117 protein-coding genes (2 of these 117 cut by a window edge) are annotated in these 112,143 nt (G+C 65.6%); 76 read left to right on the plus strand and 41 right to left on the minus strand.

The features are described 5' to 3' along the window. The 3 genes from A3E1_RS0133265 to A3E1_RS0133275 form a co-directional block, all read right to left on the minus strand. Nucleotides 1-819, minus strand: the 5' portion of a protein-coding gene (locus A3E1_RS0133265; protein WP_020525155.1) for a hypothetical protein. Its footprint begins 222 nt before the window's first position; only the first 819 of its 1,041 coding nucleotides appear in the window; it begins with the start codon at nucleotides 817-819; its stop codon lies beyond the left edge, outside the window. Nucleotides 820-1,070: 251 nt separating this feature from the next. Next, nucleotides 1,071-2,369, minus strand: coding sequence for a hypothetical protein (locus A3E1_RS43395; RefSeq protein ID WP_020525156.1), 1,299 nt, complete (start codon nucleotides 2,367-2,369; stop codon nucleotides 1,071-1,073). Between the two features lie 144 nt (nucleotides 2,370-2,513). After that, nucleotides 2,514-2,750, minus strand: a complete 237-nt coding sequence (locus A3E1_RS0133275) for a hypothetical protein (protein WP_026209077.1) — start codon at nucleotides 2,748-2,750, stop codon at nucleotides 2,514-2,516. Nucleotides 2,751-3,131: 381 nt separating this feature from the next. Between A3E1_RS0133275 and A3E1_RS45370 the strand changes: the two genes are divergently transcribed. From A3E1_RS45370 to A3E1_RS43415, 10 genes are all read left to right on the plus strand, one after another. Next, complete coding sequence (locus tag A3E1_RS45370) at nucleotides 3,132-4,265, plus strand: DNA-processing protein DprA (protein ID WP_020525158.1); 1,134 nt, start codon at nucleotides 3,132-3,134, stop codon at nucleotides 4,263-4,265. Nucleotides 4,266-4,342: 77 nt separating this feature from the next. Then, nucleotides 4,343-5,440: a GGDEF domain-containing protein gene (locus A3E1_RS45375; RefSeq protein WP_245571525.1), complete on the plus strand. Its 1,098-nt coding sequence runs from the start codon at nucleotides 4,343-4,345 to the stop codon at nucleotides 5,438-5,440. Beyond that, nucleotides 5,437-6,153, plus strand: coding sequence for a GP88 family protein (locus tag A3E1_RS0133290; protein WP_020525160.1), 717 nt, complete (start codon nucleotides 5,437-5,439; stop codon nucleotides 6,151-6,153). The genes A3E1_RS45375 and A3E1_RS0133290 overlap by 4 nt, the downstream gene beginning before the upstream one ends. A 1,275-nt stretch (nucleotides 6,154-7,428) precedes the next feature. After that, entirely contained in the window at nucleotides 7,429-7,743 is a 315-nt protein-coding gene (locus tag A3E1_RS0133295; protein WP_020525161.1) for a hypothetical protein, read from the plus strand. Nucleotides 7,744-7,997: 254 nt separating this feature from the next. Beyond that, complete coding sequence (locus tag A3E1_RS0133300; RefSeq protein WP_020525162.1) at nucleotides 7,998-8,393, plus strand: hypothetical protein; 396 nt, start codon at nucleotides 7,998-8,000, stop codon at nucleotides 8,391-8,393. A 128-nt stretch (nucleotides 8,394-8,521) separates the two neighbouring features. Then, nucleotides 8,522-10,021 carry a hypothetical protein gene (locus A3E1_RS45380; protein ID WP_020525163.1) on the plus strand — a complete coding sequence of 500 codons (1,500 nt, stop codon included), beginning with the start codon at nucleotides 8,522-8,524 and terminating at the stop codon, nucleotides 10,019-10,021. A gap of 253 nt (nucleotides 10,022-10,274) precedes the next feature. Next, nucleotides 10,275-11,204, plus strand: coding sequence for a DUF4192 family protein (locus tag A3E1_RS0133310; RefSeq protein WP_020525164.1), 930 nt, complete (start codon nucleotides 10,275-10,277; stop codon nucleotides 11,202-11,204). Further along, on the plus strand, nucleotides 11,201-12,349 hold the full coding sequence (locus tag A3E1_RS0133315; RefSeq protein WP_026209079.1) for a hypothetical protein: 1,149 nt from the start codon (nucleotides 11,201-11,203) through the stop codon (nucleotides 12,347-12,349). The genes A3E1_RS0133310 and A3E1_RS0133315 overlap by 4 nt, the downstream gene beginning before the upstream one ends. After that, nucleotides 12,346-12,576 carry a hypothetical protein gene (locus tag A3E1_RS47525; RefSeq protein ID WP_020525165.1) on the plus strand — a complete coding sequence of 77 codons (231 nt, stop codon included), beginning with the start codon at nucleotides 12,346-12,348 and terminating at the stop codon, nucleotides 12,574-12,576. Before A3E1_RS0133315 ends, A3E1_RS47525 begins: the two co-directional genes overlap by 4 nt. A 128-nt stretch (nucleotides 12,577-12,704) precedes the next feature. Beyond that, nucleotides 12,705-13,922: an SAM-dependent methyltransferase gene (locus A3E1_RS43415; RefSeq protein WP_020525166.1), complete on the plus strand. Its 1,218-nt coding sequence runs from the start codon at nucleotides 12,705-12,707 to the stop codon at nucleotides 13,920-13,922. On the opposite strand, the gene A3E1_RS0133330 is transcribed toward A3E1_RS43415, so the two are convergent. Both A3E1_RS0133330 and A3E1_RS0133335 read right to left on the minus strand, forming a co-directional pair. Further along, nucleotides 13,915-14,112 (minus strand): hypothetical protein, encoded by a 198-nt coding sequence (locus A3E1_RS0133330; protein WP_020525167.1) that lies wholly within the window; start codon nucleotides 14,110-14,112, stop codon nucleotides 13,915-13,917. The genes A3E1_RS43415 and A3E1_RS0133330 overlap by 8 nt on opposite strands. 101 nt (nucleotides 14,113-14,213) lie before the next feature. Continuing rightward, nucleotides 14,214-14,474, minus strand: coding sequence for a hypothetical protein (locus A3E1_RS0133335; RefSeq protein WP_020525168.1), 261 nt, complete (start codon nucleotides 14,472-14,474; stop codon nucleotides 14,214-14,216). A 486-nt stretch (nucleotides 14,475-14,960) separates the two neighbouring features. Between A3E1_RS0133335 and A3E1_RS48660 the strand changes: the two genes are divergently transcribed. Then, a complete protein-coding gene (locus tag A3E1_RS48660) occupies nucleotides 14,961-15,911 on the plus strand; it encodes a hypothetical protein (RefSeq protein ID WP_020525169.1) in 951 nt (316 codons plus the stop codon). 203 nt (nucleotides 15,912-16,114) lie between these two features. Here the strand turns inward: A3E1_RS48660 and A3E1_RS0133345 are convergent, their stop codons facing one another. Next, nucleotides 16,115-16,882 carry a hypothetical protein gene (locus A3E1_RS0133345; RefSeq protein WP_157631896.1) on the minus strand — a complete coding sequence of 256 codons (768 nt, stop codon included), beginning with the start codon at nucleotides 16,880-16,882 and terminating at the stop codon, nucleotides 16,115-16,117. A 325-nt stretch (nucleotides 16,883-17,207) separates the two neighbouring features. On the opposite strand from A3E1_RS0133345, the gene A3E1_RS0133350 reads away from it, so the two are divergent. Next, entirely contained in the window at nucleotides 17,208-17,756 is a 549-nt protein-coding gene (locus A3E1_RS0133350) for a hypothetical protein (protein WP_020525171.1), read from the plus strand. Between the two features lie 12 nt (nucleotides 17,757-17,768). Here A3E1_RS0133350 and A3E1_RS0133355 read toward each other — a convergent pair whose 3' ends face one another. Continuing rightward, a complete protein-coding gene (locus A3E1_RS0133355) occupies nucleotides 17,769-18,188 on the minus strand; it encodes a VOC family protein (RefSeq protein ID WP_020525172.1) in 420 nt (139 codons plus the stop codon). Between the two features lie 39 nt (nucleotides 18,189-18,227). Between A3E1_RS0133355 and A3E1_RS0133360 the strand changes: the two genes are divergently transcribed. From A3E1_RS0133360 to A3E1_RS0133375, 4 genes are all read left to right on the plus strand, one after another. Continuing rightward, the gene (locus A3E1_RS0133360; RefSeq protein ID WP_020525173.1) at nucleotides 18,228-18,470 is read left to right on the plus strand and encodes a hypothetical protein; all 243 of its coding nucleotides are present in this window, start codon (nucleotides 18,228-18,230) and stop codon (nucleotides 18,468-18,470) included. A gap of 96 nt (nucleotides 18,471-18,566) precedes the next feature. Further along, the gene (locus A3E1_RS43425; protein WP_063825182.1) at nucleotides 18,567-19,268 is read left to right on the plus strand and encodes a hypothetical protein; all 702 of its coding nucleotides are present in this window, start codon (nucleotides 18,567-18,569) and stop codon (nucleotides 19,266-19,268) included. Next, on the plus strand, nucleotides 19,265-20,800 hold the full coding sequence (locus tag A3E1_RS0133370) for a DNA polymerase Y family protein (RefSeq protein ID WP_020525175.1): 1,536 nt from the start codon (nucleotides 19,265-19,267) through the stop codon (nucleotides 20,798-20,800). Before A3E1_RS43425 ends, A3E1_RS0133370 begins: the two co-directional genes overlap by 4 nt. A gap of 23 nt (nucleotides 20,801-20,823) precedes the next feature. After that, nucleotides 20,824-24,114 (plus strand): error-prone DNA polymerase, encoded by a 3,291-nt coding sequence (locus tag A3E1_RS0133375; RefSeq protein WP_020525176.1) that lies wholly within the window; start codon nucleotides 20,824-20,826, stop codon nucleotides 24,112-24,114. A 197-nt stretch (nucleotides 24,115-24,311) separates the two neighbouring features. Here the strand turns inward: A3E1_RS0133375 and A3E1_RS0133380 are convergent, their stop codons facing one another. Together A3E1_RS0133380 and A3E1_RS0133385 are read right to left on the minus strand one after the other, a co-directional pair. Then, nucleotides 24,312-25,049: an SOS response-associated peptidase gene (locus tag A3E1_RS0133380; protein ID WP_020525177.1), complete on the minus strand. Its 738-nt coding sequence runs from the start codon at nucleotides 25,047-25,049 to the stop codon at nucleotides 24,312-24,314. A 54-nt stretch (nucleotides 25,050-25,103) separates the two neighbouring features. Further along, nucleotides 25,104-27,944: a hypothetical protein gene (locus tag A3E1_RS0133385; RefSeq protein WP_157631897.1), complete on the minus strand. Its 2,841-nt coding sequence runs from the start codon at nucleotides 27,942-27,944 to the stop codon at nucleotides 25,104-25,106. A 731-nt stretch (nucleotides 27,945-28,675) separates the two neighbouring features. On the opposite strand from A3E1_RS0133385, the gene A3E1_RS47530 reads away from it, so the two are divergent. The 19 genes from A3E1_RS47530 (at nucleotide 28,676) to A3E1_RS43440 (ending at nucleotide 42,728) form a co-directional block, all read left to right on the plus strand. Next, nucleotides 28,676-30,238: a ParB/RepB/Spo0J family partition protein gene (locus A3E1_RS47530; RefSeq protein WP_169454485.1), complete on the plus strand. Its 1,563-nt coding sequence runs from the start codon at nucleotides 28,676-28,678 to the stop codon at nucleotides 30,236-30,238. A 94-nt stretch (nucleotides 30,239-30,332) separates the two neighbouring features. Continuing rightward, a complete protein-coding gene (locus tag A3E1_RS43430) occupies nucleotides 30,333-31,997 on the plus strand; it encodes a DNA cytosine methyltransferase (RefSeq protein WP_020525181.1) in 1,665 nt (554 codons plus the stop codon). Between the two features lies 1 nt (nucleotide 31,998). Then, entirely contained in the window at nucleotides 31,999-32,415 is a 417-nt protein-coding gene (locus A3E1_RS0133405) for a hypothetical protein (protein WP_020525182.1), read from the plus strand. A gap of 7 nt (nucleotides 32,416-32,422) precedes the next feature. After that, nucleotides 32,423-32,608, plus strand: a complete 186-nt coding sequence (locus tag A3E1_RS0133410) for a hypothetical protein (RefSeq protein ID WP_020525183.1) — start codon at nucleotides 32,423-32,425, stop codon at nucleotides 32,606-32,608. 83 nt (nucleotides 32,609-32,691) lie between these two features. Beyond that, nucleotides 32,692-33,135 carry a DUF3085 domain-containing protein gene (locus A3E1_RS0133415; protein WP_020525184.1) on the plus strand — a complete coding sequence of 148 codons (444 nt, stop codon included), beginning with the start codon at nucleotides 32,692-32,694 and terminating at the stop codon, nucleotides 33,133-33,135. Then, on the plus strand, nucleotides 33,132-34,091 hold the full coding sequence (locus A3E1_RS0133420) for a hypothetical protein (protein ID WP_020525185.1): 960 nt from the start codon (nucleotides 33,132-33,134) through the stop codon (nucleotides 34,089-34,091). Before A3E1_RS0133415 ends, A3E1_RS0133420 begins: the two co-directional genes overlap by 4 nt. Next, the gene (locus A3E1_RS0133425; RefSeq protein ID WP_020525186.1) at nucleotides 34,088-34,846 is read left to right on the plus strand and encodes a hypothetical protein; all 759 of its coding nucleotides are present in this window, start codon (nucleotides 34,088-34,090) and stop codon (nucleotides 34,844-34,846) included. The genes A3E1_RS0133420 and A3E1_RS0133425 overlap by 4 nt, the downstream gene beginning before the upstream one ends. Nucleotides 34,847-34,886: 40 nt before the next feature. After that, nucleotides 34,887-35,381: a hypothetical protein gene (locus A3E1_RS0133430; RefSeq protein ID WP_020525187.1), complete on the plus strand. Its 495-nt coding sequence runs from the start codon at nucleotides 34,887-34,889 to the stop codon at nucleotides 35,379-35,381. A gap of 85 nt (nucleotides 35,382-35,466) precedes the next feature. Next, the gene (locus A3E1_RS0133435; RefSeq protein ID WP_020525188.1) at nucleotides 35,467-36,972 is read left to right on the plus strand and encodes a DUF3560 domain-containing protein; all 1,506 of its coding nucleotides are present in this window, start codon (nucleotides 35,467-35,469) and stop codon (nucleotides 36,970-36,972) included. A gap of 92 nt (nucleotides 36,973-37,064) precedes the next feature. Next, nucleotides 37,065-37,943 (plus strand): bifunctional DNA primase/polymerase, encoded by an 879-nt coding sequence (locus tag A3E1_RS0133440; protein ID WP_245571523.1) that lies wholly within the window; start codon nucleotides 37,065-37,067, stop codon nucleotides 37,941-37,943. Nucleotides 37,944-38,055: 112 nt separating this feature from the next. Next, on the plus strand, nucleotides 38,056-38,628 hold the full coding sequence (locus A3E1_RS0133445; protein WP_020525190.1) for a hypothetical protein: 573 nt from the start codon (nucleotides 38,056-38,058) through the stop codon (nucleotides 38,626-38,628). After that, entirely contained in the window at nucleotides 38,625-39,149 is a 525-nt protein-coding gene (locus tag A3E1_RS46740; protein WP_157631899.1) for a hypothetical protein, read from the plus strand. The genes A3E1_RS0133445 and A3E1_RS46740 overlap by 4 nt, the downstream gene beginning before the upstream one ends. A gap of 516 nt (nucleotides 39,150-39,665) precedes the next feature. Beyond that, nucleotides 39,666-40,100: a single-stranded DNA-binding protein gene (locus tag A3E1_RS43435; protein WP_020525192.1), complete on the plus strand. Its 435-nt coding sequence runs from the start codon at nucleotides 39,666-39,668 to the stop codon at nucleotides 40,098-40,100. Nucleotides 40,101-40,183: 83 nt separating this feature from the next. Then, on the plus strand, nucleotides 40,184-40,672 hold the full coding sequence (locus A3E1_RS0133460; RefSeq protein WP_020525193.1) for a single-stranded DNA-binding protein: 489 nt from the start codon (nucleotides 40,184-40,186) through the stop codon (nucleotides 40,670-40,672). A gap of 80 nt (nucleotides 40,673-40,752) precedes the next feature. Beyond that, complete coding sequence (locus A3E1_RS0133465; protein ID WP_020525194.1) at nucleotides 40,753-41,277, plus strand: hypothetical protein; 525 nt, start codon at nucleotides 40,753-40,755, stop codon at nucleotides 41,275-41,277. After that, on the plus strand, nucleotides 41,274-41,471 hold the full coding sequence (locus A3E1_RS0133470; protein ID WP_020525195.1) for a hypothetical protein: 198 nt from the start codon (nucleotides 41,274-41,276) through the stop codon (nucleotides 41,469-41,471). Before A3E1_RS0133465 ends, A3E1_RS0133470 begins: the two co-directional genes overlap by 4 nt. Then, nucleotides 41,468-41,686 (plus strand): hypothetical protein, encoded by a 219-nt coding sequence (locus A3E1_RS0133475; RefSeq protein ID WP_020525196.1) that lies wholly within the window; start codon nucleotides 41,468-41,470, stop codon nucleotides 41,684-41,686. Before A3E1_RS0133470 ends, A3E1_RS0133475 begins: the two co-directional genes overlap by 4 nt. Before the next feature lie 493 nt (nucleotides 41,687-42,179). After that, nucleotides 42,180-42,341, plus strand: a complete 162-nt coding sequence (locus A3E1_RS47535) for a hypothetical protein (protein ID WP_020525197.1) — start codon at nucleotides 42,180-42,182, stop codon at nucleotides 42,339-42,341. Nucleotides 42,342-42,449: 108 nt separating this feature from the next. After that, the gene (locus A3E1_RS43440) at nucleotides 42,450-42,728 is read left to right on the plus strand and encodes a DUF5983 family protein (protein WP_040392553.1); all 279 of its coding nucleotides are present in this window, start codon (nucleotides 42,450-42,452) and stop codon (nucleotides 42,726-42,728) included. Nucleotides 42,729-42,812: 84 nt separating this feature from the next. Here A3E1_RS43440 and A3E1_RS0133490 read toward each other — a convergent pair whose 3' ends face one another. Further along, complete coding sequence (locus A3E1_RS0133490) at nucleotides 42,813-43,178, minus strand: hypothetical protein (RefSeq protein WP_157631900.1); 366 nt, start codon at nucleotides 43,176-43,178, stop codon at nucleotides 42,813-42,815. A gap of 316 nt (nucleotides 43,179-43,494) precedes the next feature. Here A3E1_RS0133490 and mobF point away from each other — a divergent pair, with 316 nt between their 5' ends. The 3 genes from mobF to A3E1_RS43455 all read left to right on the plus strand — a co-directional run bounded on the left by mobF (nucleotide 43,495) and on the right by A3E1_RS43455 (nucleotide 49,003). Continuing rightward, nucleotides 43,495-48,009, plus strand: coding sequence for a MobF family relaxase (mobF, locus tag A3E1_RS48880; RefSeq protein WP_169454487.1), 4,515 nt, complete (start codon nucleotides 43,495-43,497; stop codon nucleotides 48,007-48,009). A 107-nt stretch (nucleotides 48,010-48,116) separates the two neighbouring features. Further along, nucleotides 48,117-48,470, plus strand: a complete 354-nt coding sequence (locus A3E1_RS43450) for a DUF7007 domain-containing protein (RefSeq protein WP_020525201.1) — start codon at nucleotides 48,117-48,119, stop codon at nucleotides 48,468-48,470. Continuing rightward, nucleotides 48,467-49,003 (plus strand): hypothetical protein, encoded by a 537-nt coding sequence (locus A3E1_RS43455; RefSeq protein WP_211216043.1) that lies wholly within the window; start codon nucleotides 48,467-48,469, stop codon nucleotides 49,001-49,003. The genes A3E1_RS43450 and A3E1_RS43455 overlap by 4 nt, the downstream gene beginning before the upstream one ends. A 190-nt stretch (nucleotides 49,004-49,193) precedes the next feature. Here A3E1_RS43455 and A3E1_RS43460 read toward each other — a convergent pair whose 3' ends face one another. The 5 genes from A3E1_RS43460 to A3E1_RS43465 form a co-directional block, all read right to left on the minus strand. After that, nucleotides 49,194-49,484 (minus strand): trypco2 family protein, encoded by a 291-nt coding sequence (locus A3E1_RS43460; protein WP_020525202.1) that lies wholly within the window; start codon nucleotides 49,482-49,484, stop codon nucleotides 49,194-49,196. Continuing rightward, the gene (locus A3E1_RS0133520) at nucleotides 49,481-51,970 is read right to left on the minus strand and encodes a S1 family peptidase (protein WP_157631901.1); all 2,490 of its coding nucleotides are present in this window, start codon (nucleotides 51,968-51,970) and stop codon (nucleotides 49,481-49,483) included. The genes A3E1_RS43460 and A3E1_RS0133520 overlap by 4 nt, the downstream gene beginning before the upstream one ends. A gap of 123 nt (nucleotides 51,971-52,093) precedes the next feature. After that, on the minus strand, nucleotides 52,094-52,678 hold the full coding sequence (locus tag A3E1_RS0133525; RefSeq protein ID WP_020525204.1) for an AAA family ATPase: 585 nt from the start codon (nucleotides 52,676-52,678) through the stop codon (nucleotides 52,094-52,096). A 354-nt stretch (nucleotides 52,679-53,032) separates the two neighbouring features. Then, entirely contained in the window at nucleotides 53,033-54,031 is a 999-nt protein-coding gene (locus A3E1_RS0133535) for a hypothetical protein (RefSeq protein ID WP_026209083.1), read from the minus strand. Between the two features lie 347 nt (nucleotides 54,032-54,378). Beyond that, nucleotides 54,379-55,071, minus strand: coding sequence for a DUF5919 domain-containing protein (locus A3E1_RS43465; protein WP_020525207.1), 693 nt, complete (start codon nucleotides 55,069-55,071; stop codon nucleotides 54,379-54,381). A gap of 497 nt (nucleotides 55,072-55,568) precedes the next feature. On the opposite strand from A3E1_RS43465, the gene A3E1_RS45385 reads away from it, so the two are divergent. Both A3E1_RS45385 and A3E1_RS46525 read left to right on the plus strand, forming a co-directional pair. Next, entirely contained in the window at nucleotides 55,569-56,375 is an 807-nt protein-coding gene (locus A3E1_RS45385) for a helix-turn-helix domain-containing protein (protein ID WP_020525208.1), read from the plus strand. A 3-nt stretch (nucleotides 56,376-56,378) separates the two neighbouring features. Then, nucleotides 56,379-56,711 (plus strand): PPC domain-containing DNA-binding protein, encoded by a 333-nt coding sequence (locus A3E1_RS46525; RefSeq protein ID WP_020525209.1) that lies wholly within the window; start codon nucleotides 56,379-56,381, stop codon nucleotides 56,709-56,711. A 25-nt stretch (nucleotides 56,712-56,736) separates the two neighbouring features. Here the strand turns inward: A3E1_RS46525 and A3E1_RS0133555 are convergent, their stop codons facing one another. Then, complete coding sequence (locus tag A3E1_RS0133555; protein WP_040392666.1) at nucleotides 56,737-57,276, minus strand: HD domain-containing protein; 540 nt, start codon at nucleotides 57,274-57,276, stop codon at nucleotides 56,737-56,739. A 98-nt stretch (nucleotides 57,277-57,374) separates the two neighbouring features. After that, nucleotides 57,375-57,845, minus strand: a complete 471-nt coding sequence (locus A3E1_RS46530; RefSeq protein ID WP_040392555.1) for an NUDIX hydrolase — start codon at nucleotides 57,843-57,845, stop codon at nucleotides 57,375-57,377. A 242-nt stretch (nucleotides 57,846-58,087) separates the two neighbouring features. Between A3E1_RS46530 and A3E1_RS43480 the strand changes: the two genes are divergently transcribed. Beyond that, nucleotides 58,088-58,780, plus strand: a complete 693-nt coding sequence (locus A3E1_RS43480) for an HAD family hydrolase (protein ID WP_020525213.1) — start codon at nucleotides 58,088-58,090, stop codon at nucleotides 58,778-58,780. Here the strand turns inward: A3E1_RS43480 and A3E1_RS0133575 are convergent. Then, the gene (locus A3E1_RS0133575; protein WP_020525214.1) at nucleotides 58,777-59,526 is read right to left on the minus strand and encodes a helix-turn-helix domain-containing protein; all 750 of its coding nucleotides are present in this window, start codon (nucleotides 59,524-59,526) and stop codon (nucleotides 58,777-58,779) included. The genes A3E1_RS43480 and A3E1_RS0133575 overlap by 4 nt on opposite strands. 196 nt (nucleotides 59,527-59,722) lie before the next feature. Between A3E1_RS0133575 and A3E1_RS0133580 the strand changes: the two genes are divergently transcribed. From A3E1_RS0133580 to A3E1_RS0133630, 11 genes are read left to right on the plus strand one after another with little or no spacing between them, the layout of a single operon-like run. Beyond that, nucleotides 59,723-60,874, plus strand: a complete 1,152-nt coding sequence (locus A3E1_RS0133580) for a UDP-galactopyranose mutase (RefSeq protein WP_020525215.1) — start codon at nucleotides 59,723-59,725, stop codon at nucleotides 60,872-60,874. Further along, a complete protein-coding gene (locus tag A3E1_RS0133585) occupies nucleotides 60,871-61,824 on the plus strand; it encodes a hypothetical protein (protein ID WP_020525216.1) in 954 nt (317 codons plus the stop codon). The genes A3E1_RS0133580 and A3E1_RS0133585 overlap by 4 nt, the downstream gene beginning before the upstream one ends. Next, on the plus strand, nucleotides 61,821-62,924 hold the full coding sequence (locus A3E1_RS0133590; protein WP_020525217.1) for a DegT/DnrJ/EryC1/StrS family aminotransferase: 1,104 nt from the start codon (nucleotides 61,821-61,823) through the stop codon (nucleotides 62,922-62,924). The genes A3E1_RS0133585 and A3E1_RS0133590 overlap by 4 nt, the downstream gene beginning before the upstream one ends. After that, complete coding sequence (locus A3E1_RS43485; RefSeq protein WP_020525218.1) at nucleotides 62,921-63,949, plus strand: hypothetical protein; 1,029 nt, start codon at nucleotides 62,921-62,923, stop codon at nucleotides 63,947-63,949. Before A3E1_RS0133590 ends, A3E1_RS43485 begins: the two co-directional genes overlap by 4 nt. Then, nucleotides 63,946-65,223, plus strand: coding sequence for a nitroreductase family deazaflavin-dependent oxidoreductase (locus A3E1_RS0133600; protein WP_020525219.1), 1,278 nt, complete (start codon nucleotides 63,946-63,948; stop codon nucleotides 65,221-65,223). Before A3E1_RS43485 ends, A3E1_RS0133600 begins: the two co-directional genes overlap by 4 nt. A 9-nt stretch (nucleotides 65,224-65,232) precedes the next feature. Beyond that, a complete protein-coding gene (locus tag A3E1_RS0133605; RefSeq protein WP_020525220.1) occupies nucleotides 65,233-66,372 on the plus strand; it encodes a glycosyltransferase in 1,140 nt (379 codons plus the stop codon). Next, the gene (locus A3E1_RS0133610) at nucleotides 66,369-67,181 is read left to right on the plus strand and encodes an HAD family hydrolase (protein ID WP_020525221.1); all 813 of its coding nucleotides are present in this window, start codon (nucleotides 66,369-66,371) and stop codon (nucleotides 67,179-67,181) included. Before A3E1_RS0133605 ends, A3E1_RS0133610 begins: the two co-directional genes overlap by 4 nt. Further along, nucleotides 67,178-68,164, plus strand: a complete 987-nt coding sequence (locus tag A3E1_RS0133615) for a DegT/DnrJ/EryC1/StrS family aminotransferase (RefSeq protein ID WP_020525222.1) — start codon at nucleotides 67,178-67,180, stop codon at nucleotides 68,162-68,164. The genes A3E1_RS0133610 and A3E1_RS0133615 overlap by 4 nt, the downstream gene beginning before the upstream one ends. 1 nt (nucleotide 68,165) lies before the next feature. Further along, nucleotides 68,166-69,206, plus strand: coding sequence for a GNAT family N-acetyltransferase (locus A3E1_RS43490; RefSeq protein ID WP_051105225.1), 1,041 nt, complete (start codon nucleotides 68,166-68,168; stop codon nucleotides 69,204-69,206). A 22-nt stretch (nucleotides 69,207-69,228) separates the two neighbouring features. Next, nucleotides 69,229-69,981 carry a phytanoyl-CoA dioxygenase family protein gene (locus A3E1_RS0133625; protein ID WP_157631904.1) on the plus strand — a complete coding sequence of 251 codons (753 nt, stop codon included), beginning with the start codon at nucleotides 69,229-69,231 and terminating at the stop codon, nucleotides 69,979-69,981. Next, nucleotides 69,978-70,820, plus strand: coding sequence for an aldo/keto reductase (locus A3E1_RS0133630; RefSeq protein WP_020525225.1), 843 nt, complete (start codon nucleotides 69,978-69,980; stop codon nucleotides 70,818-70,820). Before A3E1_RS0133625 ends, A3E1_RS0133630 begins: the two co-directional genes overlap by 4 nt. A 57-nt stretch (nucleotides 70,821-70,877) precedes the next feature. Here A3E1_RS0133630 and leuS read toward each other — a convergent pair whose 3' ends face one another. Next, complete coding sequence (gene leuS / locus A3E1_RS0133635) at nucleotides 70,878-73,355, minus strand: leucine--tRNA ligase (RefSeq protein ID WP_020525226.1); 2,478 nt, start codon at nucleotides 73,353-73,355, stop codon at nucleotides 70,878-70,880. Between the two features lie 430 nt (nucleotides 73,356-73,785). Between leuS and A3E1_RS0133640 the strand changes: the two genes are divergently transcribed. After that, entirely contained in the window at nucleotides 73,786-74,217 is a 432-nt protein-coding gene (locus tag A3E1_RS0133640; protein WP_020525227.1) for an HIT family protein, read from the plus strand. A 270-nt stretch (nucleotides 74,218-74,487) separates the two neighbouring features. Here A3E1_RS0133640 and A3E1_RS0133645 read toward each other — a convergent pair whose 3' ends face one another. From A3E1_RS0133645 to A3E1_RS0133685, 9 genes are all read right to left on the minus strand, one after another. After that, nucleotides 74,488-74,751: a hypothetical protein gene (locus A3E1_RS0133645; protein ID WP_020525228.1), complete on the minus strand. Its 264-nt coding sequence runs from the start codon at nucleotides 74,749-74,751 to the stop codon at nucleotides 74,488-74,490. A 14-nt stretch (nucleotides 74,752-74,765) separates the two neighbouring features. After that, nucleotides 74,766-75,752, minus strand: coding sequence for a DnaB-like helicase N-terminal domain-containing protein (locus A3E1_RS0133650; protein WP_020525229.1), 987 nt, complete (start codon nucleotides 75,750-75,752; stop codon nucleotides 74,766-74,768). A gap of 12 nt (nucleotides 75,753-75,764) precedes the next feature. Beyond that, entirely contained in the window at nucleotides 75,765-76,466 is a 702-nt protein-coding gene (locus A3E1_RS45395; RefSeq protein ID WP_020525230.1) for a hypothetical protein, read from the minus strand. Then, entirely contained in the window at nucleotides 76,463-78,235 is a 1,773-nt protein-coding gene (locus A3E1_RS43500) for a type IV secretory system conjugative DNA transfer family protein (RefSeq protein ID WP_020525231.1), read from the minus strand. The genes A3E1_RS45395 and A3E1_RS43500 overlap by 4 nt, the downstream gene beginning before the upstream one ends. A gap of 44 nt (nucleotides 78,236-78,279) precedes the next feature. Further along, nucleotides 78,280-79,848 (minus strand): VirB4 family type IV secretion system protein, encoded by a 1,569-nt coding sequence (locus tag A3E1_RS0133665; RefSeq protein WP_020525232.1) that lies wholly within the window; start codon nucleotides 79,846-79,848, stop codon nucleotides 78,280-78,282. Between the two features lie 70 nt (nucleotides 79,849-79,918). After that, nucleotides 79,919-81,454, minus strand: a complete 1,536-nt coding sequence (locus tag A3E1_RS0133670) for an SCO6880 family protein (RefSeq protein ID WP_020525233.1) — start codon at nucleotides 81,452-81,454, stop codon at nucleotides 79,919-79,921. Continuing rightward, a complete protein-coding gene (locus A3E1_RS0133675) occupies nucleotides 81,451-82,965 on the minus strand; it encodes a hypothetical protein (RefSeq protein ID WP_020525234.1) in 1,515 nt (504 codons plus the stop codon). Before A3E1_RS0133675 ends, A3E1_RS0133670 begins: the two co-directional genes overlap by 4 nt. Next, a complete protein-coding gene (locus A3E1_RS0133680) occupies nucleotides 82,965-83,678 on the minus strand; it encodes a hypothetical protein (protein ID WP_020525235.1) in 714 nt (237 codons plus the stop codon). Before A3E1_RS0133680 ends, A3E1_RS0133675 begins: the two co-directional genes overlap by 1 nt. A 10-nt stretch (nucleotides 83,679-83,688) precedes the next feature. After that, complete coding sequence (locus A3E1_RS0133685; RefSeq protein ID WP_020525236.1) at nucleotides 83,689-84,006, minus strand: hypothetical protein; 318 nt, start codon at nucleotides 84,004-84,006, stop codon at nucleotides 83,689-83,691. Between the two features lie 253 nt (nucleotides 84,007-84,259). Between A3E1_RS0133685 and A3E1_RS43505 the strand changes: the two genes are divergently transcribed. The 3 genes from A3E1_RS43505 to A3E1_RS43510 all read left to right on the plus strand — a co-directional run bounded on the left by A3E1_RS43505 (nucleotide 84,260) and on the right by A3E1_RS43510 (nucleotide 86,602). Beyond that, nucleotides 84,260-84,754 carry a hypothetical protein gene (locus A3E1_RS43505; RefSeq protein ID WP_020525237.1) on the plus strand — a complete coding sequence of 165 codons (495 nt, stop codon included), beginning with the start codon at nucleotides 84,260-84,262 and terminating at the stop codon, nucleotides 84,752-84,754. A 78-nt stretch (nucleotides 84,755-84,832) separates the two neighbouring features. Continuing rightward, nucleotides 84,833-85,213: a hypothetical protein gene (locus A3E1_RS0133695; RefSeq protein ID WP_020525238.1), complete on the plus strand. Its 381-nt coding sequence runs from the start codon at nucleotides 84,833-84,835 to the stop codon at nucleotides 85,211-85,213. Nucleotides 85,214-85,516: 303 nt separating this feature from the next. After that, nucleotides 85,517-86,602 (plus strand): M23 family metallopeptidase, encoded by a 1,086-nt coding sequence (locus A3E1_RS43510; RefSeq protein ID WP_020525239.1) that lies wholly within the window; start codon nucleotides 85,517-85,519, stop codon nucleotides 86,600-86,602. Between the two features lie 89 nt (nucleotides 86,603-86,691). On the opposite strand, the gene A3E1_RS0133705 is transcribed toward A3E1_RS43510, so the two are convergent. Further along, nucleotides 86,692-87,063 carry an STAS domain-containing protein gene (locus A3E1_RS0133705; RefSeq protein WP_157631905.1) on the minus strand — a complete coding sequence of 124 codons (372 nt, stop codon included), beginning with the start codon at nucleotides 87,061-87,063 and terminating at the stop codon, nucleotides 86,692-86,694. A gap of 416 nt (nucleotides 87,064-87,479) precedes the next feature. Further along, the gene (locus tag A3E1_RS0133710) at nucleotides 87,480-87,995 is read right to left on the minus strand and encodes an AAA family ATPase (RefSeq protein ID WP_020525241.1); all 516 of its coding nucleotides are present in this window, start codon (nucleotides 87,993-87,995) and stop codon (nucleotides 87,480-87,482) included. A gap of 113 nt (nucleotides 87,996-88,108) precedes the next feature. Here A3E1_RS0133710 and A3E1_RS43515 point away from each other — a divergent pair, with 113 nt between their 5' ends. From A3E1_RS43515 to srmL, 5 genes are all read left to right on the plus strand, one after another. After that, on the plus strand, nucleotides 88,109-88,669 hold the full coding sequence (locus A3E1_RS43515; protein WP_020525242.1) for a GrpB family protein: 561 nt from the start codon (nucleotides 88,109-88,111) through the stop codon (nucleotides 88,667-88,669). Between the two features lie 93 nt (nucleotides 88,670-88,762). Continuing rightward, nucleotides 88,763-90,409 carry a glutamate--tRNA ligase gene (locus tag A3E1_RS0133720; RefSeq protein ID WP_020525243.1) on the plus strand — a complete coding sequence of 549 codons (1,647 nt, stop codon included), beginning with the start codon at nucleotides 88,763-88,765 and terminating at the stop codon, nucleotides 90,407-90,409. Between the two features lie 85 nt (nucleotides 90,410-90,494). Further along, nucleotides 90,495-91,286, plus strand: a complete 792-nt coding sequence (locus A3E1_RS0133725) for a class I SAM-dependent methyltransferase (RefSeq protein ID WP_026209087.1) — start codon at nucleotides 90,495-90,497, stop codon at nucleotides 91,284-91,286. A 135-nt stretch (nucleotides 91,287-91,421) separates the two neighbouring features. Further along, the gene (gene ligD, locus A3E1_RS0133730) at nucleotides 91,422-92,372 is read left to right on the plus strand and encodes a non-homologous end-joining DNA ligase (RefSeq protein WP_020525245.1); all 951 of its coding nucleotides are present in this window, start codon (nucleotides 91,422-91,424) and stop codon (nucleotides 92,370-92,372) included. Between the two features lie 219 nt (nucleotides 92,373-92,591). Beyond that, nucleotides 92,592-93,713, plus strand: coding sequence for a PheS-related mystery ligase SrmL (gene srmL, locus A3E1_RS0133735; RefSeq protein ID WP_020525246.1), 1,122 nt, complete (start codon nucleotides 92,592-92,594; stop codon nucleotides 93,711-93,713). An 87-nt stretch (nucleotides 93,714-93,800) separates the two neighbouring features. Here the strand turns inward: srmL and A3E1_RS0133740 are convergent, their stop codons facing one another. Together A3E1_RS0133740 and A3E1_RS0133745 are read right to left on the minus strand one after the other, a co-directional pair. After that, on the minus strand, nucleotides 93,801-94,913 hold the full coding sequence (locus A3E1_RS0133740; RefSeq protein WP_020525247.1) for a hypothetical protein: 1,113 nt from the start codon (nucleotides 94,911-94,913) through the stop codon (nucleotides 93,801-93,803). 98 nt (nucleotides 94,914-95,011) lie between these two features. Next, entirely contained in the window at nucleotides 95,012-96,106 is a 1,095-nt protein-coding gene (locus A3E1_RS0133745) for a DUF4917 family protein (RefSeq protein ID WP_020525248.1), read from the minus strand. Nucleotides 96,107-96,772: 666 nt separating this feature from the next. Here A3E1_RS0133745 and A3E1_RS0133750 point away from each other — a divergent pair. The 9 genes from A3E1_RS0133750 (at nucleotide 96,773) to A3E1_RS0133790 (ending at nucleotide 103,055) form a co-directional block, all read left to right on the plus strand. Continuing rightward, complete coding sequence (locus tag A3E1_RS0133750; protein ID WP_020525249.1) at nucleotides 96,773-97,105, plus strand: ArsR/SmtB family transcription factor; 333 nt, start codon at nucleotides 96,773-96,775, stop codon at nucleotides 97,103-97,105. An 8-nt stretch (nucleotides 97,106-97,113) separates the two neighbouring features. Then, complete coding sequence (locus A3E1_RS0133755; RefSeq protein WP_040392690.1) at nucleotides 97,114-97,590, plus strand: GNAT family N-acetyltransferase; 477 nt, start codon at nucleotides 97,114-97,116, stop codon at nucleotides 97,588-97,590. A 112-nt stretch (nucleotides 97,591-97,702) separates the two neighbouring features. Beyond that, nucleotides 97,703-99,106, plus strand: a complete 1,404-nt coding sequence (locus tag A3E1_RS0133760) for an NAD(P)-binding domain-containing protein (protein ID WP_020525251.1) — start codon at nucleotides 97,703-97,705, stop codon at nucleotides 99,104-99,106. A 2-nt stretch (nucleotides 99,107-99,108) separates the two neighbouring features. Continuing rightward, nucleotides 99,109-100,332 (plus strand): MFS transporter, encoded by a 1,224-nt coding sequence (locus A3E1_RS0133765; RefSeq protein WP_020525252.1) that lies wholly within the window; start codon nucleotides 99,109-99,111, stop codon nucleotides 100,330-100,332. Continuing rightward, a complete protein-coding gene (locus tag A3E1_RS0133770) occupies nucleotides 100,329-101,465 on the plus strand; it encodes an ArsO family NAD(P)H-dependent flavin-containing monooxygenase (RefSeq protein WP_020525253.1) in 1,137 nt (378 codons plus the stop codon). Before A3E1_RS0133765 ends, A3E1_RS0133770 begins: the two co-directional genes overlap by 4 nt. After that, nucleotides 101,462-101,818, plus strand: a complete 357-nt coding sequence (locus tag A3E1_RS0133775; protein ID WP_020525254.1) for a hypothetical protein — start codon at nucleotides 101,462-101,464, stop codon at nucleotides 101,816-101,818. Before A3E1_RS0133770 ends, A3E1_RS0133775 begins: the two co-directional genes overlap by 4 nt. Before the next feature lie 56 nt (nucleotides 101,819-101,874). Beyond that, nucleotides 101,875-102,309, plus strand: a complete 435-nt coding sequence (locus A3E1_RS0133780; protein WP_020525255.1) for a MerR family transcriptional regulator — start codon at nucleotides 101,875-101,877, stop codon at nucleotides 102,307-102,309. Then, complete coding sequence (locus tag A3E1_RS43520) at nucleotides 102,306-102,632, plus strand: hypothetical protein (RefSeq protein WP_020525256.1); 327 nt, start codon at nucleotides 102,306-102,308, stop codon at nucleotides 102,630-102,632. The genes A3E1_RS0133780 and A3E1_RS43520 overlap by 4 nt, the downstream gene beginning before the upstream one ends. A 90-nt stretch (nucleotides 102,633-102,722) precedes the next feature. Next, nucleotides 102,723-103,055: a YnfA family protein gene (locus tag A3E1_RS0133790; RefSeq protein WP_020525257.1), complete on the plus strand. Its 333-nt coding sequence runs from the start codon at nucleotides 102,723-102,725 to the stop codon at nucleotides 103,053-103,055. Here the strand turns inward: A3E1_RS0133790 and A3E1_RS0133795 are convergent. Genes A3E1_RS0133795 through A3E1_RS47540 form a run of 4 tightly spaced genes read right to left on the minus strand, consistent with a single transcriptional unit; the run spans nucleotide 103,052 to nucleotide 105,891 of the window. Next, nucleotides 103,052-104,218: a cysteine desulfurase-like protein gene (locus A3E1_RS0133795; RefSeq protein ID WP_020525258.1), complete on the minus strand. Its 1,167-nt coding sequence runs from the start codon at nucleotides 104,216-104,218 to the stop codon at nucleotides 103,052-103,054. The genes A3E1_RS0133790 and A3E1_RS0133795 overlap by 4 nt on opposite strands. 39 nt (nucleotides 104,219-104,257) lie before the next feature. Then, on the minus strand, nucleotides 104,258-105,475 hold the full coding sequence (locus A3E1_RS0133800) for a M28 family metallopeptidase (RefSeq protein ID WP_020525259.1): 1,218 nt from the start codon (nucleotides 105,473-105,475) through the stop codon (nucleotides 104,258-104,260). Beyond that, a complete protein-coding gene (locus A3E1_RS0133805) occupies nucleotides 105,472-105,705 on the minus strand; it encodes a hypothetical protein (RefSeq protein WP_020525260.1) in 234 nt (77 codons plus the stop codon). Before A3E1_RS0133805 ends, A3E1_RS0133800 begins: the two co-directional genes overlap by 4 nt. Nucleotides 105,706-105,738: 33 nt before the next feature. After that, nucleotides 105,739-105,891: a hypothetical protein gene (locus A3E1_RS47540; RefSeq protein ID WP_157631906.1), complete on the minus strand. Its 153-nt coding sequence runs from the start codon at nucleotides 105,889-105,891 to the stop codon at nucleotides 105,739-105,741. Between the two features lie 86 nt (nucleotides 105,892-105,977). Here A3E1_RS47540 and A3E1_RS0133815 point away from each other — a divergent pair, with 86 nt between their 5' ends. The 4 genes from A3E1_RS0133815 to A3E1_RS0133830 all read left to right on the plus strand — a co-directional run bounded on the left by A3E1_RS0133815 (nucleotide 105,978) and on the right by A3E1_RS0133830 (nucleotide 107,879). Further along, nucleotides 105,978-106,343, plus strand: coding sequence for an ArsR/SmtB family transcription factor (locus A3E1_RS0133815; protein ID WP_020525262.1), 366 nt, complete (start codon nucleotides 105,978-105,980; stop codon nucleotides 106,341-106,343). Nucleotides 106,344-106,429: 86 nt separating this feature from the next. After that, entirely contained in the window at nucleotides 106,430-106,738 is a 309-nt protein-coding gene (locus A3E1_RS0133820) for an ArsR/SmtB family transcription factor (RefSeq protein WP_020525263.1), read from the plus strand. Then, nucleotides 106,735-107,466 carry an aquaporin gene (locus A3E1_RS43525; protein ID WP_020525264.1) on the plus strand — a complete coding sequence of 244 codons (732 nt, stop codon included), beginning with the start codon at nucleotides 106,735-106,737 and terminating at the stop codon, nucleotides 107,464-107,466. Before A3E1_RS0133820 ends, A3E1_RS43525 begins: the two co-directional genes overlap by 4 nt. A gap of 2 nt (nucleotides 107,467-107,468) precedes the next feature. Next, nucleotides 107,469-107,879: an arsenate reductase ArsC gene (locus A3E1_RS0133830; protein ID WP_020525265.1), complete on the plus strand. Its 411-nt coding sequence runs from the start codon at nucleotides 107,469-107,471 to the stop codon at nucleotides 107,877-107,879. Here the strand turns inward: A3E1_RS0133830 and A3E1_RS0133835 are convergent. Further along, nucleotides 107,876-108,184, minus strand: a complete 309-nt coding sequence (locus A3E1_RS0133835) for an ArsR/SmtB family transcription factor (RefSeq protein ID WP_040392557.1) — start codon at nucleotides 108,182-108,184, stop codon at nucleotides 107,876-107,878. The genes A3E1_RS0133830 and A3E1_RS0133835 overlap by 4 nt on opposite strands. Nucleotides 108,185-108,256: 72 nt before the next feature. Here A3E1_RS0133835 and A3E1_RS0133840 point away from each other — a divergent pair, with 72 nt between their 5' ends. Continuing rightward, nucleotides 108,257-109,312 (plus strand): flavin-containing monooxygenase, encoded by a 1,056-nt coding sequence (locus tag A3E1_RS0133840; RefSeq protein WP_020525267.1) that lies wholly within the window; start codon nucleotides 108,257-108,259, stop codon nucleotides 109,310-109,312. A 30-nt stretch (nucleotides 109,313-109,342) separates the two neighbouring features. Here the strand turns inward: A3E1_RS0133840 and merB are convergent, their stop codons facing one another. Beyond that, entirely contained in the window at nucleotides 109,343-110,314 is a 972-nt protein-coding gene (gene merB / locus A3E1_RS45400) for an organomercurial lyase (RefSeq protein WP_157631907.1), read from the minus strand. Between the two features lie 39 nt (nucleotides 110,315-110,353). Here merB and A3E1_RS0133850 point away from each other — a divergent pair, with 39 nt between their 5' ends. Next, nucleotides 110,354-110,746: an ArsR/SmtB family transcription factor gene (locus A3E1_RS0133850; protein ID WP_020525269.1), complete on the plus strand. Its 393-nt coding sequence runs from the start codon at nucleotides 110,354-110,356 to the stop codon at nucleotides 110,744-110,746. Here A3E1_RS0133850 and A3E1_RS43535 read toward each other — a convergent pair. The 3 genes from A3E1_RS43535 to A3E1_RS0133865 form a co-directional block, all read right to left on the minus strand. Further along, complete coding sequence (locus A3E1_RS43535; protein WP_211216044.1) at nucleotides 110,743-111,216, minus strand: YdeI/OmpD-associated family protein; 474 nt, start codon at nucleotides 111,214-111,216, stop codon at nucleotides 110,743-110,745. The two genes, A3E1_RS0133850 and A3E1_RS43535, sit on opposite strands and share 4 nt — an antisense overlap. A 71-nt stretch (nucleotides 111,217-111,287) precedes the next feature. Beyond that, complete coding sequence (locus tag A3E1_RS0133860; protein ID WP_020525271.1) at nucleotides 111,288-111,935, minus strand: arsenate reductase ArsC; 648 nt, start codon at nucleotides 111,933-111,935, stop codon at nucleotides 111,288-111,290. A gap of 20 nt (nucleotides 111,936-111,955) precedes the next feature. Next, on the minus strand, nucleotides 111,956-112,143 hold the end of the coding sequence (locus A3E1_RS0133865) for an arsenate reductase/protein-tyrosine-phosphatase family protein (protein ID WP_020525272.1). 487 nt of this gene lie beyond the right edge of the window; the window shows 188 of its 675 coding nt (coding positions 488-675); its start codon lies off the right edge, out of view — the gene reads right to left on this strand; its stop codon occupies nucleotides 111,956-111,958.

The following is a 112,143-nucleotide window of genomic DNA, read 5'->3' on the forward strand; positions in this document are numbered from 1 at the left end:
GTTGTTCACCAGCAGATAGGCCGTCTCATCACGGGGCGGCCCGTCAGGCCATTCGATGCTCAGATGATTGCCGCTGGCCCACCACTTGCTCCACAGCGCACCGCCGAAAGCATTGTGGCGGCGCAGGATCCCGCTAGTCAGCGCGACCGGGCCGTGGGTCCTGGTCCACTGCCCCAGGTCTTTCCTCTCCTCCCAGGTGAGCGCTTCGCTCCTGTTCCATGTCCAGCGTGGCGGCTCGTCGAATACCGATTGGGCGAAGGCCACCGCTGCCTTCCATGTCTTGGCCTTCACCCCGCTCAGGAACACCCGCGCCTGCGGCTGATCGGCCAGGTAGAGCTCCACGCATCGCCGGTATTGGCGATACCGCAATCCCACCGCGCCCCACACCTCGTCCTCGACCGCTCTCGGCAGCAGATCCACCAGGAGGGCAGGCAACGCGTCGGGACACAGCTGAAGCGTGAGCGTGCCGTGAGGGCTAGGTGTGGCCGAATGGAAGACACGCGCCGAACAGGTGAACCCACAGCCGGGACGTAGTTGCAGGTAGTCGACGGCTTTTCTGGATGCCCAGGCAATCTCAGTCTCAAGTTCCTGCTGCGACTGCGATGCGGCCTGGCCGAGAAAGTGTGACGCCAGATCGATGACCTGCTCGGCGTCGGCACGATAATCAGCGTCGTGCAGTGCCGCCTCCAGCACGCGACGGTGATGCCTGGTCAGGCCCGCGAGCGTCGGGCGTAGTTGTTCGATGGCAAGAGATCGAGCTTCGCCGGTCACTTGAATGCGGCGATCCACCAGCTGCTCTTCAAGGGCCTTGTTCGGCATGACGTCTCCTTGTCCCTGCCGCGCCGGCTCGGCGGGTTCAAGTACGTCAGGCTCATCGCCAGTGGTCAGCTGAATGCGATCTGCGCAGCTGGATACCTCGATCCCGCAGCGGTCCCCGTCTTCAGCCGGCGATGACGGTTTCCTGCCTCACGCCTGCGCGGCGCCGAGAATGACTCTAACCGATGCGTCAACCGATGCGCATGAGACGGCAACGTCGCCGTCGCGCATCAACCGGTCTTAGATCGCCCGACCTACAGCTCGCTGATCTCCTTCGATCGTGGATTCGCCCAGGGGGTGCTGATCGACGGGGGAAGGTCCGCGGCGGCTGGTCCGATGCTTCCAAGTACATCGGCCAGTGCACCAGTGCGCAGGTTTTCGACGAGGCAGGCTACACAGATGTCGTCAGCGTCGCTGCATCCTCTGCCCGTCACCAAGTTACGGGCGTGGTTCCAGGCCGCGTCGGCATGGTCGCATCGCATCGCCCGCCACGTGCCCGCTTGCATTTCGGCTGGCAGCGCCGCTGCGACCGATGGCCTCATCGGGAGGAACAACCGTCCGTTGTCCTCCTGGACGACGAACACCCGGTCAAGGTAGTCGCACTCGTCGGGCTGCGGGTCGTGTTCAGCCACCCATCGCGCCGCTTCGCTGACCGGTCCCGGCCCCCACAGCAGATCCGCCGGGAAGCGGGTCGCCTCATACCAGGAGTCGTATTCGCGTAGCCCCGGGTCGGCGCGCAACTCCTCCGGGCGGAAGTAGGCGCGCAGCACCACACAGGTCCATCCCGGCACGTCCGCCTCGTGGTTCAAATCCCGCGCCAGGCCGGTGTCCTGTGCCTTGCCGTCGTCGTCCCAGACCGTGGCGATCACCTCGCGGCGCAGGGGCGCCGGATAGAGCCGGCCACCCGGCGTGGCGACGCCCCACAGCTGGTTGATGATTTCGGCGACATCGCTAAGGGTCCGCACCGCCTCCACCGGCCCATGAAGGTGATACCCGTTGGCATGCGCGACGAAGTTTCGCAGCGCCGTGAGGGCCTTCTCCTGGCCCCGGTTGCGGTGTCCTCGTAGCAAGCCCACGCCACGCGCCCATCCATAGAGCCCGTTGAGCATGCCGTTGAACGCGATCCCCCGCCCCGGGCTCAACCGCAGCTTCCACTTGGCGTGCTTTCTGATCAGCTTGATGACATCTTCGTAGTCGGTCACGCTGAACGAATGCTCGGCGCCGACGAGGTCGATCAGAATCAGCGTCCCGTGATGCCATTCAAGGAACCGGTCGCGCAGCGCCTGTTCGATCACCAACAACGCATGGTCGCCGACCAGCGTGAAGATCTCGTAGCACATGATCCCGTGTGCGAACACGGCCCGCAGGTGCTCGAAGCTCTGCCTGGTCCCGTCGGCCACCGCCGCGGCAAGCTCAAGACCCGCAACGCATTCCTGCTGAAACTGCGCGGCGCCCTCCGGTGTCATCTGCACGCCGATGCCGAGTCCGTGCGGGGTGAACCGCAGTGTGCGCGCGTCAGGCTCCTGAAGCTCGGCGAGGGTTTTGATCTCCACAGCTGCGCCTTCCTGAATCGGACGAACCGCTCAGGATAAGGCAAGGTCTGCTATTCCCCGGCATGAATAAACCCGAACGGCCACGGGGGAAGCCGTTCGGGTTGCCTGGAAGCATAGACCTCCAGGTGCTATTACCGAAAGTGGTTACACGCCTACAGGTTGCTCGGCGTTGATGACGACGCCCAGGAGGCTGAGGATGGTCGGAACGGCCACGCGGTAGGAACGGCCGGAACGGATGACCCTGGCCGGGAACGAACCATCGGCGGCCATCTCGTATGCCTTGGTACGCCCGATTCCAATGATCGACGCGGCGGTTTCCAGGTCGGTGGTCAGGCCGAGGTCGCGGACGTCGTCGACGGTCCATTTCCGCTGGCGAGTCACGGGCTTCTCCTCGGGTCGGCCTTGCTGTGCCCGATCACTGTGCACAATCCGCCTGACCTGCGTCAACAGGCTGCGAGGTGGGGGAATCCAGATCAAAACAACGATGATCAACTCATGCTGGCCGTCCCGCATTGCGGGAAGCGATTCTCGTGATATAGCCCGCCGACGGGCGCTGTCCAGGGTGGGCCGAGGCACGGTGCCAGGCGGTCTGTGCCGCCGCAAGCCCCCGCGACATACGCCTACGCGGGTGCCCGGGTTCTGGCTGGCAGAGGTAGGGGCTTGCGGCGGCTGAGCCCGCCTGGCCCTGAGTGCTCGTCCCACCCGGCCACGCGCCCCGCGTAGGTGGCCAGGTCTTCTTTCGAGCCCTTGCGGAGGCCCTTCATGTCTTCTGACGATCTTGATCCTGACTTGCGTGCGGTGCGCGCCGCGTTGTCGCAGCTGGTCGGCTACACGCTGCCTGACGGTTTGGCTGCTGTGGCCGAGGCGAACGGCATCGCGAGCGGAGGCTGGGTGTTTCCGGCGAGCCCGGTGAATCTGGCGTTGCCGGAACTGTCTGATCCGCTGGAGCTGGTGCCGCGCGGCGTGGAGCTGATCGAACAGGCTGCGGACCTGGGTGTGCGGATTCTGGTGCCCGGTGATGCGGGCTGGCCGGTCGGTACGGCGGCTGACGACCTTCCCTGCTTGTGGGTCAACGGCGACCCTGACGTCGCAGGCGTGCTGCGCCGGGCGGTCACCGTCACCGGGGCCAGGGACAGCACCTCGTATGGCGAGCACATGGCCGGGGAATTGGCGTTTCCGTTGGCGTCGCTGGGCTGGACGGTCGTGGCTGCTGCCGGATTTGGCATCGATCAGCATGCTGCGGCCAAGGCAAGAGCAGCCGGTGGCCGGACTGTGCTGGTGTCGGCGGGAAGCGTGCTGCCCGACGATCATGTGCTGTCGCTGCGCTCGTTTGTTGCTGACGCTGCGGCGCATGGCTGTGTGGTCAGCGCGTTCCCGCCGGGTATTCGCGCCACACGCGCCCGGTGGGCGGTGCAGCAGCGGCTGTTGGCGACGGTGTCGGCGGGCACGGTCGTGGTGCAGGCGTCCGGGCACAGCCGTGCGCTGGAGGTGGCCCGGCTAGCTGCTGCCGCTGGCCGGGCGGTGTGTGCGGTGCCCGGCCCGGTCACATCCGAGCAGTCCGTGGGCTGCCATCGCCTCATCGAGGACGGCACCGCGATGCTGGTGTCCACGGGCAGCGACGCGGCCAGGGCCATCGCTGGGAATGCGACCCGTCACGCCCCGGACCGCACCGATCTGTTCGAGGTGTCAGGTCGGGCCGGCTGGGACGACGGGGTGTGGCGTACGCGTGAACTGCCGCCATTCTTGATTCCTGCGGCCTCGGCGCAGCAGGCGGCCGACATCGCGTTCGGCATCGCCTTCACTGCCCGGCCGAACGCCTCCGGAGCGACCTTGGACGCGGCCGTCCGAAGCCCCGACGGCACCTACCAGACGCTGCACATTTCCGTGACCAGCTGAATCCCTTCCGTCCTCGCCCCTTTCCCTTGGCCTGCCTGCTGGCGGGCCTTTCGTCGTTTTTGGAGCTTGTCGTGGTCATGTCATTGGTTGTCATCGCGGTATGCGCTGTGGTGGAGGGAATTTCCCTGGCAGCGACCGGCATTGCTCTGTGGCGGTTGTCGCGCCGCGTCCATGCCATGCGTGCCGCGTCCAGGCTCGATCCGCTCACCAAAATCCTGGGCCGCGACGGTCTGCTCGACCGGATCGCCGATCTGAACGCCGCAGGCCAGGCGCCGGGTGTGCTGCTGCTCGACCTGGGCCGGTTCAAGTCCGTCAACGACGCGTGGGGTCATGATGCTGGTGATGACCTGCTCATCGCCGTCGCCCACCGGCTAAACGCCGTTGCGGCACGATTGGGCGGCCACGCCGGGCGGCTCGGCGGAGACGAATACATAGTCCTCCTTCCCGGAGAGCCGTCGGATGCGACGCTTGCGGAGGCATGCGAGCAGATTCAGCAGGCATTGGCCCGGCCGTTCCGGCTGGAAAGCGTCGCCGTCGCGGTTAGGGTCAGCGTCACCGTCGGCGCAGCGGCGGCTCAGGCGAAACCGTTGCCGGGTAAGCCTTTCCGGGCCGCCGACATCGCGCTCTATCACGCCCGGCATCACCGGCAGCCGGTGGCGATCTACCAGCCCGGGATGGTGCACCCTAACGCCCAGCAGCGCCACGGCGAACGGCTGCGCGACCTGCGTCAGGCCCCGCCCGTCGCCGTGTTCGACTCCAGCCTCTTCACCCGCGTGGCGGCAAGCGAGGTGTCCAGCGACACGGCACACCCGGACGACAGCGCAGAGCTGGCCGAGCTCATTGACCTGATCGACCCACGCGGACGCAAATTCGGCACCGATATACAAGACCTCGCCCGCCGCTGCGTCGACCACGGCATCCTGCAGCTGGCTGACGCGATCAAAGACATCCACGTCGAGCCCACCGTGCTCGGCGACACGCGTGACGGCGGTTTCCGCGTCCTGACCGTTCTCGCCGCTGGCCCGGTGCTCGCCTCCCCGCAGATACAGCCACGGCCGTTCACCGATTTCGCTGAGCCGGCCGATGTCGCCATCGCGGTGATGACCGCGATCGCCGACACGATCACCAGCTGCTGGGATCTCTACCGCGCCGCGATGACAGGCGCAGTGCGATGAACGCCTTCTCACCATCGCCGAGGCCGAAACGGTTGCTGTCCAACAGCAACCGCAACCTCGCCCGTGACCGGATCTGGTCGTGGACCATCCCCGCTCTGGCCGCTCGCCTGCCCAGCGGCGCTACGCTGCGCACCTGCCCGGCGGCCGGGGTATGCGCCCAAGCGTGTTACGCCAGAGCCGGGACCTACCGGTTCGCCAACGTGCGGGCCGCGCATCTGCGCAACCTGCTCTACGTCCTCGAGGACCCGCAAGGGTGGGAGCAGGCGATGCTCGCCGAGCTTGCGGCGCCTCGGTTCGTCGGCGGATACGTTCGTATCCACGACGCCGGTGACTTCTTCTCCGATTCCTACACCTTGGCGTGGCTGCGCATCATCCGCGCTCGCCCTCACACCTGGTTCTACGCCTACACCAAGGAAGTCGACCGCCACGACCGGCTCATCGCATCCGACCCGCCGCCGAACTCGCGTTGGGTGATGTCGCTGGGCGGCAGACAGGACCACCTCGTAGACCCGCGCCGGCATCGCATCGCCGACGTGTTCCCCACCGAGCAGGCCATCGCCGCCGCCGGATTCCATACCCAGGCCGACTCCGACCTGCTCGCCCCATTTGGCCCCACCCCAGTCGGCATGGCCGCCAACAACATCGCGCAGTTCCAGCGCCGTCAAGGCGACCGCACCTTCGGCCAGTGGCAGCGCGAAACCGACCGCCGCTGACACCGCCAACTCCGGCTTTGGCAGAAGGTTCGCCATTCCCCACAACAACAACATCGTCCTGAAATCCGGGAATGGTTGTGAAGAACCGGTCGGCGGCTGACCGATCGCCCAAGGCCGCTAGGTCTGTTTCGCACCTTGTCGTACCGCATCGATACGCTCTGTCGCTGTTGGACAGACGCAGTTTGCGAAAGGTGCGAAGCGATGAGCCGACGTGGCGTGTTCGAACCCGCCAAAATCGCCGAAGCAATCGGCAACATGCGCAAGGCGGGGCTGGAGCCGCTGGATCCGTACCCCGGCGCCATGAAGGCTTGGCGATCACGGTGTACCGGGTGTGGGGTCGAGGTGACGCCGAAATACAACAATGTCCAACAACGCGGAACTGGCTGCCGTCCCTGCGGAATCAAGAAGCGTGCGAACGCTCGTTTGACCCCGCAGGAGGACGCTGTGGCAATCTTGGTCAGTGCGGGCCTGACTCCGTTGGAACCCTTCATACATTCCCACCGCCCCTGGCGTTCCAAATGTGACGCCTGTGGCGATCAAATTGCGCCGACGCTGGCAAGCGTCAAGATGCGTGGCCGGAGCTGCACTAGGTGCGGCCGGAAACGCGGCGGACTGATCCGCCGTGTCCCAGAGGCGACAGCAGTCAGGTCTATGAACGAGGCAGGGCTTGAACCGCTCGAGCCATATTCAGGGCTGCATTCGCCTTGGCGATCGCGCTGCCTTACCTGCCACCACATTGGACATCCCGCTCTCGCTGGCGTACGAAGCGGGCAAGGTGGCTGTGTTCCCTGTGGTATCGCACGTCGAACCGCCGCCCTGCGCACGCCCGCCGATGAGGCCGTCGCAGTGATGCGAGCAGCCAAACTTGAGCCGCTGGAACCCTATCCAGGCTCGAACTGCGTCCCTTGGTGTTGCCGCTGCATCGTCTGCGACGAGGTCGGTTTCCCCGTCTACAAAACCATCCGCAAGGGGCAAGGCGGATGCATCCCCTGCGGCCACACACGCACGGGCCTGGCTCGTCGCGTCTCCAACGAGGAGGCTACGGCCTATATGCTTGCTGCGAGCCTTCAACCGCTCGAACCGTACCCGGGCTCCATCCACGCCCCCTGGCGCTGCCAGTGTCTAAATTGCACGATTGAAGTAGCACCATCGCTGGGCAACATCAGGCGCGGCAGCAGATGCCGCGCATGTGCCAAGTACGGCTTCGATCCTTCCGCCCCGGCGGCTGTCTATCTTGTGATTTCGTTGGCACTCCATGCCGCGAAGATCGGCGTAATGAACCGAACATCACCGCGCCTCGACGAACATCGCCGTGCTGGCTGGTATCCCTACGAGCTCGATGGGCGGCCGTTCGTGTGGCCCGTAGAAGTCGGACGAACCGCGGAGCGCATCGAGGATGCCGTCCTTGCGTATTGGCGGGTCGGCCTCGGCGCAGGACCTGCCGTCTCCTCGGAGCTCATGCCGCAGGGTGGTTTCACCGAAACAGTGTCACTATCACTGATCGACCCGTACGAGACTGCCATGCGTGTCGTGATACTAAGCGACGCCCTTGCCCCACAACCCATTTCGGATTCCCTGACGAGCGATTGAAGTGTGACACTCGGCTTCGGCAGCGCTCGCCATCAGCGCGGCGGCCCTCACCGCGGGCAATTCGGGAGCTGCCGACGATATGTCCCTTGGCCTGGCGGCCAGGTTCTTGGCCGCTGCCCCCACTGCCGTCGACTGCGTTTAAGCAATCGGATGCCAGTGTCAGCTCTCCGGTGAGGTCGCGGGCTTGCCCCGTCTTCACCTGACCCCGATTGGGCCTTTACTATCCCGTCTACCCCTGAAAGGAACCGCCTGCCATGACCAGCATCCCGCCCCGACGCCGCCTGCCGGTGTGGCTGTCGGCCGTCCTTGCCTTCTTCGCCGCGATCTGGTTGGTAGGCGCGTTGCTGGTTGCCTTCACCGGCGCCCAACCGGCAGCCGAAGTGCGCTGGACCCTGCTGGCCAGCGAGTCGTCCGCTGCCATTCTGCTGGCGGTAACCGCGTGGTGGGGCACCCGTCCCCGGCCGGCCCTGCCGACCAGCGGGCGGACACAGGCTGCAGCCATCGGTGCGGGAGTCGTCGTCACCGGGCTGGCTGTGTTTGCTGCCGCCGAGGGTAAGGCGCACGGCATCAATTTCGGCACGCAGATCCTGTTCGCCACCGCGGTGGCGATCGCGTTCTACACCGTCGTGCGTTCCCGTCCCACCTCATAGCCCGTCTCCGCCGCCTCGCGCGGCGGGAGGTTTCAGGCCCGTTCCGGCTTCGGCTGGAGCGGGTCTTTTGCGTTGCCCGCCAACACCTTTCACCCGCCATGCCTTGCCGCACCTTCCCAGGGGGAACCATGTCCATGCTCCGCGACGTCGCCAACGACTACGCAATGTTCGATCTTCACGATGTGCTCGCTCACGTCGAACACGCGCTCACCGCCGCCGGCCCTGGTGATCAGGCAATTGTTCTGCTGCCTGGCCAGCCGATGACTCTGGCCTGTGCGGGCAGCGCCACCACCGCTCCGCCTGCCGTTGCCGGGTTCAGTCCCGACGCCGACCGGGCACTGAACCTGCCCGAACCCGTCCGGCTTTCACTTCGCGATGGTGCTGACCCGCTGGACAGCCTGCTGGCGAGGCTCTACCGCGGTCTGGCTGACGGGCATCACTGGCTGGTGCTGCACGACTGTTGGGACGACGAGGACGACCATCTCTACAGCGACACCGTGCACAGCTTGCCCGCCTATCTGCAGCCTGCCCAGCCACGCCGGATCCCCGCGACCGTCAACATTGACGAGCTCGGCCCCTTTCCTGCCACCGTGGTCAAAGGGTTCACCTGGAACGGGTCCGCGTTGCCTGACTTCGACCTGGACACCGTCCGCCAGATAGCCTTCCACCTGGACAGTTCGGATGCGGACGACGACTGCCGAACCGAGATCACCATCGCTGACAACGGCGAGGTCACGCTGGTGCAGTCCGCAGGCACCGAGGACGAGGACCGGACCGTCTATGCCGGTGCTGGCGGCCGTTATCCGATCGGGTCGTGGTCGTGGTGCTGGTCTGTGGCCAGTACACCCACGCTGCCTGCCCTGCCTCGGCCCGATGCGCAGCTGTGGTTCCCGTGGCGTGACGTCAAAGCCCACACCGAGCACGCCTGTCGCGGCTTCGGTCACCAGCCGGTGCACTATCCGGACGGTGGCAGCTCAGGTGGCGAGGGCCTTGTTCTAACCCTCGGACCCGGCGGCGCGACGCTTCGGTCCAACCGCCCTGCGGATGCCTTGCACCCGGTCCCGCAGCCGATCCGTGATCGGCGCCTCGGCCACGATCTGAAAACGCCGGCGGCTGCGCCGATCGAGGTGTTCTTGTGCTTGTCGCGGCATTACGAGTTGCGGGCGCAGGAGTTCGACCGGTGCGCGGGCTGGCTTGTCGTCAACGTGTGGACGAGCTTGCCCAGCATGGGCGAGGTGCCGCTGGCGGTGACCTATCAGAGCCACTCGGTTCCCGAGATCGACTCTTCCGCCTACACCTGGCAGCCTGCGCTGCTGGAATGCCCGCAGTTTCCCGGCCGGGTCTATCCCGGCCAGATCGCCGTGGGTGTCACGACCGCCACCGGTGCGGTGCTGGCGCGGTTCGCATCTGACACCGTCGCCACGATCGCTTCCGACACCGCCTGCTCGGCCGGGACACACGGTGCGGTGTGGGTGACCTGCAGCGGCAGCTACGTCGAATTGCAAACCTGCCTGGGCGACACCGCGCCCGACGACATGCTGCAGATGGGCTGGGCGCAGCAGGACGGCGACGGCATGTTCCTGCTCGGCGCCCACCAACTCGATTGGCAACCAGCGGCTTCTCGCTGACCTGTGGCGGGGCGCGCTGTTCGCCCCGCTGTTCTACCGGCTCGCCCTGGCCGGGCAAGCGTCGCCGTCCGCTATGCCGTGACTGTCCGCGCTGTGCAAGCCGTCTGCACGGTGGTGCCCGTATCCGGCGTCGCTTGCCCGGCGAGCGGGACGAGCCGGTGCGGCGGCGGGGCCAGCGCGCCCCGCGCAGGGTCGCGGCATTGGCCGTGTTGGCCCTTTTCCTCGCACCCCTCCACCTGATCGGAGCCTCTCCATGTCTGTCCCTTCGATTACCTTGCGCACCGGCCCGGATCTGCTGGCTGTCGTCCCTTATCTGATCGGTGAGCCGCCCGCCGATGTGGTGGCGTTCGTGTTCCTCACCGAGGACCCGCAGCAGGTTGGCTGCGCCACCTACCCGCTCACCGATGCTCTCGATCCTGCCGAGGTGCTGCCGCACGTGCAGGGGACCCTCGCGCGGCTGGGGGCGCGTGCGGTGGCTGTCGCCGCCTACGGCCCACGCACCACCCGTCCCGCACTGGCGCGGCTCATCTCCGCTTTACGACCGGTGGTTCCGGTCGCGGCGGCGTTCCTCGCTGACAGCGGGCGCTGCTACTGCCTGACCTGCGACACCTGCTCACAGGCGATCGAGGGTGTGCCATTCGACCCGGCCGCGACTTCTGCGGCGGCTGAGGCCACCTTCGCCGGGCTGGCCGCACCGGCTCCGCGTCCTGATCTGGCGGCGCCGGATCCGCGTCTGCAGGCGCAGACCGCTGCGCTGCTGACCGGGATGCCGGTGCCAGCGCGGCCTGGTCACGAATACCGGCAGCTGATCGATGCCCTGGCCGACGGCGTGCCGGTCACCCCGGCCCGTGCGGCGTTGCTGGCGGTGCTGCTCACCGATCATGACGTGCGCGATGTGGCGTTGCGGGAGGTGCTGCGCTGGCCGTCGCCGGTGGGCATGTGGCTGGATGTCGTGCGCTGCCTTCCTGATGCCTACCTGGCCACCAGCGGCAATCTTGCCGGGATCGCCGCGTGGAAGGCCGACAAGCCTCGCTTGGCCTGCGCGCTGTTCGACCGGGTGCTTGCCGTGCACCCGGCCGACACGCTATCGCGCAGCATGTCGCAGGTGATGGGCCTGGGCATCTCGTTTCGCGACGCCTACCAGGCCCTGATGGAGGCTCAGCGACGGGACGACCAGCGATGAGCACGGTCCTACTGATCACCGACGACGAGAAGATCCACGCCGAGGTGCAACGCTGCGCCCGCGAGTCGGGCGTGCACATCGTCGTACACGACAGCGTCCGGGCGGCGCTGCCCTCGTGGAAGGGCACGGACATGGTGCTGCTCGGCGGGGACCAGGCCCGCGCCGCAACGGCGTATCTGCCGTTGCCGGACCCGAAACCCCGCGACATCATCACCGTCGACGGCGACAACTGCGATCCGTGGGAGTTCGCCGCCGACCTCGGTGCCGACTACGTGGTCGTGCTGCCCATCGCACGGCAGTGGCTCGTCGGCCAGCTCGACAACCTGCCCGACCATCCCGTGACGGCAATGAAGAAGGCAGGGTTCCATGTCGGTTACGCCGACCCAGCTGAGGTCGCCCGGTTCGACAGCCTGGCCGGGTGGGAGGTGCGCCAGTACTTCTACGGCGACGCGCAATGTCCCTATGTCGCACTCGACGAGATCGCCCGGGACGTGTGCAAGCACGGCCAGTCCTCCACCGTCGTGCGCAGCAACTACCGCACCCTGAAAGCGGCCTACCCCGGCACGTTTTCCGACGTGCGTTACAGCAATGTCGACGCGCTCGGCGCGTTCGTCGCCGACCTCAGCCCGGAGCTGGTCGACACGCTGATCGGGCTGCGGGAGCAATATCCGCTGTTCGACGACTCCGACCACAGCGAGCTGGAAGAGGAGGACATCCTCGAGTCGTGGTCGTGGGTTAAAGATCAGCTGTGGGACCGGATCAGCGAACGGGTGAAAGACGTGTGGATCGCCATGCCCGACGTTCAGGCCGCAGAACTGTGGTGGGAGGTCGTGGACGGGCTGGGTTACCGGCCTGAGCACGACGGCCGCGACGTCCAGTGGGATCTCGACCTGCTTGCCGGACCCTATGCGGCCCGGCTGATGAGCGAGTTCCGGCGCACCTTCCGGCCCCATCCAGCCTTCACGATGCTGGCCCGGGACACCCGTGGCGACCGGCGGCCCGCGCCGGGATTCGCCATCGTGGCCGAGGGTTTCCCGTTCCTGCTCGCGCAGGCGTGGTCGCGGTTTTCCGCCCGCACGCAGATGTGGGCGCACCAACGGGACTGGCTCGCCACCATCGCCCAGGCCAGGACGGTCTCGTCATGAGCGGGCCGAGCCGGGAAGTTGTTGCCGGGCATCGCTTTGACGCCCTGTCACAGGTGATCGACCTGAGCGTGTTCGAGATCTGCGCACCGGCCGACATGGCCAAGGTGGACGACGAATTGCGTTGTGCCGCATGCGATGTCGCCCTGTGCGACGTCGAGCACGAGGACAGCCTCTCGCTGCTGGTCAACGTCGCGATCGCTCACCTGGCGTGCTGCGTCCTTCGCTAGCCGTCCTCAGCTTCACCGTTTCGCCCGGCCGTGCCGGGCCTTTTTGTTGTCCCCCTTCATTTTCGGGCCGCTCCACCCCTTGCCGGGTGGAGCGGCCTGTTTCGTTTCCGGCACAGGAGCACCGAATCATGACCACCTGGACCACTGCGCCGATCAGTGCGCGCACTCGCGACATCCTCACCGACGCCGACATCGACGGCCTGCTGCTCTACCTGCCAGAGCAGCTCAGCCGGGCCGAGTATGAACCGGTCAAGCAAATCCTCACCGCCCTGGAGGGGGTCTGGTCGTCCGGCCGTGAGGCGTTCGTGTTCCCTCCCGCCACCGACATCGCCTCCGGTATCCACGCCATCCTGGCCAGCGGACGGCTGCCGCTGGCGCCTAAGACAAGTGGGGGTTTCGTGCGCACTCCACCGGATCTGGCAGACGACTTGTGCGGCTACCCACATACCGACCTGGAATCCCTGCCCACAGGGTCCCGGGTTCTCGAGCCGTCCGCCGGCGACGGCAGCCTGGCCGCGGCGATCCTGCGCACCAACCCGCAGGTCACCGTCACAGCCGTCGAACCCAACCAGCGCCGCGCGACCGCCTGCGCCACCCTCGGCGACCCCGTCACCGTGCACACCGTCGACTTCGAAACCTTTGCCGCTCAGGCAATCCGGGCTGGCGACCGCTACGACGCGATCATCATGAACCCGCCGTTCGCCGTGCCCAAGAACAAGACACTGTGGATCGACCACTTGCGCCTGGCCTGGCATCTGCTCGCACCAGGCGCCACGCTGGTCTGCGTCGCTCCCGAAGGGCTCGCCTACCGCTCCGATTCCCAGCACGCCGACATCCGTGCCTTCGTCGACCACCACGGCAGCCGCGCACGGCTGCCCGGCCGCGATCCGTTCGCCCCCAGCGGAGTACTCGGGCCGGCCTGGATGATCCGCATGACCAAACCGTTCGCCCCGGGCGGCCTGGACTTCCTGATAACCCGCCCGGATACCGAGCCAGTCCGGGTGACCGAACCCCAGCTGACCGCGCAAGCCGTCACGGCAGCACCCGTGCAGGTGTGGTGGGACGCGTGGCGCAGCCAGGACCGCATCCTTCGCTACCGCGCCCGCTGTATCCGCTGCGGCTGGCTCTTGTGGGGTTTCGACGACGGCGACAACGACCCGCGGGGCGTGCTGGGCAATTTCACCGCCGGTTCCAGCCTCGACCCCGACGAATACGGCATGACCGGACCGGCTGTCGGGCTGTGCTTCGGCTGCGGCAACGACGCCGACCACTACAACGCCGGTGTGGCCAAAGCACACAGCATGTGGTCACCAGCACCCGAGCGCACACCGGCGCCGGTCAGCTAGGCGTCTCCAATGCTCGGTGGACCGCCGCCCACAGCTGCCGCGGAACCGGATACAGCCAGCACGAACGCACCTCGCCGATCGCGGCCAGCGCACGTTCCAGGTCGTCTGGCGACAGGATCATCGTGTCGCCGCCGATGGTCAGTCCCGCCAGCGCCACCTCGTCAAGCCGGGTGATGAGAACCGCCGTCACACCATCATCGTGCCCGCTGGCACATCGTTGTGGTGCAACGAGTTTCAGGCCTGTGGATAACTATCGTTACGGAACGGCTCTGCCCTGGCAGTGCTACCGATTCACGCTGCCACCGACGCGTATGCGCGATCGGGGGTGAAGCTGACCGGGATCGCGATCCAGCCCAGCGTCATCTGCCGCGCCACCGCCAAGGCATCGTCCTCATGGTCAAAGGCGACCGCGCGGTCGCCGCTCTGCACGAACCAGTCGCCGTCGGGCAGGCGGCCAAGACGCAGATAAACGCAGTGGCCGGGTTTGACGTTGCCGTTCCACCAGACACGGTCGACATGCGCCTGGTGGTCGATCAGCAACAGCTCGCGCACACCGGCACCCTACAGCACAGGTGTTCGAAGACAGGCGTGTACACGCCGCGCCGGGCACCCTTGCGCTCGTACGCGTGTTCGGTAAGGTCAGCAGCGTGGGCCCACTTCTGCCGTCAGAGCGTTGCGCCAGCCGGTTCATCTATCTACGGGAGCTACCGGCATTCGCCCCACGCCCATCCCGGCAGGCCGCAGCCGCAGCGGCTGGGAAGCGCGAGCAATGGGTCTACTGGTGGCGGACCAGCCGGTCAGACTGACCCGCCTACGCAGCCCGGCAGGCCCGCTGTTCAGTGTCATGCGGCGCTCGGGACGAACCCCCTCCGGTATTCAAGCAGGGCCACCTACGCGTATGGATCCCGACGACACTCGAGGTCGGCCTCTTGAACCCTTTGGCGAGGCGTCCCCCGCTTGATGATGTTTGCAAACCCATGATCATCGCTGCAGTTCCGTGAGACTCTAGAGTCGGCGTTCTCCTTTTGGGAGCAGGGTATGAGTAGCGAGTCCTTGCCCGATGACGACATCTCCGGTGAGGAAGTCGAACAGTCGGAACCCTCAGCCTTCGTTCCTGTCAATGCGCAGTTGTATCCGCTGGTGAAGATCTCTGAGCAAGCCTCGGCGCTCGGGGTACATCTGAGCAAAAAGTTCATGAAGCAATTTGGGTCAACCTCCCCGTTTGACAGCGAACGCATCGCCAGATCTCTTGGGATACCGAAGATGCCCAAGGACCTGATGCCCAAGCTATTCCCTGCACTCGGTGAGACGTTGAAGGCGCTGGAGCCCTACCTGGCACAGCTCCGGGAAAAGCTTCCCCCCAACTGGCCGCGGGGCATCGATTTTGACAAAGCCGCCTGGGTGATTCAGGAGGAAGGCATCCCGCTCGTGTGGGTACCGCGAGTGGAGATAGTGGACTACTTGCTTGACGCGCCCGATAGGTCAGCTCGACTGGACATCCTTCTTGAGCACAAGGGAGAGATAGTAGACGATTGCCTCACCGTCCTAAATGGCCTAGCAGGCGACCTGACGAGCGGCCAGGTCCCCCTGGCAGCAAAGGCCGTCACGGCTTTCGCGGCAGGACACGTTGAAGCTGCTCAGGTTCTCGCCGTCGTCGTTACTGAAACCGCTGTTACCAAAGTGTTTCCGGATCACAGCTATAAGCGGGTCCGAAAGACGGTCAAGTTCGAGAAGGAACAGATGACGATCGGCGCGCTACGAATGGCAGCCGCGCTCGCCGCCATTGCCCCGTTTTACACCAGCTGGTACCCCCGCTCTAAAACCCCACCACCGGAGGAACTGAGTCGCCATGTAACGGTTCATTTCGCCGACCAAGAGCACTACACCCTACAGAATGCAGTAGTAGCGGTACTTCTCGTCACTTCGATCTTGAGGGCAATGGAAGACTCGGAAGCAATCGCTGCGCTAGCGGCTGACGACGAAAATTGACCCTGCAGCGGATTCCTCACCGGACGCTAAAAGCCACCGGGCAGGCGGCTGCCCTCGTTGCCGGCCAGAATGCACCGTCCGGACCGGAAGGTGCACCGTTGTTTCATTGCGCAGCCGCAAATCCCGAAGGCAACCACAGACTGTGACCTCGCCGCTGGATGACGAGATCTCGAAAACAAGCTGCCATGTAAGCCAGCACACGGTCAGAGTTGTCCATTTGAGAGGATCTTCGCCAGCAATGAGGCCACCAGCTCCGCTGCCCGGCCGGCGACCTTTTCCATGTCGCTAGGTGTCTCACCGTAATGGACGAGTTTGCTGCCCACTGTGTAGAGCGCCGACGCTTCCTTCGCCTCTTTATCGCCGAGGTGGCGCCGGACGACAGCCTTGATGCCCTGTCCAATCGAGATCGACGTCAGGTGGTCAAGCTGGCTGAGCAGAGAGACCCTATCCTCTAGTTCGCTGGCTTTTACCTGGTCACGCCATTGCGCGATGAGTTCGAGAGCTTCGGGTGATCTACTGTCTTGGTCTTTGAGCACCTCAAGTGCCCCGATAAGTGTGATGAAGCGGGCTTGCGGTGTCGCCTCGTAGTAACTGTCCACAAACAGCATGCCTGCCAGCTCAACCTTTGAATCGTGAGCTGCTTGCTGGGGCACCGGGTGTGTGAGTCCAAGCTGCAAGCCTTCAAAGAACCTTGGCAGAGCTATGTCTTCCTGGAACTGGATTTGCCCAAAGACCAGACGTATCCCCGCCAGGCTGCGTCCCTTGGGAAAGACAATGGCCTGACCAGGATTATTCGGCACTGGGGTCGTGTCGTCGAGCACGTCAAGTTCGCGGCTAATGCGAACACCGCCACCTAGGTAAAGGCTTGCGGCAAGAGCACCAGTCCGTAGCGCAGCAAACCGCTCGTGAGCCTCAGCCACGCTCGGCAGATCCTCAATGAGGAACATATGGTGCCCGGATTGGGGTGGCACTAACCGAACTGTGATGTCGCCAATCGATCGAGTGATCGCGTCTTGCACAGGGATCGGGACGGCAATCCTAAATGGAACCTTGAGAGACCATAGTTGATCGCTATCGGGCATTTATGACTCCTCAGCAGAGAAAGCAGTGGCGTACGTCCATGTGCCTGCTTCACCCGCTGGAATGATACGGATCGCTGGCAGCGAGAGCTAAGTAGTTTCGGCCTGTAAGGGGCCTAGCCCTTCGGCACCGTGATGGGTTGGCTGGACGTGCGCTTTCAATCGAATTACATGGATTAGCTGTACGAACCGCTGAGCTCAGGAACACGATTAGTTCATGGTGGCGGCGCTTGCTCTTTGCGGGCTCGCTGGATTCGGGGCCGCGCGGTGCCGAGGCTCGGGCGGCGTAGATTTCGGGTCAGTTCCCGACTGGATCGCCGCAATCGGTACCGTACTTAGTTTTCTGGCTGTTGGCGTCGGCTTGCTGTACGAGATGCATAAGCGCCGTGCCGATGCTGTGTCTGAGGAGGCCAATCAAGCCCGCCTTGTCACAGTGATATCCGGAACATTGACCGAGCAGGAGTTCGCCAAGGACAGCGCAGGATGTTCGATTACGGTCAAGAACTATAGCGCTGCACCGATATTTGAGGTACGTGCGGGGATGATCGAGCCGGGCGCAGACGGCCGGCACACAGTGCAGATGCCCGGACAGATGAAGTTCAGGCAGCAGAGTCACACGCTCGGTCCGGGCGCCGAGTTGGCCGGCAGCTTCCTTATCGTCGCGCGCCAAACCTACCCCGAGGCGATTACGTGGCTTGAGTTCCTCGACGCGATTGGCCGACGCTGGCGACGGGTTAACAACGGACCGCCGACCAAGGTTGTTTAGAACGCCGATGTGTCAGCGGTCAATGCCGTCAGCGGCGATGTTGACCAGCCACGAGGTCCCGAACCGGTCGACGCACATCCCGAACTCGTCGCCCCACGGCTGCGTGGCCAGCTCGACCGTCACGGTCCCTCCGTCCGACAGCGCCTGCCAGTAGCCGCGCAGTTCCTCGGCGTCGTCCCCGCCGAGGCTGACCGCGAGGTTGTTCCCGGGCCGCAACGTCTCGCCCGGCAGCATGTCGGCGGCCATCAGCGTGAGGCCAGACGCTGCTTCCAGCTGGCCGTGCATGACCTGGTCGCCCATGCCGTGGTCGTCGGTGCCGAAGTCGCCGAAGTGGTTGATCGTGAGATCGCCGCCGAACACGTCCTGGTAGAACGCCAGGGCGGCCGAGGCGTCACCCGCGAAGCTGAGGTAGGGGTTCAGTCGAGTGGTCATGGACCGACGATAGAGGGCTCATCCCACTCGAGGGTGTAGTTGCGGTCTGAACCCGCCGGACTTGAGGAGGCGAGCTACCTCGGCATCTCCCTAGCCGAACTGACCCACTGCGAACGCGCCCTGGCCAGCCAACTCGCTCCCAGCCTCGCCGCCTTGAAATTCGACAAGGCCATCCAATCCCTCGCCAAGGCACTCCACAACACAGACAACCTCGTCGACCATGATCGGAAAAGACGCCTGAAACCCACCCTCGCCGGCATCGGTGTCAACAAACCCTGGTAAGTGCCAACTATCGCTGGGAGTCTCACAGAATGAGCGCCGTGACGTTTCTCGAACACCTGTTCCTCTCATGGGAACAAGTGTTCTATCGTGTGGCTCATGGGAGCAGTGGCTGAGCTGGGAAAATGGGGCGTTAGCCCTGCCAGTTCACTAACTGCGCCAACCGAAGGGCTGGGTACGGATCGGGCAATTCCCGTCCTTGCTGAGTTACGTGATCTGCTGCCCTACCGGGGGCTCGCCCGCGGATCCACGATCTCCGTGGCGGGGATCGGGGCGACCTCTTTGATGTTTGCTTTGCTCGCCGAGGCGACCACCCGCGGATCGTGGGCGGCGCTGGTCGCGCTTCCGGGGCTGGGGCTGGCCGCGGCCAAAGCGACCGGGGTGGCGCTTGAGCGCATCGCCGTCGTGCCCAATCCGGGACCGGACACGCTGTCGGTGGCCGCCACCCTGCTTGACGGCTTTGACCTCGTGGTCGTCGGGGTACACGGTGGCATCACCGCCTCGGCGGCGTCGCAGATGTCCGCGCGTGCGCGCAAGGCCGGCAGCGTGCTGGTGACCCTCGGGGAGTGGCCCGGGGCGAACATGACGGTCGCGTGCCGGGACGCACGCTGGCTGAGCCGGGGAAGGTTGCGCTGCCGCGAGCTCACGGTACGGCTGACCGGCCGTGGCGGTGCGGCACGGCCGAATGAGAAGCGCATTTGGCTTCCCGACGACCCTACGTTTCGTGCCGCCCATGCCCAGCGCGAGCAGGCCCGGCGGGAGACAGCTGGGCCTGTCCGTCGGCTGCGGGCGCTGCCATGACCGGTGCCGGGGTCAGGGCGATGGTGGTGTGGGCCCCGGACTGGCCCGTCATCGCCGCGGAGAAGGCGGGGCTCGTGCCTGCAGGTGCGGCGGTGGCTGTCATGCATGCCAACCGTGTTGTCGCCTGCTCCGCCGCCGCGCGCCGGGCGGGGGTGCGCCGGTCGATGCGCAAGCGGGACTCCCAGCGGTTGTGCCCTGACTTGCTTCTCGTCGAGCACGACCCGAATCGTGACGCGATCGAGTTCGAGCCCGTGGTCGCGGCGATCGAGGGCATCGGCGCTGGCGTGGCGGTCGTGCGTCCCGGAGTGTGTGCGCTGGCAGCCAAGGGGCCGGGGCGGTATTTCGGCGGGGAGGAGAAAGCCGCCGAGCTGATGGTCGATGCCGTTGCGGGCGAATGCGATGTCGAAGTCGAGGTGGGGATCGCCGAGGGCGTGTTCGCAGGCCTGCTCGCGGCGCGGGCGGGCCGCCTGGTGGAGCCCGGCGGGACGGCGGCGTTTCTTGCGCCCGTTGCGGTGCATGCGCTGGAGCGTCCCAAGCTCGTGGATCTGTTACGCCGCTTGGGGATTCATACTCTCGGCGCGTTCGCCGCACTGCCGGCCTCCGATGTTCTGGCGCGGTTCGGCCTGGACGCGTGGATCGCGCACCGGCTGGCGGCGGGGCAGGACGACGAGCCCCTCTACATTCGCCAGCCACCGCCCGATCTGGTGGTGGAGCACCGGTTTGATGATCCGATTGACCGGGTCGATACCGGGGCGTTCGCCGCCCGGATGCTCGCCGAGCAGCTCCACGAGCGCCTCGCCGGGTATGGCCTGGTGGCCACAAGGTTGTCGATTGAGGCCACGACCGCTGACGGGCAGCAGCTGTGGCGCATGTGGCGCCATGACGGAGTCCTTACCGCCCAGGCGATTGCCGACCGCACCCGGTGGCAGCTCGACGGGTGGATCACGCGCCGCAAACTCACCAGCGGTATCACCGTTCTGCGGTTGATCCCCGAAGGGGTGCTGCACCAGGTCGGCCTGCAACCGGGGTTGTGGGGCGAAGCCGGGTCGGAACGCGATCAGGCGCATCGGGCGATGCACCGCGTCCAGGGTCAGCTGGGCCCGGACAGTGTTCTTGTCGCTGTGGACAGCGGCGGGCGTCACCCTGCCGAACGGGTCACGCTCGTGCCGTTCGGCGATGAGCGTGCCGCGGCGCTGGAGCCAAACGCTCCGTGGCCGGGTGGGCTTACCGGGCCGCTGCCATCGCGCTTCGTCGTTCCGGCACAGGCGATCCAGGTGCTCGACGCCGCCGGGGAGATGGTGACCGTGACAGCCCGCCTGGAGCTGTCCGCCGTCCCGGCGAAGGTGCATCTAGGTTCCGGGCGTGCGCAGACGGTCATAGAAGCGCACGGGCCGTGGCCGGCCGATGAGCGCTGGTGGGACCACAAGACCGCCCGACGCCTGGTGTGGGTCCAGCTCGTGCTCGAGGACACACGCGCCGTCCTGGCCGAGTTGTCCGGCGGGCAGTGGATTCTGGCGGGCTGGTTCGATTGACCGGCTGGAACAGTCAGGGCGCGATGCCGTGGCAGGAGCTGCACCGTCACCTTCAAGCCGTCGCCGATCCGCTTGCTGCCGCAGGCGATCTGCCCGTCTCCCGCAAGCGTGAACGCCCGCCGCCCGTCGAGGTCGAACGCGGACACAGCACCGTTCCCTATGCCGAGCTGCACTGTCACAGCAACTTCAGCTTCCTCGACGGCGCATCCGAACCCGAAGAGCTGGTCGCCGAAGCGGTCCGGCTAGGACTGACCGGTCTGGCGGTCACCGATCACGACGGCTTCTACGGTGTGGTCCGCTTCGCTAACGCCGCCGCTGAGGCGGGCCTGCCGACAGTCTTCGGCGCCGAGCTCTCCCTCGGCCTGCCCGGCCCGCAGAACGGCATCCCCGACCCGGCAGGGAACCATCTGCTCGTGCTCGCCCGTGGTCAGAGCGGCTATCACAAGCTCGCCGGCGTGATCGGCGACGCTCAGCTTGAGGGCAAGGAGAAGGGGCGGCCGGTGTACGACCTGGGCCAGGCCGCGGCACGCCTCAAAGATCACGTGCTGGTGCTGACCGGATGCCGTAAAGGCGCTGTGCCAGCCGCGATCGAGCGCGGTGACCTTGACCTGGCCGCGTGTGAGCTCGACCGGCTCACCGCGTTGTTCGGCAAGGGCAATGTCGCCGTCGAGCTGACCTGCCACGGCGCGCCCACCGACCTCGACCGCATCGACGCCCTCGCGGACCTTGCTGGCCGGTTCGGGTTACCGCTCGTGGCCACCAACAACGTCCACTACCACCAACCCGCGCGCCGCAAGCTGGCCACCATCATGGCAGCGGTGCGGGCACGCACATCGCTGGACGGAATCGACCCGTGGCTGCCCGCCGCGGCCACCGCTCATCTGCGCTCCGGCGACGAGATGGCGCGGCTGCTGCACTGGTATCCGCAATCGGTGCCGTACGCCGCCACCTTGGCCGCCGAGCTGGCGTTCAACCTGCGCCACATCGCCCCAGATCTGCCGCCTTTCCCTGTCCCGGCCGGTCATGACGAGGCCAGCTGGCTGCGTCATCAGGTGATGCTCGGCGCCGCCGAACGCTACGGCCCGCCGCAGGCCCATCCGGAGGCGTATGCGCAGATTGAGCACGAGCTGGAACTCATTACCAGGCTTAACTTTCCAGGCTACTTTCTGGTGGTCTGGGATCTGGTCCGGTTCTGCCGCGAGAGCGGGATCCTTTGTCAGGGCAGAGGATCGGCGGCGAACTCGGCGGTCTGTTACGCCCTGTACATCACCAACGTCGACGCCGTGCAGCATCGCCTTCTCTTCGAACGATTCCTTGCCCCGGAACGCGACGGCCCGCCCGACATCGACATCGACATCGAGTCCGACCGCCGCGAAGAAGTCATCCAGTACGTGTACCGCACGCACGGACGGCGGCATACGGCCCAGGTCGCCAACGTCATAAGCTACCGGCCCAAGAGCGCCGTTCGCGATGTCGCGAAAGCGTTCGGGCACAGCCCCGGCCAGCAGGATGCCTGGAGTAAGCAGATCGAACGCTGGTCGGAGATCAAAGCGTCCGATGTAGACGGCATTCCCGGGCATGTCATCGACTTCGCCAACGAGATTATGCGCGCCCCCCGGCATCTGGGTATCCACTCTGGTGGCATGGTGATCTGCGATCGGCCGGTGACCGAGGTCGTCCCGGTCGAATGGGCCCGGATGGAGAACCGGTCGGTCCTGCAGTGGGACAAGGATTCCTGCGCTGACGCCGGCCTCGTCAAGTTTGATCTCCTCGGGCTGGGGATGCTCAGTGCGCTGCGCTACTGCTACGAATTCCTCGGCCAGCAGCTCGATCTCGGCCGGATGCGCACCGACGATCCCGAGGTCTACGAGATGCTGTGCCAGGCCGACACCGTCGGGGTGTTCCAGGTCGAGTCCCGGGCGCAGATGGCCACCTTGCCGCGCCTGCGCCCGCGTGAGTTCTACGACATCGTGGTCGAGGTGGCGCTGATCCGCCCGGGGCCGATTCAAGGCGGCGCGGTCCACCCGTATATCAACCGCCGCAACGGGAAAGAAGATGTCACCTACGCACATCCGTTGATGCGCAACGCTTTGGAGAAGACCCTCGGCGTCGTCCTGTTCCAGGAACAGGTCATGCAGCTGGCCATCGACGTCGCCGGGTTCACCGCCGAGGAGTCCGACAAACTCCGCCGAGCTATGGGCTCTAAGCGCTCCGAGGAGAAGATGCTCAAGCTCAAAGCAACCTTCGACGAAGGTTGCGCGAGAAATGATGTGCCCCAGCACATCGCCGACGATCTGTTCTTGAAGATGGCCGCGTTCGCCAGTTACGGCTTCCCCGAAAGCCACGCGATGTCGTTCGCCTACCTCGTGTACGCCAGCGCCTGGCTCAAACGCTATTACCCCGGCCCGTTCTGCGCCGCGCTACTCAAGGCCTACCCTCTGGGTTTCTACAGCCCGCAATCCGTCGTCGACGACGCCCGCCGCCACGGTGTCGAGGTCCGCCGCCCGGACATCAACCTGTCGCAAGCCAAGGCCTGCATCGAATCCACCTCCACCACACGCTGGGGAAGCTATGCGGGCCAGGCGCCGTCACGCTGGGGGTTGGACGGGCCGGCGGTGCGCCTGGGACTGGATCAGGTGCGCAGCATCTCCGAAGATCTCGCCGAACTAATCGTGACCGAACGGGATAAGAACGGCGACTATCTCGACATGCCCGACCTCGCCCGCCGTTGTCAGCTCAAAACGATCCATCTTGAGGCGCTGGCGACCTCCGATGCGTTCGCGTGCTTCGGATTAGACCGGCGCCAAGCATTATGGCAAGCCGGCGCCGCCGCACAGGAGAAAGCTGACCGGCTCCCTGGCACCATCGCCGGAGTCCACGCCCCGACATTGCCGGGCATGGATGACCGCGACCGGCTCGTCGCCGACGTGTGGGCCACCGGCCTATCCCCGGACAACCATCCCATCGGCCTGGTCCGCGAGAACCTTGACGCTCAACAGGTTTTGCCCGTCATTCAGCTAAAGAACGTTCCGGACAAGACCAGAGTTTCCGTAGGCGGCCTCGTCACCCACCGGCAGCGCCCAGGTACCGCCCGCGGTGTGACCTTCATGAGCCTGGAAGACGAAACCGGGATCTGCAATGTCGTGGTGTCCCAAGGAGTCTGGGCTCGATTCCGCCACATCGCCAGACGCAGTCCCGCACTGATCGTCCGGGGCCGCCTCGAAGTCGCCAACAACGTCCGGAACCTCATCGCCGACAAGATCACGGCGCTACCTATCAGCGCACAGCCGGGCGCCTCTCGAGACTTCCGTTGACCTCGACCGGTTAGCTAACGTCTGTTGACACCGGTTCCACTTGCGGTGCTCAACCCGCATAACCCGAAACCTGACAAGATCGATCTCCGGGATGTCGGAGTGCGGTTCGCCGCGGCGGACGCGCTCCACCCGGGCCAGACAGAACCCCTAGTCGACTCCGATGCCCCGCCAAACGACCGACGCCCCTTGCGCTGCGTTCAGTCCAAGGGTCGGATGAGTTCGGGCCCATTGCTGCGGGCATGGTTGACTGCGCGGGAAACCGCGTAGATGTCCAGGGTTCCGGGTTCGGGTGGGCCCATCAGAATGCGGGCGGCATTCGGGTCGAGAAGGCGAGGGTCGAGCCATTCGTCCCACTGCTCTGGCAGGACGATCATGGGCATGCGGTCGTGAACCCGGCCGACGTCATCGGTGGCGTCGGTGGTGATGATGATGATGACGAAGCTGTGCAGCCACGCGTCCGGGTCGTCTTTGGGCTTGTCGGGGTCGTGCCAGCGTTCCCACACCCCCGCTGCCGCCAGTATGCCGCCGTCTTTCGGTCGCAGAAAGTAGGGCTGCTTGACCGGCTTGGGCCCGCCCTGGTCTTCCTCGACCCATTCGTAGAACCCATCGAGCGGGATCAGACAGCGGCGTGCGGCGAACGGGCGCCTGTATGAGGGCTTGTCGCTGATGGTCTCGGCACGGGCATTGACCATCTTCGCGCCGATCTTCAGATCCTTGGCCCACGGCGGGATCAAACCCCAGCGCAGCATCTCCAGCCGCCGCACCATCTGCGCGGCCGGGTCGTCTTTGGCAAGGGTGGACAAGATCGCGGGGGCGGTCTTGGTGGGTGCCACGTTGTAGTCCTCGCGCACCCCGTCAGCGGCATAGTCGGCCGAGACGTGGAAGGTCTCCGCCAGCTGCAGCTTGGTCTTGGTCGAGGCGTAGCGTCCGCACATAAACTGCACTGTGCCATTGGGCTCCGACAAACTTCACCGGCTTGCCCGATCCGGTTAGGGAAGGCTCCCGTCATCGGGCCACTGGGCGGTGACCCCTGTGCGGCGTACATGGTCGGCTTCCCGCTGGGTCAGCGTCCCCCTTTCCAGGAGCAGGTCGAGCAGCTTGTCCAGTGCACCGCATGCCCCGGCGTTCACCTCGACGCGCAGCTCATCGACTCGCTGGTGCTGGAAGAGGAGTTCTACCAGGCGCGAGACGGATGGGCCGTCCCCGTACATGGTGTGAGGGCGAAGCACCTCCACCGCCTCATCGAGGCGATCTTCGGCGAGCAGCAGATCTGCCAGCTGCATGGCGGCGAGGTCGGCACCGTCGCCTCGCCGCGAGCGCAGCCAAGCCATCGCCTCATCCAGGCGGCCCTGCCGCGCGAGGTGCTGTGCCCACGTGCCGGAGGCGTGCCACGGGTCCTCGGCGGCGAGGGCGCGCAGATCGTCTTCTCGTCCCGCGTCGCTGAGAAGTTCAGCCATCCGCGCCCCGCCAAGCATGTCGCCCATTTGCGCTCTGGCCTGGGCGTACTCGATCGCGGCATCGGTCTCGCCGTCGGCGGTCATGATGTCGAGGAGCTTGAGGGTCGCGAACCAGTTGCCATCCACGCTTAGCCGGTGCAGTTCCTCAACAGCGCCGCTCGCGGCGGCAAGTTCGGCCAGGCGCACGTTGGAGCCGGGCTCTCCGGTCGCTGCGATCTCGCGCAGGCGGTCCAGTCGTCCGCAGGCCACCAGCGCGTCGAGCAGGTAGTCGTCGGTGAGGGCCACGTGCGCGTCGTCGTGGGCCTGCAGGACATCGAGCGCAAGCTGCTGGTTTCCGGCGTCGAGCAGGCCGCCAGCGATCCGGGCCGCGGTGTGCCCTCCGCGTAGGGGCTCCATCACGATCGCGTGGTCCGCGTACTCATCCCCGGCCGCTGCCCGTTTGCGCAGCTCGGCCTGGGTGGTTCCGTATCGGATCTGGAGGTCCACGAGCTGATGGCCGGCCAGCTGGTCTCCGTCCTGCTCGGCCGCCGAGAGCAGGGCGCACGCCTCAGCCAGGCTGCCTAGGCCCGCCAGGATGTCAGCCGCCCTGCCCCGGGCGATGCGATCTCCGCTGTTGGCCCGGCTGAGGAGCTGCTCGACGTGCCGTGCGTCTGCATGCTCGTCGACCAGCCATGCCTCAGCGAGCAGATCGCCGCGAGCCGCCGCTTCCTGAATGTCGCCTTCTGCGGTTTCTCCCGTGATGCCGATCCAGCGGCAGGCGGCGACAAGGTCCCCACCGTCGGCCAGCGCACGCAGCTCGGCGATGTCCCCGATACGGACATGCAGGTCGGTGACCGTCGCCGCGATGTGAGGCTGCCCGGTGAACGGGCCGAGAACGGCGATCGCCTCGCTCGGATTCCGCTGCGCGATCAATGCGGCCAGCCACCGGGCAGATTCAGCCCAGCCCAGGGCCGCGAGCTTGGCGAGGAACCGCTCGACGTATTCATATCGGCTGCGGTTGCCCGCCAGGTAGGCCAATCGGCGAAGGTCACCGGGGTCGGTGGCGTGTTCCGCGAGCGCATCCCAGGCCGTGTGTGGCAGTGCTGCTGCTCGCCGGGTGCGGTATGCGCGGTCCAGGAGGAAGTCGGCAGGCTCGAAGCCGTCCGTACGGCCCATCTCGCCACCGACCGGGATCAGGGCGGAGGCGGCTTCGCGTTGCCTGGCCACCGCGTAGGACACGCCACCGTCCAGCCAGTCCTGCGGAGCCTCGGCCCGCTCGCGGGCAGTGAGGTATCCGGGCACGGCCATCTGAAGATGCGCCTTCGAGATGGCCGTGGTCATCCCGACGCGCCACGCGTCCAGGACCGCGGTGATCACCGCGGCGCCGTACGGATCGTGCGGAGTCTCCCATCGGCGAACGAGATCCGGGGCCGCTGCCAGGATCTGTGTGAAGCCCTGATCTTCTTCAAGCGCCATTTCCAGCCGTGGATCCAGGCTGGCCAGGGTGCGGGCCGTCGCCCGCTCCCCGGTGCTGAACTCGCCCGGAACCACGAACTGCAAGCCCAGGCGCAGCAGTTCGCCGGCGTCGTCGGGATCTGCGGCGACGGCGGAGATCTGACCTGCTGGTGAGCAGATGGAATCAAGATGACGGGGCCAGATCGTGCCGACGACGACGCATCCCGACCGGATGAGGCGCCGGACGGTGGCCGCGCGCAGCGAGTTGTCTCCTCTCAGATAGCTCACGAGGTTGTCGAGCCAGACAACCGTGCACGCGGAGCCTGATGCAACGTCGCGGTCGATGGGGTCGCCGGGAGCTGGGTGATAAAGCCACCATTCGGGCAGCTGGGCTTTGAGGGCCTCCAGCAGCGAGCGTGTTTTGCCCGCGCAGGAGGGGCCGACCATGATCACCAGGCCGCCGTTCTCGCTGGCGCGGTCAATGGCTTGGCGAAGGTCCGGGTCGAAGTCCCGCCCTGCGTAGGAGGTCAGGAACGGGTCCTGGCCACGCAGGCGGATAGCGGCATGAACGCCGAGGGTCGACGGGTCAGCGTCGAGCACGCGTACTGCCGAGGACGGCCGGCGCAGGTCTGCTGTCCTGGCGCGTGCGAGCGCAGCAAACCATGCGGCCTGATCGGCCAGCGCGACACCGCAGACGGAAAGGAACACACCGAGGGTCACGTGCTGCGGCAGCGCGGTCTTGGTCAGGCTCTCGAAGTCGCTCACGGTGGATCTGGGCAACCGCCACGTCGGATTCAGCTTTCGCGCCGCCTTGTCGAGCTGGTCGAGTCCCAGCCCGTTGCGGCTTTGGCGTAGAGCCCGCAGGGCTCTCGCAAGATCGTCGCGAGTCTGGACAGTCTCCGGGCCGATGGGACCGGGCTCGGTGGATCTGGCCGGCATCATCCCCCCTTTCCCGGATCCCGCGCTCCGGCCAGCGCGGCGCAGAGATGGCTAACAGGATAAGTCCCGATCTGTCCGGTACGCATATCTGCAGCTCGCGGGCCGCTCCAGCACCTCTTGGCCCTCCGGGATCCTCCGACGCCCTAGCCGGAGGCCCTGAGCAGGCGGTCCTATGGGCTGGTCATCGGGTGCTCCGGCCGGACCCCACACCTTTATCCCCCAGGAGGGGTCGTGTTCGACAGCATCAAGCAGCTCATCGCGATGGCCGGACACTTGTCCGAGGTGATCAGCGCCGTCATCACGGTGATGATCTTCGTCGACGCCTACAAGCGTCCCCGTCTCTAGCCACTCAGGTTCCGACAGCTGGTGGAGGCGGCGTGGGGAACCGTCTTCACCAACACTGCGTGCTGCGACAGGGGTTTGGGCGATCTCGCTCCGCTTTACCAGCGTGTGTTGCCGAGCGGGTCGTCTGCTGCCCCGTGATCCTGGCCGCCCGCGGCTGGCCCCGCAAGCACGCCACCCCGACACCACCACCAGACGGCGCAGGGCTACCACTGGGGTGGATGCTTGCAGGTCTGCGCCGATCGGCCGGCCGGGCGGATCGGGTCAGCAACCGCCCCGCTCTGGCAGCACACGCCACGGGTAGTGGGCGGCGTCCTCCTTTCTTCGGAAGGAACAGACCCATGTCCGTGACTTTGCTTCCGGCCAACCCGAATGAGCTGCTGCGCTCGATGCGCCGCGCCGCCTATCTCAATCCCGCCGAACTCCAGGACAACCCGCGCAACCTGCGCACCAGCCTGGACGATCTCGAAGACCTCAAAGCGTCGATCCAGGTGCTGGGGATCCTGTGCCCGCTAGTCGTGATCCCCGTGGACCCGGACGACGCCGACACCCCATACATGATCATTATTGGCCATCGGCGTAAGTACGCCGCCCTCGAACTCGAACACACCGAAGTGCCGTGCTGGATCGCCCAGGATGAGGGTGAAGCGCTCAAGGTCGCCGCGCAGCTGGCCGAGAACGGGCACCGGGTGGGGTTGTCCGCGACCGAGGAGGCCGAAGGTTTCCACCAGCTGATGCTGATGGACTGGTCGGTGGAGAAGATCTCTGCGGTGCGTCACCTCCCCGTGGCCGAGGTCAAGAAGACACTCAAACTACGGGAGCTGCCCGAGCAGGCCCGTCAGGCGACCGACGCAGGGCAGATCTCGCTGGACGACGCGGCACGCATGGCCGAGTTTGCCGACGAGCCGGCCGCGCTCGCCCGCATTCTCAAGGCTTCCAACACCTGGGGTGTGCAGCACGCGATCTCCAACGAGCGAGCGAAGAAGGCCTACACCGAGGCCAAGGAGCGGCTGAAAGCGCAGCTGGTCCTGGACGGGGTCAAGGTGACCTCGAAGCCGAAAGGGTTTCCGGCAGGGCCTGAGAAGCCGGTCAAGGTGCTGGTCGACGCCGCTGGTGTCGCGGCGGATCCCGAGGTGGTCAAGGCATTGCCGGGTTTTGCGGCGTTCGTCGACAAGGAAGGCATCGCCGGCGCGCAAGCGGTGATCTATTGCAGTGACCCGGAAAAGTACGGCTATACAGTCGCGAATCCCACCCACTACGGCGGCCGCGTCTCGATCGAGGAGCAAGCGCAGCGCGCGGCGGCTGCTGAGGCGAAGGCCCGCCGGCTGGAGGGCCTGGCGCTTGCCGAGCCGGTGCGCCACGAGTTCTACAAGAGCACGTTTGGGTCGGCAAAGGCGGCCAAGCGGCTGTTCGTGGAGGCGTTGCGCAGCACCGTGATCGATGAGGATCTGGCGCTGTACAGCGAATGGGAAGACCTCTACGCCGCTTTGGGCGGCGTGGATGACGACACCGTTCTAGCCGAAGCTGGTGAGGATCGGCTGCGCCGGTGCCTGGTTGCCGGGTGGATCACCCGTCATGAGCAGAACCTGCGCCTGGCCACCCACGACAGCACCTGGCGCATGAATGATGCTGCGGCGGCCTCGTGGCTGGACCGGTTGATCGCCGAGGGCTACACCTTGTCCGACGCCGAAGCCGAGCTGCATCAAGACATGCACGGCCACGACATGGCCGACGATCAGACGCTGGCCGGTAATCCTGCTCCGCTGTCCGGGGCTCCGTTCGCTGTCACCGACTCCATACACGGCGATGGTGATGCAGATGGCCAGCAGGACACCGAAGCGTCACCGTCCGATCAGGATGAAACCGGTGATCTGGACTCAGGCGCCGGTGGTCTCTCCGATGTGGATGAGGCGTTGCGGGAGCTCGCCGTGCAGGAGTCCGTGACCGTCTGACCTTCTCTTTCCTGTTTGTTACTGGGCGGTGGCCCGGGATTCGCATGCGTGCGGGTCCTGGGCTGCCGCCCTTTGCGTGTTCGGAGAACAGCACATGAGCTTGACGTTGACTGATCTTTTCTGCGGGGCTGGTGGCTCCTCATCGGGTGCGGAGCTGGTGGACGGTGTGCAGACCGTGATGGCCGCCAACCATTGGAAACGTGCCATAGACACCCACAATCACAATTTGCCGCACGCGTGGCACGACTGCGCCGACATCTCGCAGGTGGACCCACGCCGGTATCCGGCCACCGACCTGCTGTGGGTCTCGCCGGAATGCACCAACCACTCACAGGCCAAGGGCCAGAAGGAAATCGACAAGATCCCTGACGTGTTCGACGAGACCTTGCCGCCGGACGCGGCCGAGCGGTCCCGGGCGACGATGTGGGACGCCGTGCGTTTTGTGGAGGCGAAGTGGTTGCAGGGCAAGCCTTACGCCGGGTTCGTGATCGAGAACGTGGTCGAGGTCGTCAAATGGGTGCCCTACAGCGCCTGGCTCAGCGCACTTGAGGCGCACGGCTACTGCCTGCACGTCACCTACCTCAACTCGATGTTCGCCCAGGCCGGTGGGTCCGGTGCGCCGCAGTCACGCGACCGCTGGTACTGCGTCGGTCATCTCGCCAAGACCGGCCGCTGCCCCGACCTGAAGAAGTGGACGCATCCTTACGCGACGTGTAAGCGGTGCGGACAGCATCAGCAGGCGCAGCGGTGGTGGAAGAACAAGGACCGGCAGTGGGGCCGTTACGGGGATCACGGCCAGTACTACTGGATCTGCCCAGACCCGCGGTGTGGTGACAACCGGGTGTATCCGCAGGTTCTGCCGGCGATGGTAGCGATCAACTGGGCGTTGAAAGGCACCCGCATCGGCGATCGCCCGGAACCGTTGGCGGATAAGACGATGCAGCGCATCACCGACGGCCTGCAACGCTATGCCCGCCCGGCGCTGGTGCCGACCGGCGGGACGTGGCGCACCGGCGCGACGCCTGTGGACGCGCCGATGCCGGCCCGCACCACGCGGGAGAACGATGGCGTGAGCGTGCCGCCGTTCCTGGCTTTGCTGCGTTCCGGGCGCTCGCGCACGATCGGTATCCACGAACCCCTCGCCACGCTCGTGGCGGAAGGCTCCGGGCACGCGCTGGTCGAGCCCCAGCCCGCCGAAGGCCCGTGGGAGGTGCCGCCTCTGGTCGTCGGTTTGGAAGGCCGGGCCACCGTCGCGCACGTCCGCCCGGTCGACACCCCGTTGCGGGCGCAGACCGGCCGGCATCAGGACGCTTTGGTGGTGCCGATGCGCAACCACGGCATCGCCCGCCCCGCCGACAGCCATCCGCTGCCGACCGTGACCGCGGCCGGTAACCATCACGGGCTGCTGACCTGGCCGGAGCTGCTGCTGCCCTACTACGGCAACAGCACGGTACGCCCAGCCGACCGGCCGCTAGGCACCCTGCCCACCCGCGACCACTTCGCCCTGCTCGGCGCAGGCCAGGCGACCTCGCTCAACCCGCTGGACTGCTTCTTCCGGATGCTGGAACCCGGCGAAATTCAGGCGGGGATGGCGTTCTCAGCAGGCTACGAAATCCTGGGCACCCGCCGGGAACGGGTCCGGCAGGCCGGCAACGCGGTCACCCCGCCATGCGCGCGGGACCTGATCGCCGCCCTGGTCGAGACGATCACCGGGCAGGCTCCGACGTTCCGGCCCGACCGCTTCGCACTGGCGGCCTGACATGACCGAAGCACTGCACTCCGACACCGTGCTCGTGGACCGGCTCACAGCATGGCTCAACGAACAGACCGAGGTGTCCGGCGGCGACGCCGTCGAGGTCATCTGCGAACTGATCGCCGAGTCCGGACGGCCGCTGCTCAACGAGACGTGGGAGGTCTGCGCCGACGTCGAGCAGGACCGCTACGGCATCAGTACCGCTGTCACCGAGGTCGGCGGCTATCAGGTCCGCGTGGGTCAGGACCCGGACGCGGCGGGCGCGGATGTGGTCGTGTCCATCGACACCCCTGACGGGGACGATTTCGGGCTGGCGATCTCCGTTAACGGCCGCCGGATCCTCGATCCGATGACCTGCACCTGGCGCAGTTCCGTCCCCGAAGACCTGCAGATCACCCCGCCTGCCCCGCCGCGTAGGCGGTGAGCCGGACATGTTCACCGGCCTCGAACGCGGCCTGCTGGTCGCCGCCCTAGACCGGGCGGCGCATTGGACCGACGAAGACATCGATTGCTCCGACTGCCGGGCGGGGTGCTGCATCGACCCGGATCACATCCACGACTGGGCCGATGTCATGGCCTGGCAGGAACTTTCCCGCCGCCTGAGCGGCCCGCTCTGACCTACCCGCCTCTTTGCCACGCCGGATCCTCCTCGGGTCCGGCGTGCTGATTGTTTTCCCCTGCACTGATTGGAGCTCCACCGATGATGCGTTTGTATTTCCCGTTGACCGAAGTGCTCACTCTCGCCGAGCACGCCGCCGCGGCGCCTGAACACTCGCCGTCGTTCACCCAGCACGAGGACGGCAAACCCGGTGACCCGTCACTGGTCTGGGTCAAAGACGACGGCACCTACCTGATGACCAACGGCATCCCGGGCCTGCTGCATGACCCCGCCAACCCGGAGTCCAACGTCGTGGTCTACGCCGAAGGCTGGGGCACCGGGACCGGCCCGGACCTCAACCAGATCGACGATATCGGCGGGGACGACTTCGTCGAACACATCCCGCTCGACGAACGCTACGGCGAGTTCCCGACGTTCCTGGAAGCCTTGCGCGCCTACCTGAAGGCCGGATACGCGTGGCTGATCATCGAATCCCGCGCCGACCTCACCTTCGACATCTCGATGGCCAAGGGCGTCCGCCGATGAGCCGGTGCACCCAAACCCAAGCCCTGCAACGCTTCGCCGCCCTCGGCGACGCCGACGCCGGACGGCTCACAGGACAGTGCCTCTACCACAACAGCAGCCCAATCCCGCCCGGCACACTGCGCGAGGACGCGGCGAACCTGTTGCACGCCAGCGTCTACCGCCAACCCGGCGAGCCGGTGACCGGGGAGACGCTGGTGTATGTGGTGTCCAGTGATGGCACGCCGGTGGCGTGGCTGGACTACCAGGCCCGCGTGCACACCCCGCCCGCGCAGCTGACCTCCTATCAGCGGGCACACCAGGTTCAGGCCGTGACCGCGTTGTCGCGGCTGACCCGTGACGCGCTCGGAATGCTGGCCCGGCTGCGCGACGCCCGTGACCGCCGCGACCACACCGGGTCGCAGCCCACCGCTACCGGGCTCGACGCCCGCGTTCTGGTCGCCAACAGTGATGATCCGACGCTGACCTACTGGACCCGCCTCAACCCGGATCCCGCCGTGACCAGGCGGCATGTCCAGACGCTCACCGGCAGTACAGAACCAATCGTGGTCGAGGTATTCGGTTACGGCGACTACGGCCGCCATCGTGCGGTCATCGACGTGGAGATGCTGTGCGCCATCGAGGAACTCGCCGTCACCCACGGACTTACCGCAACAGCGGTGGGTGACTGGCTGTATGCCGAAGGCGCCGCCACCGCGACAACCCTGACCCCGCAACAGGTCAAAGACGAATTCACCACAGCGTTCGCCGGGATCTTCGACTCCCGGCCTGCGTTCGCACGAGCCGAACGTGACCGGCGCGGCTGGACCCGGCTGCTCGACCAGGCCGGCATACCGCGCAACCTGTTCGACGATCAGACGTTCGCCCGGCTGCTGTTCACCAGCGACTTCCGCGACATCACCTTGCACGACTACCGCGTTGCCGTTCTCGCCCGCGCACCGCAAGGAGCAACGCGGTGAGCATGAAGCCATCGACTCTGCGGCTGCGCTCCCGCACCGTGACCATCACCCCAGAGCACCGGCCAGGCGGCACCATGCTCTACCGCCTGGCCGGGCCCAGCGTGACCGGTGTGGTGAGCGTCGAGCCGTGGGCAACCGACACCCAGGCCGTGCCCGACCGTTGGGCAGTCAACCTCGGCACCGGCTCACCACTGGCCAACCACCGCGACGATCTGCCGGTCATCGACACCGTGACCCTCTACGGTGGCGGCGGCCCGCTGCAGCTGTCCCACAGCGGGTTCTGGGCCCGGCTGCGCATCTACGTCAAGCAAGGCGGCGCGGCCATGCACACCTCGCCGCAGTTGCTCGACGCCAAGCGCACCCTGTTCGCTGTGCTCAAGCACATCGGGGAGATGCACTGCCAGCACGATCCCCAGCCGCTGCTGCACGAAGCCGCCCGGCACAACATCATGCGGCGGCTGGCCCGTGCCGGGCACAACCTCCTGGCTACCTACCGCCTCTACGCCGAGACCCGCGACGAACTGGCCACGCGCACCGCTTTAGTGCGCGACCTGCAAGCACTATCGCCGCTGCGCCTCCTGCACACCCCACCGGCGAGGTGGCACGGATGCGTCGACCCGGACGTTTACCTGCGCGCCGACGACAACGGGGACTGGCTGACCTGCCCAGCTTGCGAGCAGCCCATCACCCGGCTGGAAGGCGGCGACCGCCTCGGCAGCCTGCTACAGGCCGTGACCGGGCACCGCTGCCCATGACCCTGCCGTTTCCGGCCGACCCGATGAAATGAGGCATCCCATGAATCCGCTCTGGCTCGTCCCTGCCTGCGCCGCGGCGGCGCTGCTCACGCTGGTGGCCTACCGGTGGATCAGCCACCGCGGGCCACACCGCCTGCGCCGCAACAACTTGCGGCCCATCACCGTCACCGACGCGCAGTGGGAACAGGTGTGCGCCCGGCAGGACTTCACCGACTTCCAGCCGGGCGAATTCGAGGACCTGCTCGACGTCCTGCAAGCGGCTCAAAGCGCACTGTCCCGCACCACCGATGGGAAAGGCGCGGTGCTGCCGCAATTGGCCGACATCGGCCTGTGGGACACCAGCGACGGCAACAGCTGGGACTTCGTGATGACCGTCGACGCCAACCAGACGGTGCGCGTCGCCTCGATCACCATCGGCATCCGCGCCTACACCGAACTCGGCCACGGACCTGACGCCGCCCGCGCCGTGCTGAACGAACTCCTCGAGGAACGCAACCACCTCATCACCCGGCTGGCCAGAACCCTGCCCCGCTGACCCACCGCCCGCTCTGAAGGGGCCGCTTTGCGCACACGCGCCAAGCGGCCCCTTTTCGTTTCGCACCAAGGAAAAGGACCACCCTGTGATCACGATCTATCACGACCACGAAGACGGCACCATTCTGCTCGGCTCACACCGAGGTGACGGCGTCTACGACATCGCGCACAAACACGGCTTCCGCGCCAGCCGCCAGGTTGGCGTCTATCTGCCCGGGTCGCGTGACCGTGACGCCCGCCGTCACCGCATCGACGCCTGCGCCGAAGAGCTGCGCGCCAACGGATTCGCCGTCGATGTCACCATCGACGATCAGTGGCGGCCCGCTGCTGTCCGCGAGGCCGCCCGCGACGAACGCGCCGACGAACGCGCCGACCGGCTCGACACCGCAGCAGTCGCCTCCGCCCGACGCAGCGAGGCGGCTCGGGCGACCTCCGACCGGATCTTCGCCGCCGTCAACGGCGAGCCGCCTAAGCCCGACCACTACAACTACCGCCGGGACATGGCCACCCGCCAGAAGGGCTGGGCCGCTGACGAGCGCGCCAGCGACCAGAGCGCCCGTGCCGTGACGCTGTCGCAGCGCGCCGACGCCGTACGCGCGCACGCCAACGCTAAAGACGATCCACGGGCGATCATGCGCCGAGTCGAGCGACTCAAGGCCGACAAGCGTGCGGCCGAGCGGGAACTGGCCGAGGCGCTGCGGGCCGGGTGCGCGCAGTCGTATCTGGATCGCTGTCAGCGCACTGTCGACCGGCTCGCCGAGGACATCGGCTGCCAGGAGGCCAAACTCGCCGAACGCGAAGCCGCCGGGGAGTTTGTGGCCTGGTCACCGGACAACCTCGCCAAGGGTGACCTGGTGCGGGTTGAGTCCTACGGTTGGTTCCGGATCGCGCGGGTCAACCGCAAGTCGGTCTCCCTCGACCATCGTGACTACCCGACCAAGGCCACCTGGGACCAGGTGCGCGGGCGGCGCCGCGACGGCTGGCAGATCGACGCACCGAACGCGACGCCGTGGCCGGTCTCCACCGCCAAGGCCGTCACCCGCTGGCAGAGCCTGGAAACCGAGGCCACCCGCGACAGCGGCGACCCCACGATCCCTGCCCGGGTCCGCGCGGCCATCCGCCTGGTCCACGGCCTGGCCCTCGATGCGGCCGACGCAGAGGTTGCCGCGTTCCGGCCCACGGGCTCCGAACCCGAGCACGTCCAGACACGACGGCGGCTGATGGTCGCCTACACCGGCGTCTATGACCGGCTGACTGCCGGGGAATCCGCTGAGGATCTCCAGTTGTCGGTGGAGACCGATCCGGTAGAGCCGTTGTGGCGCATGCCTTCCGGCGAACCAGACGATGTCCGCTGCGACCGGGTCAAGCCCGGGGACGTCGTCAAAGGCATGTGGGACAACGAGCGCGGCGGCCGGGTGCTGCGCGACGGGTTCTGCGGACCGGTCGCCTCCGTTAGTGAGGTCCGGTCGATGGACTACCGCGAGTGGGTGACCATCACCTTGGCCGACGGCACCAGCTGCGATTTCCGCGCGGGCTGGTGGCTGGCCGTCTACCCCGCCCCCACGCCGGCTCTCGCAGGGGCGCCGACGTGACCAGGAAGCGATGCCCAGGCGGCGGCTTTCCTAAGCGGGGCATGGGGTGTTCGGTCTGGTGGTATCGATGAAGCAGGGAGGTGAGCAGTCCGGTGACCAGATCGCTGCAGGAGACGGCGTGCGTGTATGCGGCGGCGGGGATCGCGGTGCTGCCGTTGCATACCCCGGCCGCGGACGGGACGTGTTCGTGTTATCTGGGGCCGGAGTGCGACTCTGCGGGCAAGCATCCCCGGCTGGCACACGGTGTGCTGGACGCGTCGGCCGACGTGCGGCGGGTGGCCGCGTGGTGGCGGCGATGGCCGCACGCCAATATCGGCCTGGCCACTGGCGGGGTGCTGGACGTATGCGATGTGGACAGCAACGCCGGGTTGCGCCGGGTGCTCGACGTGCTCGATGTGGTGCGCCCGGCCGGGCCGGTCGTGCGCACCGGCCACGGGTGGCATCTGTGGATGGCCGGTGGGCTGCCGTCGCGGATCGGGTTTTTGCCGGATGTGGATTGGCGTGGCGCGGGCGGCATTGTGGTCGCGCCGCCGTCTCGGCATCCGTCCGGGGCCCGGTATGAGTTCACACAGTTGTGGACACCGGATGTGCCGCTGCCGCCTTGCCCGGAAGTGTTGCGGCGGCTGGTGATCCCGGCACCGGTCATGCTGGTGCCGTTGGTGCGGGCCGAGATCGGCGATGCTGATCGTTACGCGAAGGCGGCGCTGGACGGCGAAGTGCGCCGCGTGCTCGACGCTCCTCGTCCGTTGATGCGTGGCCGCAACCGGGTGCGCGCTGGCGGCCGCAACAACGCGCTGAATGTGGCGGCGTTCCGGATGGGGCAGCTGGCCGCCGACAGCGGCGGCCTGGACGCGAACGTCGTGTGGCCGAGGTTGATGGATGCGGCCGTGTCGGCGGGGCTGCGGCCGGCCGAGGCTCAGCGCACCATCGCCTCCGGTTGGCGCGCCGGGCTGCGGCATCCTCGCCGCTGACTGTTCCCGATCCCGAATTTGTTGTTGCCGGGCAGGCCTTCCGCAGGTTTGCCCGGCCTGTTTGTGCGCGGTGACGCCGGGTGGGCGTGACCGGGGAGGAGCTCTGCGACTGATGTCTTACACCGAGGATGATTTGCTGGTCACTGATCCGCAATGGCCGAACTGGCGCGCCAAGCTGATCTGTGACGATCAGGCCGAGCAGCCGTGGGGCGATGGTTCCTGCCCGGCGCTGCTGATCGAACGTGGTGATGCCTGGTTCGCCAAGGGGGTGTTTCAGCCCGCGTACGCCGACCGGATTCTCCAGGCACGCCGCCATTTCGGCGACGACCAGCTGCTGGAGCGGTATCTGCGCATGTTGCACGGCACCACCACCGTTGTTCACGTGACCAGCCGCGACCTGGACGTGATGTTGTTCGACACCAGCGGGTTCCGCGACTACATCGGGGTGTCCGGTCCTGCGAATCTGGCTGCCGAGCAGCAGGAGTGGAGGTTCTGGCTCGACGGCGAGGTGTTCGGGATCAGCGTCGAGCACAACCCGCTCACCATCGCCAAGCCCGCATGGGTGGAGTGGGATGCGATCTGGGGCTTCTACGGCCTGGCCTACTCCCGCGAGCGTGCCAAGGAGCTGCTCACGGAGAACATCACGGCCGCAGTAGCCAAGTGGCGGCGGGACGGTGGCCGATGACAACGACCATCGCCCAACTGATTCCGGTGTGGCACGCCAGGATCGAGCCGCAGTCGGCCTACAACCCGGCGCCGGTGTTCCGGGCTGCGCCCGCGCTGCTGGACTCTGCCAGTGACCGGCTCACCAGCAGCAGTCTGCGAACCGGTTTGGAACATCTCGACTACTTCCAGGTGCGTGCCTACATCGAGCCGTCGGAGACTGGTCCGCGGATGTGGGGGTTCGAGCACGGATACTCCGCACCGCACTTCGTGAACCTGTGGCGGGCCGAGCCGATGGTCAAAACGTTGCGCCGCATCGAGAAGGGGCTGCGGGCACATGAAACGCGGTTCGGGTCGATCGGCGTGGGTGACGGCGTGGGTTACCTGGCGGTCATCGCCAGCATCGTCAAGGTGGAGCGGTTCGTCATCGAAGGCGACCAGCCCGATGGCATGTGGATGTCCGGGGTGCGCTACCGCGACGTGGACGCCGGCACGCTCAAATCAATCATCAGTGACCGGGTGGAGCGTCTCGACCTGCACTGACCCTTCGCGTGAACCGGCATACCCGCAGCATGCCCCGCGCACGTCGCCGCATGATGCCCTGGATGTGATCCCCTCGGCGCCCCGCTCACGCCGGATAGCAGGCGTGAAGCCCGGTTGCTGCGGCCCGCCCTCGTGCGATGGTGCGGCAGCAGGCACCCTGCCCGGCGATGAAGGCCGGGGCTTGAACAGCATCAGCGACTAGTGCATGGCCTCCGTGGTGTTGCGTGCGGCCCTGATAGGCGCCGGAGGTGTGGTTCCCGGTGATCTGCATGGCAGTCGGTGAGCCGCTCTGAGGGACCCGAAGGTCAGCCCACCTTCGGTCGGGGGCGACAAGCCCGGTCCAAAAAAGGTCTTGGCACCCGTGTCTCGCTGCGCTCGACGCCAAGATTTTTTGGCCCTGGTGGGCTTGCACCCCCGCCCTAGGCGGGCTTGGACCGGCCCCGTCAGCGCGGTACCCCGCCGCCGGAGATCACCAGATCCCGGCACCCGGCGAAAGGGCCGCACACCACACCCCTGATGGGAGCCACTGTCATGCTGTTCAACCTCGTCATCGAAGGCAACCTCGCCGACGCCCCCGAGCTGCGCTTCACCCCGGCCGGAAAAGCCGTCTGCAACTTGAGGATCGCCCACAACACCCGCCGCTTCGACGCCGCCAAGCAAGAGTGGGTCAGCGGCAAGACCACCTGGGTCGATGTCACCGCGTGGGAGACCCTGGCCGAGCGCCTTTCCGAAAGCCTCAAGAAAGGCGACACCGTAATCGTCGAGGGCCGCGACCTGGCCGCCCGACCGTACATGGGACGCGATGAGAAAGCCGCCGCCACCCTGTCTGTCACCGCCGTCAACGTCGCCCTGTCGATGCGGTACAAGCCCGCCACCTCCGGCGAACTGGTCACCTCTGGTGCTCCCGCAGGCGAAGCGTGGGCCAACGGCGGCGACGAGCCCCCGTTTTGATCCCAGCCCGGGTCCGGGCGCACACAGCGCCCGGACCCCTTGCCTCCCAGCACTTTCTTGGATTCTTGAACGGAGCTTTTGTCATGTCGTTGTTCACCGTTGTCATCGAAGGCCGTCTGGCCGGTTCCCCGGAAACCGGAGCCACCCGCCAGGGCCGCGAATACACCCAGTTCCCCTTCGTCTACCGCGACAGCTGGCGCGACGCGGCGGGCGTCAAGCGCGAAAGGGTCATGCATTTCGAAGTCATTTGCTGGGGCGATCTGGCCACGCGTGCCTACACCCTCAAACGCGGCGACCAGATCACCGTCGAAGCCGGGCAAATGCTCGCTTACGTCGATCACGATCTGCGGCGTGGCGACCAGGGCGCCATGCACGAACGCTGCGGGCAGCCGGTCCTGAAACTGTCGGCCCGCAACATCTCCATCTCGATGCGTCACGGTGACGCGCACTCCGGCCTCCGACCCGCCGCGCAGCGCCGTGGCGACATGGTGACCACCGCGCACGGCGAGCAGGTCCCCGCCGACGCCTACCCGGAGATCACCGCCGATCTCGAACTGGTCCACCACCACTGACCCTCGCCCATCCCCTGCGTGGGCTGGCCGCCGCTTCCCCGGCGGCCAGCCCACCTTTCCTTTTATGCCAAGGAGAAAAAGTGATCACGTTCGACAACACCACGTCGGTGGAACGCAAACTGCTCGTCTTCACCGACACCCCCGGCCCGCGATGGTCATTGCGCCGGGTGATCGCCGCACAGCTGGCCTACCTGTTTGACGACGACCAGATCGACGGCTGGTACGGCATCGGTGACACCTTCAACGTCGAGCAGATCATGCAGCCCGGGTTCCGCTACCCCGGCGGCGCACAGCTGTGGGGCTGGCTGGACCACAACGCCCTGTGGCGCATCCCCGCCTGGCCAGCCGACGCGTCGTTGCCGCCCGTGCTGGCAGAAACCGTCGAGGGCTGGATGGAGGGCGCGTTCGGCAACATCGGCTACGACATCTACACCCCGGCCACCGTCGTCACTGTCTCCGTCCCCGTGCCCGCGCAGCCCAGCGGGATATGCCGGTGCGGGCACGACGCCAGCGAACACAACGGTGCCTGCACCAGCCTGGTTTCCGGCAGCACGCTGGGCTGCGGCTGCCTCACCTGGCGCGCACCGAGGGTGGTGACGCCGTGAAGGATCGGCACGAACCCGTCGCGATCATCGTCCCCTACAGCATCGCCCTCAATCTGACCGAAGGGATGCGCACCGCCTACGAGTTGTTTCGCGACGTGGGCCTGGACTGCACCTGCATCGCCGGCCGCTACGTGCGGTCGGCGATGCTGGCCGCCGAACGCGTCCACAGCCTGCGGAACCGGCGTGCGTCGTGACCACCCGCCGTGCCCTGCTGAGCGTCGCCGCCGCCGCCGCGCTCATCGTGGCGGCGGTCCGGCAAACCGTCCCCGGTGAGCAGTGCTGCCAGTTCGATCACGACTTGAATATGCATGCCCTGGACTGCCCTGACTGCCTCGCCCTCACGTGCGATGACTGCAACGCGGGGCCGGGCGAAGAATGCGACTTTGGCTGCTCGTCCTACTGGCGCTAGGTCACACACCCCTCCAGCACCCAGGGCACACGCGCGGGCCGCTCCCGAATCCGGATCGCAGCCCTGTGGGGCGCGGCGCCCGGCAGCTCATGCCGCTGCGATACCGGCGGCGGCCGTGGTGGCTCCGAAGTCTTTGCCCCGCCAGGAGCGTCCGTCGTCTGGGCTGCCGGTGCCGCGCCGAAGCTGACGGTCGTGGTGGTGGCGCAGTTCCTCCAGGGTCGTGGCCGCGTGGTGTGTCGGGGGCCGTGCCTGGCCCGTGGTGCACGGCTGCCAGCGCGATCGAGACAGAACCGCCCGGCTGCGGCAAGGCCGCCGTGGCGGAAAACATCTTGGCCGGCTGCGCCGGCGCTGCGCTGCCACAGATCTTTTCCTTGGCGTCCTTGACCTCATCTCGGTCGGCCCCGTCCCCGAGCGGCTGTCAGCGCGGCAACCCCGGGACCAGACCCGGCAGGCACCGCCGCACCACGCGTGACCCCGACCCTGGAGGAACACCATGCGCCACCACAACACGCCCATCAGCTTCCGCCGCCGTGGCACCGGCATCCCCTCCGCCGGCCGCAGGTTCGTCCTGGCCGGGCAGAAAGACTTCTACGACCCCACCAACCCGGCCGACGACGCCGAGTACCGCATCGTCATGAGCTACACCGGTCGCTAAATCACGCGCGCCCGCAGGGCCGGACCCTTCTTCGGGTTCGGCCCTTTCGTGTGCCCTTCTGTTCGCCGCGTCGCCACCGGCTCGCCCACACCAAGGAGCTGAAACCCTGTGCCCAGCCTGCGCATGTTTCTCGACCTCGCCACCAGCCATCTACCCGAAGACGTCTTCCAGGACCTCGGTGGTATCAAGGGCGTCACTGCTCATGGCACCGCGTACGGGTGGCTGATGTGGGTACCGCCCAACCCGGACGAGCACGCCGGGGACTACCCGGCGATCCCCGGTGAGGTTCTGGTAGTCCAGCGGTACGCGCGGTCGCACGGCTGCGACTACGTGCTGTTCGACAACTCCGCCGACACCGACCCGCTACTTCCGGCCTGGGACTGGTAGTGGCTATGTGGTAGCGACCCCTGGGTGTGACGAAGGCCGGAACCTTTGCAGGGTCCGGCCTTCGTCTCGTGTCGTTATCGTTGCTCAGGTGTCCGGGGTACCGCCTGCCGCGCGGGCCAGCGCCGCCCGCACACCGGACACCGGCAGCCCGGTCATCGTCGCGATCTCCACCACCGGCTCGCCCAAGGTTTTCAGTTTCACCAGGGCCAAGTCTGCTTCGCCTTCCAGCGCAACGGCTTCGGCTGCCGCGTCTGCCAGAATCTTCTGCGCTTTCGTTTCCGCATCGGCGCGGACCTGTTCGGCCCGGCCGGAACGGTCGAAGAAGATCCCGACCGTCGCCTCCACGTCCTTCTCGTGAGCCGCCAATCGTGCGAGCCTCGCCGCTCGCACCTCCGACGCTTTACGCGCCGCCATCCGGTTCACACCCGCGCCATTCTGTCGTTTAGTCATGCCACGAAAAGTAGCTATCGAAAAGCCATTCCGGCAAGGTCAAGTCCTAAATTCAAGACAGATTAAGCCAACTAAAAGCAACGCAAAACCAAACCACCAAAAACCCCGCCAGCACAGCAGTTTCAGCAGCTAAACCCACTCCCCACCCTCCCAGAAACAAATCACAGACACACCTCTTGCAGATGCTCTTGCCACCGAGAAAAGCGGGCAGGTACTGTGCCTATTCGCGCACGCGACTAAACGCATTTCCCGCCCGCCGAATTCGATGCAATTCGAGCGGGCACTATCCGGCCCGAAGGGGGTGAGCCATCCAATGATGACCTTGAAGAAGTTGACCGTCGGAGACGGCTACACCTACCTCACCCGGCACATCGCGGGCGGCGATCAGGACTGGCAGCCCGGCCAGTCCGCCGCCGACTACTACACGGCGAAGGGCAACCCGCCCGGCCGCTGGGCCGGCCGCGGGCTCAACGAACTTGGTCTCACCGGGAGCGTGTCCGAAGACCAGATGCGCCACCTGTTCGGCCAGGGCATGCACCCCGACGCCGACCGGATCATCGCCGACTACCTCGCCCGCCACACCAAGGCCGGGATGACCGAGGAACAACTCGAGAAGCTGTCGATCAAAGCCGTCCGCGCGGCCACGCTCGGGCGCAGGTTCCCTCAGTACCAGACCCTGGAGGCGTTCGACGCCCGCGTCGAACAGCGCCTCGCCCAGATCACCAGCGAGACCGGCCGCGAACCTACCCAGGCCGAAACCGGCCGGATCCGCGCCGAGGAAGCGCGCCGCGCCCGCGCCGGAGTCGCTGGCTACGACCTCGTTTTCACGCCGGTCAAATCCCTTGTGCTCATTTGGGCCCTCGACGAGCGGCAGTGGGTCCGCGACGCGATCCTCAAGGCGCACGAGCAGGCCCGCGACTCCGCCCTGGCACTTCTCGAGGAGCACGCCGCCTACACCCGCGCCGGGGACACCGGGCAGGCGCAGGTCGACACCCGCGGCCTGCTCTACGCCGTGTTCGACCACTACGACTCCCGCGACGGCGACCCCAATCTCCACAGCCATGTCGTGGTCGCCAACAAGATCCGCGCGGTCGACGGCAGCTGGAAGTCCCTGGACGGAAGTGCGCTCTACCGGCTCGGTGTCGCCGCGTCCGAGCACTACAACTCCACCATCGAGACCCTGGCCGCCGAATACACCGGCATCTCGTTCGCCGTTCGGCCGGACACCGAGCACAAGAAGCACCCCGTGCGCGAGGTGCTCGGCATGCCGGTCGACTACATCAAAGGCTTCTCCGCCCGCCGTGGTCGGATCGAGGCCCGCTACGAGCAACTGGTCGTCGATTTCCGCCGCGCCTACGGCCGCGATCCTGAGAAGCAGGCGGCGTTTTCGCTGGCGGAGCAGGCGAACCTGGACACGCGCGGCGCTAAACCCAAGCCCCGCTCACTGGCCGGACTGCGCGCAGAGTGGGCGCAGCGGCTGACCGCCGAACACGGTCGCGGTGCTCTGGCTAAGCTCCGCGCTCTGGTCACTGTCTCCGGGCCGGACGCCGTTGCGGCCCGGCTATCCACAGACTTATCCACAGCCGATATCAGCGGGCTGGCCGAGCAGGCTGTCGGCTGGGCTGAGCAGTCCCGGTCCACCTGGACGGTGTGGAATCTGCGCGCCGAAGCCGACCGTATGCTGCGCAACCCGTCGCCTGAACTATGGCCTTCCGGTTTTGTCTTCGCGACCGCCGACGAGCGCACCCGTGTGCTCGAAGCGGTGGTCGCCGAAGCTATCCAGACCGCCTGTGTTCCGGTGACGGTCGAGCCGCAGTTGCACGAGCCGGCCATGCTGCGACGAGCCGACGGCGTGTCGGTGTTCCACGCGCACCGGTCGGCGCGCTACACCTCCAAGGAGATCCTGGACGCGGAACAGCGTCTCCTCACCGCCGCTCGCACCCCCGCGACCGCGGGGCTATCCGCCCTTTCCGTCCACGCAACCCTGGACGGCTATGAAGCCGTACACGCCAAGCAACTCGACGAAGGCCAGCGGGCGATGGTCGCCGCATTCGCCACCGACCCGCGCCTGATCACCGTCGGACTCGGCCCAGCCGGTTCGGGCAAGACCACCACGATGCACGCCTACCAGCACGTCCTGGCCTCCCACGGCATCCGCCTGATCCCCCTCGCCACGTCGGCTGCCGCTGCCGCCGTCCTGTCCAATGACTTGGGCACGCCCGCCGAGAATGTGCACAAGTTCGTCTACGAGCACCTCACCCACGGCCAGCCACAGCACGGCCACAACGGCAAGATCGACGCGCGAAAGGCGTTCTTCCGGATCAACCCCGGTGACGTGATCCTGGTCGACGAGGCCGGGCTGGCGGGCACCCGCAACCTGGATACCCTGCGTGCTTTGGCCGAACAGTATGGGGCGACGATCCGGCTGCTGGGTGACTACCGGCAGCTGTCGGCCGTCGAGTCCGGTGGTGCCCTGCGGCTGATCGCCACCGAGGTCGGCGCGACCGAACTCTCCGTTCTGCACCGCTTCAGCAACCCGGACGAGGCCGCCAACACCCTGGCGTTGCGCGACGGCGACAGCAACGCGCTGGACTTCTACGCCGACCACGGCCGCATCCGCGGCGGCTCAGCCGAGGCGATGATCGAGCAGGCGTACAACGCCTGGCACGCCGACATTTCCACTGGCCGCAAGTCGCTGATGTCGTCGGCCACCACCCAGGGCGTGGCCGCCCTGGCGGCCCGCGCCCGCGCCGACCGCGTCGCCGCCGGCCAGGTCGAGCATGATGGCGTCGCGCTGCACGACGGCAACCGGGCAGGGGTCGGGGACTGGATCGTCACCCGCGACAACGACCGCACCCTGACCTGCCACCGCGGCAAAGACTGGGTCCGCAACGGCGAATCCTGGACCGTCACCGCCCGCAACCAAGACGGCAGCCTGCGCGTGCAGCACATGGGCCACGGTGGCACCCTCACCCTGCCCGCCGACTACGTGGCCACCCGCGTCGAGCTGCTCTACGCCACCACCACCCACCGCGCCCAAGGCGCCACCGTGGACACCGCCCACGCCCTGATCACTGACGACATGACCCGAGAAAACCTTTACGTCGCCGCCACCCGGGCCAAGCACTGCACCACCCTCTACGCCGTCACCCACCGCATCCTGCCCCTGGATGAGGACGACCGGCTCGACCGCACCGTCTACGACCGCCACGGCCGCGCCGCCCGCGAAATCCTCGAGACCGTCCTGGCCAACGAAGGCACCGAAGCCTCCGCAACCGAAGCCATTGCCCAAGCCCAGGACAAGGCCCGCTCACTCGCGACGTTGCTGCCGCGGCTGCGCTACTCCGCCGAACTGGTCGACGTACAGCGCCTGGCCGACCTGGTCACCCGGGTGCTGCCAGACGACGCGTGCACCGTGCTGGCCGACCCGTCCTGGCCCACGACCATGCGGGCCCTGCGCGCGGTCGAAGCCCAAGGCTGGGACCTCCAGCAGGTCCTCGCCGGCACCGCCCGCCGCGGTCCGCTGTCCGGCACCAACGACCCTGCCGAGCTGCTCGCCTGGCGCGCCCGCGACTTCATCGACGGCCGCCTGCCCACCCCAGCTCTCGCCCAGCCCACCGCAGCCGACGCAGCACGGTACGCCGCGCTCGTGGAGGCGCACTTGCCCGCCACAACTACACCGTTCACCGCCGACGAAGGAGTCAGAACACCGCGCGCCCTGCACACCGACCCCGCCACCGGACGCCTGGACTACGCCAAGATCCTCGGCATGGTCGTCGGCGGGCACGACGCCGCCCGCGCCACCACCGAGCTCGCGTGGCCGTCGCTGGTCGCCGCCGTCCGGCGCGCCGAGAACGCCGGACATGACCCGATCACCGTCATCGCCCAGGCCGCTGTTCAGCGTCCCCTTCATGACGCACGGTCGGTATCCGAAACCCTCACCTGGCGCATCAACCGCCAGGCCACCAACCAGCCGATCCCCGCTACCGAGCAGCCCGCCGACGCGTGGCGCGCGCTGGCGTGGACGCTCAAAGCAGCAGAGAACAACGGCGTCGCGGCCGACGATCTGCTGCGCACCGCACCCACCGGATCAGACCTGCACGCGCTGCGCTCACACGTCCAGCGCCTCACCGCACCCGCCCCACAGCACGGTGTCCTGCCCTGGGAAACCCCACTCCCGGCAGCAATCCCGACCGCGTTCTCCGAACACATCAGCACCACCACGGCCCTGGTCGACGACCGCGTCCACGAGCTGACCACCCGAGCCCTCACCGAGCAACCAGCCTGGCTGGCCGGACTCGGCACCCTGCCCACCGACCCCGCCCACGCAGAACAGTGGGTGCAAGCTGTCGGGATCGTCGCCGCCTACCGCGACCAGCACCACATCACCATCGACCGCGCCGACCAGCCCCTCGGCACCTACATCCCAGAGACCTCCGCCGCCCACGACGCCTACCTGCACGCCGCCAATGCACTCCTTACCGCCCGCCACCCCGGCACCGATCCGGCCGATCCGCTGGTCGCCCTGGTCACCGCCGACGTCTACCACGCCCTGCCCACCGAACAGCGCGACCAGGTGGCCCAAGCCGTCGCAGCCGGCCTCGGCGGCGACTGGCTAGGACCCCGCCACGGCAACGCCGACACCCTCCTGGCGGCACCCGTCTACACCACCCATCTACATGCCGAGATGGTCCGCCGCGGCCTGCTCACCGAGACACCAACCCTTGCGGCAAAACCGGAAACCGCAGCAGCAACTCCCGCCACCCAGGTGCTGATGGAAGCACCGATGGAATACCACCAGGCCCAGCCCGACGTCACCATCACCTACTGACCCAAACCGCCTTGCGCATAGTGCAGGGCACCAGACCTGCCCACGTCGAAGGCCGCGCGAATCCCGCGCGGCCTTCACCTATATCCGCAGCGATCAAGGAGCCGATCATGGACACACCCTGGGGCACCGCCCAATCCGTCCGAGTCATCGCCGAAGGCATCGTCGAGGTCACCACCGCCTCCCACGGCGGCATCCGCTTGCACCCCGCCCGCAACGCCTCGGTCCCCGCACCGTTCCGCGACCGCGACGGCTGGTACGAGGAAGACGCCGAATGGGCGTTCGTCGCCCTGACCTTCGCCGAGTTCTTCGACCCCGATCACGTCCAGTACGCCCACCTGCTCGCCGCCCGTTACTACGCCGAGAAATACATCGAGGTCTACGGGGCCGATCAGCAGCAACAGATCATGCGCGACGAAGAAGCCATCCGCGCCCGCCTAGCGGTGCCACGGGAACTCCGATGACCACGCACATCGTGCAATACAGCGGCGGAATAGGCAGCTGGGCCACCGCCATGCGCGTTGCCCAGCAGCACGGCACCGACAACATGATCCTCCTGATAGCCGACTCGCGCGCCGAAGACGCCGACCTCTGGCGATTTGTCGCCGACAGCTCCGCGCATCTGGGCCTGGAACCGGTAATCGTCGCCGACGGCCGCACACCCTGGCAGGTGTTCGCCGACCAGCGCTACCTCGGCAATGCCTGGATAGCGCCGTGCACCTACCACCTCAAACAGAAACCCTGCCGCCGCTGGCTGGAAGCAAACCACGACCCCAGCAACACGATCCTTTACGTCGGCATCGACGCCTCCGAGCAACGCCGCACCCACGCGATCACTAAGGCATGGCAGCCGTGGAAGGTGGAGTTCCCGATGTGCGAACCACCGTATTTGAGCAAGGAACAGATGCTCGACTGGGGGCCCGCGCCGAAGGCCTCCGACCACCACGTATGTACGCCGAAGGCTTCTCCCACAACAATTGCGCCGGTATGTGTGTAAGAGCGGGCCAGCGGCAGTGGCTACACCTCCTGAAGGTTCATCCGCCGCGATTCGCATACGCCGAAGCGATGGAGAACCGACTACGTACGCAACTTGGCGATGTCGCGATCCTGAAAAGGAAGCTCAAGGGCGTTGCCTCGCCGCTGACACTTGCCCAGCTTCGTCAGTCGGCACCGTAAGGTCTGGCCACCTAGTCTCCGAGATCAACCGGTCCACCTTCGCCGTTCTTCGGTTTGAGGACGAGGCTCACGCGGTGTGCCGACTCGACAGTTCGGCCTAGTGACCCTCCGGCCTCGACCACCCAAACCTTCAATGCCGCTTCAGCGGAACGCTCCCTCGAAACAGTGACGCTGAATTCCAGTTCGACCGGGCCGAGTTCGAACGGCATTTCAGATCCTTGGCCGCGACGCTGAGCCGTAAGCAGTTCTCGCCGGATCGCATCGATGGCTTCCGCCAGCTCGAGTCCGTCTTTCTCACTCATAGCTCTAGCTCCCATTCCATTTTCAGCTCCGTCTGCCGGAGTTGCTTTTGCTGTTCTTCGACTTCTCGGACCATTTGCTTCAGGGGATCCATCGCTGTGGTGATGTTGTGAATCTGCTCGTCACCGGCCCGGTTTAACCTCATCGCCAGATCTTCCAATCCTTCTCTGGCAGAGAAGGTTTCTAACGTCTGCATGGCACCGCGCATGTCTGCGACCTCGTATTCCGGCAAGGAACGCAGGGCATCATTCAGGTTCCAGACTGCCTTCTTGACCTCGTCGTGGAGATTGGACAAGATACCGCCTAATTCCTGTAGCTGGCCCGGGACCTGCCTTACGGTTGAGTCGAAGGTTCGTACAGCTGCTTTGACCTTGTTGATGATTTGGTCGAACTCTGCTCTGCTCTTGTTGAGCAGCAACATCTCTGCGGCGATTAACTCCGACTGGGTCTGCTGGCTTCGGGCAAGTTCGACCGCCTGGAGATTCGGCAGAGCGAAAACGCGCACATAGGCTGGCCACAACCAGGTCGGGGCTGATTGTCTGGCGTTGCCTGGGTCGCTCGCGGCGGCGATCAGCCGTTCTATGTCAGGCCCCCGTTCCCGGTATGCGGGTCCGAGTACCTGCTCCAGCGTCCCAGCATCTGTCGTCATTGCACCGATGGCTGCTGCATCCTCAAAAGGAATACGAACGTTCTCTTGCAAATGGGCCGCCACCAGCTCGGCGATCTCAGCGTGCTCGCCGGCAAGCCTGAACAGTAATGCCAACGCTCGTGTCTGCTCTTCAGGGCTCATCAGCGGGAAGAGATCGAGTAAGGCTGTCGGGCTCCGTAGGAGTGTGTGCGCCAGCAAGCGGCCGGCCAGTACCCGTATTGGCATCGGATCGATGTCACAGCCGTTACCCGGGTACAGTTCGGCGATCGCCCTGACGATGGATCTCGGTAACCCACTGCGGCGAGACATAATCTCATGTAGGCGTTCAGCGCTGGAGAGGGTTCTTACCCCGAAAAACAGAAGCGCAGCTAGGAACTCAGCCACCTCTTCGAGCATAGGCATGGTCGCGCCAAAGGCGCGGGCATAGCTGGCTAGGCGCCGGATCTCAACATTGATCAGCTGGTCCAGCGGTTCTGTCATGTCACCGTGCCCATGTAATCTGAGCGCCCATCCCAGCGCGAGTGCATGCACGCTGAGGACGCCTGGATGATCCTCCTGAGCCGTAAGCACATTCGGGTCAAGCAATCCGGCTTGCGATGCATCCTCGAAGGTGGCGCGGCTCATTGAGGTTAGGATCCGATTGAACGTCTTCGCGGCACGAGCCAGCTCGGTAATTTCGTCTACGGCGGGGCTTTCTCCATCGAGTTCGAATCGCGCGAATGCCTCGTCGCCAAGCTCCGCAGTGCATGCCATACGGAGCGTCTCCCACCACAGGCCGGTTCCGCGGGCGCACAGCAGGACCTTTACCGGCGTTAACTTGTTGTAGGCGAGGTGAGCGGCAAGGTCTGCGATCTCGTGGACACGCGTTTCTGGGTCGTCGACGATAAGCAGAGTTGGAACCGCGAGTCGATGCAGACGGCGTAGATCAGCGGCCTCCAATCGCGCTGACATTCCGTCTACCAGGCGTTCGACAGCCCATCCATCTCGGGCCAAGTCTTGGCCAAGCACACAGGCGACGCGACTCTTGCCACTTCCCACAGGGCCTGAAAGGACTCCAATCTCGAAACCCGGACGCTTACACCACTGACTGAGCTGTGATCGGGTGGATCTTCTTCCCTTAAAGGCGATGGCCTGCCGGTACGGCTCCAGCAGCACACTTGGCGTATCACGATTGATCGGATACTCGTGTTTGTATTTCAAGCTGCGCGGGAGCTTGCCGAACTCGACCGCACGTATCGCGGGAAGCCCTCCTCCGCCAGCCGCGATGAGGAGCTTTCTTGCGTCCTTGTCGTTCCAGATCGGTGTTACCGCGGCAACTTCAAGCCGATCAAAGGGCGGGCTCTTCCGCCCTGCCTTAACCACTCCGATAAGCAGATCATTGCTAAGGACTGGGCCGCCTGAGATTCCGCCCCAGGGCGTCTTGCCTTCAGCGAGAGTGCTTGCCTCCCAATATCCACTTTGTACAGTGAAATGCAGTCGTTGCTGAACACCCGACGCCGGGTTGATAGTTCCAGTGACTTGCTCGATATTTCGGATCTCCCCTTTGCGTTGTGACAAAGGAAATCCAAGAGCCTCAGCCGCCAAGTCAGGCGAGTCCGAACACACCATGCCCAGACAGAGTGGCGATACGGGGAATGCCCGATCGCAGTGCATCAAAGCTAGATCATTTTCCGGGTCACACCACGCAATTTCCAACGCGGACGACTGGCTCCCGTTGTAGGCCTCACCTGCGGACTCCGCCACATGCCAAGCGGTCAACAGCAACCCCGGTTGAATGACCGCACCCGAGCCGCGCGGACCCTTCCCTCTTGGCTCGACTGCTATCACTTGTGAACGCACGCTTGGGATCCTCCATCGCCAAACCTTCAGCATCGACCATGATCGATGCATCGTAGTTGGAGAGTCCGACATTCGACCGACCGGAGAAAGTACACAGCGTCTCTTGCTGCCGTTGGGAGGCAATCATCCAGTGAGACTGCGGGCGGAGTCCCGTTCTTTCACCTCGGCCGAAACTCCGGGTGAAAACAGTCCAGACAGCTGGCCAATCAGGTTCACGGTCTGTTCCTGGGTCGAGGACTCACCGATGACCCGCTCGCCCGGCACCCCCAGGATGTCGTAGGGGTTGTACCAATCGGCCATCTGCTCGACGGTGAAGCCGGCCATCGGCCGAGTGGTGTGCCGCCGGGTGGTTTCTTCGAAGGACACGTCGAGGTAGAAGACGCTGCTGCACCCTTCGTGGCTGTCCAGCAGCCGCAGCAGCATCGGACGGTATTTGCCGGTCCAGAGGATTCCCTCGAGGATGACGTCCCGGCCGCGATCGACAAGCCACCGGACGTTGTCCTCGAGATAGTCGGCGATCAGGCCACCGGTTTTGTCTTGCTCCCACAGCACAATCCGGCGGAAATGGTCCTGTCCGATCAAAGCGCAGTTCCGGCCTGCCCGCTCACGGACCAGCTGCGCCACCGTCGATTTCCCCGAGCCGGAGTTACCTCTGATGATCACGAGCCGGGTGGACGAATCACCGCAGGGGCTTAGTTCGGCCGGCATCGGCACATGATGGCACCGGGCGGCAGCCCTGGCATCATCCGACACGGCTGCACCGGCGGCAACCTCAGTTAGCCGGGCGGGCTAACTTAGTGGCCTGTTCAAGCATCCAAGGCCAGTGTGCGCCTTACTCGCAGCCGCCTTCGCAGACCGCTGTCTCCAACACGTGTAAGCCAAGATCGGTCAGCAATCTGAGGTTTCGCTTCAGCACCGGGCTGCCCGCGAGCTGGTTGTCGACGTGCGCCCATAAATAGACGGGCACAATGCCGATCGCATGATGGATGGCCTGTAAGTGCGTCTCTGTCGTTGAGGCCGTCGGCTGCTGCAACCCGATTAGCCCGCGCACATCAGCGCCGCTCACCCTTCGGCCGAAAAGATTCCGGGTTCCATCGGCGCGAAGAACCCGACCGTGTAATTGGGCTGTGGCAGCCAATGCAGAACTTGGCCGTGCTCGATCAACACGCGTTTGGCCATGTCTTCGGCGGAGTCGATATCGGTGTAGGTGCACATATCCCAGGGCTGTCCATCTGGATAGAACACTCCGTTTCTTGCTTGTGGGATGCAGAACCCGATAGCGCGACGGTTCTGCGGGCCGCCGATGAGCGTGTAGCGGAGATCCTGAACTGGATCATCAGTGCGTGCTACGAGTCGCACTTTCCCATCCGGCAGGAGCTGGCTCTGATAGCGCAGCCAGTCGGGCAATGTCTGCTGGGTGTGCTCGGCATATCGGAAGCCCGACGGCGTGGTCATCACCTCTGTCAGATAGCCGCCGATCGTCCTGTCGAATCGAGCCTGGTCATTGCCGGTCAACTGCCGCAGACGCTCGCGATCGTTCGCAGTGCGCACGGGCTGACCATTGTCGATATTGATCCACCACTGGACGGCCATGCGTAACGACTGGGCCTCGTCGACTTCGGTGCTGTCGGGGTGCATAGATTCCTTTTGCCATTTGAGGTAGAGCTCGTGCGACTCATGGTCGCCGATTTCCAGTCTCCCGGGTGCGGTGACCGGGACTGCGGCGCCGTTTCGGATCCGCCACAGTGTCGGGCGCGGCACAAGGGCAGCGACGATAAATGTCTCGCCACCGCTGCCGCTACGGGCGCGCAGAGCATCCACCGTCTTAGAGATGTCGTCCGGGGCTGTGTAGATCGTCCGGTACAAAGTTTCCTGGTGGAAGGCTAAAGGGCCGGCGAACCCCACAGCCACAGTGGGAGAGACGACGAGCAGCTTCAGCAGCGGGCGGCGCAGTAGCTGATGCCGCGTCTTCGTATCGTCGACGGGATTGTCGTACGTCACCTGAGTATCAGCAACGAGGCTAATCCGACCATCGTGAATAGAGCCGATCACCAACGTCACAGCAACTCCCGTCTGGCCCCGTTCCCATCGATGGTAGAGGCGCAGCCCGCCACCCTCAGTGGCCGGACTCGGTCGGACTCAGCGCGCCGCAGATGCCTGCATCACCAACGCTTCGATCACCGGTCCCGCGAGGTCCTCACTCTGTCGGCCTCCACGAAATGCTTGACGTGCAATTCAAATGGGCCAGAGGAAAAAACTACGTCGGCAGGCTTCTGCGGGAGTGACTTCGTTCAAAGTCAGCGACACCGAGAAGAGCGTCCCTGAAGGTTACTCGCGGCTTCGTGAAAGGTCTGCGGTCCAAAACGATAACCGAGTGGATACCATGATTCGATTCGTCAGCTCTGCCCCTATTCTTTGAACTGACTGATGACATCGTCGATGTTGTTGACTGCGGTGGCGTTCGCCCAGACGCGATCGAAGCTTCTGAGATAATGATCGAATACTCGACCGCCAGGTAGCTGCCGAAGCTGTAGTACGGGGTTCTGTGCTGCTGCGGCTCCGTAGGTGTGGGCGTTCACCAGCATCATCTCGTCGCCGCGGTATATCGATGCGTAGAGCGTACGGTCGTGCAGCCTGAGTTCTATGTTTCCTGAGTCCAGGATAGGTGCGTAGTAACGCATCGTGAGGACGACCCTGTGAGCTACGCCTAGCCCAACGCCCTCTTCTTCGCCGCGTTCGCGTACTGCCGTGCCATTGGGATCGCCAAGTAGCAGGCGGACCCTGCATCCTTCCGCCGCGCGTTTGGCGATTCGGTAGACGTCGTGAATCTCAGGCAGAAACTGGCCAGCAAACGCAAGAACATCGATGCTTGTCTCTGCCGAATCGATCAATGACCGCCACAGCTCCGGGGGTACTGCGGAACGCGAGGCAAAGAAGTCCACGAGTTCAGCGCGACTTGACGCTGCCGCGCGGGTGTCATCTGCCACGGAAGGCCAAAGATAGGTCTCGTCGACACCGAGCAGCTTCGCGGTGGCCTCGCGGTGCGACCGGTGAGGGACGCGATTAGCCGTGATCCATCGTTCCACGGTCTTGTAATCCACTCCCACCAGCTCCGCGCACCTGGCGATCGATATCCCACGCGACGACAGTGCGCCACGGAGCCGTTCGTTAGGCACGGACCTACTCCCTTCCGATCGAGCCACTCGGACGATCAATCATCTGCCACCTCAGCGCGAGCCACCAGCCCACCCCAACACCCAGTGCTCCTATCCATAGCGGCGCGACGCGTAGCTTCTTCATAAAATCCTTGCGTCCCGGGTATTGCATTGTCGCTCGCTACCGAAGCGGCGTCGTGTAGTCGTAGTCGCGCACGTAGACCTGCATCCCTTTTCACCCCCTTCTTGGTTCGGTGTAGGTGACGGGCCGCGCCCCGTTACGGCAGCGGCCCGCCCCCGTTTCCTTGGTGAGTGACCTGTGGCGGACACTCACGGGCCTATTCCACTGGACTAAGAGTCATCGATCGGCGACGATCACAATAGGAGGCAGCTGTCTCCTACGTGCTCCCACTTGCCCCCGACCGGGAAGGTCCACTAGCGCCATGAGCGAGATGGGTGGTTCACTGCGGGCGGCACGTGAGGCAGCCGGACTATCCCTATCCGGACTGGCTCGGCGCACCGGCTACAGCCGGTCCTATCTGGGCAACATCGAGACAGGAACCAAGCAGCCCACACCGGATGTGCTGCGCGCCTACGAGCGAGCATTAGGGGATGACGTGCACCGACGCGATCTTTTCTCGGGATTGGCCGGTGTCGTGGCCGGCACGATGGCAGACGGCGACATCGCCGCTGACATCGTCCGCGGCATTACCGCCGAGCGTTCCCGGTTGCTTGCCACGGCTCAAACGAGCCACGCCACCGACAAGGCGATCGGGATTGTCGTTTCGCGCCAGACCCCATGTGTTGCCTCCCTGGCGAAATGGATGCGCTCCGGGAACCCGACTCTGCGTGTCAACGCCGCCGGCATCCTGGCCAAAAGCGGGCTACAAGACGCGGCAAATGCCGTCGCCGCGCATCTACGTGCCGACGCCGAGGCACGGCAGCTCTATTTGACGGCTGTCGTCTCCCGGGTGCTCAGCGCCCCTTGGGACGACGCCGGACAACTCGCCAGAACTGCGGCATTCGACGAGGATCAGATTGGCGCCGTGGCCGCCGAAGTGGCCAACGTCTATGACGCAGGTGCCCGATGGTGTGCCATTTACCTTGTCGGACAGGCGAAACCGCACTATCCGGGTATCGCTGACGTCACCTTGCACCGAGCGCTCTCGCGTGAACCATCACGCGAACTGTTGCGCCACATAGGTTTCACCCTCGCCGGGGTCAACCCCGTCATCCACAAAGGAGCATGAAACGTGTTCGTGATAGAAGTTCCATCGGGTGCGGAAGTCCTTGAAACCGTCGCAGCCGAAGCCAAGCAACGCGGGGTCACGGACGCCGCGATCGTGTCTCTCATCGGCGCTGTCGAGGGATGCGCCGTATCCACGATGGCGCTTGACGATCCGCTTAAAGACACCATCACCGAATACAAACAGCCCCTTGAACTTTCCGGCACCGGGGAAATCCGCGACGGCAACGTCCACATCCACGTGGTCCTTGGCTCGGAAGGAAACCAGACAATCTCCGGGCACCTCCACTCAGCGCACGTCAAGACATTCTTTGTCCGCGCCTACTGCGTCTCGCTTTAATAGCAGTTCCCTCATCAATGACACGTTACTGATTCACAACGCGTACGGTTTGTTCAACAAGAGCTGGCCGCGCACGACTGATCGCTCGATAAACAGAACTATGTTCGGGATAGCGGTTGAGAATCTCGTCGATGCGGTCCTGCACTGTGATGGGCATTCCGTCGGGGCTCGTGGTTAGATCAGCAGCGGCTAAAGCGTCGGCAACTGCGCTCTCTTCCCTCGGAAACCGATCCAATTCCTTGATTAGACCGCGCTCTGCCGCTTCGTAGCGGGCACCCGTGTGATGGGCGACAAGGGCGACTATCCGTTCTGGATAGTCGAGATCCTTTAAGTACAGCGCTCCATCTATGGAATGCATCCCCGTCTTGATGAGATCCGGCGCATAGCCAATGTCATGAAGCCAAGCCGCAGCGACCAGAACAGGTCGGTCTGGTTCATCAACTGTCCCGCTCAGCTCGTTTGCTCGTCGCGCGACACCTTGCACATGCAGCCAGCGCCGGCTCAACTCCGACGTGTCCAGGTGCAACTTCGCAAGCCTGGCGGCCGACTCCACTAGATCCTTCACGGCTTCGACGCTAGTCACGGTTCCGAGCCACTGGCTACGGACCTCTATGGGACGTTTGGAGACGTCCGAGGTCCCCTAAAACGTCCCATCATGTGCCTCTAGCCGATGTACGGCTTATCGAGGTTGCTCAGACCATGATCGATTCTCAGGCGCATAGACGGATGTATGTTAAGGTCGTCCAGCTTGTCCGGTTCAAGCCATATAACCTCGCTGGACTCGCTGGACGGCCTTACGGCGCCACCTGTTGGATGCGCCCTAAAGCAGATGGAGAACTGCTGGCGAACCTCGCCGTCGTCGTATGCCATGACGTGATTGGGATTCGTGTAGATTCCGATGATCTCGGTGACGACCACGTCTATCCCGGTCTCTTCGCTTACCTCTCGTACGACTGTCTGCGCTATCGATTCACCAGCATCGTGACCGCCGCCAGGGAGCGCCCAGAGATCGTTGTCAGTCCGGTGGATGAGCAGAATGCGCCCGCGTTCGTCCTGAACGAACCCAACAACTGATGGGACGACGCTGTTTGCGGCCGGTGCGTCTGGATCATTGAAGAAGTCTCTGCGTGCCAATGGTCCCGCCCCTATTCTTTGAACTGGCTGGTGACATCGTCGGTGCTGGTGAACGTGGTGCTGTTCGCCCAGACGCGATCAAAGCTTATGAGGTGATGACCAACAAACTGGCTGCCAGGTAGCTACCGAAGCTCCCTCGATGGGGCACATTGGAACCGTAGATCATCTGCCACCTCAGCATGAGCCACGAGACGTGCCCCTCGCCGGGGCACGCTTTACCTATAGCAGGCTATCGTTGTCGCGTGATTCTGGTTCTCTGGGATGTCGACGGCACCTTGATCAACAATGGCGGGGTCAGCAAAGAGATGTACGCTGCCGCATTCGAGATTCTTTCAGGTCAGCCGGCGCGGGTTAAGGCTAGGACCGATGGCCGCACCGACCCAGAGATCATGCGCGACCTAATCGAGCAGCACGGTCTTGAGCAGACCTCAGAGCACGTCGCGCAGCTTCACTCCGCTCTCGCCGCCGCCATGCGGGCCAAGGCCGACGTCCTGCGTAAGCGGGGCTATGCCCAGCCAGGGGGCCGCGAGGCGATCGACGCCTTGATGCAGCGCAGTGACATAGTTCAGTCAGTTCTTAGTGGCAATATCCGCGACAACGCGTACATCAAGCTCTCCACCTTCGACCTGCACGAAGGTCTCGACTGGGAGGTGGGTGCGTTTGGCTCGGACGCCAATCACCGCCCTAGCCTTGTGAAGATCGCTCAGGAACGTGCCTCGGCCAGTTACGGCGCAGAGTTTGGGCCGGTGAACACTGTCTTGATCGGAGACACCCTGCGGGACGTACGTGCCGGGGTCGAGGGCGGCGCACGCGTCATCGCAGTGACGACCGGTGTCGACAGCGCCGAGGACCTGACACGCGAAGGCGCCCAGATCGTGTTTCGCGATCTCACCAATACGGTCGCACTGCTGGATGCGGTGCTTCAGGTCAGTTAGTCCGTGGCCTGGTACGACTGATAGGGATAGGACTCATCCCACACGCGCCGAAAGCTCCTGGCGTAGGTGTCGAAAAGGTCGGCGCCATCTACGCGCCGTAGGTGCAGAATGGGTGCGATATAGCCGTACGCACCGTATATATGCTGGTTGACCAGCATCTGATCGTCAAACACGAAGATGCTGTTGTAAAGAGTGGTCCGATGTAGATGGAACTCGATCCCCGGCCAATCCACCAGCGGCTGATAGTAGGCCAGGGCCATTCTCACCCGCGCCGGGATCGCATCGAACAGTTGTTCTTCCCTGCCGCGCAGCTCGACCTCCGGGCTATCTGGGTCACCCAGCAGGATCTGCACCCGCGTTCCTCCGGCGGCCTTCGCCTTAAGGATCTCGATTGCCTCGGGATTCTCTTCGGGCAGGAAGAGGCTTGCGTAGGCAAGCAGGCCGATGTGGTCGTTCGCCCCGCGGAGCAGCTCTAGCCAGTGCCGCTTGGGTACCGCCGCCCGATGCGGATAGAACGCTTGGACCTCTGCCACGTCCTGGCTCCTGGCCGGCTGAAACTGCGGCCACAACCAGGTGAGCTCCACTTGCAGCCGCAAGGCGGCCTGCGCAGCGATCCGCCGGTGCGGCAACCGGTCTTTGGTGATCCAGCGCTGCACGGTCTTCGGATCGACACCAACCAGGTCACCCAGATCCGTCTCGCTGAGATTCGCCTTCATGAGCGCCTCACGTAGCCGCTCGTTCGCCATTCGCCGCCCCTCCCGTTAGGACGCTTCGGGACGTTACAGCAATCCATATAAGTCCCGCTATCCGTCCCAGCAACGCGGTGTTGACGTCCCGCTACCGATGGTGTGCTTCCTCCTGCACAGATTGATCGACGGCGAACTCCACACCGGAATCTCGCCTGACGGACGCCATAACTGACTGGCGGGGAGGGACATACAGATGGCGGCGATTCTTCAAGATCGCAGAGAGTCCGGCAAGAGTGTGACGGGCGACCGTACAGCGGTCGTGATTGGTGCCGGGCTGGCCGGCGCTGCTGCTGCTTGGCAGCTGGCGGAGTGCGGCTACACCGTGCGGGTGTACGAGCGTTCCGATGTGGTGGGCGGTCACGTGCGGACCGAGTGGGTGGGCAACATTCCCTACGAACCGCACGGAGCTCACATCTTCCACACCGGCGACGAGCAGGTGTGGCGCCTGGTCAACAAATTGGCCGATTTTGCCCCCTACCGCCACCGGGTGGCGATCCGCATGCGCCACCGCCTCATTGCCTGGCCAGTACAGATCGCGGAGCTGATGACCCTCGCTGACGCGGAGGAGATCTCACGCCAGCTCCAGGCCCGGCCGCCGCAGCCGGACGAGACGAACTTCGAGACCTACTGCGTCTCGCTCCTCGGACAGACGGTCTACGACGAGTGCGTCAGGGACTACACCCGCAAGCAATGGGCGTGTGATCCATCGTCGCTATCGGCGTCTGTCGCGAAGGGACGAGTCGAGATCCGCGACGACGGCTACCTGGATCTGTTCAGAGACCCTTACCAAGGCTGGCCGCGCAAGGGCTACGCCGCACTGGTTGAGGAGCTGCTCGCTGAGGCACATGTCCACCTCGGCTCGCAAGTCACCGTCGATGACATCCCCTCCATTGCCCAGCCGGGTGAGCCCGTGATCGTCACCTCTGCCCTGGACGACTTCTTCGCAGAGCCGGGCGCCCTTCCCTGGCGGGGAGTGCGGCTCGAATGCACCCGCATCCCGGATGTCACCCTCGCGCAACCGGCGATGGTGGTCAACGAACCGTCCGCCGACGTCCCTTGGACACGAACCATCGAAACCAAATGGGCGCTTGACGAACTGCACACCGTCCCAGGAACCATCGTCATGCGCGAGTTCCCCGGAGCGGACGCCAAGCACTACCCAGTGCTCGACGCCGCCGACGCCAACAAGGCGGCGCAACGTCAATTCCTCCAGCGCCTGGCTGCCTTCACCCGTAACCGCCTTATCCCCGCAGGACGCCTGGCGACCTACAGCTACATCAACATGGACGTGGCAATTCGCCAGGGGCTGGACGCTGCCAGAAGCGTTACGGAGTGCCAGCCATGACCAAATCTCTTGATTTCCAGCGTGTCTGGCACGTCCCCGCGGCCAGTTCGGTGTCGCAGCTCGCGGTCATTGTTCCGGTCGGCCCTAACCATGACCCAGCTGACTCCGTCGCGCGCAGCGATGACGCGGCCCAGGGCACCGGGACATCCTTGATGCACATCGTTGTCGTCAACGGCGAGAACGCCGATCGGCGCGCAGCCGACCTCATTCCCAAGCTCCATAGCCGCCTCGACCGGGTGGTACTGGTGTCCAACAACGACACCATCGGCTATGTGCGTGCCGTCCAGTCGGGAATGACGCTTGCAGTTTCGCTCGGGCTTCGCACGGACCGGGTTGGTTTCCTCGACGCTGACGCTCAGCTACGTTCGCCCCAGCACTGGCAGGTTCTCGGCGCTGAGCTGGATAGCCAGCCCGAACTCGACGCCATCAGCGGTCTTGTTATCCACGAGCAATGCCAGATCTGGGAGACACTTTCCTCCGCGACGTTCATAGCCGCCCTGGAACTCGCTACAGGCCAGCCTGTCACCAAGCCGTACCTTCAGGGCGGGGCCGGCGGTACCCTCGCGCGCTGGCAGCCGTTTGCCAACGCCGTCCAGGATGCCTTGCGGCTCAACACTCTGATCGGCCCGACGCTGTCTGCCACATCGATCGCCTCGGGCAGACGGGTCGCCGCCACCAGCACCCTCCCATGTGGACACACACCACGGCGGACCATGAAGGAATGGGCGGATTCGGTCACTGCCTACGAGCACGCATGGCGAGGACTCATCGACCTTCTTGGCAGCGACATTGAAAAGCCGTGGCGCGAGTTCCTTGTCGCAGCTGAGCATGCCTTGCGAGATCGCCACAAACTTCTGGTCGACATCCGCTACAACGGCGCACTGCGCCAGCAAATCGTCATGCGCGTCACAGCGGAGCGTCTCATGCTCCAGGCAGGAGCAGCCCGATGACTATCCCATTCCACTCAAACAGCAGGCAGAACAACAACATTGCCGCATCGCTTTCGGCCGCGCTCAGCCAGCATGACTACTGTGACGACGCGTCCTTCGGGCGCAGCATCGAGCAGTTTGAACGTGAACTCGCCTCCTACTGCGGAGCCCGCTTCGCGGTAGGTGTTGGCAGCGGAACAGACGCCTTGACCATCGCGCTGACGGCTCTGAAGCTTCCTCCGCACAGCGAAGTCATCACTTGCGGATTCGGCTTCTACGCCACCGCGGCAGCGATCCTGCGAGCCGGACTGACACCCGTATTCGTTGATGCAGAACCGGACAGCTATCTCATCAGTCCAGAGGCCGTACTCGCGGCGATCACAGAGCAGACCTCAGCGATCCTGCCCGTGCACATGTTCGGGGAACCGGCGTCCATTCGCGAGCTGTCCCAGATCGCGATCGACCACGAGCTCGCACTCATCGAAGACTGCGCGCAGGCCGTGGGTGCGCGCCACGGCGACTACACTGCAGGGACCTTCGGCGACTCCGCCGCATTTAGTTTCAACTGGTCCAAACACCTATCCTGCACCTCCAACGGTGGCGCCATCGTCACCAACGACGAGCACCAGGTGGAGACGCTTCGTGCGCTACGGGCCTACGGGTCGGCCGGCGGATTCTGGCATCCAGAGTTCGGCATCAACTCCAAGCTCAATCCCTTCGAGGCACGTGTCCTGTCGGCCAAACTGCCACACCTCGACGGGTGGATCTCGCGGCGCCGGGACATCGCGGATCGATACCGGAAGAATCTCGGCAGCTGTGCACTGCTCCAGCTGCCATCACCGTCCGAGTCAGGCCACGTCTATCACAAGCTCACCATCCGCCATTCCCGGCGCGACGAGCTGCGCGAATACCTGAAACAGCATGGCATCGGCTCAATGGTCTGCTACCCCCACTTGCTCGGCGAACACACACCAGTCGCCAGCCGGTCGCGAAGCCGAGACCTGACCAACGCGAAAGCGGCTGCTGACACCGCGCTGTCCATTCCTATCTGGCCGGAACTCACCGACGTTGAGGTCGACACCATCTCGGAGCACATCACGGCCTTCTGCGAGACGCCATGATCACCGCGTCGCTGGTCCCCGCATTCGACAGCGCCAAGCTGATCCGCACGTTGTACCGCTTCGACTTCCGCCGCCTAGCCACGCTAACGGGGCTCACCCCCGCCGCATCTGTTACCGATCTTCAGCAATATCCCGGTGCCGTCAACGGACTGACTCCGCTGGCAAACAACGGCTTTCACCGCGTAGCCGAACCCGGGTCGATCGTCGTGGGCGGCGGTTGTCTCGGATACAGCAACGCAGACCTTGCCCAGCTGCGCGTGGACTACCTGACCGACACGATGCTCGCTTTGGCGTTCGCAGCATGGGCACGCTTGCCGTGCCTGATCTATCTTCCCATCGGCGAAGAAATGATCACCGCCGAGCCAGGCCAGCATGCCTCCTGGAGCCAGTTCGGTGACCGCATCGAGCTGGTGGTGCGCGGACTTGCTGCCCAGTTCGATACGGGCCAGCACATCCACATTCTGCGCACCGACACCTCCCATGTGCGTGCGCTACTTGACGAGCGCGGATCTCAGCTTGCCGAAGCGCTGCCAGCCTCGGCCATAGGTTCGCTGTATGCACTGCGACCGTCGGGCAAGGCCGTGAGCCCCAGCGAGGCACGCCTTACGCAGTACCGCTCTACCATCGCCACTTATCTGCCCGACGTCATCAGACAACTGCTCGGGCAGCAGACGATCAGGCGGGTGATAGCGGCCGAGAACCTGCATCAGGTCAAAGCAATCGCCCAGGCACGCCAGCTCGCCGGCGCCAGCGGCGACAGCATTGATCACCTTGCGCACGTCCCCGCGCCGTCACTAGGTGGCACGACCCGGATGGCCACCGCCGCAGCAGACAACGTCATTCTCGCCTGCGCTGATCCGGCAACCAGCGCGGCCGCCGTCCATCGTGCCAATCAGACCGTCCAAACCTATTGGCACGCCGTGTGGTCCACCCATCGCAGCCTTACCACGGCGGATCACTCGCCAACGCTCACCAATTTCTTCGCGAGCTATCGCTCACTGCTCAGCCAGGAAGGCACACTATGAGGGATCAACGTGTTGGCGTTATCGGCCTGGGCGAAATGGGCGGCACGATCGCCAAGCGCCTGCATTCCCTTAGCGTCCCGCTTTTGGTGTATGACACCAACACTGCATTGGCAGATGCGTGGCCCGCGCCATTTTGGGCCAGCACAAGCGCCGAGGTTGCCGAGCATTCCGAAGTCCTGCTGCTCATTGTCGCCACCGAATCGCAGCTGCACGAGGTCTGTGAATCCATTGCGCCTTACCTGCCCGCGCAATCCATCGTCGTAGTCCACGCCACCGTCAGCCCTGCGGCGATATCCCATGCCGGGGAACTGATCAAACAGTCTGGCGCCGCACTCATCGACGCCGGCATGAGCCGCGGAGCAGGACGGATGAGCGAAGGCAGTCTCACGCTCTTCATCGGTGGAGATGCCGACACGATCGAGCGAGCCAGACCCGTCCTCGATCTCTACAGCGACAACGTGACTCACGCCGGCCCGGTAGGCAGCGGCATGGTCGTCAAGCTATGCAACAACCTTGCCCTGCACGGCAACCGGATGATCCTGCTGGAGGCGGCAAGGATCGCGCAGGCCAACGGCGTCGATCCACACACGATGGTGAGCTCCATCAGGACAAGCACCGGGTCCAGCTGGGTATCAGACCACTGGGGCAACACCGACCGTCTAGCACTCGGTTCCGGTGCCGGACAGACGCCTATGGTCGAGCGCACCAAACGCGAACTGGACACGCTGCTGCGTCTGGCCAATGCCGTCCAGGTAGAAGTTCCCACGGCGGCTCTGGTAACCAAACGCCTGCCGAGCGTCCTCCAATCCGGGATGACAGCCACGGACCGCGCCCACCTGCTGGAGCACAAACAGAGCAGGGTCAGCGAGTGGCGCGACGCCCGCGACCGCGCAGGGGCCGCGTTCTGGTCACCGCTGCTGGTCCTCACCACCACAGGAGCCAAGACCGGCCGGCCACGTGAGTGCGTTCTGGAGTTCATGCCCCACGGCGACACCATTGTTGTCTTCGGATCGAATGGCGGGCAGCGCCGGGACCCACATTGGATCGTCAACCTTCGCACTCATCCACGAGCGACTGTCGAGATTGGACCTCACGCCCTGACCGCTACCGCAGTCTTTTTGGACACAGCGGAGGCGTCGGAGGTCTACGCCCAGCGGGCCTCCACCAGTCCCGCGTTCGTCCGGTACGCCGCGGAGTCCGCTGGGCGGCCGATTCCCGTGGTACGCCTCGACTTCGACACCACCGTTCAGCTTCCGATCTCCGAACCGAAGTAGGAACAGCGAATGCTCTACATTGACTTTGGTGTGTCGTTCGCGGACGGAGTGAATGGCGTCGGGCTCCGGGCGCTGGAAACCGCTGCGGCCCTAGCGGACTACTGTCCCGTTACCGTGGTCGCGCCAGAACACCGCCACCGCGACATCACCACCGTGTGGCCGCAGCTGAAACACGCCCAGCCTAGCGAGGTGACGCCCGGAGAAGGCGACGTTTACTGGTACGGATTTGCCACCCCTGTCAAGGGCATCGCAGCGGCACGGTCAGGCGGAGCAATATGCGTGTTCGACGCCATCATCTGGCCGCTGGAATTCCTTACCTACGAAGCTGTTCGGACCTCACCGAAGCCGTCTCATGCCTACCAGGAGAAGCTGGGCATCTACCTCCAGCAACTCAAGTACGCCAGTAAATACGTTGTGGCGTCAGAACGCGAACGGCATGTGGTCACCGGGATGCTGTCCACCGCGTTCTGGTCACCTCTGCACCGCATGTCGCCCGACCTCGATACGCATTTCTTCGAGTTGCCCGTCGGATTCTCGCGCCGCAACGAGGCCCGGATGGAAGCTGTCTCGCCGGCGTCTGAAGGCGATGGGATCACCCTGGTCTGGAACGGCGGCACCTGGAACCACTACGACCCGACAACGGCGGTCAAGGCCGTGCGCGCGCTTCGCGACGAAGGTCTGCAGGTCAGTCTGCGCTTTCTGTATCCCCAACGGGGAACGGAGACCCAGTCCCTGCGGCAAGCACGCCAGGCCGCAGCAGACAGCACTGCCATCCACTTTGCTGAAACGGGCCTTGGCCTGCTTGAGCGGATTGGGGAACTTAGCGTTGCGACCGCGGCCATCTGCACCTACCAGCCGCACGCTCTATGGGATCTCTGCCCGCCCATGCGGCTACGGGAAACACTGATCTATCAGTTGCCTATACTGGCTCCCCGGCGCGGTGCGTTGGGTGACCTCATTGAGCAGCATGCGTTTGGTGCCACGGCCGCCACCAACGCCCTGCCAGACTGGCGAAAGACCATCCTAACCCTCGCGGAGCCCGCAGATCGGCAGGCGATGCGCCGCGCAACTGTCACCACGGCGGAGGCGTTCGCCTACGAGACCACTGCAGGCGCCCTGTGGACGTGGATGAACGAGGCCCGGCCATGAGCAGGTCGCTAACCGTGGTCCTATGTGATCTCGATGAAACACTCATCGACGAGTCACCAAATGTCAGGGCCGGATACCGCGCCGCCGCCCACTATGCGGCCGACTGCTTCCCATCTATTGACACAGACCAGTTCATCGACCTCGCTCCCGTCGCGGTAAGGGAGATCTGGTGGCAGCCCGACTGGCTCGGGCCGATCACCGAGCGGTACGGGCTCTCCGCATGGGACGGCCTGAGCGAGGAATTTCGAGGGCCGCACCGTGAACTTGATCAGCTCAGAGACTGGCTGCCTGACTACCGACTTGCCGCTTGGCGCAACGTCTTTAGCCGCTTAGATATCACTGCGCCGAGGCACGTGCTGGACGAAACCGCTCGCGCGTTCTCATGGGGGCGGCACAAGGGGCGCGTGCGTCTCGCGCGAGGCGTGGCACAGATGCTGCCAGCACTCGGCGATCGCGCCATTGGGGTGGTGACGAACGGTCCTGCCGATGGCCAGGAGGAGAAGATCCACCGTGCCGGTCTCGGCCGGCTGCTGAAGGCCGTGGTGGCGTCGACTGCTGCTGGCGCGGGTAAGCCAGATCCGGCTCTCGTGGCAATGTGCCTTGAGGCTATGGGGAATCGCCGCATGGATGAAGTTGTCATCGTTGGCGACAGTCTTGAACGCGACATCCAGCTGGCCCAGAACGCAGGAGTTCCAGCGGTCTGGATCACACCGTCACCGCCGCCCGCGGCTAACCTTCCGCCGACGGTCGTCGCCGTCGCAAGCGCCACTAACGTTGCACACGCCATTGCCCGCTTGGAACAGCGATGAGCCAGCGAACATCCTCGCTGGAGTGGCTCCAGGGTTACACCCATCGGGCTTACGGACTGTTCACGTCCAACGGGACCGCTGCTCTCGAACTGGCCATGATCGTTTCTGGGGCTGGGCCAGGTCAGGAAGTCATCATTCCCGAGGAGTGCTGTACAGCGGTCCTCTCGGCCGTACTGAGAACCGGGGCCCAGCCGCGGCTCGCAGCTGTAGGCGCTGATTGCCTTGTCACCGCAGCGGGCATCGCTGCGCAGCTCACGGACCGCACACGTGCTGTGATCGCCATTCACCAGTGGGGCCGGCGGCTCGACGCCATCCGTTTGAAATCAGCGCTACCCAGCAGCGTCGCGTTCATTGAGGACGCCGCGTCCTATTGGGACCCGGCCAGGCCCTTCCAAGCTGCGGACCATCTGCTCGTGCTCAGCTTCAGTGACGAGAAACCGTTGTCTATGGGAGGTGGCGGCTATCTGGGCAGCGGCACAGACCACGCCCTGGTCGCCACAGGTCTCGCGGGCCAACCACTATTCGAACGGGCCACCACCTTCGTGCCTTACGCGTGCCTTCCGCCATCGCTAGAACAACTGCTTGCCGCCAACAGGCTCGCTACACGACTGTTAGCCGACCGGCGCCAACTTGCGGCCCATATCGAGCTACGACTTCAGGACGCGGGCGGCGGCATGCTCGGCGGCATCTCAGCCGACCACTGCTGGTACCCCTTTCCCATCGTGGTCGATACACCGCAGACGGCAGCCCATCTCGCAGCCACAGCACATCGCTTTGGCTTGATCGCCCGCACCCTACGTAGCAGGCCGTTACCTCTTACCCCGCTTGGCCGGGCGCACAGCCTAGCGGCCCCACCTGGGTCGGACTTCCAGGACATTAGTGACCGCCTCGTCATCATGCAGCCGCCCGCCGGGCCACGGGCGGACCGACGGATCGCCCAATGGCTGCGGCACCCCACTCCAGCCGATATCGATGGAGCGTGACATGGACGTCGAGATTCTCCCCGTTGAGCTGAGCTCTTCCGCGACAACGCGGTTATACGCCGAGGTGATCGCTGATGTCACCGCGGCAGACAACCCAGGCGTGCCACCGACAACCGAGCCGATGGTCCAGGCCCGGCTTCGAGTGCCAACACCCGGCCACATCACCGAGCTCTACATCGCCGTCGACAGCCAAGGGCAAGCCGTCGGCAGAGCAGAGCTGGCGGTGGCAGAAGGATCAGCTCACCGAAACGCTGCCATCAAATTGCAGATATCACCAGAACACCGGCGACGCGGGCATGGCACCACCCTCTACTCGATGCTGCGGACCAGAGCAAAGGTGTTGGGCTGCGAAACGCTTACCGCGCGAACGTCCTGGGAGCTTCCAGATTTGCCAGCGTTCGACGGCGGAGCAGGTCCCGCGTTCGCCAAGGCGGCGGGTCTTGAAGTCGCTAATCTGCCGGAGGTCATGCGTCGGCTGAGCCTGCCGTTGCGAAACAACGGACTGACCCTCGGCCGGATCGCGGCATCGCTGCGGCAGGCTGCTCACGGCTACGAGATCACCGAATGGCGGGAGACCACGCCCACCGCGTATGCCCAAGGGGTGGCTTGGCTGGAGTCCCGCCTCGCCCACGACGCACCCACCGGAACGCTCCCCACAGACGAGTCCTCATTCGATACGGGCTGGCTCCTGGAATCGGAGGCCTGCTTGGCGGCCCGCGGCCAGCTTTCATTTCAGGCCGGGGCCATACAGCGGTCATCCGGGCAGCTCGTAGCCCACACCAAGATTACGGCTGACCCTTCCCAGCCCGCGCATGCTTGGCAGCAAATCACCATCGTCGATCCCGACCATCGCGGCCACCGGCTCGGGTTTCTCGTCAAAGCCGCCAACATCCGTGCCATTCAGGGAGCACTCCCGTCAGTGATCGCCATCGACACCTTCAACGCCGCCGCCAACGATCACATGATCAAAATCAATGACCTTCTTGGCATGGCACCACTTCACGGCTTCCAGCACTGGTATCAGCGGCTTACTACCGAATAGGAGAGGACCTTCCTCAATGGACATGACAACATCGCTACAAGAACTCGGAGTGCCGATTGGTGGGCTACGAGCCTACCAGCGCCACCTTCTCGACACGGACGGGTTGGTCATCCTGCCTGGCCTGCTGGACCTGCCCACCGTCGAAAAGATGCGCCGGCGGCTGGCCGAACTACATGAGCTCGAAGGCGACAGCGCAGGCACCGAGGTCAACCGCGAACCTGGCGCAGACCGGCTCTCCAATCTCCTCAACAAAGACTCCATCTTCGATGTCTGCTTTACTCATCCCACTGTTCTCGCGGCAGCTCAGCACATCCTGGCCGATTTCAAACTATCGTCGGTGTGCAGCAGAGACCCGCTGCCAGGAACCGGAGCCCAGGCGCTACATGCCGACTGGACAGAGGCTCAGCCGAATCCCGGTGATTTTCAAGTATGTAACTCGATATGGCTACTGGACGACTTCACCGCCGACAACGGCGCCACACGGTTCGTTCCAGGCAGCCATCGCTCCGGAGCAGCACCCGAAACAGCGCTAGCCGATCCCGAGGCCCCGCACCCCGAACAGCAGTTACTGACCGGCCCGGCTGGCACTGTCGCTGTCTTCAACGGGCACCTCTGGCACGGAGGTACGCTCAACGCGACGAATGGCTCACGCCGCTCGCTCATGGCGTTCTACACCCGGCGCCACAACCCGCAGCAGGTCAGCCAGCGGGCGTTGGCAACACCGGAAACCGTTGCCCGCCTGGGGAATGCGGCGAAGTTCGTCCTTGACATATGAGCAGCGGCGAGGGCATACCCACAACCGTGCTGAACAGCGGCACCGCAATGCCGCGACTCGGGCATGGCACCTGGCCGATGAGCGATGATGACGTTCAAACCGTTGCGGCACAAGCTATGGACGTCGGCTACCGGATGTTCGACACCGCCGAGGTGTACGGCAACGAGGTGGGCCTAGGCCGCGCGCTCCGGCACACCGACGTGCCGCGTGAAGATCTGTTTGTGATATCCAAGCTACGCGGTCGACATCACGCTTATGACCTGGCAATCCGAGCCTTCCACGCCACTCTCAGCCGACTGGGTTTGCAGTATCTCGATCTCTACCTGATCCACTGGCCCGTCCCTGATCAGGGCCTTTACGTGGATGCGTGGCGCGCGCTGGTAAAGCTACGCGACGACGGCTTGGTGCGCGCGATCGGCGTGTCGAACTTCGCTCCAAGTCACATCAGCAGGCTGGCAGCTGAGACCGGAATTGTCCCAGCGGTGAACCAGGTTCAGTTGCATCCGGGGATCGCGCGTCCTGATTGGAGAGCCGACAATCAGTCCCGCGGCATCGCTATTCAGTGCTGGTCACCACTTGGCCGGGCCCGCAAACTCATTGAACACCAGCAGGTTCAGACCATCGCTGATCGAGTCGGGTGTACCCCCGCGCAAGTCATCCTGCGGTGGCATATCGATCTGGGGCTGTCGCCCATCGTGCGATCGGCCAACGTCGGCCGCCTGAGACAAAACAGCGAGATCTTCGACATCGCACTTGAAGCCGAAGATCTCGCCGCATTGTCGGCATTAGACCGAACCGAATCGGCCGGTGCAGATCCTCAGCGGCTACAACCCTTGTAGCGGCTGCCCTGGCGGCTCGAAGCCAAGAGAGGGCAGCCCGCGCGGCAACAGTTCCCGTCAGCCAGCCAGCACGACGTTTACCAGCTTCGGCGCACGGACAATCACCTTGAGGATCTGCGAGTCTCCGATATGTTCCCGCAGTTTCCCGGAGTTCATCGCGACCTGTTCGAGCTCATCGTCGCTGATCCCAGGCGCCACATCGATCCGGTCACGCACCTTGCCATTGACTTGCAGGATGCAGACAACCGAATCTTCCACCAGCAGACCTGGATCGGCTTGAGGCCATCCCGCAGAAGAGACCGAAGGTCCGTGCCCCAGACGCTGCCAGCTCTCCTCCGCAGTAAAGGGAGCGAAGCACGACAGCATCCGCACAAGAGCCTCAACACCTTCCCGGGTCGCGGGATTGGCTGGACCCGCACCTGAGTCCACCGCCTTGCGCAGGAGATTCGTCAGTTCCATCAGCCTGGCGATCGCCACATTGAGACGGCGGTCGTCCATAGCCGTTGTGGCGTCTGCGATCATTCGGTGCACTGCTCGGCGAAGTTCGATGTCCGGTTCACCGGACGATTTGCCGTCGAGTTCCGCGCTGATGCGCCAGACACGGGCCAGCCATTTGACCGCTCCGGTGGGCGACACATCGGCCCAGTCGATGTCGTCCTCCGGCGGACCGGCGAACACCATCGTTACCCGTACAGCATCTGGTCCGTAGAGCCCGATCTGCTCTTGCAGGTTCACGAGGTTGCCAAGGCTCTTACTCATCGCCTTGCCGTTCATGATGACCTGACCCTGGTTGGTCAGCTTCGTGAACGGCTCTACAAACGACACGAGCCCGAGATCATGCAGCGCCTTGGTGATGAACCGGGCATACATCAGGTGACCCGTGGCGTGCTCGCGCCCGCCGATATATTCATCGACCGGACACCAGCGGGCGACACCTGCCGGGTCGAACGGCCCCTCGACATAGTCGGGGTTGGGGTAGCGCAGGAAGTACCACGACGAATCGACAAAGGTGTCCATCGTGTCGGTGTCGCGCCGAGCCGGCCCGCCGCACCGTGGGCACGCCACGGACACCCACTCCGTTGCGCTCTCCAACGGAGACTTCCCGCCTTCGGGCCTAAGTTCGTAACCCGATTCCGGCAGACGCACCGGCAACTCCGCCTCCGGAACGGGGACCAGGCCGCAATCTTCGCAGTGCACGATCGGGATCGGGGTTCCCCAGAAACGCTGGCGAGACAGCAGCCAGTCACGCAGCCTGTAGGTCACGGCCTCAGTTCCGGCGCCCAGCTCCGCGAGGCGGGCAGTGATGGCCGCGGATGCCTCTGCGGTCGTCATGCCGTCGAAATCGCCAGAGTTGACCAGCCTGCCGTCGCCGTGCGTAGCCACCCACGTCTCGGCCGGGTCTGCTTCTCCAGTGTTGATCACTACCTGGACCGGAACACCCAAGGCTCTCGCGAAGTCTAGATCGCGCTGATCGTGGGCGGGCACCGCCATGATCGCGCCCGTGCCGTAGTCAGCCAGGACGTAGTCCGCGGCGAAGATTGGAATCCGCACACCGTTCACCGGATTGATCGCGAACCGGCCGAGATTTACACCGGTCTTGGCCCGGTCTGTCGCAAGGCGCTCGATCTCGGTTGCGGTCGCTGCCTGCCGCCGGTAAGCCTCGAACGCGCCGCGCTGGGGATCGGCGCACAGCTCATCTGCCAGAGGCGCGTCGACGGCCACGACAAAGAACGTCGCGCCGAAGAGCGTGTCCGGCCGCGTCGTGAACACCCTGACCGGTTCGCCTCGGCCCTCAACGGCAAAATCGATGTGCGCGCCGGCGGATCGGCCGATCCAGTTGCGCTGCATGGCCAGGACCTCGTGTGGCCACTTGCCCTCAAGCTGCTTCATATCGTCCAGCAGCCGCTGTGCGTAGTCCGTCGTCTTGAAGAACCACTGTGTCAGCGGACGCTGGATGACCGTCGTTCCGCAGCGCTCGCACGCACCGGCCACCACCTGCTCGTTGGCGAGAACCGTCTGGTCGGTCGGGCACCAGTTGACCGCCGCTTCCTTGCGGTAGGCGAGCCCCGCCTCGAACAGGCGCAGGAAGAGCCACTGGTTCCAGCGGTAGTACTCCGGGTCGGAAGTATGGAACCGGGTGCGCCAGTCGAACGAGACACCCAGCCGCCGGAACGACTCGGCCTGCGTCTCGATGTTTGCGTAGGTCCATTCCCTGGGGTGAAGGTTCCTCTTGAGCGCGGCGTTCTCCGCTGGAAGGCCGAAACTGTCCCAGCCGATCGCGTTCAGGACGTTTGCACCGGTCATCCGGATGTAGCGGGCCACCGCATCACTGATCGAGTACACCTCGGCGTGACCCATGTGCAGGTCACCCGAAGGATAGGGAAACATACTGACCACATATGAACGGGGAAGATCATCGTGCCCGGCAACTAGACCGAGCGCCTCGTTAACATGCAGCTCCTCCCACACCTTCATCCATTTGTCGATGATGGCGTTCGGGTCGTAGGTCTCCGTGCGGGATTCATCGTTGATCATCTAAGGCTCACTCACGGGTCGGCAAGTATCCGGTCAGTCTGGCACAGGGGTATGGCAACAGGGCCAGCCCGTTACCACGATCCGGGCACGTCGGTCTTTTTGATCACAATGTCGGGGTTAACGCCCTTGCCCGCAGCTCGTCGGCGAATACCGGGTCAGGAGACTCGATGATCGTTAGATCCGGCACCTGCCTTATGGCATGCATGGCATGTTCTATGCACGCCCAGCGCTCACCCAAGAGCTCATGTCCCCACCTAATGAGGTATGGACTGCCTTGGCAAGCTGTCGATGGATACCACAGGTGCGTAGGGCAGCGCTCCGCGGTCACCATGAGTCCGCCCTTTCTGCCACCACGTGTGGATCTTGAAACCCGACTGGCTTCCCTGACCCCTCTAGTTTGGACGACGCCCAATTCCTTACCATCACCGGCATGGGCTGCGTCTTCTGCGAGATCGTCATCAATCCGCAACTCGCGAGCATTATTCATGCTGACGATATCGCAGTCGCTTTCCTCGACCGTCGACCCGTCTTCAAGGGACACGTTCTGGTCGTCCCCACTACGCACGCCCCCACCCTCATTGAAATCGCCGATCCAGGGGCATACTTCCAGCGAGTTCAGCTTCTAATTCAAGCCATCGAACAGGGTCTTGGGACGGACGGTGTCTTCGTAGCAATTAACCATCGAGTCAGCCAGAGTGTGCAGCACTTGCACACACACCTGATTCCTCGGCGCAAGGGCGACGGGCTTAGGGGCTTCTTCTGGCCTCGAACCCGCTACGAAGATCAGGACGAGGCAATACAGTTCGCCGAATCAATCCGGCACGCGATCCCAATTGAGACCGACGCAACGGCGTTCAATTGAGAATCTCGTAACTACTCACGGGCCTAACACGGAGCGACCCAAGTGCCATTAGAATAGGGTGCTCCTTTTATTGGTCACTCTCCACTAACTCGGTTGAACAACTCGAAGATGAATTCGGCATTCCGCCTTCGTCAACCAGCCTGGCAATTGCACAAAAGTCGTCTGCCGCCGTCACTACCCTTGCGACGCAACATAACGATCTCAGTCAAGTCCGTGTTCGTATCTGACTCGTCGGCTCCCGCTCGAACACATCCCGTTTTGCATGTTGGTTCAGACCCAGAGCGGTCCTTCGGTGAGGCGTCGTCGCCATGTGTCGAGTTTGCGGATCTCTTCGGGTCCTGAGATTTCGACATAGCCGTCGGGACTGCGGACCCACCAGGAGGGTCCGTAGCGCACGAAGATGCAGTGCCGGGGTTGAGGGCTGAGCAGGATGGCCTTACCTGCGTCGACGTGGCGTTGCATGGCGTCGAGGTCGATGCGCCGCGGGATCGGGATACGACGAGGAGGCGCGGTATCGATGTTGGTGTCAGTCATCTCAAGTCCTCCCGTCACAGCTCGATACGGCGGTCGGTGACCGGGTTTATGGCGGACGATTCCAACGGTGCTTGCGTAGTGGCGGCGGGCTGCTGCCGGGCGGCCGATGCTTGGCGTTCGTGCGCTGCGGCGGCGCTGACGGCCAGGCCAGCCGAGACATGTTCGCTGAGCAGTTCGTGGCCGATGACGACTGCTGTTCCCGTGGCCACGGCGGTGGCGCCGAGCCTGGTCAGGTAGCGGTAGTCCGGTTCCCGCTCCGGGTCGGCGGGTCCTGGTTCGCGCTGGTAGTAGGCGTTGATTTCGCGGCCGCGTTCGATCTCCCACGCGACGATCACGGGGTCGACGGGGTCGCCGTGGTAGGCATGGGAGACGGTGATCTCGAACGCCATTCGCCGTTGTTCGGTGGTGAACACCTCCGGGTCGAGCCATGCGGCGACTTTGCCTGCCTGGTCGGGGTGCTGGAGCAGGTCGGCGAGTACCTGTTCCTCCCGGGTGAGGTCTACTTCCACCACGACGGACGTGCTGACGACGGAGGTGTCGGGGGCGATGATGCTCGAGGCGGCGAAAATCGCGGCTTGGGCTTCGAGCGCCGCCCCGGTGTGCTGAAGGGCTGCGCGGGCTTCGAGGTCGTTTTCGAGTTCGGCGGCGGCCAGGTATGGATCGGCGAAATCCAGCATGTCCCGGTCGAATGCTGCGTTGAGGACGATTTTGACGTAGGCGCGCACGTGCGGGTCGTCGGGGGCGTCGGCGGCGAGCTGGGTGAGCCATGCGGTGTCGACGTCGCCGCGGTCGACCGCTGCGCCGACCGCGGTGATGAGTTCGACCTGGGTATAGTCGCCGAGCCGCAGGTCCGCCAGCGCCGTGTAGATGGCCTGGTGGGCGGGGTGGCCGAACATGTCGGCGTCCAGGCTGGTGTAGACGAGGGCGTGTTCGTCGGGGTCGCGGGCGGAGAGCAGTGCGCCGAGGACGCCTTGCTCGGCTCGCATGATCAAGTCGGTCATGGTGGTCCTCTCTTACTCGGGGCGCAGTTCGTCTAGTTGGGTGTCGGCGGCGCGCATGGCGGCGGCGGTGCTGTCGAGGTGTGCTTGGTGTTGGGGGTCGGTGCACGGCAGCCAGGTGTCGTCTGGGGTGCGGGTCCACCAGGTGCCGTCGAGTTGGGCGTAGATCGGCAGGCTGCTGCTGTGCACGACGGCGCGACCGGCCTCAAGCGCGGCGGCCATTGCCGACGCGCTCATCCCAAGTCCGCCTTCGGCCGTGGCCGAAGGAGCTGTGGTCGGTGCGGGTGCGGATGCCATGAGCGGTGGTCCGGTTTCCAGCCAGGCGCGGGGGTGTTCGCCGGGGAGGTCTGTCAGCAGCGCGGCGTCGGTGTGACCCGAGCGGCACGAGGGGGCCCAGAAGCCAGCGCAGGCGGCGATGGTCTGGCGGAGTTCGCCGTGCCAGGAGCGCGCGGTGTGCCCGGCCGTGGCGTTCTCGGGTGCGGTGTAGATGACCTGCCGCCACGCCTTGAGCGCCCGCAACTCCTCCACAAGGCCGGGGTGGTTGGGCCAGCACAGCGGTAGCCGTTCTTCACGGGACAGCTCGTATAGGTCGTGGATCCAGATGACCCATTCCACGAGGGCCTGCCATTCGGTGGCCTGCTCGTCGCGGGTCATCGCATGCCATTCGCGGATCAGCGGCGGCGGTGCCTGTGCTGGGATGGCCGCGTTGGTGCTCATCGTGGTCCTCCCATATGTTCTCGCGCCTGCTGGGCAGCGGCGGCGTATTGCTTGGCGTGTCGGCTTTCGAAGTGGCGGGTCATGCGGGTGGTCACTGCTGGGGTGGTCGCGTGGATGACTAGTGCTTGGCGCGCGGTTTCGTCGAGCGTGCGGATCGCTTCGGGTGACATGGTTTTGCGGTCGACGACGGTGGCTTGCTGGCTGATGCCGTCGCGGTTGCGTTGGGCGACCAGCAGCGTCTCGCGATAGGTGCCGGACAGTTGCGAGAACTCCTCGAGGTCGTCGCCGGACAGCCCACCCAAAGCGATCTTGATGGTGGAGTTGCTCCACATCTGGTCGCGGCCGACTCTTCCCCAGCGTTCTTCCAGGGCAGCGAGGTTTTGTGCCACGGCGGTGATGAAGATGCCGAAGCCTGCACTGGTGGACATGTATTTCGGCAGGTCGGGCAGGGGGACGACGTTGGTGACCTCGTCGAGGATCAGCCCTAGCGGCGGGTCCAGGCGCCCGTTGGGTGAGGCGGTGGCGTGGCGGACCGCGGTGCGCAGCAGTTCGCGGACGAACGAGGTCACCAGCGGGGCCAGTCCGGTGACTTCGTTCTCGTCGACGAGCAGGTAGATGGTGCCTTCCCCTGCGGTGACGAATGTGTCGAGGTCGAAGCTGTCGGAAGGAAGTCCGCAGAACACCTGCTGGGCGGCTTTGCCGAACAGGGCGGTGGTGGAGGTCTGCACGGTGGTGAACAGGTTGGCGCGGGTGGTGCCGGGCTGGCGGTAGAGCTTGTCGAGCATTTTCAGGACGCCGGGTTCGGCGCCGTGTGCGTCGCGTAGGAGACGCACCGGGGTGTCGTCGGTTTCGTCGACTGACCAGTCGAGGACGTCGCGCATCGTCCGGCCAGTGAGGGCGGCGGTGTGCAGCCAGCCGGCCATGATGTTGGTCGCGGTCATGGCGAAGAACCCGGAGTTGCTGGAGTCGCTGCCCTGTTTGCCGACTTGGATCATCGTGTCGGCGCGGCGGCGGGCGGTCTCGAACTGTTCACAGCCGGCGATCGGTGACCAGCGCAGTTTGTGCGGCCAGGACAGGTCGCCGGTCAGGTCCATCACCCATGCGGTGCCCGGCCGCAGCATGGCGGTGGCTTCCAGCACGTCGTGACGAACCGAGGTCACCAGGGCAGCGCCGGGGAAGGTCCGCAGCCACGGGATGATCACCTGCGACGTCTTGCCCTGCCGTGGCGCGGACAGGACCAGCACTGAGGTTTCCAGGCTCGCATACAGGGCGGTGTTGCCCGCGTGGCCGAGATCGACCGCGACGTCTTCCACCCGCAGCTTGCCAGTGAGGTTCGGGCGCAGCCGCTTGGCTTTCGCCAGCACCGCAGAGGCGGTCATGGTCTTGGCCAGCTGCTGCCGGGAAGCCATACCCCGCCGCTGTCCACCGGTGCCGAACCGGCGGTAGCCGACCACCGCTGCGGCGACGAATAGAGCCAAGATTAGGAGCATGGCGATGTAGAACCCTGCCGGGCCGGGCAGGTCGCTGCGGGCGGCGGCCGGCCAGGCCATCTTCGGGTCGGCCAGATGCTGTGGGAGGGCGAACGCGATGGTGAACGCGTCGCCGAACCCGGTGTCCGGCCAGCTAGCGCGGAACAGCAGTCCGGCGAGCTGCCCGGACAGCCAGGTGCCGATCGACAGGAAACCGGCCAGGCCGATGATGGCGATCAGCAGCGCGTCCGAGCCGGTGGCGATTGTTCCGCCACCGACGCGGGTGGTGTTGGCGCTCATCGGTATCCTTCCTGATTCCACATCGGACACAAGAACGTGGTGTGTTAGACCGCCATGCGTTCGTTGGTGTAGAACAGCTGCTTCTCCAGCGGCGACAGGATCGACTGCACGATCTGGGACGGCTGGCGGCCGACCTTCCACAGCGCACGGCCGACGTGCTCACCTGACCAAGACTCGATGTGCCGGCATTCGGTGTCGGTCAGCCCGATCGCATCGCGGGTCATCGCCAGCGGCGCGGTGTCCTGGCGCAGGCAGACCCGGATGTCACACGACGCGATCAAGTTCGATGCGATCTTGACTTCTTCCGAGCCCGCCGGGCCGACGGCCTCGAAGTCGGCCAGGCGGTGGGTGGACATCACCTGGATGGTTCCCTGCGCCCGGGACAGCCGAAGATCGCTGTCGACTTTGCGAATCATCGCCGGGACGCGCATCGCCCGCCACAGCTCGTCGCGGATGACCAGGCGGACCGGGCCGCCGGGTTCGTCGATCGCCGCCTGCCCCCAAGAGGACACGCAGGCTAGCGTCATCGCGACGGTCTCGTCACCGCGCCCGTCGATCCTGGACAGGTCAACGGTCTGGATAGGTGCGTCGAAGTCGAGGCGCACGGTGGTCGCCGCGTCGAACAAGCCGCTCAGCGAGCCGTTGACCATGTTCCCGAGGGCGTCGGCGACCGGGCGGATCATCTCTCGCAGCTCGGCGGTGTCCTCGCCGCGCACCCGCAGCTCGCGGGCCATATCGTCGAGAGGGTCGCGCAGCAGCGCCCACACCTGCGGGATGGTCGGATCCACCAGATCGGTGGCACCGTCGGCTTCCCCGGAGGCGTGCTTGATGGCCAGTGACAGCGCGGCTTCCTCGGTCGGGGTCAGCGCCCGGCCCAGCCGCATCACCAGCAGGCTCGAGAGGAGGGTGATGCGGCGGCGGTGAATCTCGTCGAGGCGCTGGCGCAGCCGCTCGGCGTCGGCAGGCAGGTTGCGGCCCAGCGGACCCGAATCGAGGGGGTTGAGCCGGTTGCCGAGGCCCGGTCCGAGCTCCACCGGCTCCACCCCCAGGTATCGGGCCAGGCCGGCATATTCGTTCTTGATGTCCCCCAAGACAAAGCTGCGCACGCCGTAGGCCATCAGTCGCAACGCGAGGAGCTTGATCGTTGCGGACTTCCCGGACCCGGGAACGCCGGTGATCAGCATGTTCGGGTTGGTGATCAGCCCACGGCGCAGCCACTCGATCGGATGGCAGGAGAACGAGCCGCCCGATTGGGTGTCCACGCCGATGTAGGTGCCGGCAGGGGGCATGGTCTGCCCGTACAGCCACGGATACAGGCCCTGCATCTGCCCGGTCGAACCACGGAACACTGGGATGTCCGGCAACCTGGATGCGCGGCCGGCGAAAGGCCTCGCCCAGCCGCGGCGCGGAGGGACCGGCTCGGTGGGTTGCCGTTCCTTCTTCTGGCGCACCTTGCTGTTCTTGGTGGGCTTGGCCATCGGGCCGAGCACGTCGGTGATGTCGACCACCGGCAGCTCGTTGCCGCGTTTGCGGGTCAGCATCAGTTTTCCCTTTCCGAACAGTTGCGCGGCAACGGAATCCGGCCGACCGCGCCGCCATGCTTTCGGCCGCACAGCCACACCCCTGGGGCGCGGCGGGTTCCCCGGCGCAGATTGAGCAGGCAGACAGGACTGGTCATAGTCGTCACCAGCGCTTGCGGGGCAGGCCGTAGCCGAGCGGGAGAGCGCCCATCGCGAACCCAGCGTCGTGGGCGTACCACATGCGCCGGATCTCGATACGGGCTGCGGCGGCGTCGGCTTCCAGGGCCATGCACGCGTCTTCGAGCTGGTCGGCGTCGGTGACGGTGATCGTCACGTAGCCGGTGTAGCGGACCAGGCCGTGACCCTGCGCGAGTTCGGCGTCCTGGGCCTCGGCGCGTGCTAGGGCCTGCTTCTCGTGTTCGGGAACGATTTGCTTTGTGCGGTGGCGCATCCCGACCGCGATGGAGCGTTTGGTGCGCTCGCCCATTACCTTGCGCGACGCCTCCCGCGGCCCGAGCGGCTCGACGTGCATGCTGAACGACCGACGGTGTGAGCCTTCGCCCAGCAGCGGGGCCAGGACGGTGGCGTAGACGTGGTTGCGCGGCCAGTCGTGCACCCAGTATGTCACCGAGTGGGCACCGTCGTGGGCATAGGCATGGGGCATGCTTTCCGCTGCGGCCGGACCGGCGACCGCCGGGTCCACACCGGCGGGAAGTCCTTGCGCGCCAAGGCCGCTGGCGTTGGCGCGCCGCTCGGCCAGAGGGCGTCCGGAGTGCGGGTCGAATGCGGTGCGGATCACCTCACCGAGATCGCGTGCGCTGAGCCACGATTCGATCTGCAGGTCAGCTCCGGCGATCGAGGCGCCCAGCGCCCGAAGGTGACGGGACAGGACCTCGGCGGCGGCGACCGATCCGCCGCCCGCGCTTTTGATCGCGGCACGCGCCCGGGATTCGTCCATTGTGAACGCCAGGTACGCCTCGCGCTGACTCGTAGCCAGAGTTGCGGTGGCCAGCAGGCCTTCGGTCACCGCGACCGACACCTCCGGTGCGGCCGGGGAGACATGGTCGTGGTGCCAGCGGCGCAACGCCGCACCCGACTCCGGCACAATCCGTTGCAGCGCTTGGACTCTGGTGATGACATTGCCTTCGGTGCACAGCCCGGCCAGCAACGCGCCCCACCCGGACACCCGCTGCTCACGCCGCGAGGAGTCCACCAGCGAGATCCCGGAGTAGCGCACCTTCGCCACGGCGGTGTAGGTGCGATCCAGCCGGTGGTACGCCACCGCTAGGGGCGCTCCGTGCGGCCCGTTGCCCTCCATGATCTTCAAGGGGGCCAGGACGCCGGGCAGGTCCATCGGCTTGGGACCGGCCTTGTCCTGCACCGATTCCGGGGCGAACGCAGCCGATAGGAACTTGGTCCTCGTGCGGGACTTGTTGAGGTGGAAGGAGACGAAGGCCAACGCCCACTCGTCAAGGGTCCGGCCGCCCAAGCGCACGAACACGATCGCGATCAGCGCGATGCTGATCGGCCACAGCACCAGCCCCGACTGCAAGCGCGACGACGCCAGGGGCCAGATCGCGGTCAGCACGGCGGCGGCGAGCATCGCGACACGCTGCGCGCTCATCCCGAAAAGGAACGCGACCTTTTCGTGCTGCCAACCGAAGTAGGTCCGCACGGCAGGCTCCTGGTTGGCGCTCATCGGCCGACCTCCTCAATCACGCTGTGGGGCTGGGCTTGCACCGGGATCACCGGCGACACAGGGGGTGGTGGATCGACCGCCACCGTGTGGTCAGCGGCGCGGGTTTCGGGCATTCCACCGGCCGAAACCGGCATCGTGGCGACCTGGCCGCTGCGGTCCAGCTCTGCCTGCGGCGCAGCCTGCCCGCCGCCGGGACTACTCCAGGAGCCGCCGAACTGAGCGTGGCCAGCCGGGCGAGCGTGCGGGTGGGCGCCGTGAATACCGGCGTGCCCGGCCATCTGCTCCATCCGCCCCGCCAGCGCGTTGACTCCGCGCTGGGCGATGTCGATACCCGCCGCAGCGACCGCGAGCGGGGCGGCGACCGCGCCGAGCGCACCCGCGCCTGCCATCGCACCGCCAGAGGCAGCGCCGCCAGAAGCCGCAGCACCGCCGCCGGTTGCGCTCAACGCCCCGGTCGCCGAGCCTGCGCCCATCACCGACGACGATTCCGCCGCTCCGGCCGAGGCCATCGTGCGGGCCTCGGTCATCTGGGAGAACTCGCTCGGGTTCACCCCGACAGGACCGCCGCTACCGGCGTTAGCGCGGCCCGCGGCGAAGCCAAGCATGCCCGCCATCCCACCACCGGCGAAGCTGACCTGGGCGAAGGTGAAGAACCGCGCGATCACCGGCCACGCCACCACTGCCAGGAGAAGGATCAGCATCCCGGACAGGATCCGCGCGACGTCGTTCTTGTCGGTCACGTCGCCGGGTTTGGAGGCGATCCCGAACCCGATCGCGAAGATCAGGGTAATGATCGGCTTCAAGATGATCAGCTGAATGGTGGCCGAGCACAGCTTGGTCCACCAGGACCGCGTGGACTCTGCCAGCTGGCCCGCGGCGGCGATCGGCGCGGTCGCGACCAGGATCAGGATGGCCGCGTTGCGCAGCAGCATCTCGAACCAGAGGATCAACGTCAGCACGGCGCCGACCAAAGCCAGGATCAGCACGAGCGACGCCGGAGCAACCAGCTTCGCTTGCCCGGGTGCGGCGCCCGCCTGCGAGAACGCGAACAACCCGGTCAGTGACTTCTTTAAACCATCCGAGCCGCCCAGCGAACGATCGACGATGCCCTTGGAGATCTCGTCGGAAGCCGCCATCGCTGCGGTGGCGATCGTCAGCGTCGCAATGATCGCCAGCAGCAGCTTCCCTGCACCGACCAGGCCCTGCGCGATCGCCGACCCGTCGTTAGTCACCGCAGTGCGGATCACCTGACCGAGCAGTAGAAGCACGGCGATGCCGCTGGCGATCCACATCGAGATCGCGTACGGGCCGTTCGGCTGCGCCACCGCGGTCAAGTCCGCGTTGGGGAAGTTGACAAACAAGTTCGCGAACTCGCCCAACAGAGCGACCGCGCCATCGGCGAAGCTCTTGCACACCGACTCCCAGGCGTTGGACGCAGCACCGCTGACGATCCCGCCGGCGACATCTCCCAGGCATCCGGTGGGGTTCTCCAGCAAATCGCATTCGTTCATCACGGCTGGATCACCTGCCAGCCCTTCGCCGTTGCGTCGGCGGTTCCCGGTTGGGCCAACAGAGAGCTGTAGTCGCTATCCGTGCTCGGCGGCGCTGCTAGTTTCCAATCGCTGCCGTCCCAGTGCATCTCGGCCGGCATGATGATGTGGCGGGGTGTGATGGTCCCATTGACATCCGACGTGGTCAGGTAGGACAGCAGCAAAACCGTCATACTGTCTGGCGTGACCGACCTCAATTGATAGGCGGCTGGCGCGAGGATCATCGAGACACCGGTCGGCACCGGACCTGATTCAGGCACCCCGAGGGTCTTTCGGCTGCTGAGACGTCCGGCGACTGCCTTCTCGACCGCGTTGGTGTAGCTGGCGTCGGCGATCAGCTGCGCGATGGCCCGCGCCCGATCTGGATCGAGGGTTGAACCCATCACCGCTGCGTATTCGGCGGCTGCGGACACTGCGCCTGCAGTTGTATGCGGGTAGCCGACCGAGACGCCGTCGATGGTGCTCTTGCCCTTGATCTGCGTGAGCGGTCCGGTGGGGACGTTCACGGTGGTGTCGGGCTTGGGTGTGGTGTTTGCCGTGTCGGCCTTTGTGCCGCGGCCTGCGAGCACGAGGGCTGCGATGGCGGCGATCAGGGCGAGGGCCGACACGGCGACGATGAGGATCACCGCCGCCCGACGGCCGCGCCCCGCGCCGTTCAGGAAGCTGTTGGACATGTTCGGCCGCTTAGCTCGCCGCGCCGAACACGGTGTTGACCAAGGGGATGGCGATGGCGGTGGCGATGACGCCGCCCAGCGACCAGATGAAGGCGCTCTTGCCCTTCTCCGCGGTGTCGGGCCTGTTGCTGAGCTTGCCGATGGCCATCATGCCGCCGGAGATCGCGGCGGCGAGTGCACACGCGATCAGCGCGCCCCATTTGGCGTAGGAGATGAGAAGCGAAACGCCCTGAGATCCGCCTGTCGGATCTGCGGGTGCCGGGTTGGGCACCACGTCAGATAGGACATCCAGCGCAATTTGGGCATAGTGCTGCGCATTGACTGACATAGCTGTACTCCGAGGGGGAACAGTGACAGAGGGTTATCACGTCCCGCACGGAACCGCAGGTCAGGGCCAAGTTCCTAGCTGCCGGTCACGTTGCGTGATCGTGTTGGCGGCCACATTAGCTAGATCGGAAGGGGCGTTGTCAAACGATTGTTGAGGAAAGTTCAAAATTTCTCCGGGTTTGCCTAGAGGCTTGTCAAACACGTGTTGGGCAGGCATGATCTGACGAATCATCACCGCGACACAGGAGACCCCCGTGGCCCCTGGCACCCCCGCCAGCCCCGGACGACTCGCTGAGCGGCTCGACTTCCTCTTCCGCAGCGTGCTGTTCGTCCCGGCCGTTCCCGAGCCCAACGGGAACACCTCGCCGCGCGAGTACACCTACGTCGAGGTGGCTGCCGCGATCAACGACGCCGCCGGGCACCCGCTCGTCACCGGCCAGAACCTCAGCTATCTGCGCCGGGGTCTGCGCGGCCAGACCGGCCGCACCAACCACCGCTTGATCCGCGCCATCGAGACGTTCTTCGGCGTGGCCCCTGGCTATCTCGACGACGACCAGATCGCCGCCGAGGTCAACGACCACCTCGACGTCATCGCCGCCCTGCGCGACGCCGACGTCCGAGCAGTCGTCGCCCAGATTCAGGGCCTGCCCCCGGGCATGCTCCACGCACTCCTTCGCGTCGCGATCGAGACCCGCGCCCTGGCCGGCCTGCCGCCCGCCCGCATCACAGACGCAACGGAAACAGCCTGATCACAGCTCCCTCACCTCAGCCAGCCCTTAAACTGGAAACACCCGAAAACGGGTGAAACAGCAGCCGAGGGGGCGTAGGTGGTCAACGACAACCTCCTCCTGCAGGCCGCCCGCGCCAAAGCCGCCGCCATCCGCCTGGACGACGCCTGCCTGGAGCACTTGCGCAGCGTCATCGCCACTCAACACCAGGCCAAGGTGATCGTGGTCGACGACCTGACCGGGCACGGCATCTGGTTGCAAACTTCGCCGGGCGGCACCATCGTGTTCACCGGCCCCACCCGCCAGCAGCAACTCCACGAACTGGCTCACCTCGCTCTCGGCCACCAACCGCAGCCAGCCAGTTCCAGCGACGTCGTGCACGGCCGGGCGACCAACGGAGCGATTGACGTGTTCAGCGCCGAGCAGGAAGTCGAGGCCCGCGCCATGAGCCAAGCACTCGCCGAGCGGCTCCAGCCCTAACCTCCCGCGCACCCGGTCTACCTCCGAGGCTGTGGCCTGCCGATTTATGCGAAACCTCACTTGACATCGCGCCTTTACGGTCGCGTACATTCGCTGCACATCGCGTGGCACGGACCGCTGCACAGCAGCTGACCGACGCCAAGTAGTCGCGCGCTGCCCCCTCAGCCACACCCTCCCTAGCTGTTTCCGCGACCCCACCATGCGCGGACCCCTAGCCGGGTGCGTGGCTGCCCATCGGCAGAACGGACGCGACCCCCTCATGCCCCCACCGTTGCTTCGCCCTGCCCACCCTCGGGTGCGGCGATGAACGTCAAACTGCTCGGCTTCGGCGCTCTGACCCCGGTCCTGCTCGCGTTCGGTGTCGCGGTCGCCGCCACCGGCAGCGGTGCGCTCGACCCGGTCGCCAGCAGCATCGGCTGCGTCGCCGCCATCGACCCGTCCGCTCCGGTCAACCAGACCATCAAGGACCTCAACGCCACCCAACTTGGCCACGCCAAGACCGTCTACGACGTGTCGGTCGAGATGAAACTCCCGCCCCGGGCCGCGGTGGTCGCGCTCGCGACCGTGGCGCAGGAGAGCTACTTCAAGAACATGGCCAACCCGACGGTGCCGAAGAGCATGACCCTGCCGCACGAAGGCCAAGGCGCCGACCACGACTCGGTCGGCCTGTTCCAACAGCGGCCGTTGCCGCCAGACGGCGAAGGCGGCTGGGGCACCGTCGAAGAACTCATGACGCCGAAAATCTCGGCGATGAAGTTCTACAGCGCCCTCAAGCGCATCGACGGCTGGGAAACCCTCCCCATCACCGTCGCCGCCCAGAAGGTGCAGATCTCGGCGTTCCCCGACGCCTACGCCAAGCACGAGCCGCTCGCGACCGCGCTAGTCGCGCTCATCGGTGGCGGCGCGGTCACCTGCCAGAACGGTGCAGTAGGCGCTGGCGGCTGGGCCAAGCCTGTCCCCGGCGGCATCAACAGCTACTTCCGCGAGCCCGGCCGCGAGGACCACTACGGTGTCGACCTCGGCGGCACGCGCGGAACCCCCATCCACGCCGCCAGCTCCGGCATAGTCCTTATCGCCGAATGCAACGGGGGCAGCAACTGCGACGAAGACGGATCGATGTCCACACCCGGCTACGGCTGGAAGGTCGACATCCTCCACCCCGATCGCACCGTGACCCGATACGGACACATGTGGCGCCAGCCCTTCGTACGCACCGGCCAGACCGTTCAAGCCGGCCAAGTCATCGGCCTGATGGGCACGAGCGGCAACTCGTCCGGCGTCCACCTGCACTTCGAGACTCATACGGGTGCGCCAGCCAACAACGCCAACGCCGTTGATCCCTTGCCCTTCATGGCCGCCCGAGGCGTCACTCTCGGCAAGAGCGGATAGGTGTAGGATCTCATCATTAGTGGCGAATTCTCATTTGAATTGACGTACATCTGGCGAATTCGCCAAGTCGATGAGAATCCCTAGGACCCTCAGTGTTTTCGCGGCGGCCTGCTCAGCAGCGCAAGCACTAAAGCACCGAGATCCTCACTGTCGGCCAGCATCTCAACCACGCCGGTCGCCTCTAACGTCCGCTGCGCCTGTCCCCGGGCATTGACGACGCGATAAGCACTGCCGCATTCGACGGCTGCGACATAGCCGCACACCAGTGCCAGAACACCAGCACCGTCCAAATAGGTCACCGCGTCGAGATCGACATGCAACTCATCGGCCCAGCCAGCCACGATCGCCTCAAGAATCATCGGTGTCAGTTGCTCAGCCGCCACACCCCGGACGTCTCCAGCCAACTCCAACCGGACACTTGACCCGCCGACACAACGTTTGTTGACCGAAAACGACCTCATCGTCATCACCCCACTGCCAGAGGAGACGCGCAGACCTCCAGCCAGCGCGCTTCGTGATCTCCCAGCAGGGTCCAGACTGACGATCGACCCTCACCTTATCGGCGATCACCAGCAAAATCACGCAGCAAACGACGCTAGATCATGAGGATTTCGCCAGATCGGTGAGAACGCACCGCCGACAAATCGATGAGAAACCCGGCCTTAGCACGGGCGAATGACGTTGGCTCCGCCATCTACAACGCGAACCTACAATAGGCCGGGTATTTCCGTGCTGCCGCTGCAGGATCCGCCCCGCGCCGCGAACACCCCACGGCATAGGCTGGCGCTCAACGACAGCGCAGTTGTTGATCGCACCTTTGTGAACCAGCGCCTAACGTGTTCCGGCTCTTGGAAATATCGTCCGTTGTGGACATAGCTCATCCAGCGCCGAGCGCGTACTTGCAAATGTCGTCGAGATTCGGCTGGTAGCCGTCGGTCGTGTCGACCGTCAGCTTCGCCATGCTCAGCCCGACCCATTCCTTTCGCGGGTCGGGGTAGACGTGAGCGCGTGCATGTACGGCGTTGCTCTTGTACCGATCGGCCCTTCGCGTAGTCATGTTGGCAGGATCGGTTCGGCATTCGATGATTCGTAGGTCTGCGTTGAGCCGTTCTAGGCCTTTGCGCCAGACGTGGTCTTGGAAGGCAGCCTCGCCGACTACCGTGACTCCGGCCTCGAGCAGAAGTGCAAGGGTGTCGAAGAAGATGTCGAACGTCCGTGTGGTGAGGGGGTCGCCTGGGGTGGCTTCGAAGCCTGGGGTGTTGACGACCATGCCTTCTTTGATCTCGTCACGGCTGATCACTGGGCATCCGATCGTGCGGCCGAGCCTGTGTGCCAGGGTCGTCTTACCGGCTCCGGAGGCGCCCGTGACCAGAATCAGCCGGGGTGCGTTCACTGCGGCATTCTACGCGGGCGATGCCGATCTTCCGGCGCAGCAAATCGATAGACGAGCCTACGGTGCGGCAATTCGCGTGACCGTGAGCATGCCATCGGCTACTTTGCATCGATATGAGCCCGTCGATTGCGTCAGACACACCTGACGGCTCTGCGCGCCCACCACTTGTCGGGCTTTCCTACGGAACTGTCACGGTCGTTGATCACGATCCGGGCTGGGTTGGGCTCTTCGATCAGCTGAGCCGGCCTCTTTCCGCTTCGCTGGGCAGCATGGCGGTCGCGATCGAACATGTCGGGTCGACGGCTGTCCCCGAGCTGAAGGCCAAGCCGATCATCGATATTGCCATCGGTATCAGGCCAGCCGACGCGAGTTCAGTGATCGATGCGATGACCCGGACGGGCTGGCTGTTCCGAGGCGACAAGGGCGACGACGGCGGTCTGCTGTTTGTCTATGAGAGCGCACCACTGTTCCGAGTCGCTCATGCCCACGTCGTGGTTTACGGCGGACCAGCGTGGAACGACTATCTGGCTTTCCGTGATCTGCTGCGCGCCGACGCGGTCGCACGCGTCAGGTATGAGCAGCTCAAGCAGCAGTTGGCGGCCGAGCATTCGGGTGACCGTGCGGCGTACACCGCGGGCAAGCAGGAATTAGTGCGACAGCTTATGGGGCGCTGACCAGCAGCCGCTGTTCGCCGCCCCGGCCCCCGTTGCCTTGTTCCTACGCCCGGTGGCCCGTTGCGGGCCACCCCGCCTGTGAAGGTGCCTGCCATGCTCAGCACATCCGTAATCGACAGCCTGTTTCCTGCCGACCTGCCCGAGACGTCGTTCTGGTTCGACCGCTACCCGCCCCGGGACTTTCCGGTGGGGGCGCTGGTGACCCGGTTCTCGCCCAGCCCGACCGGGCATCTGCACATCGGCGGGATCTACGCCGCCATGATCTCCAAGGACCTCGCCACGCACTCCGGCGGCAGCTTCTTCGTTCGTATCGAGGACACCGACCAGGCCCGTGAACTCGCCGGCGCCACCGCACAGTTCGCCCGTGCGTTCGCGCATTTCCGTGTGGCAGCAGACGAGGATGACATGACGGGCCGCTATGGCCCGTACACGCAGTCAGCCCGCGCCGACATCTACCTGTCATTCGTGCGGCATTTGCTGCGCTGCGGCCACGCCTACCTGTGCTTCGCCAGCAAAGAAGACCTGGCCGTGCTCAGTGAGCGGCAAAGGAACGCCGGTGTGCCGACCGGCTACTACGGCTCCTGGGCGCCGTGGCGTGATGCCGCTGACGACGACGTCCTGGCTGCGCTCGAGACCGGCAGACCTTATGTGGTGAGGTTTCGGTCGCCTGGCGTGGACGGCAGAGTCGTGTTCACCGATGCGATCCGGGGCAGGATCGAGCTCAACGACAACATCAACGACGCGGTGATCCTCAAGTCGTCCGACAGCCCGCTGCGGCTGCCGACCTATCACCTGGCCCATGCCGTCGATGACAGCCTGATGGGGGTCAACATGGTGGTGCGGGCCGAAGAGTGGCTGCCGTCGGTTCCGTTGCACCATCAGCTTTTCGCCGCGCTCGGCCACCCGCCGATCGCGTATGCGCACATTGCCCAGCTGCTCAAACTCGATGGGCGCGGTAAACGCAAACTGTCCAAACGCAAAGACCCGGAAGCCTCAGTCGACTTCTACATCCGCTGCGGCTTCCCGGTTGAGCCGCTGCTGCATTACCTGCGCGGTCTGGCCAACGGAAGGCTGGCCGAAATGCCGACAGCACAAGCGCTGGCGGAGCCGATTCGCTTGGCAGAGTGCAACAATTCCGGGGCGCTGGTCGATCTGGTCAAGCTCGACGACATGTGCGCCGACTACATCGCTGCGCTGCCCGGCGAACAGATTCTGGACCAGGTCGCGGTGTGGGCTGCGGAGTTCGATCCGCCGCTGGCGCATTCCCTTGCCGGCCAACGCGATGCCGCTTTGCGCGCGCTTGCCATCGAACGTGACGGCGTTGCCAACCCGCGTAAAGATCTGCGGCGATGGGATCAATTCCGCACCGTGTACGGCTACTTCCTGCCCGACCTGTTTTCGCCGGTGACCACATTGGAGGCAACAGACCTGGCGTACCTGGACCCGTTGGCGGTGAAGACTTTCGCCGCTGAGTTGGTCTCGTCTTACCGTGAGGACCCGGACCGCGAGGCCTGGTTCACCCAGATCCGGGATACCGCCATCCGGTGCGGCTTCGCCCCCGACGTCAGGACGTTCAAGGCCAGCCCCAGCAGCTACCCGGGCGCGGTGCGGGAAGCCGCCCAGATCGTGCGGGTCGCGCTGACGGGTGCCACCCGCAGTCCCGACCTGCACGCCGTCGCGCACGCCCTCGGCGCCGACGAAGTTATCGCACGCCTGTCCCACCTCACCACCAACCGCTAGCAAGGCACGACCTGTCGCCTAGGGGACCGTCCCTCGAACGGGAAACTCGCGTGAACACCGCGACACCGTTCGATACGGTCCCGTGGTGACCCAGCAATCACGCATGGCGTTCAACAACGACCCGGCAACCTACACCGACGCCCGTCCCGGCTACCCAGACGAGTTGTATGCACTACTGGCCGAGCGTTGCGGGCTGGCTGCCGGAGCCCGCGTGCTGGAGATAGGGCCCGGCACCGGGCAAGCCAGCCAAAGACTCCTCGCCGAAGGCGCGCACGTGACGGCCGTGGAACCCGGCGAGCAGCTGGCAGCCGTTCTGTCCCAACGGTTTCCCACCGAGCGGCTTGAGGTCATCGTGGCCGACTTCGAGGACGCCGACCTGACCGGCCCATTCGACCTGGCCGTTGCGGCGACGTCGTTTCACTGGGTGAATCTCGGCAGGTCCATGCCCGAGCTTGCCCGGCTCATTCCGCCCGGCGGCTGGCTGTGCATCTGGTGGAATGTCTTTCAAGATCCTTTTAAACCGACGGCGTTCAGAGACGCCCTCGACCAGCTCTACGCCGACGTCCTGCCTGATCTCAAACGCCCCAGCGGCGGCCTGCCCGACCGGCTCCAGCCCGAATCGTGGACGCGAGATCTAGAAGCCGGTGGATGGTTCGGCCCCGTCGAAACCAAGTTCCTGAGCTGGGACAACCCGTTGACCCCACAACGCGCGCGCGAGTTGTGGTCGACGTTCTCCAACATCATCAACCTCGATGCCGAGCGGCGTTCGCGCTTCCTCGATGGGCTTGAGGCCATCGTCCGCGACCGGTTTGGCGGGCTCGTCCAGGACCCGTGCGTCACCGCGGTCTACCTCGCGCCGCGGACCGGCCACAGTTAACCGGACACCAGGCAGCACAACGCCCACAAGCAGGCGTCACAGCTCACAACCCACATCAGGGGTTTCGACGTTCCGGTCTCACGAGCCGACTGCGGCTTTAATGATCAGTAGGTGAGCGCCCGTAGGCTCCCAGGCATGGTTGCGCCGATGCTGGCGACGCTGGCCCCGCTTCCCGAGGGGCCGCAATGGGCCTATGAGTTCAAGTGGGACGGCGTGCGCGCGATCATCGGCATGGACAGCGACCTGGTTCAGGCCATCTCCCGCAACAGTCTCGACTTCACCGCCTCCTACCCGGAACTGACGGAGCTGCCCCGGCAATTGCAGCACCGGTCTGTCGTGCTCGACGGCGAGATCGTGGCACTCGACGCCTCGGGCGCACCGTCGTTTTCCCTTCTGCAGCAGCGAATGCACGTCAAGACCCCGACACCTGCGCTGCTGACCAGGGTGCCGATCTTGTTCTACTGCTTCGATCTGCTGACCCTCGACGGGAAGCCGACTCTCGGCTGGACCTACCAGCACCGCAGAGAAGCACTCGAGTCGCTCGCCCTCGGCGTCGGTCCGATGCACCTGAGCCCGCGCTTTGACGGACCCGGCCAAGCGGTCCTCGAGACGGCCCGACAGCATGGCCTGGAAGGGATCATCGCCAAGACCCTCACCTCCACCTACCAGCCAGGCGCCAGATCACGTAACTGGATCAAAGTCCCGATCAACAACACCCAGGAAGGCATCGTCATCGGCTGGCGGCCCGGCGAAGGCACCCGCGCCGGCACCATCGGCTCACTGCTGCTCGCCGCGCACGACAGCAGCGGCGCGCTCAGCTTCATCGGCGCGGTCGGCACCGGCTTCACCCAATCCGCACTCCGAGCCCTCCAGCTGCAACTCACCGCGATCGAGACAACGGTCTCTCCGGCAACCGGGCGGCCTGTGCCGACGATGTACGCCCGGGGCGCACACTGGACCAGCCCGACCCTGGTCGGTGAGGTCCAATTCCGCACCTGGACCCCGGAAGGCACCATGCGCCACCCCAGCTGGCGAGGGCTCAGACCCGACAAGCAGCCCAACGACGTCACGGTGCACCTCGGCTAGCAAGGCACCGCCCCATATCCGGTGGCCAGGCTTTCCCCTGCGATGCCACACTCGTCGTGTGGGATCTGCAGCAGTACGATTTCGCCGCCCCGGCCGACCGGCCGCGGGCACTCCCGGCATGGCGTAATCCGCCGCGCTGACACCTTCCAGGTGCGAGACGTCCCCGGCACTTTCGAGCCGGGGATCTTTCTTTTCCGCACCCAGCCCAAGGAGTCAGCCATGCCCACGATCACCGCACAGCAGCTAGACGCAGCCCTGGCACTGCGAGACCTCACCGATCCAGCCCAAGGCATTCACGCCATGCAGCACATCGTTTCCAAGGCCGAGGCAGCGCTCGCCCACGCATGGGCCATCCCCGCCCACCGCTCGCCGGGCGCCCGCATCGTGCCCATACGCGACAACTACGACCGGCTCCGCTACGACCCCGCCGCCCTCACCAGGGACAGCCGCTACACCCGCTACATAGACGACACTCGCATGCTGCGATCCCACACCACCGCAGCCATACCCGCACTGCTCGCCCAATCCAGCACCGATGTCGTCTGGTCCGTGCCGGGCATCTGCTACCGGCGCGACAGCATCGACGCCCAGCACACCGGCGAGCCCCATCAGCTCGACCTGTGGCGGGTCTCCCCCACCGCTCAGCTCACCGAACAAGATCTTGAGGAAATGGTCGCCACCGTGGTCCAGGCGACATTGCCCGGAAGGCGATGGTGGACCGTGCCCTCCACTCACCCCTATACCGTCGCCGGGCGCGAGATCTATGTCAGCGACGGCGGCTCGGCGGTGGAGATCGGCGAGTGCGGCCTCGCCCACCCACAGCTGCTCGCCGACGCCGGGTTGCCGCCCACCGCCAGCGGGCTGGCGATGGGACTGGGAGCCGACCGCCTGCTGATGCTCGCCAAACAGATCCCCGATATCCGGCTGCTGCGCAGCGCCGATCCCCGTGTCGCCTCCCAGATGAACGATCTGGACCTGTACCAGCCGATCTCCCCGATGCCCGCCACCCGGCGCGATATCTCGATCGCCGTCTACGGGCACCTCGATGTCGAACTGGCCGGCGACCAAGTTCGTATCCTTCTGGCAGACGATGCCGACAACATCGAGGACTTGTCGGTGTTGTCGCAGACCCCCTACGAGCAGCTCCCGCCCGGAGCGATCGCACGTATGGGCATTAGCCCCGGCCAGACCAACGTTCTTCTACGGCTCACTATCCGCCATCCCACTAGAACCCTCACCGCGGCCTACGCCAACCGGATCCGCGACCGCGTGTATGCGGGGCTTCATGAGGGCTCCCACCAGGAATGGGCGGTGTCTCGCAGCGGCTCACCCGCCGCCTAGCTGGAGAACGGAGAGGTCCTGTCCCCTGGCTCGCTGCCCGGAGGTCATGCCGGGCCGCGAGCCAGGGGCTAGGTCAATGCGGAGGCCTTAAGCCAACGCGAGCAGCTCATCACAGAGGTCCCGGAGCGTGGGGATGACCTTTCCGCCACCCCGGCTGTTGAGCTTGGCGCTGGTCGCCAGGTTGAAGGTCTTCCTGTCGCTGACGAAGTAGTCGACGAACGGAAGCGCCGTTGCCAGGGCGAAGAAATCCAGCAGGTCCGAGTTCTTCGGCTTCCGGTCCGCCTGCAGGTGGGTCTGCACGCGCAGCTCGGTGAAGGCCCCCTGGATCGGCATGGCATCCAGCAGCCTGTGCATCGCCGGGTTCTCGCCGTTCACGACGCCGTCGGCGATCGCGGTGACGACCGTGTTCGGGTCCTTTCCAAGCGCCCGCAGGACTGGATCGAATAGCTTGATCGAATCCGTGAACGCAAGGTACTCAATCGCGTTGCGCACCGCCTTCGACGTCCGGCCTTGCTGGTCGATCGCCGCGCGGATCGACACCTCCAACGCGGCGAACTGGGCACCCTTGCCGTCGGCAATGGACACCTGCGGGGCGAAGACCGGCTCCATACGCGGGTCGCGCAAGGCGAGTACGCCTAGCTCCAGCCGGTAGGGAACGTTGGCCTCCAGCTCTTCCAGCTGGGCTCGCAGCTCGGCGGGCAGCGACGTGTCCCACAGCGCTGGTGCGCCGGTCGCCTTGTCGAGGATGAACGCCTGCCCGTGCACGCCGGTCAGGCAGTGCTTGAGACCCCACCCGAGCGGCTCGGGTTTCTCCAGCGTCACCGGCAGGCCGAGGAACTCCACCGCTCCCACCGAGGCATCCCACACGTCGAGGTTCTTGGTCCGCAGCGTGTGGAACCCGGTGAGTTCCGCCATCGCCACCGCTGTGTCCCAGCGGCCGTCGGCGTTATCGCGCTGCCAGTTCTCCCGGTAGTGGGCTTCGGAGAGAGCGAAGATCACCTTGCCGGCCAATGCCATGTCCCGCAGGATCTGAAACGTCCCGGCCTCGCTGGCTTCCATCGGGGAGCCCGCCCGGTCCCGGGCCAGGTGGTCGTAGCACCACTGGTCCAGATAGGCCACGATCGGACGCGGGCTGTCGCCCAGCACCCATCGCGCAGGAAGCTGTGGGTCATGGGTCAGCGGCCAGTTCTCGGTGAACATCTGGTCACCACCGGACCAGATAGGTCATACGTGTAAACACGGGGTATAACGCTATCCGGGGCGGAGATGTCCCGGCTACCGATTATCGGGCGCCCCCTTCATGCGACGTTGAGCTGGGGATCACCCAGCGGGTGGGTCGCGACGTCGAAGAAGACCACGTTGTTCCCCTCGAACCGCTCTCGGAGAACCCCCAGTCGGCTGGCGATCTGCACTGGCGTGGCACGCCCGACGTGGATGCCGATCGCGATGCTCCTCGGGGCGCCCCCGGCTTTGATGGCCTCGACGATGTGTGTGTCGTTCTCGCCGAAGCTGGACCCAACGATCACCAGGGGAGCGGTATCACGGGTCAGCTCTTGCAGTGCGAACCACAAATAGCGGCTGCGCTGGATGACCGCGTACTTATCTTTCGCGGTGCCTTCGCTGACCAGCAGCGGTTCTCGGCTCGGGTGCTCCTCGTAGCGATCCTTCAGATCGAGCAGGCCGGTGACCGTCGCGGTCCACTTCCCCGTCACGCCGGCCCAGTCGTCCCGCCACAGGTGCAGCGCGCCGTGCAGGTAGAGCAACTGTGTCCGGTCCCCAGACCACAACGCCGTTGCCGGATCAAATAGCAGCTCCCCGTCGCTGGGCATCATCATGTCGCGGAACTCGGCACGACGCGACATGATCGCCCAATAGGGGATCAAGTCATAGTTGGTGGTGAATACCCGACTGTAACTTCGCAGGTGCCCCGCTACGGCCTGCAGCACCTCCTGCGAGAGGGCACCGTGCCGCACGTGCGTGTCGTTCACCGCAGCAAACAATGCCTCGCGGATTCCGTCATGCTCAGCAGCCATCCGCTTAAGGCCGGATTCCGGGAACCCAAACGCAGCGCTGATCTGCTGGGCGTCGAGCATCCGCTCCAGCACCAACTCGAAGTTCGTGGTGTCGTAGAGGTCGAACAGCCGCTTGGCAGTCTCGCTTAATTCGGCCCCATCGAACAGTCGGCGGTAGCCGAACCCACTGGAGATGTTCATCGAGAAGCCGTTGCCGAGCAGTAACGATCCCCAGCCCTGCCCTGCGATCTCCGGCCAATCACGGAGCCGCTCCACGCTTGCCATCCCCATCCCCCGATCAGGCCGGTCATCGCCAGCGTGCTCAACGCCGGAAACCTCAGCCTGGTCACCCCACAGACGATCATCCGTGGTAAAGATCATGACGCAAGCGCGACCTGCACCACCGATGCTCGCCGATATGTGGCGTCGCGAAGAAATCCCAAGGGATTGACAGCGATGCCAACTCCAGCTCGGAGAAGACAACACAAAGTTTCCGAAGAGATCGAGACACTTCACTCAATGGCGCATCAAATGCGGAACATAGGTGGCAATGGATACCCCGCTGACACCCCACTGACGATCAAGGGCACTTACCCAAGTGAATGGATAAGTGCCCTTGACCTGCAATTTCTTTGTAGCGGGGACAGGATTTGAACCTGCGACCTCTGGGTTATGAGCCGAGCGAGCATCAGGACACATTTTCAAGATATCTATGAGCGAATATTTTGCCAGGTCAGAGCGCATCTTCTATCGATGTTCGCGGAATACTATTTGGACGTCCGATGTGGCCTGAAACCCAGTGAGATCCGGTTCAAACGCTAAAGGATCTTCAAAATAGGTTGAAACAGGCATGAAACTCCACCCTTTTCGACCCGTTTTGCCCACTCTAGTGGATCAACATGGCACGGTAGTTTCCACATTGGACAGCTTCATTCCGGACATTTGGGCCCCCAACCCGTCGTTAAGCGCATCAGCGGGGTTGACAAACTTTCAACATCATCGTGTATCGTCGATTAGCGATGATGTTGGCCGAAGGGTGCGCGCGAGATGTCTGAGGTTCTGCTGGATCGCGAGGCGGCGCAGCGATACGCGTCCTGGTTCAGGGCGCTTGCGGATCCGACGCGGGTGCAGATCGCCGAGTTGCTGGCGCGCCGTCGTGAGCCGATGAGTGTGGGGCAGATTGTGGCGGCGGTGGGCACGGCGCAGTCGACGGTGTCGCACCATTTGAAGATCCTGGCCGAGGTGCGGTTCGTGCTGGTCGAACCGGACGGTAACGCCAACCTGTACCGGATCAATGAGAACTGTCTGACCTGCTTTCCTACCGCGGCCGACGTGGTGATGGGCCGCCCGGTTGCCGCACCTGGGGAGGTCCCGTGCTGATCCGGCCGATGACCACCGCCGACGCGCAAGCGGTGCTGGACATCTTCGCCGCGGGAATCGCGGGTGGCATGGCCACCTTCGAGACCGAGACACCTGGCTGGGAGCGGTTCGACGCAGCCCGGCTGCCGGATCACCGCTGGGTCGCCGAGCACGACGGCACGGTGCTGGGCTGGGCGGCGGTGTCACAGGTGTCGGCCCGACCGGCATATGCCGGGGTCGCGGAACACAGCGTCTACGTCCATCCCCACGCGCACGGTCAGGGCGTCGGCTCTGCGCTCCTCGAAGCGCTGATCGCCTCGACCGAAGCGGCGGGGATCTGGACGATCCAGTCGGGAGTGTTCCCGGAGAACACAGCCAGTCTCGCGCTGCACGCCAAGCACGGCTTCCGGACCGTCGGAGTGCGGCACCGGCCGGGCAAGCTGCGCGGAGTCTGGCGTGATGTGGTCGCGATCGAGCGCCGCAGCACGGTCACCGGCATCGAGTGACGGGCACCACCCAAACTTTGATTTGACAGATGCCTAACTAGGCGGCAATCTAAACACTGGTTCGAGAAACTTCTAAGCAGCCCGGTTGGCCGGGAGTCAAGGAGCAGTCATCATGAGCACCACCCCGGTTGACACCCTGCCAGTCGTGGTGATCGGCGCAGGCCCGGTCGGCCTGGCCGCCGCTGCCCAGCTGGCCACCCGCAACGTCCCGTTCGTGATCGTCGAAGCGGGCGAGCAGATCGCCGCGTCGATCCGCGAGTGGGCACATGTGCGGCTGTTCTCGCCGTGGCGGTACAACACCGACCCGGCCGCCCGCGCGCTACTTGAGCCGACCGGCTGGACGGCTCCGGACCCGGCATGGCTGCCCACCGGCGGCGAGCTCATCAACGACTACCTCGAGCCCCTCGCCGCGCACCCGGCCATTGCGCCGAACCTCAAGCTCGGGGTGAAGGTGGAGGCGATCGCCCGGCAGGGTTTCGACAAGGTCCGCACCGCCGGCCGCGACGCCGCCCCGTTCCTGATCCGTCTCTCGGACGGATCCGAGCTGCTGGCCCGCGCGATCGTCGACGCGTCCGGCACGTGGCGCAGCCCCAACCCCCTCGGCGGCAACGGTCTTGCCGCCCACGGTGAGACCGGCGCGGTGGCCGCTGGCCGGGTGTTCGCCGGTATGCCTGACGCGGCCGGGACGCTGCGGGAGAAGTTCGAAGGCAAGACGGTCGCCGTGGTCGGCGCCGGGCATTCCGCGACCGGCACCCTCCTCGCCCTGGCAGAGCTGCCGGGCACGCAGGTGCACTGGCTGCTGCGCTCGGCGGACCCGTCGCGCTCGTACGGCGGCGGCGCAGCCGACGCCCTGCCGGCTCGTGGGTCGATCGGCACCCGCGTCAAAGACCTGGTCGACAGCGGAAAGGTGACCGTCCACACCGGATTCTTCATCCACGAGATCACCGCAGACGGCCTCGTGTCGGCCGATGGCCGCACCGTCGGCGCGCAGGTGATCGTCAACTCGACCGGCGCCCGCCCCGACTACAGCGCCAGCACCGAGCTGCGCCTGGACTTGGACCCGATCCTCGGCTCCACCCGCGCCCTGGCACCGTTGATCGACCCGAACCAGCACTCCTGCGGCACCGTGCCCCCGCACGGCTACCTTGAGCTCGGGCACCCCGAGGACGGTTTCTACGTCGTGGGCGCCAAGTCCTACGGCCGCGCACCCACATTCCTGCTCGCGACCGGGTTCGAGCAGGCCCGTTCCGTGGTCGCCGCTTTGGCCGGTGACCTGCAGGCTGCGGCGGCGGTCGAGCTCGACCTGCCGGAGACCGGTGTCTGCTCGACCAACAACGTCAACGCCGCACCCGCCGCAGCTGAGGAGTCGGGATGCTGCGGCACTCCCGCCCCGGCGGCCGATGCCAAGCGCGGTCTGGCCACCGGTGTCGCCGGCGGTCTGCTGACCGTCCCGCTGGTCACCGTCGGCGCTCCCGCCGAGCAGACTGGTGGCGGCTGCGGCTCCAGCTGCGGCTAGACATGACGACCACACTGTCCATACCGGCCGCCACCCCAACTGTGGGTGGCGGCCCGCCACGTCACCGCGTCCTGATCGCGGTCTTAGCCGTCACCCAGACCGTCGGCTACGGCGTCATGTTCTACGCCTTCTCCGTCCTGCTCGCCCCGATCGCCGTCGACCTGCACGCCTCCACCGCTGCGGTGACCGGCGCGTTCACCACCGCTGTCGTGTTCGCTGCCGGGGCGTCGATCCCGGTCGGGCGGTGGCTGGACCGCCACGGCGGCCGGGCACTGATGGCCACCGGCTCGACCCTCGCAGTCGTTGCGGTCGTCTTATGGTCGCGAGTGGACAGTCTGTGGCAGCTGTACGCGGTATTCGCCGTTCTCGGTGTCGCGTCAGCGTCGGTGCTGTACGAGGCGGCGTTCCCCGTCCTGGTCGCCACGGTCGAACCGGCCCGCCGCAACAATGCCCTGCTCGCGGTGACGATCGTGGCTGGGTTCGCCAGCAGCATCTTCTTCCCGCTGACCGGACTGCTGCTCGAGCAGTACGGCTGGCGCACCACGCTGCTGATCCTGGCCGGGATGCTCGCCGTCATCACCGTCCCCGGCCATCTCCTGGTGGTCCCTGGCCGGGCCCGCCACCATCACACCGCCGCTTCCCGCACGGGCATGCCGGTGCGGGAGGCGCTGCGGGACAAGAGTTTCTGGCTGCTGACTGTCGCGTTTGTCGTGCACGGCGCGGCGCTGTCGGCGATGGGCGTTTTGCTGATCGTCTACCTGCAGCACGCCGGGCACACCACCGCGATCGCCGCCACCCTGGCCGGGCTTCTGGGCATCTTGTCGGTGACCGGCCGTCTGGTGACCACCGGGTTGTCGCGCCGGTTCAGCATGCAGACCGTGACCGCCGTCGTGTTCATCGTCCAGGCTGTCGGGGCTGCCGCGCTGCCGTTCCTCTCCGGGACTCTCGCCGGGGCGGCGGCGTGTGTGACGGCGTTCGGGCTCGGGTTCGGGGTGGCCACGATCGCGCGTCCGGCGATCCTGGCCGGCCGGTATGGGACGGCGCGGTATGCCACCATCGCCGCCACCATGACCGTCCCGATCACCCTGGCCAAAGCGTCCGCACCGTTGGGTGCGGCGCTGCTGGTCCCGGACGTGTTCATCACCACCGTCGCGCTCGCCTGTCTGCTGGCGGCAGCCTTGCTGATCGCCGCGGGCAGGACCCCCGCTTCTAAGCTGGACCAGTGATCAGCAGCGGGCGGTATGCCGACGTGGTGGTGATCGGCGGCGGCCAAGCCGGACTGGCGGCCGGGTTCTACCTGCGCCGCCACGGTGTGGACTTCGCCATCCTCGACGCCCAAACCTCGCCGGGCGGAGCGTGGCAGCACGTGTGGGAATCCTTGCGTCTGTTCTCCCCAGCCCAGTTCTCCTCGCTGCCGGGCTGGCAGATGCCCATCCCCGAGCACGGCGGCTACCCCGACACCGCCCATGTCATCGACTACCTGACTCGCTATGAGCAGCGCTATCAGCTACCCATCCGCCGCGGCGTCACGGTCACGAGCGTGCATCGCACCGAAGGCGGTTTCCGGCTCGACACCAGCGACGGTGGCTGGACCGCACGGATCGTGGTGTCGGCGACTGGCACGTGGTGGCAGCCGTTCATCCCCGCCCTCGCCCGCAATAGCCGATTCACCGGGGCCCAGTTGCACACCGTCCACTATGGAAAGCCGCAGGATTTCGCCGGTATGCGGGTGGCGGTGGTCGGGGCGGGGAACTCTGGTGCGCAGATCGCCGCCGATTTGGCCGGGCACGCCGCGCAGGTGCGGTGGATGACGCACATGACACCTCGATTCCTGCCTGATGACGTGGACGGCCGGGTGTTGTTTCAGCTGGCCAATCAGCGCTACCGGGCCCTGAAAGCAGGCCTGCCCGCACCGGCGGGAATCAGCGAACTCGGCGACGTCGTGGCCGTGCCGCCCGTGCGCGACGCCCGCGATGCCGGGCGGCTGCACGTCATGCCCATGTTCACCCGCCTGGCGCCCGACGGTACACAGTGGAGTGACGGCAGCAGCTGGCCGGCCGACGCGATCATCTGGGCGACCGGGTTCCGGCCGGCCCTACACCACCTGGCACCACTGCATCTGCAGCGCGTCGACGGGCATCCGGTCACCGATGGCACCGCCTACCGCCACGATCCCCGTCTGCATCTGCTGGGCTACGGCGACTGGACCGGCCCGGCCGCAGCCACGTTGATCGGGGTGGGGCCGATCGCCCGGGACATGGCCGCCCAGGTCAAGGACCTTCTTGCCTCCCAGGGTGTTTCGCCGGTCACATCGGGGTTGCAACCTATACCCGGGTACAGGCTTACCGTGGGTTCATGACCATGACGAACCTGCCGCTGGCCTGGGAGCCCGAGGCGTGCACGCTACCGACTGCGGAGCGGCCGTTGCGGCTGGCCGAGTTCGACACGCTGTTCACCGGCCTGACCACCCTGGACCGGCTGACCCCCACCCACGCACGGCTGCATCTGACCGGCCCGGCCGGGCTCGAGGAGGTCGTGCGGGATCTGACTGCCCGCGAAACGGCGTGCTGTTCCTTTTTCACCTTCACCGTCACCCCGGTCACCGACCGGCAGCTGACCTTGGATATCGAAGTCCCCGCCGCCCACACGGCGGTGCTGGAAGCCTTGGCCGGCCGGGCCGAAACCATCGCCGCCACCCCCACCGGCAGCTGATGAATCTCATCGGCCCGGGTACGCGAGGTGACCGTAACCCTTGCAGGAGTTCAGGTATGAGCACAGACATGCTGCGCACCGGCGAAGTCGCCGAAGCCGCCGGGGTCAACATCCAGACCCTGCGCTACTACGAACGCCGTGGCCTGATCGCCGAACCGGCGCGCAGCCTCGGCGGGCACCGCGCCTACCCCGCCGACACCGTCACCCTGCTGGGCATCATCAAAGCCGCCCAGAAACTCGGCTTCACCCTCGACGAGGTCGCCGAACTCCTCGACACCGGCCGCCGCCGTCATCCCAGCCGCGACCTGCAACAACGAGCTGAGGCCAAACTCGCCGAAGTCGACCAGAAGATCGCCCACCTCGGCGCGATCAAACAAGCGCTGACCGGGCTGATCGCCGCCCGCTGCGACAGCCTGACCAACTGCACCTGCACCGACTGCCCGATGCCGTTTCCCGAACTGGCCGCACCCGAAGGACTCACACGCCGATGACCACCACCCCCACCATCCCCACCGGACAGCCGGCCGGCACCCACCTGCTGCATCAGATCGACAACACGCCGCCGACCCGCAGCAAAGTCACCGCAGCCCTGGCCGCCCTCGCGTGTGCCGCGTGCTGCGCCCTTCCGCTGCTCATCGCCGCCGGAGTCCTCACCGGCGCCGGTGCCGCAATCTTTGAGAAGACGCTGCTGGCCGTCGCCGGGCTGCTCGCCGCAGCCGCAGCGGGTATGTGGTGGTGGCATCGCCGCCGCCAGGCCGCCAAAGCCGCCGCAGCTGGAGGGTCGGGCTGTGCGGGCGGAAACTGCTCGTGCTGAACGTCCCCGGTAGTGTGGCCGCAGCCATGGAGGCTGCGGCCCGCACCGCGCAGAAGACTGCCGGGCGATCATGGCGATAGCATCCCGGCCATGACGATCACCCGCTCCATCCTGCTGTTCGCCGTGGCCGCCCTCTTCGAGATCGGCGGCGCGTGGCTGATCTGGCAGGGCTGGCGCGAACACCGCGGACTGTGGCTGGTCGCCGCCGGAGTCATCGCCCTGGGCGCCTACGGGTTCGTCGCCACCTTCCAGCCCGACCCGCACTTCGGCCGGATCCTGGCCGCCTACGGCGGCGTGTTCGTCGCCGGGTCGCTGGCCTGGGGCGTGATCGTCGACAAGTTCCGGCCCGACCGATGGGACATCATCGGCGCGGCCATCTGCGTCCTCGGCGTCGCCGTCATCATGTACGTGCCCCGGACCTAACCCTGGCTCAGCATCGCCAGCACCGATAGGGTGCGGTCCACCTCGGCCTCGGTGTTGTAGTGCAGCAACCCGATCCGCAGCGCCCCGTCGGGCAGGCCCAGAGCATCAAAGCCGCTGCCCGCATGGAACCGTCCCGCACTGGCCGCGATCCCGTGGGCAGCAAGATGCTTCGCGACTTCGGCCGGGTGATGTCCGGGCAGGGTGAGGGCGAAGGTGGCGGTGCGGCCGACCATCGAAGGCAGGCCGTGCAGCTGCCATCCGGACGGGATGCCGGCCAGGAACCGTTGCCCCAACACGGTTTCCTGTTCGGTGATCGCCTCCCAGCCGACGCTGTCCACATAATCCAAGGCTGCCGACAGTCCGGCGATGGACTCGAACGGCAGGGTGCCATGCTCGAACCTGGCCGCCCCGGGCGCGTGGACCGCGTGCGGGAGCTGGTGCGGCGCCCACGACTGCGCCACCGACTGTTTGACGTAGGCCAGGCCGAGGTGGGGGCCGAAGAACTTGTACGACGAGCAGATCGCCACATCCACCCCCAGCTGCGCGACGTTGCCAGATGCGTGGGGTGCGTAGTGGGTCAAGTCCGCCCACGCCAAAGCACCCGACGCATGGGCGAGCTTCACGATCGCCGCGACATCGGTCGCGGTCCCGATCCCGTTGCTGGCATACGGGAACGCCACAATCCGGGTGCGCTCCCCGATGACCGCGGCCAGTTCGGCCATGTCCAGGGTGGAATCCGGGTTCAGACCCACCTTGCGCACCACCAGGTCGAGATCGGCGGCGGCCTGGGTCCAGGGGGCGATGTTCGCGTCGTGGTCCAGGGCGGTCACCACGATCTCGTCGCCGGGCTGAAAGGCGCGGGTGGCGCCACGCGACAGAGTGAAGTTCAAAGCGGTGGCGTTGAACCCAAACCCCACCTCCGTCGGCGACGCGGCGCCGAGGAACGCGGCGGCTTTGGCGCGGGTCCGGGCGAGGAGGTCTGCAGTGGCCTGGCTGTGGGTGAACACGCCGCCGAGGTTCGCGTTCCGGGTGACCAGGTAGTCCACGATCGCGTCAAGGACCGGTTGCGGGGTCTGGGATCCGCCCGGCCCGTCCAAACGGATGGTCCCGTCGGCCAGGGCGGGGAACAGGGTGCGGGTGGCGGTGATCGGCAGCGTGCTCATCAGGGTTCTTCCTCGGTATGTGGTGATGCTTGAAGCGGTTCAGGCGGTGCGGGACAGGTGCAAGACGGTGGCGGTGATCAGGTCAGCGGCGGCCAACAGGGTGGCGGCCTCGACCCGGTTCGGTGTTTCGGCGGGGGTTTGGTAGCCGGGCATGCCCATCCCGATACCTACAGCGGCAAAGCCTGCCGCGGCGTAGCGGCGGTTGTCCGACGGCATCGCCTGCCCCCGCAACGCGACCCCGGTCTCGCGTCCGGCCTGATCGAGCGCGGCGAGCAGGCTGTGGGCTGGGCCGCTGGCTTCGACGGCGGCGGCTTGATGCAGTTGGGCGGCACCGTCCATATTGATGACCAGCGTCCCCGCAGCGAGATAGGTGGCGTGGTGGGCCGAGCCGTGCGCTCCGGCTTCCTCGGCGTCGAGCAGTGCAACCGCCAGCCCGACCTCGGCGGGCAGAAGACCGTGAAGCCGTTGTGCTGTTTCGACAACGACGGCGACGCCGGAGGCGTTGTCGCAGGCGGCTGGAAACCGCACCCCTCCGGGGTCGTCGCCAACGCCGTCGAAATGCGCGGTCAGCAGCACCGACAATGAGCCCTCTATTGGTGTGCGGAAGATGCCGTGGACGTTGCCGCCCTCGACATCGACCGTGCGCAACGGCACCGATCCTTCAATCTCAGACGGCTGTCCGGAGTGGACAGTCGCGGTCATCGCCTCGAACAGGTCCGTACGCACCGACAGGACCGGCAGCGGGCACGCGGCAGGTCCGGCAATCATCTTCGGCATCAAACCGGCGTCGTCGGTGCCTCGGGGCAGCACAATCCCTGCCGCACCAACATCAGCCAGCTCCGCGGCGCGGGCCGCGTTGTAGGACGGCTCGAGCACCCACGCCCCTGCCACCGCACCATCTGGCGCAGCGATAGGGCCGGTCACCAGGCCCGGTGTGTAGGCGGAGGCGAGATGCTCGGCGAAGTCTTGACGGTGCACAAGGTTCTGCTTGCCGGATGCCGTGGTCCAGCGAAGCACAGGGATCGCGGACAGTTCCTTGACCGCATTGCGGACCGGGAACGAGTCAGTGAACGCCTGTGCGCCAAGGCTTTCCAAATGCGAGACCAGCCATGCGGCGGCTCCCTTGCCGCCGGGAGTTCCGACCCGGCGGCCCTGGAAATCGCCGGCGGCCAGGCGGGCCACGACAGCGTGCATGCGCCCGGCGGCGTCAGGGGTGGTGGGGCCGGTGGCAACCGGCCCCACGGTCGGGCTGGTCATCCGCAGCAGCCTTTGCCGGCCTCAACCGCTTCGGCCTTGGCGGCGGTGCCGCAGCAGGAACCGGCCTCGGTGGCTTCGGCGGCGGTGCCGCAACACGGGCTGGTCGCAGCCGGCGTCTCGGCGGTCGCGGTGGCGGAGGGGGCGCTGCCGCAGCAGCCGCCCGCGGCAGCCGGGGCGAACGCCTGGTCGAGCTCGCCGGTGAACCCGCCGGCGGTAGGTGTGGTGGTCATGACAATCTCCTCGGATGTGAAGTGGAACGCGGGTTAGCGGATGATCGGGAGGTGGGTGAGTTGCTGGGTGCGGGTCTTGTGGACGAGGGCCTGGGAGCGGCACTGCGGTGTGCAGACCTGGGCGCAGCTGTCGCAGAACTCGGTGGTGCCGGTGGCGGTGAGCTTGCGGAAAAGCTTGGCGAGCATGATGCCCATCCTTGTCTAGATGTTCTTCTAATCAGCCGTGCAGGGGCAAGCTTGCACCCTGTTTAGAAATCTGTCAACCTAGAGGCATGTCGAAACAGCTTGTGGTCCTCAACACCGATGCCGTCGCCTGCTGCGAGCCGCTCGCCCAGGCCGCTTTGGACGTCTCGCAGGCCGAGTCCCTGGCCCCGATGTTCAAAGCCCTCGGTGACCCGATCCGGCTGCGCCTGCTCTCGATGATCACCAGCGCGGAAGGTGGCGAGGCCTGCGTGTGTGACATGACCCCGCAGTTCGACGTGTCCGGCCCGACCATCTCCCACCACTTGAAGGTGCTGCGCGAGGCCGGGCTGATCGAAGGGGACCGCCGTGGCACCTGGATCTGGTACCGGCCGATGCCCGCCGCCCTCGGCGCCCTGGCAGCCGTCCTTGCCGTGAGCCAGCCCGCCCTCGTGTGACGAGCCCGCGAGCCTGGACGAACAGCTGATGAACAACCACACCCCGCCCTTGTGCAACAAGCGTGACCCGGCTCTAAGATCACACGGTGCTGATATCAGCTGACAATGATGTGATCGGGCTTTTGGCGGATCCGGTCCGCGCGCAGATCGTGCAGGTGCTGTCCCGGGGCCCGGCCTGCGTGTGCCACCTCGTGGAAGACCTCGATCTCAAGCAGCCCAACGTGTCCAATCACGTGCGGGTGCTGCGCCAGGCCGGGCTCATCCGGGGCGAGAACCGGGGCAAGTTCACCTTCTACCACCTCAACACCGAAGCCCTGCGCACCGCCGCCGCGCACCTGACCGGGCTGGCCGAAGCCGCCGACACCAGCGCCGAGACCTACCGGGAGTGCGCATGAGCATGCCGTTGTGGCGCCGTGCCACCGCTGAACTTGTCGGCACCGCCGCCCTGGTCACCACCGTCGTCGGCTCCGGGATCATGGCCCAGCGCCTGTCCAAAGACGGCGCCGTGCAGCTGCTGGCCAATTCGACCGCGACCGTGTTCGGCCTCGCCGTGCTGATCGCGGTATTCGGGCCGATCTCCGGCGCCCACTTCAACCCGGTCGTCTCCGCTGCCGACTGGTGGCTGGGCCGGCGCTCCCGCACGGGGCTCGCCTTGCCGGATGTCGGCGTGTACGCCGTGGCGCAGACCGCCGGCGCGATCGCTGGTGCGGTGATCGCGAACCTGATGTTCGACCTGTCGGCGGTCACCTGGTCGCACACCGAGCGCTCAGGAACTGATCTGTGGCTGGGCGAAATCGTCGCCACCACCGGGCTGCTGGTGGTCATCGTCTCGCTGGTGCGTAACGGCAAAACCGCTGTCATTCCGGCCGCGGTGGGCGCCTACATCGGTGCGGCGTACTGGTTCACCTCCTCGACGTCGTTCGCGAACCCGGCGGTGACGATCGGGCGGGCGTTCACCGACACCTACGCCGGTATCGCCCCGGCCAGCCTCGCCGGTTTCGTCGCGGCACAAGTGATCGGCATGCTCGCCGCCCTGGGTTTGATCGCCGTGTTCTATCCCGCTGGTTCCACGGAGACCGCGGCCATGATTGACGAGAAGATCACCGCCGGAAAGGCAGCCTGACCATGTCTGACACTGGAAAACCCACGGTGCTGTTCGTGTGCGTGCACAACGCCGGCCGCTCCCAGATGGCCGCAGGCTGGCTGCGCCACCTCGCCGCAGACAAAGTCCGCGTCCTGTCCGCAGGCTCTGCCCCGAAGGAGTCGATCAACCCGGTGGCCGTAGCGGCGATGGCCGAGGTGGGCATCGACATCACCGGCAACATCCCGCAGAAACTCGAATACGAGACCGCCCAGGAATCCGACGTCATCGTCACGATGGGCTGCGGGGACGCCTGCCCGTTCTTCCCAGGGAAGCGTTACGAGGACTGGGAGCTGACTGACCCTGCCGGGCAGCCGATCGAAGTCGTGCGTCAGGTCCGTGACGAGATCAAGGCGCGGATCGAGACGCTGCTCGGCGAAATCCTGCCCGCTTAAGCAGATGCCGGGGGCGGGCAGCAGCGTTGCAACAACTGCTGCAGCTCGCCCAATGCCTGCCCTGCCCGCTGCGGGTCCGGAAAGTACAGCACCGTCTTACCCTCACGGCGGGAGGTCATCAGCCCGCCTCGGCGCAGCATCGCCAACTGCTCCGACGCCGTCGACTGCCCGATACCGGCCTCGGTGGCGATCTCACCCACGGAACGTTCCCGGCCGTCGACAAACAGCAGCAGGATCTGCTGCCGCGCCGGACTGGCGAGCGCTTTCAAGAATTCTTGCGCCGTCTCACTCAAGGCGGGGTTCATCGCGGTGTCTCCGTGTGCCACTTCACCAACCTATCGTATCGTAATTTCGCGAAATGACGATACGATCTGGATGTGACTGACACCCTTCACGACCTGATAGTCGTCGGCGGCGGGCAAGCCGGCCTGGCCACCGCGTTCCACGCCACCCGCCGCGGCTGGAAAACGCTCATCCTCGAAGCGGGCCCGGCGCCGACCGGATCGTGGCCCCGCTTCTACGACAGCCTCACCCTGTTTTCCCCAGCCCGGCATTCGTCGTTGCCCGGCATGCCATTCCCCGGCGACCCGGGCAGGTATCCGCAACGTGACGAGGTGGTCGAGTACCTGGCCAAGTACGCGGCCGGGCTCGACGCTCAGATCGCCGCCAGCCGTCCGGCCACCTCGGCGACATGGGACGCCGGAGTGTTCACCGTGTCCACACCGGACCGTGTGTTTCAGTCTCGGCGGGTGGTCAACGCGACCGGCGGGTTCGCCACCCCGCACCGCCCCGAGCTGCCTGGCCTGGACGGGTTCTTCGGAACTGTGCTGCACTCCGCCGAATACGTTGCCCCGCAAACGTTCTCCGGACAGCATGTCGTGGTGGTCGGTGCAGGGAACTCGGCGGTGCAGATCGCCACCGAACTCGCCACCACAGCCAAGGTGACGCTGACCTCCCGCCACCCGGTGAAGTTCCTGCCACAGCGGCCGTTCGGCCGCGACATCCACGACTGGCTCCACTGGACCAGACTCGGCCACGGCCGCCCCAGCCTGCTGCTCAAACGCGGCGTGGTCGCGGTGCTCGACGACGGCCACCACCAGCGGGCGTTGCAGAGCGGAAATCCTTTGTGGCGGCCCATGTTCACCCGCCTCGACCGCGACCAGGCACGCTGGGCTGACGGCTCTGCTGAGCGCGTGGATGTGGTGCTGCTGGCCACGGGATTCCGCCCGGCACTGTCGCACCTGGACGGTTTGTACGGTGCCAGCGGCGCGAGTGCGGTCGACCGCGACGGCGTGCCGCTGCACCGGCAGGGGGTGTCGCACACCGTGGCGGGCCTGGGATTTGTGGGCTTGGAATGGCAGCGCGGGTTCGCCTCGGCCACCCTGCGCGGAGTCGGGCCCGACGCCGCACACGTCTTGCGCCGTCTGCGCTAACCCGCCCCGGTCCTGCTGGCGTATCGCGTGTTACGAGTGCAGCAGGTCGCCGAAGATGTCGTTGCCCAGCTGCAGCGCCTGAGCCTGCGTTAGGACGTGCCCGGCCGCGGCCGGGTTGGCCTGCCACCAATCCTGGGCGCTGGTGGTGCTGGCGAAGAAGTTCATCACACCGCAGCATCGATCGGCGGCTGCCGCGGAGCAGCTCTCTCCTTCAGGCGGGCAGCAGTCACCGGTCCGGCCGGCCACGGCGGTGTTGGTGTCCGAGCCGACGAACACGACGGTGGAGGCGGGTTCCCACTGCGGCTGGCCGTCCTGGATCGACACAGTCACGTTGGCGCCGGTGTACGGGTCACGGGAGGTAATGGTGACGTCACGGCCGAGCATCCGGGCAATGCCCAGCGCGTCGATGGCGCACATCGCGTACACCGCCCGCCCGCCGTCGACGGCTACCACATGAGCGGTCGGCACCCCGGAGAACGGGTATGCGGCCCGGATTGCCCCGTCGGCGTCTAGCCGGATGACGTCCTTGTCGTGCAGCTCATCGAGCAACCCGTCCAGCTCGGCACCGGACACCCTGCTGCCGGACAGTTCCGCGCGGCTGGGGGCGTGGCCGTGGGCGGCGAACCAGCCCAGAATCTGTTTGTGCACGGTGCGGGCGGCTGCCGACACGGTGGAGATCCGGTCACGGGTCACCCCGACAGCCAGTTCGGCCGGATACGGCACCTGCCCGGTGCCGGGGCCTGCGGTCAGTGCCTGCCCGACCCGGGCAGCGGTCGGCAGGTCCAGGCGGCACGCGGCCCCGGCGACCGCCGCAAGCCCGGTCATCACGTCGATCCCGTCGGCCAGGACCGTCGGCGAGGGAAAGTCACCGACCCGCTCGGTGACTTCGATGTCGAGGCCGAGGGCGGCGATCGCTTCGCGCAACACCGCCCGTGCGGCGTCTGCGTGCGGGCATTCGGGCACCAGAAGCAGTTCGACCTGCGGGATGGCGGCTGGTGTCATGCCCGCCATCATATCCGCCTAAGCGGATATGATCGAGTGATGCAGACCGTGACCGCACAATTAAGCCTGACGGCACACCCTGGCAGGGTGATGCTTCCTGCCGAAGGCGATGCCGTGGCGGTGGTGGCGAAGTTCTTCCGCGCGCTGGGTGATCCGGCCCGGTTGCGGCTGCTGGGATTCCTGCTGCACGACGAGCACACCGTCACCGAATGCGTGCAGCACATCGGGCTGGCACAGTCGAGGGTCTCCACCCACCTGGCGTGCCTGGCCGACTGCGGCTACATCCAGGCCCGCCGCGTCGGCAAACACACCTTCTACCGCGTCGCCGAACCCAGGGTCGCCCAGCTGGTCGCGCTGGCACACATCCTGGCCGCCGACAACCGCGAGGCTCTGTGCGCCTGCCACCGCATCCCGCCCGCCGCAGCCAGCTAGGTGCCAGGCCGCTGTTTATGCCCGCCCTCCAACAAGGTGATCATCTCGGCGATCCGGCGGGCCCGCTCGTCCGGGCGGCGTTTGGTGCCGTCGATCCAGCGCAGAAACGCCTTGCGGTAAAACTGGGCCAGACCGTCAAAAAACGTCCCCGCCTGCGGACTTGCCTGCAACGCGGCGGCGATGTCGGCATCCAGATCCCCGCGCTGCGGGCCCTCCGGCACCAGCTCCACCTCGACCTCGCCACCGGCGGCCACCCCGCCGCAACCACGCAGCCACGCAGGCCCGACGGTAAAGCCGTGCACACCATCGCGGGTTTCGATCACCCCGCGGAACCCACGCCCGCCGATCGTGCCGGTGACCGGATGACGTGGCTTGACCCCCCACACCAGGTCGGGGTCGAACGGCACCACGACCAGGCCACCGCCCCGCGGCAACGGCTGCAGCATTGTGCGGAAACGTTTCACCGTCACCAGCCCATGCTGCCACGCCCACCGGCGGCCCCAAAGCGGGAACAGTATCTCCCTGTCCGACCGCCTCCCAGCTATCCTGCGGCAACGCCCATCTCGCCGAGCAACTGGCGCACCCGGCGTTCGATCTCGTCCCGTATCGGGCGCACCGCGTCCACGTCCTGTCCGGCGGGGTCGTCTAGGTCCCAGTTCTCGTAACGGATTCCGGGGAAGATCGGGCAGGCGTCGCCGCAGCCCATCGTGATGATGACGTCGGCGGCGCGGACGACCTCATCGGTCCACGGTTTCGGATATTCGCCGGTGATGTCGACGCCGGCCTCGGCCATGACTTCGATCGCGGCCGGGTTGATGGAGATCCCGGGCTCGGAGCCGCCCGGCCAGCCGACCGCCCGGTCGCCCGCGAGGTGCTGGAAGAACCCCAAGGCCATCTGCGAGCGGCCGGCGTTGTGCGTGCACAGGAACAACGCGACTGGTTTGCCGTCATGATGCTTGCCCTCCACCTTCGCCAGCGCGCGCAGCCTTTGGCGGGCGAACCGCTCGGCGATCAACGGCAGGAAGTGCGTCACCGTGGAGCGGGCGGCGAACCGGTCGTAGGAGGAGGTCAGGAACTTCTCGATGGTCTCCGGGCCGTAGATCCCGGCGAAGTCGGCGGCCAGATGTGTCGCTGCGGTGCGCAGAGCGAGCTGCTGGTCGATGGTCAGATCCGAGGCGGGGATGGTCATGACACTGCTCCAAAGGCGGGTCAGGAGGGGCTTTCCAGAACGGGGTGGAAGCGGGAGATGCGCGCGGCCAGGTCGGCGTAGGCGTCCTCGAACGCGGCGTCGGTGCCGGCCGGGACCGGGTCGGGCACCGACCAGTGCAGCCGCAAGACGTTGGCAGGCAACGACTCGTGGGCGTGATCGCACACCGCGATCACCAGATCCCCGTCGG

It is taken from the genome of Catelliglobosispora koreensis DSM 44566 (assembly GCF_000379685.1).
GTDB classification, from domain to species: Bacteria; Actinomycetota; Actinomycetes; order Mycobacteriales; family Micromonosporaceae; genus Catelliglobosispora; species Catelliglobosispora koreensis.

Coding starts and splice junctions, on each gene's coding strand:
- A3E1_RS45370 (WP_020525158.1), top strand. CDS start 3,132: ATGTCTTCTGACGATCTTGATCCTGACTTGCGTGCGGTGCGCGCCGCG.
- A3E1_RS45375 (WP_245571525.1), top strand. CDS start 4,343: ATGTCATTGGTTGTCATCGCGGTATGCGCTGTGGTGGAGGGAATTTCC.
- A3E1_RS0133290 (WP_020525160.1), top strand. CDS start 5,437: ATGAACGCCTTCTCACCATCGCCGAGGCCGAAACGGTTGCTGTCCAAC.
- A3E1_RS0133295 (WP_020525161.1), top strand. CDS start 7,429: ATGAACCGAACATCACCGCGCCTCGACGAACATCGCCGTGCTGGCTGG.
- A3E1_RS0133300 (WP_020525162.1), top strand. CDS start 7,998: ATGACCAGCATCCCGCCCCGACGCCGCCTGCCGGTGTGGCTGTCGGCC.
- A3E1_RS45380 (WP_020525163.1), top strand. CDS start 8,522: ATGTCCATGCTCCGCGACGTCGCCAACGACTACGCAATGTTCGATCTT.
- A3E1_RS0133310 (WP_020525164.1), top strand. CDS start 10,275: ATGTCTGTCCCTTCGATTACCTTGCGCACCGGCCCGGATCTGCTGGCT.
- A3E1_RS0133315 (WP_026209079.1), top strand. CDS start 11,201: ATGAGCACGGTCCTACTGATCACCGACGACGAGAAGATCCACGCCGAG.
- A3E1_RS47525 (WP_020525165.1), top strand. CDS start 12,346: ATGAGCGGGCCGAGCCGGGAAGTTGTTGCCGGGCATCGCTTTGACGCC.
- A3E1_RS43415 (WP_020525166.1), top strand. CDS start 12,705: ATGACCACCTGGACCACTGCGCCGATCAGTGCGCGCACTCGCGACATC.
- A3E1_RS48660 (WP_020525169.1), top strand. CDS start 14,961: ATGAGTAGCGAGTCCTTGCCCGATGACGACATCTCCGGTGAGGAAGTC.
- A3E1_RS0133350 (WP_020525171.1), top strand. CDS start 17,208: ATGGTGGCGGCGCTTGCTCTTTGCGGGCTCGCTGGATTCGGGGCCGCG.
- A3E1_RS0133355 (WP_020525172.1), bottom strand. CDS start 18,188: ATGACCACTCGACTGAACCCCTACCTCAGCTTCGCGGGTGACGCCTCG.
- A3E1_RS43425 (WP_063825182.1), top strand. CDS start 18,567: ATGGGAGCAGTGGCTGAGCTGGGAAAATGGGGCGTTAGCCCTGCCAGT.
- A3E1_RS0133370 (WP_020525175.1), top strand. CDS start 19,265: ATGACCGGTGCCGGGGTCAGGGCGATGGTGGTGTGGGCCCCGGACTGG.
- A3E1_RS0133375 (WP_020525176.1), top strand. CDS start 20,824: ATGCCGTGGCAGGAGCTGCACCGTCACCTTCAAGCCGTCGCCGATCCG.
- A3E1_RS0133380 (WP_020525177.1), bottom strand. CDS start 25,049: ATGTGCGGACGCTACGCCTCGACCAAGACCAAGCTGCAGCTGGCGGAG.
- A3E1_RS0133385 (WP_157631897.1), bottom strand. CDS start 27,944: ATGCCGGCCAGATCCACCGAGCCCGGTCCCATCGGCCCGGAGACTGTC.
- A3E1_RS47530 (WP_169454485.1), top strand. CDS start 28,676: ATGCGCCGCGCCGCCTATCTCAATCCCGCCGAACTCCAGGACAACCCG.
- A3E1_RS43430 (WP_020525181.1), top strand. CDS start 30,333: ATGAGCTTGACGTTGACTGATCTTTTCTGCGGGGCTGGTGGCTCCTCA.
- A3E1_RS0133405 (WP_020525182.1), top strand. CDS start 31,999: ATGACCGAAGCACTGCACTCCGACACCGTGCTCGTGGACCGGCTCACA.
- A3E1_RS0133410 (WP_020525183.1), top strand. CDS start 32,423: ATGTTCACCGGCCTCGAACGCGGCCTGCTGGTCGCCGCCCTAGACCGG.
- A3E1_RS0133415 (WP_020525184.1), top strand. CDS start 32,692: ATGATGCGTTTGTATTTCCCGTTGACCGAAGTGCTCACTCTCGCCGAG.
- A3E1_RS0133420 (WP_020525185.1), top strand. CDS start 33,132: ATGAGCCGGTGCACCCAAACCCAAGCCCTGCAACGCTTCGCCGCCCTC.
- A3E1_RS0133430 (WP_020525187.1), top strand. CDS start 34,887: ATGAATCCGCTCTGGCTCGTCCCTGCCTGCGCCGCGGCGGCGCTGCTC.
- A3E1_RS0133445 (WP_020525190.1), top strand. CDS start 38,056: ATGTCTTACACCGAGGATGATTTGCTGGTCACTGATCCGCAATGGCCG.
- A3E1_RS46740 (WP_157631899.1), top strand. CDS start 38,625: ATGACAACGACCATCGCCCAACTGATTCCGGTGTGGCACGCCAGGATC.
- A3E1_RS43435 (WP_020525192.1), top strand. CDS start 39,666: ATGGGAGCCACTGTCATGCTGTTCAACCTCGTCATCGAAGGCAACCTC.
- A3E1_RS0133460 (WP_020525193.1), top strand. CDS start 40,184: ATGTCGTTGTTCACCGTTGTCATCGAAGGCCGTCTGGCCGGTTCCCCG.
- A3E1_RS47535 (WP_020525197.1), top strand. CDS start 42,180: ATGCGCCACCACAACACGCCCATCAGCTTCCGCCGCCGTGGCACCGGC.
- A3E1_RS0133490 (WP_157631900.1), bottom strand. CDS start 43,178: ATGACTAAACGACAGAATGGCGCGGGTGTGAACCGGATGGCGGCGCGT.
- mobF (WP_169454487.1), top strand. CDS start 43,495: ATGACCTTGAAGAAGTTGACCGTCGGAGACGGCTACACCTACCTCACC.
- A3E1_RS43450 (WP_020525201.1), top strand. CDS start 48,117: ATGGACACACCCTGGGGCACCGCCCAATCCGTCCGAGTCATCGCCGAA.
- A3E1_RS43455 (WP_211216043.1), top strand. CDS start 48,467: ATGACCACGCACATCGTGCAATACAGCGGCGGAATAGGCAGCTGGGCC.
- A3E1_RS43460 (WP_020525202.1), bottom strand. CDS start 49,484: ATGAGTGAGAAAGACGGACTCGAGCTGGCGGAAGCCATCGATGCGATC.
- A3E1_RS0133525 (WP_020525204.1), bottom strand. CDS start 52,678: ATGCCGGCCGAACTAAGCCCCTGCGGTGATTCGTCCACCCGGCTCGTG.
- A3E1_RS45385 (WP_020525208.1), top strand. CDS start 55,569: ATGAGCGAGATGGGTGGTTCACTGCGGGCGGCACGTGAGGCAGCCGGA.
- A3E1_RS0133575 (WP_020525214.1), bottom strand. CDS start 59,526: ATGGCGAACGAGCGGCTACGTGAGGCGCTCATGAAGGCGAATCTCAGC.
- A3E1_RS0133580 (WP_020525215.1), top strand. CDS start 59,723: ATGGCGGCGATTCTTCAAGATCGCAGAGAGTCCGGCAAGAGTGTGACG.
- A3E1_RS0133585 (WP_020525216.1), top strand. CDS start 60,871: ATGACCAAATCTCTTGATTTCCAGCGTGTCTGGCACGTCCCCGCGGCC.
- A3E1_RS0133590 (WP_020525217.1), top strand. CDS start 61,821: ATGACTATCCCATTCCACTCAAACAGCAGGCAGAACAACAACATTGCC.
- A3E1_RS43485 (WP_020525218.1), top strand. CDS start 62,921: ATGATCACCGCGTCGCTGGTCCCCGCATTCGACAGCGCCAAGCTGATC.
- A3E1_RS0133600 (WP_020525219.1), top strand. CDS start 63,946: ATGAGGGATCAACGTGTTGGCGTTATCGGCCTGGGCGAAATGGGCGGC.
- A3E1_RS0133605 (WP_020525220.1), top strand. CDS start 65,233: ATGCTCTACATTGACTTTGGTGTGTCGTTCGCGGACGGAGTGAATGGC.
- A3E1_RS0133610 (WP_020525221.1), top strand. CDS start 66,369: ATGAGCAGGTCGCTAACCGTGGTCCTATGTGATCTCGATGAAACACTC.
- A3E1_RS0133615 (WP_020525222.1), top strand. CDS start 67,178: ATGAGCCAGCGAACATCCTCGCTGGAGTGGCTCCAGGGTTACACCCAT.
- A3E1_RS43490 (WP_051105225.1), top strand. CDS start 68,166: ATGGACGTCGAGATTCTCCCCGTTGAGCTGAGCTCTTCCGCGACAACG.
- A3E1_RS0133625 (WP_157631904.1), top strand. CDS start 69,229: ATGACAACATCGCTACAAGAACTCGGAGTGCCGATTGGTGGGCTACGA.
- A3E1_RS0133630 (WP_020525225.1), top strand. CDS start 69,978: ATGAGCAGCGGCGAGGGCATACCCACAACCGTGCTGAACAGCGGCACC.
- leuS (WP_020525226.1), bottom strand. CDS start 73,355: ATGATCAACGATGAATCCCGCACGGAGACCTACGACCCGAACGCCATC.
- A3E1_RS0133640 (WP_020525227.1), top strand. CDS start 73,786: ATGGGCTGCGTCTTCTGCGAGATCGTCATCAATCCGCAACTCGCGAGC.
- A3E1_RS0133645 (WP_020525228.1), bottom strand. CDS start 74,751: ATGACTGACACCAACATCGATACCGCGCCTCCTCGTCGTATCCCGATC.
- A3E1_RS0133650 (WP_020525229.1), bottom strand. CDS start 75,752: ATGACCGACTTGATCATGCGAGCCGAGCAAGGCGTCCTCGGCGCACTG.
- A3E1_RS45395 (WP_020525230.1), bottom strand. CDS start 76,466: ATGAGCACCAACGCGGCCATCCCAGCACAGGCACCGCCGCCGCTGATC.
- A3E1_RS43500 (WP_020525231.1), bottom strand. CDS start 78,235: ATGAGCGCCAACACCACCCGCGTCGGTGGCGGAACAATCGCCACCGGC.
- A3E1_RS0133670 (WP_020525233.1), bottom strand. CDS start 81,454: ATGAGCGCCAACCAGGAGCCTGCCGTGCGGACCTACTTCGGTTGGCAG.
- A3E1_RS0133675 (WP_020525234.1), bottom strand. CDS start 82,965: ATGAACGAATGCGATTTGCTGGAGAACCCCACCGGATGCCTGGGAGAT.
- A3E1_RS0133680 (WP_020525235.1), bottom strand. CDS start 83,678: ATGTCCAACAGCTTCCTGAACGGCGCGGGGCGCGGCCGTCGGGCGGCG.
- A3E1_RS0133685 (WP_020525236.1), bottom strand. CDS start 84,006: ATGTCAGTCAATGCGCAGCACTATGCCCAAATTGCGCTGGATGTCCTA.
- A3E1_RS43510 (WP_020525239.1), top strand. CDS start 85,517: ATGAACGTCAAACTGCTCGGCTTCGGCGCTCTGACCCCGGTCCTGCTC.
- A3E1_RS0133705 (WP_157631905.1), bottom strand. CDS start 87,063: ATGAGGTCGTTTTCGGTCAACAAACGTTGTGTCGGCGGGTCAAGTGTC.
- A3E1_RS43515 (WP_020525242.1), top strand. CDS start 88,109: ATGAGCCCGTCGATTGCGTCAGACACACCTGACGGCTCTGCGCGCCCA.
- A3E1_RS0133720 (WP_020525243.1), top strand. CDS start 88,763: ATGCTCAGCACATCCGTAATCGACAGCCTGTTTCCTGCCGACCTGCCC.
- ligD (WP_020525245.1), top strand. CDS start 91,422: ATGGTTGCGCCGATGCTGGCGACGCTGGCCCCGCTTCCCGAGGGGCCG.
- srmL (WP_020525246.1), top strand. CDS start 92,592: ATGCCCACGATCACCGCACAGCAGCTAGACGCAGCCCTGGCACTGCGA.
- A3E1_RS0133740 (WP_020525247.1), bottom strand. CDS start 94,913: ATGTTCACCGAGAACTGGCCGCTGACCCATGACCCACAGCTTCCTGCG.
- A3E1_RS0133745 (WP_020525248.1), bottom strand. CDS start 96,106: ATGATCTTTACCACGGATGATCGTCTGTGGGGTGACCAGGCTGAGGTT.
- A3E1_RS0133750 (WP_020525249.1), top strand. CDS start 96,773: ATGTCTGAGGTTCTGCTGGATCGCGAGGCGGCGCAGCGATACGCGTCC.
- A3E1_RS0133755 (WP_040392690.1), top strand. CDS start 97,114: ATGACCACCGCCGACGCGCAAGCGGTGCTGGACATCTTCGCCGCGGGA.
- A3E1_RS0133760 (WP_020525251.1), top strand. CDS start 97,703: ATGAGCACCACCCCGGTTGACACCCTGCCAGTCGTGGTGATCGGCGCA.
- A3E1_RS0133765 (WP_020525252.1), top strand. CDS start 99,109: ATGACGACCACACTGTCCATACCGGCCGCCACCCCAACTGTGGGTGGC.
- A3E1_RS0133775 (WP_020525254.1), top strand. CDS start 101,462: ATGACCATGACGAACCTGCCGCTGGCCTGGGAGCCCGAGGCGTGCACG.
- A3E1_RS0133780 (WP_020525255.1), top strand. CDS start 101,875: ATGAGCACAGACATGCTGCGCACCGGCGAAGTCGCCGAAGCCGCCGGG.
- A3E1_RS43520 (WP_020525256.1), top strand. CDS start 102,306: ATGACCACCACCCCCACCATCCCCACCGGACAGCCGGCCGGCACCCAC.
- A3E1_RS0133790 (WP_020525257.1), top strand. CDS start 102,723: ATGACGATCACCCGCTCCATCCTGCTGTTCGCCGTGGCCGCCCTCTTC.
- A3E1_RS0133795 (WP_020525258.1), bottom strand. CDS start 104,218: ATGAGCACGCTGCCGATCACCGCCACCCGCACCCTGTTCCCCGCCCTG.
- A3E1_RS0133800 (WP_020525259.1), bottom strand. CDS start 105,475: ATGACCAGCCCGACCGTGGGGCCGGTTGCCACCGGCCCCACCACCCCT.
- A3E1_RS0133805 (WP_020525260.1), bottom strand. CDS start 105,705: ATGACCACCACACCTACCGCCGGCGGGTTCACCGGCGAGCTCGACCAG.
- A3E1_RS47540 (WP_157631906.1), bottom strand. CDS start 105,891: ATGCTCGCCAAGCTTTTCCGCAAGCTCACCGCCACCGGCACCACCGAG.
- A3E1_RS0133815 (WP_020525262.1), top strand. CDS start 105,978: ATGTCGAAACAGCTTGTGGTCCTCAACACCGATGCCGTCGCCTGCTGC.
- A3E1_RS43525 (WP_020525264.1), top strand. CDS start 106,735: ATGAGCATGCCGTTGTGGCGCCGTGCCACCGCTGAACTTGTCGGCACC.
- A3E1_RS0133830 (WP_020525265.1), top strand. CDS start 107,469: ATGTCTGACACTGGAAAACCCACGGTGCTGTTCGTGTGCGTGCACAAC.
- A3E1_RS0133835 (WP_040392557.1), bottom strand. CDS start 108,184: ATGAACCCCGCCTTGAGTGAGACGGCGCAAGAATTCTTGAAAGCGCTC.
- merB (WP_157631907.1), bottom strand. CDS start 110,314: ATGACACCAGCCGCCATCCCGCAGGTCGAACTGCTTCTGGTGCCCGAA.
- A3E1_RS0133850 (WP_020525269.1), top strand. CDS start 110,354: ATGCAGACCGTGACCGCACAATTAAGCCTGACGGCACACCCTGGCAGG.
- A3E1_RS0133860 (WP_020525271.1), bottom strand. CDS start 111,935: ATGACCATCCCCGCCTCGGATCTGACCATCGACCAGCAGCTCGCTCTG.